A 109733-nucleotide genomic window follows, 5' to 3' on the forward strand; every position below is an offset into this window, starting at 1 on the left:
TACGGTTTGAACTGATTCTTTAACGGCTTGATTGTCTTGTTCTAAGCCTCTTTTAGTAGCAAGAATGTTTTCATTGATAGCATTTGAGATTTGTCCAAATTCATCATTGCTTTTTACTTCTATAGTAGAAACATTTTTTGTTTTATAGTTGATAAAATCAAAGAATGAAGTTAAACCTGTTTGGATAGCTGCAAGTGGGGAGAGGTATTTTGATACGATGAAATAAAGGAGGATGATGCTAATAGATATCATAACAATTAAGGCTATAACTTGAATAAATGCAGCTTTATAAATAGGTTTATTTATAATATCAGCGCTTTCGGTAATACAAGCTGTATAAGCAAAGACTTTAGTACAAGCTCCAAGTCTTTCTTCATTATTTAACTTATAAGAGAAGAAGTTGTTATCACCATGAGCTTTATATGCATTTAAAACAGGAGAATGGTCTACCGAAGGATCTAATAAAGCTTCGTTGGTTGCTGCAAATATTTTATCTTTATTATCAAAAGCAAAGGTATTGCCTGGAGTTCTAGCAATTTGATCTTGTAAACTAGTTAATAAAACATCAATTCCTAAAACACCAATAAATTTACCATCCTTATAAAGAGCTTTAGAGTAAGTAATGCAGTATTCATTAGTAAAAGCATCAATATAAGCTGGGGTTATATAGATTTGATTACTATTTCTAGCTCCTTTATACCATTCCCTAGTAGTTGCATTATAGTTGTTGGCTTTTCCATTTATAGTTATATTAGTATTTTTTTTCTCGCTTAGATCACTACTCATGATATTTTCACCATTATCTAAACCAATATAAACAGCAAGCAAATTTCCACTATTGCGGTAGTATTTTAATATGACCCCTACATTATTAACTATGTTATCTTGAGAATTTAGTGCTTCATAGGGTAATTTTAATATATCTTTTTCAAGAGTATTAAGCAAAGATATATTTCTGGATCTAAAATCCTCTATAGAAATTTGTGTTGCTTTAAGAAGTTCTGTTTCAGTATAAAGCGTACTTTGATACAAAGAATCTTTTGTAAAGTAAAAGCTAATGATGCTCAAAATACTTAAAGCAAAAATTGCAATTGAATTTGCAATAACAGAAAGTTTTATTTTGATATTATTCATATTTTTCCTTTTAAATTTAATTAATTTTTGTAAAAGAACTTTTAACATTAATTTTATAAAATATAAAATAATGCTAAATTTTCTTAAGAATTATAAATTAAAAAATCTAAATTTTTACTTAAATATAAAAGTGATAAAAAATTTTATTTAGTAAATATTAAATTAATTTATATTTATTATTTTTATTTAAATAAATATCGCTTCGAAAATTCTATGTATTAAGCTTAATATCGTTATAATTTAAAAAATTTATATCGAAGGAAATATTTTGAAAAAAATTCTATTATTTATCTTATCTTTAGGGATATTTTATACTTTCACACAAGCTAAAAATTTAGAGCAAGAACAAAATACTAGTAGCAATTTAGTTAGTGTCAGTATAGCACCTCAAGCATTTTTTGTTAAAAAAATAGCTGCAAATACTCTAGATGTCAATGTTATTTTGCCCCCAAATAGCAATGAGCATAATTTTGAATTTAAACCAAGTACTATGAAAAAACTTGAAAAAAGTGATATTTATTTCACTATAGGCTTAGAATTTGAAAAAGTTTTTACGGATAAATTTAAACAAAATTTTCCAAAACTTCAAGTTGTAAATATGCAAAAAAACATAGCTTTGATTCAAACTCATGATACACACGGACACTCTCATGAGCATGAACACCACGAACATGAGCATTTTGATCCTCATACTTGGCTAGATCCTATTTTAGTCCAAACTATGGCTTTAAATATTTATGACACCTTAATTCAAAAATATCCACAAAATGAAAATTTATATAAAGAAAATTTAGATAAATTTTTAGCAGAATTAGATAGTTTAAATTTACAAATTGCCTCAAAATTAGAAAAATTAAAAAATAGAGAATTTGTAGTTTATCATCCTTCTTGGACATATTTTGCAAAACGCTATAATCTTACGCAAATTCCTGTAGAAATTTTAGGCAAGGAACCAAAAAGCAAAGATTTGCAAAAACTTATCACTCTAATGAAAAATAAAAATTTAAAAATCATTTTTGTTCAAAATGGTTTCCCTGAAAATGCAGCAAAAACACTTGCTAAAGAATGTGATGCAAAAATTTACAAAATAGATCATTTATCTTATGATTGGGAAAATGAGCTTTTAAAAACTGCTGATGCCTTTTCTCATAATTTATAATCAGGTTTTTTGATGCTTTTTTTTGAAATTTCCAATCTAAACTACGCTTATGATAATGAAATCATCTTAAAAAACATCAATCTTAGCTATGACAATAAAGACTTTCTCTCTATCATAGGTCCAAATGGTGCAGGAAAATCAACACTCGTAAAACTTATCTTAGGACTTTTAAAATCCAAAAATGAAATCCATTTCAAAGCTCTTCAAAGAAAAGAAATAGGCTATGTTCCTCAACACACTCTAGCCAATCCTAATTTTTGCCCAAGAGTACTTGAAATCGTTCTTATGGGACTTGTAAGTAAAAAAATTTTTGGTTTTTATGGGAAAAAAGATAAAGAAAAAGCTATGCAAGCTTTAAAAAGTGTAGGAATGGAAAAATTTTGGAACAAAACCATTGATTCTCTAAGCGGAGGACAAAGGCAACGTGTTTTTATCGCAAGAGCCTTAGCTAGTGAATGCAAAATGCTTATTTTAGATGAACCTACCGCAAGCGTTGATAACAAGTCCGCTATACAAATTTTTGAACTTCTAAGCTCCTTGCACCAAAAAGGCATGGGAATTTTACTCATTTGTCACGATATCAACCTTGTATTAGCTTATAGCGATAAAATTGCACATTTAAACAAAGAACTTTTCTTGCATACCAACACTAAAGAAAAAGAAAAAAGTTCATTTTTAAAACATTTATACGAAAACCACTCTCATTTTTGTGATGTAGAAATGAGTTTAAATACTTGTTTTTGCGATGAAGAAAATTGCGATAGTAAAAAACTATGCGAACAAGAATTTACAAGAAGAAATTTGAAAAAAACAGAATTTAAAAAAGAAAATTTTTGTTTAAAATTTTCAAAGGAAAATAATGCTTGAAATTTTAAATTTCACCTTTTTTCAAAACGCTTTACTAGGAGCGATTTTAGTCAGTATAGCTTGTGGGATCATAGGCACTTTGGTGATGATAAATCGCCTTTTTTCTATGGCTGGAGGTATAACACATGGGGCTTTTGGTGGTATAGGTATAGCTTTTTATTTCTCTTTGCCCATTTTATTAAGCACGGGAATATTTACTTTATTTTTGGCTTTTTTAGTAGCTTTTTTAGCTAAACGCTATGAACACAGAAGTGATAGCATTATCGCTGTAATCTGGGCTTTTGGAATGGCTTTTGGGATCATACTTATAGATTTAAGTCCAGGTTATAGCACGGATTTGATGGCTTATCTTTTTGGAAATATTTTAGCAGTAGGAATGCAAGATCTATGGCTGATGGCGATAGTAGATGGGGTGGTGATTGTTTTAATGCTTTTATTTTATAGACAATTTGAAGCTTTAAGCTTTGATGTCGAATTTGCAAAAGTGCGAGGGATAAATACAAGCTTTTTTCATTATCTTTTAATCGCACTTATGGCATTTTGCATAGTGATTTCTATACGCCTTGTGGGGATTATTTTGATCATGGCTTTACTTAGCATACCTAGCTTTATAGCTGAAAATTTTACTAAAAGACTTGGCTTTATCATGATTTTGGCAAGTTTTTTAAGTATGATTTTTTGTGTTTTAGGGCTTATAATAAGCTATTATTTTAATCTCTCAAGCGGTGCTTGTATCATAGCTGTAGCTTGCTTTGGCTTTTTGATACACTTGCTAGCAAAGTTTTTACTAAAAAGGTAAAGGTGCAAAAATCACTTGCACTTTTATATTTGTTTTCAAAGGGCTATTATCATTTAAAAATGCCAAATGCTCATTTGCATTGAATTCTAATTCTTTTATTGTATTTTGCAAACTCATCGTTCTTTCACATAAAGGATAGATCAATTTAATATCATGAATTTTAAATTTACAAGCATAAGCAAACATTTGATACAAATCACTTTGCGCTATGCCATGCTTTTTATCTTCATTGCTATCTGGAATTTTCCACTTGGTATCTAAAATCGTTTCATTTTCTATATACAAATCAGGCTTTAACATAAAGCATTTTTCACCCTTTTTTGAGATCAGGTATTTTCCGCTGCTTTGAGTTTTGATATTTTGAGTCGGATTTGCTTTTTTTAGCATATGAGCTACATAATCTTCAAAAAGTTTTTCCATAGGAAAAAGCAAGGCAAAAGCTTCATTTTTGCCCTTATAAGGTGCAAAAGTTTGATTTTGCAAAAAGATCTTACACCAAGAAAGTAGATTTTCATAATAATCAAAATGTCTTGAAATTTTATAAGTGAAATCTTTTTCATAATTTGTAGAAAATCCCACCTCATCAAACATTTCCAAAGCTTTGATGATTTTAAATTTATGGTGAGTGGTTTTGGATTTTAAAAGATTGAGAGTGGATTTTATAAGGCGATTGGGCGCAATATCGAGCATAAATTCATCACTTTGAGTGAAAAATCTTTCTTTATGAACTAAATTTTGTTTTAAATGTTGGCTAAATTGCAATTTTCCTTTAAGAAAATTTCTATTTTCTTCAATGCTTATATAATCCTTTTTCAAACCCTTTTTATAAACCCCGTCCAATTCGTCCAAAAACATTGCGATAAATACCTCTAGCAAAGGCATTTTAGAAATTTGCAAAGATGAAATTTGGGATTTTTTAAAAGGAGAATTTTTTAAGGTTTTTAGCATATTGATTAAAAGGGTTTTGGGATTGAAAGCAAAATCCTCTCCATAAAAATTCTCACTGGTTTTAGCTTGACTTATTTGATTTAAAATATAATTTTTTAGTAGTTTTTCTTTCGAGATAGTAGATAATTTGCACTCTTTATCTTTATAACCGTCCAAATTTGTACATTTTGGTAAAATTTCTAAAACTCCACTTTTGGTTTGGATAATGCCTACATAATTTTTAGCTGTTAGGGTGTTTTTGTTTTTAAAGCCTAGAAAATTTTCATTATTTTTAGCAAAGTCTTCTAGCTCTTGATAGAATTTTTTAGCCTTTTCTTTGAAAATTCCTTGCAAATCTTCTTTAGAAAAAGCTTGGTGCTCGATGATGGAAAAGGTGTTATTGTTTATCATTTTTTGATTGATTTTCCCCATCATTATAAATAGCTTGATAAGTTTTTATATCGTTCCAAATTTTATTATCAAATGAAGCAATATTATAAATAATCTTCTCGCTATCTACATTGTCCAAATTTTTTATTTTTTGTAGATATTTATCATCTTTTTCACATTTTTCAATCATACCATTATCATTTAAAACTGCGCTAATTAAAGCATAGTCATTGTAAAAATACTCTTGCAAAAGCGGGATGATTTTATTTTGAAAAATACTTTTTAATTTTGAGATACTTAAAACATACCAATCTTCTTCATATTCATCTGGTTTACACCAATTATCTTTATTAAATTTAACAGCTTCACTCATAAAAAATGCGTGTCCTATGGTTTTTTCCCTATCCAATAAAAACTCAATTCTTTTATTTATACTTATTAAAATATTTTGAAGTATCTCTGCAAAACCTTCTGTTTTAGCATCATCTCCTAAATAATCTTCATCTTTATTTGGATTTTCTACATCTTTGCAAATAAAAACATTCTTAAGCAAATCAGGATCAGGCATCATCTCTACAAATTCAAATCTTCTTCTTAAGGCTGTATCAAGAGAAGTGATACTTCTATCAGCTGTATTCATAGTGCCTAGGATATATACATTTTTAGGTACTCCAAATTTTTTACCGCTATAAGGCAAAGTAACTTTTAATTCCTCGCTTTCACCTATCCTTTTACTAGGTTCTATTAAGGTGATAAGCTCACCAAAAATCTTACTTACATTACCACGATTGATTTCATCAATGATGATTATGTAAGAATTTAAAGAATTGCTACTAATTTTATTATCTTCGGTTTTTAATACTGCTTGTTTTTCATACTCTTTAAATTTATTTACCAAATTAAAATAATAAGTATGAGTTCTATCAGCATAATCTCTATCAAATACTTTTTTAAACATTTCAACAGCGCTATTAAATTCAATATTAGATTTTAATAATGTTATAAATGTAGACAAACTTAATTTAAAAATACCATCAAACCTTTCTACATCTTCACTATAAATTTCAATTGTATTATTATTGAAGCTATTGATAAAAAAATTTCCACCTTTTGTTTTGCTAATAGGCTCATTTGTTTCTAAAAGTCGATTTAAAAATTTTTCAACTTTTTCCCGTAGCTTTATCTTTTCTCTCAACTCTTCTGTATTTAAATTGCTATTTTCATAATTTTCCAAAGCCCTATTACATATATCTTTAAAAATTCCATCTTTTATTTCATATTGTATTTCTTGTGAATTTGCTTCATTATTTATCATAGGTTTTATACCCTCGACAAATTCTTCATATCCATAGCTTTGATGAAAAGTTATAAAGACTATTTGTCCATCTTTTACATACTCATCAAACTTAGCTTTTTTCTCATCTCTATCTCTACTTTCTAAATTTTCGCCCAAGATTTCCAAAGCTTTATCTATAGTATGGTAAGTTTTTCCTGTACCTGGAGGCCCATAAAGAATTTGATTTAAGGATAGATTTTTGTTTTCTTTTTTATTTGACATTTCGCTTCCATCATTTCTTATTTCTTTATTATTACTTTTAGATAAATCATTTCTATCTTGAATTTCATTTAATGGCAACTTTGCAAACCATTGCATATTTTCAATAATCTTATCAATAATCAAATCAATATCATTATTTAAATTTTTATAATCATAAGTTTTTTTATTAAATTGCGTATTATAATCATCAACTTTATTTTTTGCCAAGTAATTAATTGTCTTGTCTTCACTTTCTCCAATGCAAACAATAATTTCTCCATTTTCTCTTTTTATACCACAATATACATAAATACCGTAAGAAGCTTTATATTCTTGAGTATCTGTTCTTATAAATATGATCCATGGGATTTTAGATATAGTTCCTTTTCCATAGCTTAATTTAACGCAAAAACCATAATTTTTTAAAAAATCAAAATTAACTATTTCATCTTTAGAGGACAACTTATCACTATTATAAGCATTGTGAAAAAAATCAATTAAATACTCTTTAAACTTTTTTCTATCTTCATTTAAAAATTCAATCATAAACTTTCCTTTCAATCCACAATCGCAAAAAATTTACAATTTTTATAATATTTACGAAATTTTTCTCTATCTTTATTCATATTTTTTATATAAGTAAAGATAGGAGTTTTCCACCTATAACCTTGACTTTTTGTATGAAATTCATCTATTAATTTATCATCTTGATAAACATACACGCTCATACCACCATTTTTCACAACTGCTTCTTTAAATTCATCCTCATCTTTTGGAAAATAATAATACACATTACCATTTTGATCTGCCTTACTTATTTTCCAATCACATTTATTTTCTAACATTGCATGCCTTTTGATTTTTTGTTTTTATTTTAATTATATAAAAAAATCTAAATTTTTACCATTGTATGAAGGTTCTAGCTTTTTTTATATCATTAAAATTTATAGTAGTTTTTTCTTTATTTTCTAAATTTTCTAAAGTGATATTTTCATCATCTACAGCAATGATTTTTGCTTCGAATTTTTCTTTTTCATTGGTTGTGATCTTCACAAGTTCACCTATACTTTTAGCAAAGTGTTCTATCTTGCTAAGTTTTCTTTCAAGTCCTGGTGAAGATACTTCTAAAAAATACTCCCCATTTACAGGTGGCTCTACATCAAAAATAGGCGATAAAATTTCACTAAGCCTTGCACAATCATCAAGATTTACCCCGCCTTCTTTTTGCACATAAATTCTATAAATTTTTCTGCCATTTTCACTTACTAGCTCATCATCATAAAAGCTAAGCTCTGCTTCTTTGCAAAGGGCTTCAAGATTCATTTTTATCCTTTTTTATTTTTTCAAAAAGTGCATCCATATGGTTTTGATACTCAAGCCTATCATCAAATTTAAAATGAAAATTCGGACACCTATACCAACCCTGCTCACTCATGCAGTAATTTTGCAAAGCTCTACTTGCCTTTTTTAAAGAAGATAAAATTTTTTCTTGCTCATGAACATTAAAAAACATCTTATCAAGATACACAAAAGCATCATATCTGCCTTTTTTACACTCTACATCCACTACACACAAATTTTTCAAATTTTCATCATCTAAATTTGCTAAAGCTTCAGGGATTAGCTCTTTTAAGATACTTTCAGTGCGTAGTTTTTTAATCTCATTTGGGTTCATAGACTTGCTTGTTCCTCTACTTCTTTATAGCTTTCTATATAATCACCCACTCTCATATCATCGCACCCTTCTATACCTACGCCACATTCATAGCCTTTTGCCACTTCTTTAGCATCATCTTTAAAGCGTTTAAGTGAGCTTACATTTCCCTCATAAACCACAACTCCATCACGGATAAGGCGAATTTTAGCCCCACGGTTAATCACCCCTTCGGTTACCATACAACCTGCAATTTGTCCGATTTTTGGCACATTGATCACTTGTCTAATCTCTGCTTGTCCTAATTGCTCTTCAGAAATAATCGGGCTCATCATACCACCAAGCAAGGCTTTTACATCATCTAAAAGATTATAAATCACATTATAGGTTTTAATTTCTACGCCTTTATCTTTAGCACGCTCTTTAACTTCCCCTGTTGGGCGTATGTTAAAACCTAGTACTATAGAGTTTTCACTCGCACTTGCAAGCTCTATATCACTTTGCGTGATTCCTCCTACCCCACTATGAATGATATTCACTTTAATCTCATCATTTCTAAGTTTTTCTAAACTTGCTTTTAAGGCTTCTAAAGATCCTTGCACATCAGCTTTTAAAATAACAGGCAAGGCTTTTAGATTGCCTTCTTTGATCTTAGCTCCAAGCTCATCAATGCTAACTTTAGTAGATTTGCTAAGTTCTTTTTGGCGGTTGTATTCGTGGCGTTTATTAGCGTATTCTCTTGCTTCTTTATCGGTTTTTACTGCAATTAAAATTTCACCTGCATCTGCTACTTCACTAAGTCCTACGATAACCCCACATTCGCCTGGTTTGATTTCTTTTAAGGCTTTACCTTGATCATCACTCATCGCACGTACTTTTCCATAAGCCTCGCCTGCAACCACAGTACTTCCTACAGTAAGTGTTCCATTTTGCACGATGATAGTAGCTACCGCACCACGCCCTTTTTGCACAGAACTTTCTATAATGCTTGCTTTAGCAAAACTTTTTGGATTGGCTTTAAGTTCTAAAATATCAGCTTGTAAAAGCACAATTTCAAGTAAATCTTCAATCCCCATTCCTGTTTTAGCAGAAACTCCTACAAATTCATAAGATCCGCCCCATTCTACTGGCATGATTTCCATTTCGGCAAGTTGAGTTTTTACCATATCGGGATTTGCTGCTTCTTTATCCATTTTGTTAATAGCGATAATAATAGGCACACCTGCTGCTTTAGCATGATTTATCGCTTCTTTGGTTTGTGGTTTTACCCCATCATCTGCGGCTACAACGATGATTACAATATCAGTGATACTTGCACCCCTTGCACGCATAGCAGTAAAAGCTTCGTGACCTGGAGTATCGATAAAAGTAATTTTACGCCCGTTTTTTTCTACCATATAAGCACCCACGTGTTGGGTAATACCCCCTGCTTCTCCACTTGCAACGCGTGATTTTCTGATATAATCTAACAAAGAAGTTTTACCATGATCAACATGCCCCATGATGGTAATCACAGGCGCTCTAGTCACTAAATCTTTTTCATCAGTCTCTTCTTCATAGTCTTTTACATAATCAAACTCATCAGCCTCGTTAATGATATTGATCTCTATACCAAATTCAGCAGCCAAAATTTCAATCGCATCTTCATCCAAGAAATCATTTTTTGTTGTCATCATTCCAAGCATGAAAAGTTTTGAAATCACTTCACTAGTGCTTTTTCCTATCTTATCAGCGAATTCATACACACGAATTTCTTTAGAAATAGCAACGCTACCTACTTCTTCTACTTCCTTTTTTTCAATCTTTTTAGATGGTTTTTTACGACTTCTTCTTTGAATTCCACCTTCAAGCCCAAAACCCGCAGAATTTCCAACAGCTTGTCTTATAAAATTAGGTTGTTTTTTATTGATATTTTGTGGTTTTTCTTGTTCTTTTACACTAAAATCAGGTAATACTACCTCATCTTCATCATCTAAAGAAATATCACCAAAATCATGTTCATCTAAAAAATTCATTTTTTCGGTACTTTCTTTTTTACTCGCAACAAAAGATTTTTTTTCTTTTTTCTTTTTCTTTAAACTCTCATCAGCATTTGAAAACATAGTTTTTAAACTTAAGCGCTCTTCATTATTGATAGATATATCATTTGAATTTTTTACTTCTTCTTTTTTAACTTGAATTTCTTCTTCGTCTTTTTTCTTTTTAACAATAACAAGTCCGCGTCTTTTGGCTAAAGTTGCACTAGCAAGGCTTTGTGGCTTATGAGCATCAATAATTTCTTGTTTTTCTTCCTCTTTTGCATTTTCTTTTTCAATTTTTAATTCTTCTTTTTTAACTTCTTGTTTAAGCTTTTCTTCTTTTTTAGGTTCTTTTTTTTCAGATTCATTTAGCTTTTCTTGTTCTTTTATATTTTCTTTTTTAGGCTTTTTTGCCGTAGGAGTTTTGATATTTTTCTTAAAAGCTTCTGGAATTTCTCTTGTTTGTATATACTCATAAATAGCTGCCGCAATCTCAGGTTCTACAGCATTTGATGCTGTTTTAATTCCAAGTCCTAATTCATTTGCCTTTTCAATAATTTCCTTACTATCATAACCTAATTCTTTTGCGATTTCATGAATTCTAATCTTTGCCATTTAAAAATATCTCCTTAAGTCCTTGCTGAGTAATTTTAGTATTTAAATTTTTACATATTTTAGAAAATGCTTTTTGTAAGACTTTATCTTCTCTCTCAATACAATTTTGACATAAATATCCGCTTCTTCCATGTTCTGCTTTAGGCACAATATCTCCTAAAACAACTTTAAATCTAAATAACATATTTTGCTCAAAGCGGTTTTTACACACTATGCACATTCTAATTGGTATATGTTTTTTCAAAATTATATCTTTTTTTTATATTTTTTAGCAAATTTCAAAGCCATTATCATCAAATTCTAAATATTGCACACGAAAATCTTTAAATTTTGTTTGTATTTTCTTTGCCAAAGCTAAAGCGTCATCTTTAAAAGCTAAAGAAAAAAAGCTCGATCCCGAACCTGAAAGTGTGCTCATTAAAGCTTTATTTTCTAAGGCAAATTTTTGCACTTCAAAAAGCTCGGGTAAATTTTTCATACGATTGATTTCATGGAGCTTATCTTGACTTGCAAATTTTAAAAATTCATATTTTTTCTCCAAAAAACAAGCGGTTAAAAATGAAGCATGAGAAAGGTTGAAAACCGCATCATTAAAACTTAAATTTTTGGCCAAAGCTTGGCGTGATTGTTCCGTGCTCATTGCCAAATTTGGGATCACAACCACAGCAGCTAAATCTTTATCAATCTCTTTTTTGATACTATAAACTTTATTTTTTTCAACCAAAGAACACACAAAACCACCAAGAGTAGCTGGAGCGATATTATCTGGATGGTTTTCATAAATTAAAGCTTCATCTAAAATACGTTCTTTTTCTACCTTAAATCCACTCATATAATAAGCACTGGCAATAGCTCCAACAATCACAGCTGAAGAGCTTCCTAATCCTCTTGAAAGAGGAATGTTATTTTGAAAAATAAAACGAAAATTATCTTTTTTTCCGCTTAGTTTTTCATAAATTTCATAAAAAATATTTACAAATATATTGTTTTTTTTAAGAAAAATATTATCACTTCCCTCGCCTCCAATACTAATGCTAAAAACACCTGATTTTTGGATTTGAGTTTCATTAAAAAGCTTTAAACTAAGTCCTAAACAATCAAAACCTGGCCCTAAATTCGCACTCGTAGCTGGAACTAAAATTTTCAAATTTCATCCTAAATTGCATCTAAAAAATAAAAGGGAAGATTATCATTATTTAGTTTAAGCTCTTGTAAATTTTTTGGTAAAAAAAACTCTGCTGGGATATTTTGCTCTAAACAAATTTCACCTTCCTTATATACAAAACAAAAATTTTTATTTGCACTTATGGGTTTATAGCCATTTAATTCAAAAGCACTCACCGCAAATAAAGGAATATTTTTTACTATACTTAAAGTACTCAAACTTACATAAGAAATTTTAATCCCCATATAAGAACCTGGACCATTAGCATAGATTAAACTTGTAAAATCATATTCTTTAAGCAATTCATCTAAAATTTTTGGTAAAAATTCGCTTGCTTTTTCTTCACTTTTATAAGTTTTTATAAGTTTATCATCTTGATAAATTCCGATCATTAAAGGCTTAGATAAAGTATTAAGTAAAAGAGAAGTTTTTATGCAAATACCTTTTCATAAGCTTTTTGGGTTGTTTTTTCAAGGTTTACAATTTCATAAGCATCTTTATCTTTTAAAACTTCTTTAGTAAGTAAATGATTTAAATGATGACTCCCAGCATATGAAGTATAATCCCCAAAAACACGATATCCAAGTAAGGTTAAATCTCCAATTGCATCTAAAATTTTATGTCTTACAAACTCATCTTTGAAACGCAAACCTTCAGGATTTAAAATACGATTTTCATCTACTACTATAGTATTTTCTAAACTTCCACCTAGTGCTAAATTCATACTCCTAAGAGCTTGAACATCTTTTAAAAAACCAAAAGTCCTAGCCCTTGCTATGTTTTCTATATAATTTTTTTTGCTGAATTCAAAATTGTAACTTTGTTCACCTATAACAGCATTGTCAAATTTAATTGTGTAATTAATACGGGGTTCTTTAGTAGGAGTTAAACGCACAAATTTATTACCATCTCTTACTTCTATAGGCTTTTTAATTACCATAATTTTTTTAGGCACATCAAGTTCTTTTACCCCTGCTTCATCAAGCATCATACAAAAACTAATACTTGATCCATCCATAACAGGAGCTTCATTTGCATTTAAAACAATGCGTACATTATCGATTCCATAAGCATTAATCGCACTCATTAAATGCTCTATTGTAGAAATAAACCCTCTTTCATCTCCTAAAACAGTTGCCATTTGAGTATTGATCACATTTTCAGGACTTGCCTTATAGCTTGCATTAAGATCACTTCTAAAAAATACTATACCACTATTTGCTTCTAAAGGCTCTAAAGTAATTTCTATGGGTTCACCCTTATGAAGTCCTATACCTACGCCTTTGACAGTTTTTGCTAAAGTTAATTGTTTCATTAATTTTTTCCTAAAATTATCTTTTTACCATCATTTAAAACATTGTAAATATTATTTTCTATCCATTTTTTATCTTGCCATTGTTCAGGACGCGTTTCAACCCCTTGAACCAAAACTCCAAAATGCAAATGATCGCCTAAGGCTAAACCACTTGTTCCTGTTTTGCCTATAATGCTTTGTTTATTAATCATTTCATCTAAATCAACATTTTTAGAAGAACAGTGCCCATAAAGACTATATACTCCAAAACCATGATAAACAATTAAATTTAAACCATAAATTCCATTTTCAGCAGCAAAAACAACCTTGCCTGCGTTATTACTTATGATAGGAGCTTGTGCTACGCTTGCTAGATCAAGCCCCATATGATAAGAATCACTCACAAATTGCCCATTATAAGAATAATACCTATGATCAGCAAAATCCGCTACTTTCATACCATTTTTAAGAGGTAAAAATAAATTCAAATCAAAATTATCAATTTTTTCCTCAGGTACTTTTGAAGTGATTTCATGGATAAGTTTTTCATTGCTATTTCTTAAAGTTTCATTGACAAACTTAAATTTTTCATAACGATTGAGATTATTATCTTTTGGAGCGTACTGATTTGCTAAATTCTCAATCTTTCCATCTAAAAATTTATCCGTTAGATTGATATTTGAAACACGATATTTACGATTAACAAAATAATACCTTATACGTTCTTTTGAAATATTGCCTGCTTTATCCGTAGCGATAACAAATGCACGAAATTCCTCATCTCTTGCATCCCAAGCAATCAAAGCCGCATAATATCCTTCTTTTACATAAGGTGTGGCTTTAAAGATTTTACCTTTATTTGTTTCTATATACACCTTATCTAAATTAGCATCATCAGCCTTAAAAACAACTGCCCCAGCACCACCTTGCTCGATTTGGTAAGAATTGCTTATGATATTGATTTTTGGAGCCGTATTATCTACTAATACCGCAATTTGTTTTCTTGCTTCATTGCCACTAAAAAAATTCCAAAAACTAGAATCTTTAGCTATCACCTCCAAAACAAAAGATTTTACATTTTCTTTGTAACCAAATTTTGGCAAAGCAACTTGTAAGGTAATATCTTTTAAATTAGAAATCTTTTCATCTGCTATAACCATTGCACTAGTATTGTCGTCTTTATGCAATATAATTTGTACGTTTTTGATAGAACTTTCATCATCTTTAATATGCACTAAAATAGGTTTTTTAAGATCAGTATATACAACATCTGGCATTAAAATTTGAGGAGGATTTTTTTCAAAAATACTTAATCTTGAAATAAAAAAAATCAAAATTGCTATTAAAACTAAAATTAAAACAGATAAATAAGTTTTGCCTTTTCTTTTTGCCATAACCTTCCTTAAAAATTTTCAATGTTTTTGTTGCTTTTAATATAAATTCTATTATATTTTCAGTAAATATCTAGCAAATTTATAAAATTTCTCTTAGGGTATTAGCCTGTTTCATCCATTCTCTTAATTCATCGTTTTTGTCTAATTGTATCATTTGTTTACATCTCTCTAATTCTTGTTGAAAAAAATCAATAGAACTTAATAAGTTATCTTTATTTTGTAAAAAAATACTTTCCCACATTTGTGGCGATGATTTGGCAATTCTGCTCATACCTTTAAAAGATCCTCCGGCTAAATGAACAATATTTCTTTTATCTTCTTCCTTCATTACAAAATTTGCCAAAGAAAAACTTATAACATGAGGCAAATGAGAAATAATAGCAGCATGATGATCATGGGCTTTACTATCCATAAAAACAATTTTCATCCCTAAATGAGAAAAAATTTCTACCGCTCTTTTTTGATGTAAATCATCAGCTATTTCACTATCACAAAGAACACAAACTGCATCTTTATAAAGCTCTTTAAAAGCTGCTTTTGGACCTGAATTTTCAGTTCCTGTCATAGGATGAGCAAAAAGAGTTTGTTTGATTAAATTCTTAGGCAAACTTTCTATAATTTTTCTTTTTGTACTTCCAAGCTCTATAATTGTTACATTAGAAGGCAAATCAACTAACTTTTGTAAAATTTCTATAATAGCATCAACAGGAGTTGCGACAAAAATCATATCACATAAAGCTAAATCTTTAAATTCTATAAGCTCATGAATAAGACCTAATTGCAGGGCATCTTTTTCATTTTCTTTGCTTAAATCCATACCATAAACACAAGAAATAAGCTTATTTTCTTTCAAACAAAGCCCTAAAGATCCACCCATAAGCCCAAGCCCTATAATTGCTATTTTCATACTTTCTACCTTAGTTTTTTTGTTAAATTTTTTTTGCTATTATACAGCTTTTAATAAAGCTTTAGGTAAAAAATCAATGAAAAAACATCTTATTAGTATTTGTGCTTTAGTTGCTATGGCCAATGCAGCAACCATTAAAGATATTAAATTTATCGGATTAAATCATTTATCGAACACAAGCGCTATAAATATCGCGGGGCTTAAAATAGGCGAGGAAATAAATCCTGCAAAAATCAACACTGCTATTCTTAATCTTTATAAACAAAATTATTTCGAAAATATTGCAGTAGAAAACAACAATGGAATTTTGGAAATTATAGTTACTGAAAAACCAACTATAGCAAAGGTTAGTATAACAGGTATAGCTTCCAATGATAGAAAACAAGTTGAAAGTATTTTAGGGATTAAAAGAGGTACACTACTTGATGAAGGAAGTATAAAAGAAGCTATTGAACGCATTAAAGCTTATTATGAAGCAAAAAGTTATTTTGATACTATTGTAGAATACAAAAAAAAGACTTTAGAAAATACTGATGGACTAGAGCTTGAATTTATAGTAAATCGTGGCGAAAATATCATTATTGATAATGTTCATTTAAGTGGAGCCAAGAAATTTTCATATTCTGATATAGAACCTGCTGTTGTTAACAAAGAAAAAGAATTTATGGGATGGATGTGGGGACGCAATGATGGAAAATTAAAAGTTTTTGAACTTAGTAACGATAGTTCAAGAATTGCTGATGAATATATGAAAAAAGGATATTTAGATGTTCAAGTATCCTCCCCTTATCTTAAAACCTACACAGATACTTATCAAGCAAATTTGACTTATTTTATCAAAGAAGGAAAACCTTATAAAATTAAAAGTATAAGCATAGAAAATCCTTTATTTGATGATAAGCAAAATGCACAAACCGTAAAAGATTTAAGATCAAGCGCTGGCAAAACTATCAATATCGAAGACATTAGAAAAGATGTTAAAACCATAGAAACACAAAGTGCTGATTTGGGTTATGCGTTTGTAGAAGTCTATCCTGATATTCAAAAAAATGATCAAACTCAAGAAGCCACCGTTGTATTTAAAGTAGTCCCTCACGATAAAGTTTATATAAGAAATGTTATTATTTCAGGAAATTCACGCACCGTAGATCGCGTCATACGCCGAGAATTATATATAACAGAAGGTAATTTATACAATAGAACAGACTTAAGCGAGTCAAAAAATGCTTTAAAAAGAACTTCTTATTTTGACGATGTAAATATCAAAGAAGAAAAAGTTGATGATACACATATTGATTTGATTGTTGATGTTAAAGAAGCTTCTACAGGAGCTATTTCTGGAGGCATTGGCTATGGATCAAGCGATGGTATTTTGCTTAACGCTTCTTTATCGGATACAAATATCTTTGGTTCAGGAATAAAAAGCTCTGTAAGCGTAGATAAAAGCGATGATACTTTATCGGGAAGGATTAGTCTCGTAAATCCACGCGTTCTTGATAGTCAATATAGTCTGGGTGGAACACTTTATTCAAATGACTATGAATGGGATAATTATTCAGAAAAAAATTACGGCTTTGATATAACAGTTGGACGCCAATTTGCAAGATACTATAATGTAAGCTTAACTTATAATCTTGAACAAAGCGATATATATCACTTAAGTCCAACTCTTTTAAGAACAGGATATGAACTTGGCAAAAGTATTAAAAGCTCTATAACTCCAGCAATCACCTTTAACGATACAGATGATTATTATCTGCCACGATCAGGTATTATTGCTTCAACTAGTTTAGAATACGCTGGACTTGGCGGAGATCAAGAATTTATTTCATCAAGCTCTAAATTTAACTTTTATCAAGGTTTGCAAGACTATATAGGATATGATCTTATTTATCGCTATAAAGCGAGTTTTTATAAAGTATGGGATGAAGGTTATTTACCAATTAACCAAAGAATTTATTTAGGTGGTATTAGATCGATACGCGGTTTTGAAAGCAGAACAGTAAGTCCTAAAAATCAATGGGGAGATGAAATAGGCGGAACCATAGCTTTTGCCAATTCCGTAGAACTTAGTTTTCCTTTGATTGATAGAATCAAACTTCGTGGTAGCGTGTTTTTTGATTATGGTATGATAGGGCGTAAAAATTTAGATGAAATAAAAAGAATGAGTACAGGTATAGGCATTGAATGGATTACACCTATTGGACCTTTACAACTTGTATTTGCCAAACCTCTTAATGATAAAAAAGGTGATGATACTAATAGTTTTGAATTTAATCTTGGAACACGCTTTTAATGAAAGAATTTTTAGATGCTTGCTTGAATGCAAATTTGCAAATACGCAAGTATCTAAACAATATCCCACAAAATGATCTTAAACTTTGCTCTAAATTAGGCTATGATAAAAATCAAGGCTATGAGCTTGACTTAAAATGTGAACAAATTTTCATAAAATATCTTAGTTGTTTTGGACAAATTTTTTCTGAAGAAAGCGGATTGATCGGAAAAGCTAGCCCAAAACAAATGATTCTTGATCCTTTGGATGGAAGTTCAAATTTTGTTTCTAAAATACCATTTTATGGAACTTCTATAGCTCTTATGGAAAAAGATCAGGCAAAAAGCGCTTTTGTTTGCAATCTTGTCAGTCAAGAAATTTTTGCTTTTAATAACAAACAAGCTTTTAAATCCAATCTTTCCGATCCAAAATACTCACCCTTAACACCTAATCTATTTTCTAAAATAGGTATAGTTGAAAAAATTTCACTTTATCCAGAACTTCTCGATTTTTTAACAAAAAATCAATTAAAATTTCGCTCTTTGGGTGCAACAGCCTTAAGTCTTGCTTATGCTTCGTATTTTAGTTTTGTATTAATTCTTGGAAAAACACGAATTTTTGATACAGCAGCTGCTTTAGCAATTCATCAAAATTTATATATAGAAAAAAATGAAAATTTCCTTCTCCTAAGCCAAGACAAAAAAATTTTTGATATAATCTTAGAATTTTTAAAAAATAATTAGGTGAATATATGAATTTTGCAGATATTTTTTCAAAAATAAGAAGACAACAACCTAGCGTTAAAGAAGCGCCAAATCACTGGGTAAAGTGCCAAAGTTGTCATGCTTTGATGTATTATAAAGAAATAGAATCTTGTTTTAATGTTTGTCCTAAATGCAATTATCACATGAGAATTTCAGCTGATGAACGTATTAAACTTTTAAGCGATGAAGGCAGTTTTATTGAGTATGATGCAAATTTAGAAGCTATAGATCCTTTAAAATTTGTTGATAGCAAATCCTATAAAAAACGCCTTAGCGAAGGTGAAAGTAAAACAGGTAGAAAAAGTTCTGTCATCAGTGGAGAATGTGAAATCAATGGTTTAAAAACCCAACTTGTTGTATTTGATTTTTCTTTTATGGGCGGATCTTTAGGTTCTGTTGAAGGAGAAAAAATTGTTAGAGCTATACAAAGAGCTATCACAAGCAAAACTTCTCTTGTCATCGTAAGTGCAAGCGGTGGAGCTAGAATGCAAGAAAGTACTTATTCTTTGATGCAAATGAGCAAAACTAGTGCTGCACTTAAACTTCTTAGCAAAGAAAAACTTCCTTATATTAGCATTTTAACCGATCCTACTATGGGTGGAGTAAGTGCTTCTTTTGCTTGGCTTGGAGATTTAATCATCGCTGAACCTGAAGCTTTAGTAGGTTTTGCTGGTGCAAGAGTTATTAAACAAACTATAGGAGCAGATTTACCTGAAGGTTTTCAAAAAGCAGAGTTCTTGTTAGAACATGGACTTATAGATGCCATAGTTGAAAGAGGAGAACAAAAACAATATCTTAGCGATGTACTAAAATTTTTTAGTGGAAAATAATTTGCAAGTTAATATCTTTTGTATTCAAAAAAGTGATGAATTTAAAACTTGGAGTGAGAAATACTCTAAATTCATCTCCAAATACGCCACTTTAAAAGAAATAAATGTTTTTAATAAAAAAATAGCCTTAGCTCAAAATTTAAATGCCATAGAAGCAAAAAAAAGCTATGAAGAAGCTTTTATGCCTTATAAAAAAGGCTATTGTATCGCTCTTGATGAAAGAGGAAAAGAACTTACAAGTATAGAATTTGCAAAACTCATCCAAGATAAAAATGAATTAAGTTTTTTTATAGGCGGTGCTTATGGTTTAAGAGAAGAATTTAATCAAAGTTTGGATTTTAGACTATCATTAAGCAAACTTACTTTAGCACATCAATTTGTTAAAACCTTACTTTTAGAACAAATTTATCGTGCATTTTGCATCAACAACAATCACCCTTATCACAAATAGAAAGTTTTAAAATGAAAAAAAATGAAATACAAAATTTCAAAAATATTTTAGAAGAAAGAAAAAAAGCCATCTTAGAAAATTTGCAAAGCAATTCAAATGAAATCGAAGCTCTTCACAATAGCGTCCCAAGCGATAGTGTGGATTTTTCTGTCATAGAAACAGGATCTCAAATTGACTTTGCTATCAGCACCAATCTCAAAGAAGAACTTATAGAAATCGAAGATTCTTTAGATAAAATCAAAAACGGTACTTATGGAATTTGCGAATCTTGCGATGATGAAATCGACTCTCAAAGACTAAAAGTCAAACCTCACGCAAGATATTGTATCGCTTGCCGTCAAATTGCAGAACAAGGAAAAAAACATGAAAATTAAACTCTTCTTACTTGCAAGTTTTATTTATATAGCACTTATTTTTGCCTTTGCTTGGCATCTAGAATTAGGAAGCTATACTCTAAATATCAGCACTTATACCTTTGAACTACCTATTATGATATGGCTTGTTATTCCTTTATTTATTTATATGATTTTAGCCGTTTTACACATAGCATTTCATGGATTTTTGCGTTATTTAAAATTTAAGCATTTTTTTAAAGATGCAGCTAAATTTGAAGCTTATACTCAAGATTTACTCCTTGAAAAAGATCTTAAAACCACTTTTCAAACAAAAGAATTTAGATCTGTAGCACAACTTTTTAAAACCATAAAAACACATGAAAAAATTCCACACTCAAATAAAATCAATGAAATTTTAGATCTTATTGATGGTTTAAATAAAAACGAATTTTTTAACCTTAGCAAATTTAAACTCGAAAATAACAATGTTTTATATTTGCAAAATGAAAAAAATCATCTCAAAAATGATGCAAATTATGCCTATAACAAACTTAAAAACCTTAATGAAATCAAAGATGAATTTGAAGAAATTGCTTTTAACACTCTTATAGAAAAAGCTAGTTATGAGCAAATTAAAAATGTAAAAATCCCTAAAAAGCCTTCTGAAGTTCTCACACTTATCAAGCGTTTTAAAGAAGGAAATTTAGAACTTAGTGTAGCAGAATATGAAGTTTTACTTTCACACAACATATTAAGCGAAAAAGACTATCTTAACGCAGCAAAACTAAGTACTAAACTTTTAAATCCTGATGCTATTTTAGGAATTTTTAACAAAATTAAAAATGAAAAAAGCGAAGCTTTAAGAGCATATTTATATCTTTTGGCTGAATTTGGACTTTTAGATGAGTTAAGAGAACAAATTCACAATGATGATAAAAAATTTAATGATTTTAAAGCCTTTTTAGTCTTGCGTGAAAAAAATATCAAAATCGATCTAAATCAACTCATACAATGATAGATTTTAGCAAAAAACCCCTGTTTTTAGCCCCTATGGCAGGTTTTTCAGATCTGCCTTTTCGTAATGTAGTAAAAAAATTTGGTGCTGATATTACCATAAGTGAAATGATAAGTTCTAATGCCTTAGTTTATGAAAGTTCTAAAACTTTACATATGCTAGAAAGAGCTGAATTAGAAAATCCCTATATAGTCCAAATTGCAGGTGGAGATAAAGAAGTGCTAAAAAAAGCAGTGCAAATGCTAAATGAAATGGATTTTGTAGATGGGATCGATTTTAATTGCGGTTGCCCTGTAAATAAAGTTGTTAAACAATGTGCTGGCAGTGCTTTGCTAGAAAATTTAGAGCTTTTTAAAAATCTTGTAGGAGTGATTAAAGAAAACAATAAAAAAAGCCTTACAAGTGTGAAATTTCGACTAGGATTTAATGAAAAATATCCTGAAAAAATGGCTAAAATTTGTGAAAGCTTGGGGGTGGATTTTATAAGTATCCACGGACGCACAAGAAAACAGCTTTATAGCGGAAAAGCCGATTATGGATCCATTGCTAGTGCTAAAGCGAGCGTGAAAATTCCTGTGATTGCAAATGGCGATATTAACGCACAAAACGCTAAAGAAGTTTATAAAATCACAAAATGTGATGGACTCATGATAGGGCGCGCAAGCGTAGGAAATCCTTGGATATTTTATGAAATCAAAAGCGGTAAAAGTGTAGATGAAAAACTCAAAAAAGAAATCATACTCACTCATTTTGATGAAATGATAAAACACTACAAAGATCAAGGCGTAAGTATATTTCGCAAGCATTTACACGAGTATTCTAAAGGGCATAAAGACGCTTCAGCCTTTAGAGATACCGTTAATCGTATCGACAATACAGAAAAAATGCGAAAAAAAATAGAAGAATTTTTTAGTTTAACTTGATTGATTTTTATAATTTAAAAAATCTTAAGCCTTAATATCTATAATTTTTGCTGAAGTGTTTTGAGAAAGAATTTTATTAAATTCCCCTGCATTATCATTGCTAAAATTCATACCAAAAAGAATTTCTAGCTCATCGCTTGTGCCAAATTTAGTTTCTAGTAGTTTTCTTAAAAGCTCATTCATTTTATTATCATCTTTGTAGGTTTCGCTTTTACTTTCTACTTGTATAGGTTTGAAAGCTTTTTTGTCTTCTTCTGAAGTTTCTTGCAGTTTTTTCTGCGATGAATCAATATTGTTAAAATCAACAAAATATTTTTTTTGAAGCTCAAGATATTTTTCTTTAAATTCATCTATACTTTTGCTTGTGTGAAAAATTTTAACATAAGCTTCATCATAACTCACGCCATCAATATGCATCCAACGAGGGTGTTTAGCATTTTATCCATCCATTGAAATAAATTTTTAACTTCTGATTCTGGTAATTCATTGTTTCTAAGCTTATCTTCTATTGAACCCTCGACTAATTCTATTTTATCGCTGAATTTTTTAGAAATCTTATACAAATCTATCAAATCATTACCTAATTCTTCTCTTTGTTTTTTTGTAAGCTCGGGATTTCCATTTTCAATACTTTCATCTCTTATTTTGGTAAGTGTTTGCAAAGGATTGTTTCCAAAATATCTATTAAAAGAGCTTAGAGGAAATACTATCATCTTTATCACCTTGGAATAAATTTTATTCTAAAGTAAATCGGCAAAAATGATTTTTTTTAATATTTTTACTCATATATTTAAAATATAAAGCGCAAGTCTTCTAGCCCTTGAAAAAAATCTTACTTAATCTTCCAAAGTCCTTACAATCAAACTTTTAGGTAAATTAAAATGCTCTATAAGTTCTTTTTCTTTTTCTCTCATTTCTCCATTATCATTTTCATGATCAAAACCTAACAAATGAAGCATAGCGTGGATAAAAAGCAAGCTTATTTCTTCTTCATAGCTATGCCCTAACTCTTTAGCCTTTTCTTTTGCCAAATCCACATTGATCACAACAGAACCCAAAGGCAAACTCTCATCGATATTTTCAAGTGGAAAAGAAAGTACATCAGTGGTTTTATCTTGTTTTCTTTGCTCTAAGTTAATTTCTTGCATTTCTTTACTATCCACAAAGACAAGCTCCACATCTTTAGGACTTAAAAAACTTGCTATAGATTCTAAAAAATCACATTTTTCATCACTTAATATCATAAACCTTCCTTAATCAAATGATATAAATTTTCTATTTCTTCATCATCAAAAATCGCACAATTTTTACTACTATAAAATTGTTTTAGTTTTTTCTCTTCAAACTCAAATCCTAAAGCACATTGAGAATGCGAAGGTAAAAAAGCCCTTAGCAGTGTAATGGAATTTTGAATTTTCTCATCACAGGCAAAACAAAAAAAATCTTTATGCAATCTTCCTTCAAATTCCAAAATTTTTAAATAAGCATCAACAATAACACGCTTTGGATTTTGTTTTTCAAACCTTTTCACACACTCATCAAGTAAATCAAAATAAAAACTATCAAGCTCTTCTACATCTTTTAAGTGCCTATATAAAAGACGGATAAATTCTTGCCAAATAAGCATTTTATCCCTTTGCATAATCCATAAAAATCCCAAATGCAATACATCTTTAAGTCTTGGTAAAAAACTAGGATTTTCTTCTAAAGCAAAGTCGATTTTATAGCCGCTTAAAATACTAGAATGTCTAAGTCCATAAAAACGATAAGCCTTAATAAGCATTTTAGGACTTAAAATATAAACAATCAAATCCTCATCTTTAACTTTTTGAGTATGAAGTATAAAGCCTTGCATTAAACAATTTCAATACCATAAGCCCTAAGTATATCAAAAGCGGATTTTTCTAAATTTTCATCAAAACTTGCACTTAAATTTTGGTGTAAAATTATCCTTGCATTAGGCTTAGCACCAAAAGCTAAAATAATATTACAAAACACACAAATATGAGAAACAAGCCCTGCAAAATGAAGTTCTTCATAATCACTTTTTTGTATGAAATTAGCTAATTCTAAGCTACCAAAAGTATTTTTATAAAAAATTTTATGAGCTTTTTGTAAAAAAGGTTCAAATTCCTTTGGCATTTGCCAACCCAAACTCTCTTTAATGCAATGTTTTACAGGCAAATTTAAACCTTCTTTACTTTGTAGATAATGCTCATCATGCGTATCATAGGTTAAAAGCAAATGCGTGTTATTAAAATCGATTTGATTTAAGGCTTTAAGAATATTTTCTTTGATTTTTAAAGCCTTATCAAAACCTAAACTTCCATCAATAAAATCATTTTGATAATCCACTAAAACAAAAGCTTTTTTCATGCTTTTATGCCTTTTGAAGCCAAAAACTCTCCGTGTGTAAATTGGCAAAAGCGGTTTTTAAACTTGTAAAAAGCTTAGGATGATCTTTTTCTAAATTTGCTAAAAGCTGTTTAGCTTCTTCTCTAGCGTGTGGAAATTTTACATTTTTTTCACTGAGTTTCATACCAGGACAAAATTCATTTCCTATCACGCTAAGTTCATTTTGCGTAGCATTATCCCTAAGCTGTCTTTCTCGCACAAAAATCAAAGGGCGTATCACAGTTATACCGCGTTTGCTTTGATAAATAGGCGCTAAGGTTCTTAAAGCTCCATTATGAATAAAATTCATAAAAAAGCTTTCTGCTGCATCATCTAAATGATGGGCTATAGCAAGCTTGTTAAAACCTTTTTCAAGAGCGTAAGTATATAAAGCTCCACGACGCATTCTCGAAAAATAACTACAAAAACTTGAATTTTCTCTTATGGTATCGCCTGAAACTTCATAAATATTTGAATCAAGCACGCTATGTTTAATGCCGTGTTCTTCACAATGTGCATGAAGATGAGAATAATCCTCGCCCATGCCATAACTCAAAGTTACCGCTTCAAGTTCAAATTTAAAAGGAGCATGAGCTTGCATACGATTTAAAAGATGGGCTAAAGCCAAAGAATCTTTCCCGCCACTAAGCCCTAAAAGAACCCTATCTCCATCTTTAATAAGTCCAAATTTAGCATTAGCTTGTGCAACTTGGCGTATAAGTTTTTTGCTAAGATTTATCATAATTTCTCGCACATTTTAAGCACAAAATTGGCTGAAATTTTAGCTGAATTGATCACAAATTCATCAAAATCAAATTCAGCCTTTTCCCCTGCTTTATCACTCATAGCTCTTAAGATAAAACAAGGCACCTTTAAGGCATCACAAACCAAAGCCACACTTGCGCCTTCCATTTCACAAGCATCAGCATTGAAAATTTCTCTGATTTTTGCTTTTTTTGCTTCATCGCAAATAAACTCATCACCCGTTGCAATAATGCCTGCACGCAGTTTGATATTTAATTCCTTAGCAACTTCTAAAGCAAGATTGTTTAATTTCTCATCGGTTTTGATAAAAATTTCATTACCTGGAACAAAACCCAAAGGATGCCCAAAAGCGGTAATATCAAGATCGTATTGAGCTAATTTTGTTGCATAAAGCAAATCACCAATTTCAAGCTCTGGATTAAAAGCACCTGCAACACCCGTAAAAAGCAACACTTGTGCGCCAAATTTTTCTATCATCACACTAGCACTAAGAGTAGAATTTACCTTGCCGATTTTAGAATACGCTAAAACAAGTTCATGATTTTTATACTTTGCAAAATAATAAGTATTATTAGCGTGTTCTATTTTTGTATAATCTTTAAGTGTTTCAAGCAAAGGAGTGATTTCTTCACTCATGGCTCCTAAAATTGCTATTTTCATCATATAACCTTTAAAAATTCATCAATATCATTCATATTTGTTAAAGCATAAGTTTCTTTTGAAGTGATTTTTTTATTCAAACCCTTAAGCACGCTTGCACCAAATTCTATGAAATAATCTACTTCATTTTCACATGCCTTAATGCTTTGTTTATAAAGCACAGGTGAGATAAGTTGTGCTTTTAAAAGTTCAAGGGCTTCTTCTTTACATGTATAAATTTTAGCATTTGCATTAGAAAGCACGGCTTTAAAATTTGGTTTTAATACCTTTTCAAGCTCCACACAAAGCTTAGCTGAAGCATTTTCCAAAAGAGGACAATGACTTGCCACGCTCATATTTAAAAGCATAGCTCTTTTAGCTCCTGCTTCTTTAAATACACTTTCATAACTTGCTAAATCAGGTTTTAAACCTGCTACAACGATTTGTCCATCGCAGTTATAATTTGCAGCAAAAATTTGCTTGTTTTCTTTTTGTGCTTTTTGACAAAGCTCTTCAACCTTTTCATCATCAAGCCCCAAAACCACCATCATACCTGCTTCAACTTTTGCACAATCTTCTTGCATAAAAAGTCCTCTTTTATTGACCAAAGAAAGAGCCTCTAAAAAATCAAAAGCACTATTAACAGCTAAGGCTGAAAATTCTCCCAAAGAATGCCCTAAAGCAAATTTCGAACTTAAATCAGGTTTTTTTTCAAGTAAAACACTATAAGCCATTAAGGAATTTAAAACGATGGCGGGTTGAGTAAATTCACTTTGATTGAGTTTTTCGTTTTCTTCAAAAAGCAAATGTTTAAAATCAATCTTACAAAAATCACTTGCGTTTTGAAGGAGTTCTTTGGCTTTTATAGAGTTTTCATAAAAATCTTTTCCCATGCCAAGACTTTGTGAGCCTTGACCTGGAAATATAAACGCAGTCTTCATTAATGACAACCGCAACCACCGCCGCCACAGCAACCGCCGCCACCGTGTCCGTGTCCGTGATGATGATCGTGCCCATGTCCGCTTCCACAACCACAACTATGGCTTCCTGCGATAATACCTGTAAGAATTTCATCTTCACTTGCAGCTCTAGCATCTACGATATTTAAAGAAAAAAGCAAATCACGACCTGCATAAGGGTGATTATAATCAATTGTCACATCATTTTCACCAATTTCTTTTACAGTTACACGAACGGTTTCGCCATTTTCACCTTCGCCAAAAAGTTCCATACCTACTTTTAAATCAATACCTGCAAATTGCTCTTTTGGTAAAGTTTGAACCGCATTTTCATCGTATTCGCCTAAACCTTTTTCTTTTTTAATTACCACATCAGCATTGCTAGGGCAATCAAGCTTCATCACTTCTTCTTCTAAGCTTTCTAAAATCTGACCTTTGCCTAAAATAAAAGAAATAGGTTGAGAATATAAATTTGATTCTAAAACTTCATTTGTATTTGCATCTTTTAACTCATAAAACATTGAAACTACACTATTTTTTTCTATAGCCATTTTATCTCCTTAATTTATTTTCTATTAGGTGAAGCTTTTGCTTCGGGTGAATTTGGATAATTAGTTTTTAAAGCTTTATAAAAACCATTTGCTGTTTTTGTATCACCTGTTTTATCCAATGAAATGGCAGTATGATATAAAAGTTTTGGGAAATAATCTCCTTTTGTACTCAAAGAAGAACTTTTTTTATAATAAACAATAGCATTGTTATAATTTTTTTGTTTATACTCGATCTCCCCTAACCAAAAATTTGCTCTTGCAGGTTTATACTGCTTTGTTATGAGAAAATTTAATTTTGCTTTGGAATCTTCAAAAGCATTTTTATCAACATCTTTTATCGCTAATTCTAAAATTTCATTATTTTTTTTCTTTTTCCAAGATTCATCAATTTGTTTTGCTTTATCATCTTGGGTATTTTGAGTATTATTGTTTTCAATGGTACTATTTGAATCTGTAGTTGAAACAACAACACTAGGTGTAATAGTTTTAACGCTTAAATTTGCATCATTTAATTCGTTTTTAGAAACATAATTTGCATTAATAGCATCTACTAAAGAACTAAGTTCGGCTAAAACTTTTTTTACTTGCTTATTATTAGCTTCTTGAATTTTTCTACTTTCTTCAACATAAGCCTTTAATTTTTGAATTTCACTAGTAAAATTATTTTCAATATTTTGATTATTCTCTTCAACTTGACTTAATCTAGAATTTGATTTAGCATATTGAGAATTTATACCTTCTAAAGTGCTTTGTAAACCCTCGATTCTTTCGTTAATTTCATTAATTCTAGCATTTGTTTGTATATTTTCATTATTTAAATTATCTAACTTTTCTTTAAATAATTTTTCATTTGAAGTTAAACCATAAGAAGAATTGCTTGTTATATCTCCTGCACCAAAAGCTGAGCTTTCTGCATAAAGTAAAGTAGCTCCAAGAAGAGCTACTGTGAATATTTTTTTCATTAATTATCTTGATAATTTAAATTCAGCACGTCTGTTTTGCGCATCGCAAGCTTTAGTTTTTTCAGTACACACAGGATTTGTTTCTCCATAGCTTTTAACAGCAATTCTATCAGCATTTACACCTTTAGCGATTAAAGCTTCTTTTACAGCTTTTGCTCTTTTTAAACCTAGAGCTTGGTTATATTCATCGGTTCCCCACTCATCGCAGTTTCCTTCAACAGTAATACTTACACCGCTTACTTCAGTGTTAAAAATATTAGCATTTGTGCTTACAACATTTTGCATATCAGGACGAATGTTGAATTTATCAAAATCAAAATATACTTTATTTAAAGTATCATTAAGTTGAGAAATTTTTGAATCAATATCCCAACCATCACTTCCACCTGAACCACGATTTGAATCAACACTACTATCACCGCTTACGCTAGTGCTTTTTGTGCTACAACCACTAATAACAACTGCAAGAGCTGCGATTGAAGTAAAAAGAATTTTTTTCATTTATGACCTTTCAAAGTTAATAAATTCTTATTATTATATCTAATTTTTAATTAATTTTAACCTAAAATTGAAATTTTTACCAATCAATTGATTGAATTTTTCCAACCCTAAGAGGAAAATAAAAAGTCTTATTTGCATTTACACGAATAACACCCAAAGCACTTTGCGCACCTAAATATTTGATAAATACTATACTTCCACCATCACTAGAAAATCTTGGAAATAAATTTTTTCCATTTGCTGTAAGTTGACGAATATAATCACTATTAATTGACATCAAATAAATATTAAAAACACCTGCTTGATTTGGTTCACGACTTGAATAAACCAAAAAATCTTTATAAGTCGAAACAGCCGAATTGTTTCTACCATGAAAAACAACTTGTTCAGCACTATTGCTATTTAAATCTTGCATAAAAATATTAGGATATCCTAAACGATCGCTTACAAATACCACTTTACTATCATCTGAGCCAATAAAATTTCCATTAACATCAATACCAGAATAATTAGTTAATTGTGTTAGATTTTTGGTATTTAAGTCATATAAATAAACATCAGGCTGATCTTTTGGAGCCATGGTAACAAGTAGTTTACTTCCATCTACACTCACATCACTTGCTACAACCATACCGCCACTTGATAAAATTTTACTAGCTTTATTGGTATTTAAATCATAACGGTATAAAGTTGGCTTATCATGATCATAAGCTGTATAATAAAATAGAGTTTGTTCTTTATTTCCCCATTTTGGAAATAAATTAAGCCCACCATCAACAATAACTTTTTGATAAGTTAAAGTATAATCAGCCATAATAATTTGACTTTTTTTAGAGCTAGAATTTCTCGCGATCAAAATTTTATGATCCATCCAATCAACAGGTGCAAGTCCTAACGCATTTACAGAAGCTTTGACGCTTTTATGTGCCAAAAATGGATATTGCTCTAAACCATTTAAAGTATAAGTTTGCTCTGACTTATCAGAACCGCCAGCTTTTATTTTTACATTTAAACTCAAAGTGTTACCATTTTTATTTAAAGTGTATTCAAAAGTATAATTACTTGTCTCAGTTGCATTAGCAACAACTTCAAAGTTTGAACTTACTTTCAAATCATTCACAATGATATTATAAAAGCTTTTCTTTAAATTCTCATCACTTAAATTTGAATTATCTTTAACGATAATCTTTGGTAAAACCACACCAGAATTAACAACATCAATAACCGGATCTTCTGCCCAAAGACTTCCTAAAAAGACTAAAAAAATTGCTACAATTTTTTTCATTTTGTTCTCCTAATCATTTTTAACTTTTGCTTCATCTCTTAAATTCATGGTAATGCTTATATTTTTATTTTGCGGAGGATAAGTAATAAATTTACCTTTTTGACTTTCTAAAAATTCAGCCACTTTAGCATCATATAAAGGATTCCCACTTTTTTCAACTGAAGTATAGCCAAATTTTCCATTTTCATCAATAAAAATTTTTACCTTAACAGAAATTTTTTCACTATTTGGATAATACTGAGTCCATCTTTGAGTGATAATACGCACGACTTTCCCTAAAAATTCATCATAAATTCCAATTTTTTGTGCCTTTGTACTTTCACCTTGTGTTGAACTTTCTTCTTGAAGCAAGCTATCATTAAGTTGTTTTACAAGTTCAGAAGCTTGAGGTTTTGGGGCACTAGAAATTCCTGATTTAGCACTTGATTGAATTTTTGTAGTCTTTTCTTCTTGTATTTCTTTAATATTTCCAAAAAGCTCATTAAAGTTACTTGCCTTTTGGTCAATATCTTCGGTTTTAACTGTTTTATTTGTAGTCTGAGCAAAAAGCTTTTCTATATCAATTTGCTCTGTTGATTTTTGTATTTCTTTAGGAGTGTTGCTTTGAGTAATAACTTGTTTTGATGGTTCAGCAAGTTCAATATCTACAAAACTATCTTTTATATCGGTATATTGTATAGCAGGTTCAACCTCGCTTACAAGTCTAAAAAAAACAAGAATTACTATACCAACATATATTGCTAAAGCAAGTAAAAACGAATTTAAATTACTCAAACCATAATTTTTCATGATTATTCAGTCTGTAAAGCAACTTTATTAAATCCTAAATTTTTTACACTTCTTAAGACTGAAATAACATCGTCATATTTTAAGCTTTTATCAGCGCGTATAAAAACCGGATCTTCGGTATTAAATTGTGCTTTTCTTTGAGCAAGATTGTCAGCAAAACTTATAAAATCGTATTTTTCTTGATTTAAAAAAATTTCTTTTTTTGCATTAATGCTAATAATTAAACTCTTAACAGTTGGAGCGCTAGTATTTTTTTGACTACCTTGTGGAAGATTAATTTTTTCTTCATAAGTAATGCTTGGAGCTGTTACCATTAAAATCGCAAGCAATACAAGCATAATATCTACTAAAGGTGTGATATTAAGTTCAGGTTTTTCATCATCAAATGGCATTTTTAACCTTATTTACTCGAACTTATAACTTTAATCTCGCTATCAATAATGCTTAAAAGTTCAAAAGCTTTTCTTTTAATGATGAGATGAAATGTATAAGCAGGAATTGCTACTAAAATACCACAACCTGTAGCAACTAAAGCCTCACTGATTTTAGGAGCTATGAGACTTAAAGAATTTTGAGTTCCAAGCCCACCAAAAGTTTCAAGTATAGAAATAACTGTCCCAAAAAGACCTATAAAAGGTGAAGTTGAAGCAATAATACTAAGCCAAGTAAGTCCAGCAGAAGCGCGGCGACTTGCTAAATTTTTATAGATTTCTAAATGATTTGAAGTTGTATCATTACATTTTCTTAAAATCGAATCAGTACGACTTAAATCCTTCTCACCCAAGAGCAAAGTTTCTAAACTTTCTTTCTCCTTGTTTCTCCATGTAGCCAAATAAGTCAATCTAGCAAACAAAATACTAAATGCTAAAATAAAATATAAAGAAAGCCATAATAAAACTATATAAGTAATAATACTTGAACTATTGAAAAAATGAAATATAGCTTCAAAATTCATTAATGCATCCTTGCATTATCAAGTTTTGAAAAAGTTGCTGCTAAAGCTGCATTATCAGAACTCATAGATTTAATCAAATCTTTTGCTTGAGCAAGATTTCTTTCAATCTCACTTTCATCACTTCCACAAACCCAAATCGCACCCTTTGCTAACACGCAAATCTTATCTTCATCTACCTTTGCATGTCCAGCATCAATAGCAACTAACTCATGATTTAAATCAGCTTTTTCAATATCAATTACTCCAGATTTTAAAGAAGAAACCAAAGCAGCATGTCCTTTAAGCACACCAAATTCTCCTTCACTACCTGGTAAAGTAACAGATTTTACTTCTCCTTGATAGATTACACCCAAAGGCGTAACTATCTCGAAATTAATCAAATCGTTCATAAATTAACCTTTTAATTTATCCGCTTTTGCAATAGCTTCATCTATATTTCCAACCATATAGAAAGCATTTTCTGGTAAATGATCATATTTACCTTCTAAAATTCCCTTAAATCCTGCTATTGTATCTTTAAGGCTTATATATTTTCCTGGGCTACCTGTGAAAACTTCTGCAACGAAAAATGGTTGTGATAAGAATTTTTCAATCTTTCTTGCTCTTTCAACTACAAGTTTATCCTCTTCGCTAAGCTCATCCATACCTAAAATGGCGATGATATCTTGTAAATCTTTGTATTTTTGAAGCACTGATTGAACACCACGAGCAACTTTATAATGTTCTTCTCCAATGATATTTGGGTCAAGCATTCTTGAAGTTGAGTCAAGTGGGTCAACTGCAGGATAAATACCCTTTTCAGCAATAGCTCTATTTAAAACCGTTGTAGCATCTAAGTGAGCAAAAACAGTTGCTGGAGCTGGGTCTGTTAAGTCATCAGCTGGAACGTAAACAGCTTGAACTGAAGTGATTGAGCCTTTTTTAGTTGAAGTAATTCTTTCTTGGAATTTACCCATTTCACTTGCTAGGGTTGGTTGATAACCCACAGCTGATGGAATTCTTCCTAAAAGTGCTGACATTTCAGAACCTGATTGTGAAAATCTAAAGATATTATCAATAAACATAAGTACATCAAGACCCATTTCATCTCTAAAATACTCAGCCATTGTTAAACCTGTTAAAGCAATACGATTTCTTGCCCCTGGTGGTTCATTCATTTGTCCATAACATAGAGCAACTTTGTCTAAAACATTACTTTCTTTCATTTCATTATAAAGGTCATTTCCTTCACGAGTTCTCTCACCTACACCTGCAAATACAGAATAGCCGCTATGTTTAAATGCAACATTGTGAATAAGCTCCATAATAATAACAGTTTTACCAACACCTGCACCACCAAAAAGACCTACTTTACCACCTTTTGCATAAGGAGCAAGTAAATCCACAACTTTAATCCCTGTTTCAAAAATCTCACTTTTTGTGCTTTGATCTTCAAAAGCTGGTGGATCTCTATGAATTGCCCATTTTTTATCAAAAGAAATTTCTTCACCTTCATCGATCAAATCTCCAGTAACATTGAAAATTCTTCCTAAAACTTTCTCACCAACAGGAACACTAATAGGAGCACCTAAAGCCTCAGCTTTTAAGCCCCTTACCAAACCATCTGTCATATCCATAGCAATAGTTCTAACTCTATTATCTCCTAAATGAGCTGCTACTTCTAAAACAAGTTTATGTTTTTTTCCTTCGCTTTCAAAATTTACAACAATTGCTTCATTAATTTGAGGTAAATAGTCGTTAAAATCTACATCAACAACCGGACCTAATACCTGTGAAATAAATCCTTGCATTATTTATCTTCTCCTTAAAATTTTACTATTTCATTGATTCAACACCACTGATAATCTCTATAAGCTCAGTAGTAATGGATTCTTGTCTTGCTTTGTTATAAGCTAAATTTAGTTGTTTCACTCTTGCCTTTGCGTTATTAGTTGCATTATCCATAGCTTGCATTCTTGCGCTATGCTCTGCCGCCAAAGAATCGATTAACGCATAATACATATTATACTCGAAATACGTTTTCATTAAATCTTCTAAAAGCTCAGTTCCTTCCGGTTCAAGCTCTAAAAGAGAATTATGAGTCTGTTCAATACTCTTTGGCTCAACTGGAATAAGATGATTAATTTTAAGTTCTTGGGTAATCATATTTTTATAACCATTATGAACTAAAATCACTTCATCTGTATTTCCATTTAAAAAATCATCTACAGCAGCATGAATTACTTCACATGCTTTCTCATAATCAGGACTAGAACTAAGATGGAAATATTTCTCTAACAATTCTATTTTTTGAAAATTAAAATATTCAATCCCAGTTTTACCTATAGCTCTAAGACGAATATTAATATTTTTTGCTTCATATTCTTTTAGCATTTCACTTACTGTTTTTAAAGTCTTAATATTAAAACCACCGCATAAGCCTTTATCTGCAGTGATAAATATTAAATCTACGGTTTTAATTTGTTCTTTTTTATGAAAAAAAGATAAACGCACATCATCTTCATTGTGAACAATTTTATTGATCTGAAATGAAATTTCACTCAAAATTTCATCGATTTTTTGTGCATAAATTTTTGATCTTTTAGCTGCTTCTTCTGCTTTTTTTAACTTAGCAGTAGAAACTAGCTTCATAGCATTTGTAGTCTTTTGAGTGTTATGAACACTTTTAATTTTTCTTTTAATTTCTTTTAAATTAGACATAAAAGACCTTATAAATGATTTGCTTTAAACTCATTAATGGCTTTAGCTAGTTTTTCTTCCAAATCAGAATCTAAAGCTTTTTTAGAGCGAATTTGCTCAAAAATATCTGGATGTTTTGCCTCAATAAAAGGATAAATTCCATCTTCAAATTCCTTAATTCTAGAAACAGCAATATCATCTAAGAAACCTTTGGTTCCTGCAAAAATTAAAACTACTTGTTTTTCAATGCTAAGCGGAGAATAAGGTGGTTGTTTTAAGAGTTCAACCATTCTTTGTCCACGTTCAAGTTGTTTTCTACTTGCCTCATCTAAATCACTAGCAAATTGTGCAAAAGCTTGAAGCTCTCTATATTGAGCAAGGTCAAGTCTTAATGTGCCTGAAACTTGTTTTGTAGCTTTAATTTGAGCAGCCCCACCTACACGAGATACTGATAAACCAACATTAATTGCAGGACGAATTCCTGAGTTAAATAAATCAGTTTCTAAGAAAATTTGTCCATCTGTAATTGAAATAACATTAGTTGGAATATAAGCAGAAACATCTCCTGCTTGTGTTTCAATTATCGGCAATGCCGTCAAAGAACCAGCACCTAATTCATCATTTAGCTTGCTTGCTCTTTCAAGCAATCTTGAATGAAGGTAAAAAACATCGCCTGGATAAGCTTCACGACCTGGAGGACGACGTAAAATCAAAGACATTTCGCGATAAGCTACAGCATGCTTGCTCAAATCATCATAAACAATTAAAGCATGTTTTGCGTTGTCTCTAAAAAATTCACCCATGGTTACACCAGTATATGGAGCTAAGTACTGTAAAGCCGCAGGATCTGAAGCACCAGCATTTACAACAATAGTATATTCCATAGCACCATGTTCTTCTAGTCTTTTAACCACTTGTGCCACTGTACTTTGCTTTTGACCAATTGCAACATATATACAGATAACTCCTTGACCTCTTTGAGATATAATAGTATCAACAGCAACAGTAGTTTTACCTGTTTGTCTATCACCTATGATAAGCTCTCTTTGACCACGACCAATTGGCACAAGCGCATCAATAGCTTTAATTCCTGTATGTAAAGGCTCATGAACACTTTTTCTCGCCATAATACCTTTTGCTTTTTCTTCAACAAAACGATATTCATTAGCATTGATCACACCTTTAGCATCAATTGGCTCACCTAAAGCATTTACAACACGGCCAATCAAAACCTCACCTACTGGAACTTTAAGTAATTTCTTAAGTCTTTTTACAGAAGCACCTTCTTTTAAACCTTCTCCTTTTCCAAGTATAACAATACCTACACTCGACTCTTCAAGGTTTAAGGCCATTCCTTTATCACCATTTTCAAATTCTACCATTTCTCCAGCCATAATATTCTTAAGTCCATATACCTTAGCAACACCATCAGCTACAGAAATAATCTTTCCTGTTTCTTCAATTTCAAGATTTAAATCAAAATTTTCAATTCTTTCTTTGATTATTGAACTGATCTCATCAGCTTTAAATTTCATTTACTTTTTCTCCTTAGATAATTTTCAATATATATTCGTTTAGCTTATTTTGAAGAGCTTTCATAGAAAAAGAAAGTTCATAACCTAATTCTTCTAATTCTATTTTAACACTATCATCTTGACTGATTTTATTATTTAGTTTAATATTTGCATCAAATTTTTTGTTAAGTTTGACTTCAAGATCTTTAAGATTTTCTTGACTTAATTTTTCTTTAGAATATACAATACCAACAAAAATATTTTCTTTAAAAGCTTTTTGTCTTTCAAGTTCTTTAACTATTTGAGGAATGCATTCTAATCTTGAATTTTCAATCAAAAGTCTTAAAAAATTTTGAAAACTAGAATTTTTAATATCAAGAAAAGAATCAAGAAATTCCATTTTTCTTTCTTTTTTAATCTCATTAGATTCTATAATATTTTTAAATTTTGGCAAAACAAAAGCAGAATTTAAAATACACAAATTCTGATAAAAATCATTTATATCAGCTCTTGAAGCTATCGCTTTTGCATATCTTCTTGCAATTATATTTTCCATATTTAAGATACCTTCTTCATCATAAGTTCTATTATTTCACTCTGTTTTAATGTCATATTTGGATCAGAAAAAATTTCATTTAAAGTATTTGATACTAATTCTTTTTCCATTTTTCTAAATTCATAATCTTTTTGTTCCTCAAAATGTTTTTGAAGTAAATCTAACTCATCTTGAGTTTCTTTCTTAATATTTTTAACTAAGATTTCAGCTTCTTTTTTTGCTGTAATTAAAGCGGCAGCAGCACTTGCCTTAGCTTCTTCAAGTTTTTTCATCGTATCTAATTTCTTAGCTTTACTTTCTAAAAGTTTTTTTTGAATTTCATCAAGTTTAGAAGAAATTTTTACAATACGGTTTTTGTAAAAATTTTTAAATGGAGTTGCAACAAAATAATACAATATACCCACAAAAATTAGAAAATTAATAGTCCTTGGAATAATATCATATTCTCCACTACCGTTTGATGCACCAAAAGCATACAAAGGTAGCAAAAATATAATAAATAATAACTTACTCATTTCTCTCCTCTTAAATTTTCTTTATGTTATTTTGCAAAGCTTGCTTAAGCTCAGGTAAATGTATGTTTAAATGTTCTTGTAACTCTTTTTTTTGAATAGCTAAATCTGCATAAAAGCTGGCCATTTTTCTTTCTAATTCTTCTTTCTTGCTTCTAAGAATTTGCTCTGCCTCTTCTTTAGCAGCAGCTATAGCACTTTGTTTGATTTTTTGAATTTCTTCTCTAGTGTTAATATGAATAACTTCTAATTCATCATTCACACATAAAACTTCTTGAGAATTTTCTTTTACTTTATTCTCATCATTTTTTATAGAATCATTTCTTTCATCCATAAATTTTAAAAGCGGCTTATACAGCATACTATTTAAAATAACTATCATAGCCAAAAAAATAGCTATAGTAGCAAGCATTATGGAAGGATGCATATCTTCAAACATAATTCTCCTTGGTTAGAATTTTTGAAGGACTATTTTACCATAAAAAAGCTAAGATTTTGGTTAAAACTTTTCAAGCATTTTGATTAATTTTTTAATTTTATCAATATTTTCTAAATGAATTACAAAATCATTATTTTTATTTTTGCAGTCAAATCCAAAGCGATTTAGTATTTGTTTTAATTTTTTTATTTCATCTTCAAATTCTTGATTAGGTAAGCTTTCATTATTTTTTATTTTTTTAACTATTTTTTCAGTATCTCTAACATTAAGTTTTTGACCTATTATGCTATCAACCAACATTTTTTCATCTTTTTGATCTAAACCAACCAAAACTTTAGCATGACCCTGAGAAATTTTTCCAGAAGCAATCAACTCTTGAGTTCTAATATCTAAATTCAGAAGTCTTAAAGTATTTGTTATTTGAGTACGAGACTTATGAATAAGTTCTGCTAAATTCTCTTGAGTAATCTTATGAACTTGCATCAAATCCTTATAAGAATTAGCAAGTTCAATAGGGTTTAAATTCTCTCTTTGTATATTTTCAATAAGAGCCAATTCTCTAAGTTTATTCTCATCAATATCAGCAATAAAAGCTAGAATTTCTTTTTTTCCTAATGCTTTCACTGCTCTTAAGCGACGTTCCCCAGCAATTAAAATAAATTTATTATTTTTTTTAAATACAATAATAGGCTGAATAAGTCCAAATTCTTTGATAGAATTAGCAAGCTCATCTAAAGCTTCTTGATCAAAATTCTTTCTTGGCTGAAATGGATTGGGTGAAATTTGATCAATTTCTATCATAGTGCTTTGATTTTTATCAAAACCCAATTCTTTGCTATAAACAGTATCCATATCACTGATTAAACTACTTAAACCCCTATCTTTATTTAACCCCATTATAATTATCCTAATATAGAATACGCCAAATTTTGATAAGCAACAGAACCTGGCGATTTAATATCATAAAGAATTATAGGCTTTCCAAAACTTGGACTTTCTGCAAGTTTTACATTGCGAGGGATCACAATAAAGTCATCTTCGTTTCCATTAATAGTAAAAAGTTGTTTTTTAAAATTTTGTTTCAAATCATCTACAACATCTTTAGAAAGATTATTTTGAGAGCTATACATTGTCGGTAAAAATCCACGAACCCTGAGTTTAGAATTAATAGTTTTTTTGATAATTTTAATTGTATTTAAAACCATAGCTACACCCTCAAGCGCATAAAATTCACACTGTATAGGGATAATTACGCTATCACTTGCTGCAAAAGCATTTATAGTAATACTTCCAAGAGCAGGTGGAGAATCAATAATAATAAAATCATACTCATCAATTACTTCTTGAATTTGATTTTTAAGTAACATTTTTTTCTCATTATTTTCACCTTTAGCAAGCTCTTGTTCTATACCTACAAGACCTATATTTGAAGGAGCTAAATGAAGTTGTGGCAATTCTGTTTTTAAAATAATATCTGAAAGCTTTTTTCTTCCTATAAAAACATGGTAAATATTATACTCATAATTATTACGATTAAAACCAAGCCCTGTAGTCGCATTAGCTTGTGGATCAACATCAATCAAAAGTACTTTTTTTTCAGCCACAGCCAAAGAAGCGGCTAAATTTACTGCTGTTGTAGTCTTTCCTACTCCACCTTTTTGATTTGCTATTGTAATAATTTCGCTCATCTTAAACTATACACCCTTTTATCGCCTAGTAAAATTGAACCATCTTCGTACAAAAAAGAATTTTCAAGTGAAAAAACTTTACCTTCATGATGGACGCTAAATTTTCTTGATTTTTCAAATTCTAACATATACTTGCTAAAAATATTCTTCCATAAAATTTTTTTTTCTACTTTTTGCAAAAACTCACTCACTAAATCTTTAAGCGAAATTTCTATATCGCATAAAGCTGTATTTTGGGGTGCAAATTTAAGATTTAAACCCATACCGCCTATGATAAAATTTGAAATTTTAGCACTTATAACTCCTCCAGCTTTTTTATCATCTAAATATAGATCGTTAGGCCATTTAAGCCAAATTTTAGAACCTTTTTCTTGTAAAACTTCTTTAAGTAAATAAGCAAAATAAATACTCACAGAAGCTAAAGGTAAATCTTTTGGTAAATCTTCTTCTTTAATACAAAAAGAAAGATGTAAATTTCCTTTAGAGCTTTGCCAAGAATTTTCCCTACTTCCAACTCCATTTGTTTGTTCTAAAGCATAAATAGCAAAATTTTCATCAATCTTTCCATTGCGTATTTGCTCGCATAAAAAAAGATGAGTTGAGTCTATACTTTCAACACAAACTATCTTCACTTTTAAGCCTTTTTCCATTTAAATAAGTCCTGCCATCAAGAGCTTTTTTTCCACTTTCTTGAAGTTTTTTAATACGCAAAACTCCTTGTTTGCAAGCAAGCAAAAAACTTTCTTTTTCTAATTCTAAAATTTCACCCATCTTAGCATTTTGTTTTAATTCATCCACAAGTTCAAGTTCTAAGAATTTAAGTCCATTTTCCAAGAAAACTCCAGGCCAAGGGGTGAAAGCTAGATATTTTTGATAAAGTTCTCTTGCATTTTGCAAATTTATAAGCCCATCTTCTTTTTTGATTTTTCTACAAAGCGTTGCTAGACTTTCCTCTTGTTTTTTAGGGGTGATTTTATCGAAATTTAAAAGAGTAGAGAGGATGAGCTTAGCGGCCAAATTTGCTAAAAGTTCAAAAACTTCACTTGAATTTTTATCTTTTATATCACATTCTAAGCTTTCAAGTATAGCACCTGTGTCAAGCCCTTCTTCCATGAGCATGGTGCAAACTCCACTTTTTTCATCTTTGTTTAAAATCGCACTTTGGATCGGACTGGCACCACGGTATTTTGGAAGTAAAGAAGCATGCAAATTCACACAAGGCGCTAAATCCAAAATGACTTTAGGTAAAATTTTTCCATAGGCAGCAACCACGATAAAATCAGGATTTAAATCCTTAATCTCTCTTATAATATTTTTATCTTTTAAAGAACTTGGAGTAAAAATAGGAATACTAGGATAATTTTGACTTAAAAAAGCCTTAGTATCACTTGGAGTTAAAATTTGCTTTCTACCTACGGCTTTATCAGGCTGAGTAAAAAGTGCTACGAGTTTAAAATTTTCATTTTCTACTAGTGCTTTTAAAATACAAGTTGCGTAAGATGGAGTGCCCATAAAAATAATTTTTTTCATTTTTTCGCTTTGTGTGAAATTAAAAGTTTTAATTATAGCTTATTTGATTTTAAAAGAGAATTTAATAAATTAATCACTCAAACAAAGTTCCACCTATTTGTTTATCTTCTAATAAAAATGTCTTTGCCACACTTAAATCAAAGCCACTTGCTAAAAACATTTTTTTATTGTGTTCAAGTAAAAATTTAGCTGCCTTAAGTTTGGTTACTATACCAGCTGTTCCGTGCTCACTACCTGTTTTTATGGTTGCTTGTAGCCATTCTTCTTTAATATGAGTGATTTTTTCTAAACGCTTTGCATCACTAAATTCACTAGGATTTTTATCGTAAAATCCATCAATATCGCTTAAAATCACAAGCAAATCCGCATCAAAAAAATGCGTAGCATAAGCACTTAAACTATCATTATCACCAAAGACAATTTCTTCTATAGCTGTAGCGTCATTTTCATTGATAATAGGCAAAATTCCTAAATTTATCATCATATCGATAGCATTTTTTGCGTGTTTGGTAGCTTTTCTAGAGTCAAAATCCTTGCCTGTAAGTAAAATTTGTCCGCCTAGTTTGTTAAATTTGGCTAAAAGCTCGTTATAAACACTGATTAAAAAAGGTTGTCCAATAGCAGCTAAAACTTGTTTATTAATAAGGTTTTTTCTATCGATATCTAGTTTGGTGTGTCCTGCCGAAATAGCCGCCGAGGTTACTAAAATTACTTCATATTTTTCCATGAGTTTAGCTAAAAATGCGACTAAATTTTTAAGACGCTCAAAACTTAAAGTGTTTTCTTCGCTAATCACATGAGAACCCACTTTAACAACTATTCTTTTCATGCTTATTCCTTGAAAAATTTTTATAATTTTAGCCAAAATTTCATATAAACTAGTTATTTTTTGAAAAAATAGGGAGTGTTTGAAATTTTTAATATAAAACACTTCCTAGATTGTTAAAATTTTTATTTGTTATTTCTTAAAGTTTTAATTTCTTCTAAAAGCATGAATTTAAGTTCTTTAAGTCCTGTTTTTTCAAGGCTTGAGACTTTGATTAAAAAGCTTTGTGGATTATTTATTTCTTTGAGATAATTGTCTAACTCATTAATGTTTAAAGCAATTTGCTCAGCAAATTCCTCTCCTAAACGAACACTATCACTTTTTGAAATCATGATGCCAAATTTACGCCCAAAAAGTTCATTGGAAAATTTTTCAAGTTCTTTTCTTAGTACTATAAATTGTTCTTTTAAAGGCATTTGCCTCATAGGATCTAGCACGAAAAGTAAAAAGCTCGTTCTTTCTATGTGCTTTAAAAAGGCAAGTCCTAAGCCTTTACCCACACTTGCTCCTTCGATAATCCCTGGAATATCAGCCATAACAAAGGAATTATACTCATCTACATCTACGAGTCCAAGTTTTGGAGTAAGGGTGGTAAATTCATAATTTGCAATTTCAGGTTTTGCATTTGAAACAACGCTTATAAGAGTAGATTTTCCCACATTTGGAAAGCCCACAAGCCCTACATCGGCAATAAGTTTAAGTTCAAGTCTGACTAAGCGACTTTCTCCTTTTATACCAGGTTGTGCGTAATCGGGGCGTTGATTGGTGGCGTGTTTAAAATGGGTGTTGCCAAGTCCACCTTTTCCACCTTTTAAAAAAAGCTCTCTTTGTCCTTCTTTGGTAAGATCAAGTAAAATTTCATTGGTTTGTACATCGATAACTTGCGTTCCTTCGGGCACTATAAGTTCTAAATTTTCACCCTTTTTGCCATTTTTATTGCGTCCCATTCCACCAGCACCATTTTGCGCGCGTAATTCTCTTTTGCCTTTGAAATTTACAAGAGTGTGGGTATTATTATCACATACGAAAATAATATCACCACCATTTCCACCATCTCCTCCATCAGGGCCACCAAGTGGAACATGTTTTTCACGGCGAAAACTTACAGCACCTTTGCCACCATCGCCTGAAGCTAAAGTAATTTTAACACTATCAATAAACATTTAAATTGCCTTTGACTTTAAATTTATAAAGCTAAATTTGAGTAAATAAAAGAAGTTAAATTTATAAATTTAAAGTTTTCAAGACGCTAAAAAGCGTCCTAAAAACTTATGCAGGATATACAGAAACTTTTTTTCTATCTTTGTCTTTTCTTTCGAATTTTACAAAACCATCAATCAAAGCAAAGATAGTATGATCTTTTCCCATGCCTACATTGTTACCTGCATGAGTTGCAGTTCCTCTTTGGCGGATGATGATATTTCCAGCTCTAACAAACTCGCCACCAAATTTTTTAACACCTAAACGACGACCTATGGAATCGCGGTTATTTTGAGTTGAACCTTGACCTTTCTTGTGTGCCATTCTTTACTCCTTAAGCTTTAATATCTTTTACTACAACGCGAGTAAATTGTCTTCTAAAACCGCGTTTGAGTTTAGAATCTTTTCTGCGTCTTTTTTTGTAAATCACAACTTTTTTATCTTTTCCGTGATTGATCACTTCCAAAACAACTTTTGCACCTGCTACGAAAGGCGCACCTACCTTTAATTCTTTATCATTGATAGCAAGAACTTCGCTTACTTCAATACTTGCTTTGCTTTCAGCTTCAAAGTGATCTAGTTTTAGCTCATCGCCAACACTTACTTTGTATTGCTTTCCGCTGTGTTTGATAATAGCATACATTGCTTTTCCTTATAAATTGGTAGTACCATAAAGCACCGCAATAACGGATTTAAAAGCTTTAGTGGTTTAATAAAATTTCGATTTTACAAAATTTTTCTTTAACTTTTGATGAATTTAAGAAAGAGTTTAGAGTTTGAGAAAAATCAAACTCTAAAAATTTAAAAGCCTAGATTTACTCCGCCGCCTTCTTGGGTTTGATAATTTGCATCACGACCTATAGTGTAGCCATTTCCACTACCAGTATTACTTAAAGGTCTGCAAATATCGCCCACTTTTACACCACCTTCTGTGATTTTTGCATAAGAAAATTTAGGGCTTGTGCGAGTGATTTCAATACTTCCTGTTTTGCTTTCTACTCTTCCTGTATTTTCTTTTGTATAAGTATCTTTTATAACCTTCCCAAGAGCAAAACATTCATAAACATCACCTTGATTTAAGCTTTGAGAAAATATTACTTCATTGTTTTCAACACTTGCAACTTTCAAAGGATAAATTGCGTTTAAAATATCTCCTGCTATACGATTTGCAATTTGTTTGAGTGCGGTTTCATTGGCACTAAAACTATTGTCTTTAAGATTGACTTTCATGCTTAAAGTATTAGAAAATTTAATTTGTCTTGTAGCAAATAAAAGCACACGATAATCTACGATAACTTCAATTTCAGTTTTGCTTTTTCCTGTTAAATTGCTTGTTTTTTGTTTACCTTCAAGTCCTGAAATAGAAAACAATAAAATATAATCTGTTGCTAACACATTTTTAAGTTTATAAACTTCATCGCTAGCTGCGTCGCCACTTTTGATTAAAGCTTTTTCCATTTCATAATAGCCACTAGAATCACGGTCTAAAACATTAAATTTACGACTTTGCAATAAATCAGAAATGATTTTTTGTTGCAAAGCTGAGCCTATACCTCTTTTTGCAGCATCTGGAGTAGAATCAAAAACAGTAATACTTCTTCTATTATCTGCACTTAAACCTGGAGCTTGATACTTTTTTGTTGTTGTGGTTTTAAAAATCGTTACATTGGCTGTATATTTACCATTTGCATCTTGTTCAACACTATTGATTTCATAAGTATCAGCTCTACCTTTGGTGGCTTTTGAAATTTGCTCGCTGTAATTATCTTGCATATTTGAACCTGAATTATCAGTTGAAACGCTAGTGTTAGATTTCTTAAGAGAATTGATACTTACTCCACTCATTTTTCCTATAGCTTCTATAATGGCATTGTTTATCGCATCTTCCCTAGTCAAGCCTGTGCCTTCTCCTGTGCTTGATTTTGTTGAAGTTGTGGTTATAACTTTAGCATTAAGACTTAGGCTTAAAAATAAGCCTAAAAAAAGAATTTTAATTATTTTCATCTTTTACCTTTAAAAATCATCCATGCTATTTACAACATTAGAGCTTCTTTGTATGCTAGAAGATTTTTTAGCTTCATTTTTTGTTGTATTTGACTTTGAATTTAAAGCCTCATTTGTGTTGGCTAAATTTTCATAAGAATAAAATCTCACAGCTCCTACGTGTTCAATACCATTTTCACTTGTATAGCTCCATTTTTTAAGAGTACGAATACCACGAATTTTACCGCTTGTGCTTGCTTTTATTTTACTATTTACTTTATCAATAATATTTGTTATGTTTTGAGTTTGTTCTTGAGTGGAACTATCATTAACATTAATACTTTGTTTGATGATTTCCTCGTAAGTATCACCAGTTGTTCTTTCATCTTTAAGACTTAAATTTGTATTAATAAACTCTATAATAGCAGCATCAGCCATAGTAAGTGCTGTTTCTTTGGCTCTATCTTCTAAAATATTTGTTTTTTTAGCATTGCTAGGATCTGCTACATAACCCCAGTTTCCATAACTTAAAATAATAGGCGCACCATTTTCATCATAAACTAAGCGAATTCCATATTCATTTAAAAAGCCTTTTGTATCTTTTGGCAGATACTCACTTATTGCCTTGCCTTTACCCTTAATAGCACTCTGTCTTGCTAATGCCATATCTTTTGCTAATTGGCGAGTTTTATTGGAAATAACAGCAATAACACCTACATCATACTCACCTCTTCTTTGTGTAACTATAGTTTGCACAGGAACAAGTCCACTCATAGAACCTATGGCATTTGTCATAGTTTTATTAAGAAATTCTTGCTTTAATAAAGTCTTTTTTCTGTCTTCGCTTAAAGAATTTGTATCTATACCTAAATCTTTTAATGCCTTATCAAGCTGAGCGCCAGCTAATTGTGTAAGTTTATTTAAAATTTGATCAACCTTATCACCTTTTGGCAATTCATCAAATTCCTTAGCATTAGTAGAATTATCTGCTTCATAATTTTGAATTTTGCTTGTAGCAATTCTTCCAAAAGCATCTCTTATAAATTCGCTTTGTAAATTTAACATTGCTTTTTGATAAGCATTTTGTAAAGCTTGTGCAAATTGTGGATCAGTATCATTTACAGCAACAGTACCTTTTCCTGTATAAAAAGTTTTTCCATCTTTGGTTATACCATATTCTATACCGAAATTATCCGCAAATTCTTCAAAAAAATCTTCAATTGATTTTGGGGTAATATCCTTAGTACTTGCGTCAGACATTTCATTTTGAATATTTATATCTTGTTGTGTAATTTCTACAGGCTGGGAACCTTGTGCATAAAGTAAACTTGCCATAACTAAAGAGCCGATAAATAATATTTTTTTCATTTCATATCCTTTTAAAAATCATAAAAAAAGCCCAAGCTAAATACTTGAGCTAAAAATTTTATTCATAAATTAATTTTTATTTTACCAAGTAACTGATTTACTAGAACCGGTTTTATCAATAGTTTGCTCATCTTCCCAATAAACTAAACCTGATGTTAGATCAGTAAGTCTTAACAAGAAAAAGTATTCTACTTGAGTTTTACCATTGCTAAGTTTTACATTATCTTGTCTAATTTTACCCGCAAGAGAAAAATCAGGCGATACCAATGTCCCTTTTTTTGCTATGGTTTTTTGATTAAACTCATCATTATCTCTTAATTCTCTTACATCTTCACTCATGCTATCAAGTGCTCCGCCTACAGCAACTGCTGAAGTTAGAACAAATTTACCTGATTTTCTTAATGCAGAAGTGATTTTTGCGGTGAGTTTTTCAGTATCGATTCTTTGCGGGGTATCATTCACAACCCTACCAATAGCAATAACCTTTCTTGTACCTGGTTTAATATTTGCAAAAGCAGGATCGCTTAACATACTATTTATCATAGTTTCAGCTGCACTTTCAAAATCTTGTCTATCAAGACCCAAGGTTAAAGCATCGCCTTTTTTTATCTGACTTGCCTTTCCATCTGTATAAGCTATTTGCGCACAACCACTAAAAAGCAAAGCTCCAATAAGAGCTGTTCCTAAAATTTTTGTTTTTTTCATGATTTATCCTTCCTAAAATGAGATTAATTTTTTGCTTTAATTTCTAATCTAAAATCCTTCGCTCTTGTATCAGATGCAAGTTTACGAAGAATCACCTCTTGTCCTGCTGGAATTCTAAGGGCTTGATAGTCCTCATTTAAAACATCTCTTAGCACAAAACCATCTTTATCTAACCAATCCACTTTATAAATTACATCTTTAGCAAAAGTACTGCGTAAAATCACTTCAAATTCTAAATAACCATTGCTATTTATACGCTTTTGAAATTGTTTTACTAAACTTTTTGGTAAATTTGAACCTAAAATTACAGTATTTTGATTTGAATTTATTTGATAACTTGGTACACAAGCACTAAGTAAAAACATTAAAATAAATAAAATATTTTTTTTCATCTTTTAGCCTTATTTTTCCATGATAGCAACACTTGTGGGTAAATACGGAGCAAAAGAACGCACTATCACAAGAGCATTTTTATTTTTATCCAATGATTTTTGAAACAAAATATTGCCTTGTGGATCTTTGATTTCTAAATTTCCGTCGTTTTCTATTGTTGCTATGGCAATACTTTTTGGTAAACCTCTCCAAGAACGCACATCAGCTTTATTGGTTGCAGCAGTTGCTACTGCTGTTGCAAGACTTAGCCATCCACCTGTAGAGTCATTATTTGCAACAGCTACATTTAAAGTGGTTTTAATTATAGTTTGAGCTAAGGCTTTAGCAATCATTGCAGGCATATTTATTTTAAATTCAGTAGCGACAATATTGTCTAAATCTACAAAATCATTTGTATTTTGACCATTTATATTTAAATTTGCAAAAGAAGCTTCCCTTTTTTTTAAGGTTTGTAAAGCAATATTTGTGCTAATAATTTTTTTATCCACTATAAAAGGTAAGGTTAAAGCAAATTCATCCTTAACTACACCAAATCCATTTTCATAAACTACAAAAACATATTTTTTAGCTTTTTTAACTTTTATTTTTGTGGCATATTCTTTAAAAATTTTAGCCTCTTTTTTGATAGTTTTGTTTTTTGGATAAATAATAGATACTTCTCTAAATAAATCTGCAGCTTTTCTATAATCTTTATCCATAAAGAAAAATATTGAAGCAAGATAAGTCGCATAAGGATTTATGAAATTTTTTGTTGTATCAAATTCTTTAAATAAGTTATCATATTGCGCTTCTATAACTTTTGAATTTTCATTCATATTTTTATCATAATTTTTATCTTCTTTTGCCTTATCTAAATCAGCACGATTTTTTTCAATTTCTTTAGCAAAATATTCTTTTGCCTTATCTTGACGCATTAAAGCACGATTAAACTCAACTCTTGCATTTTCATAATCATCTTCTTCCATATAGTTTAGAGCTTTATATATATTAACCATAATTCTTTCATATAAAGAACCATCATAATCTACTATAGTATCATTAAGCAAGGTTGTACCAACAAATTTAGTTGCTTTAGAGCCTACATTTTCTAAATCCACATCATATTTATAAGATTCTTCCGCAGCATCAAAAAATACATTACTTTTGTTAAAATCACCACAATTTCTAGCAATCAAACCTGCATTTAATCCTGTATAAATGACATCATCATTTTTTTTAATTTTTTCTAAATTTTGATTGAAAAAATCATCACCACAATATTTTTGTGTTAAAGCATTTTCAAATGTTGTATTTTGTTTAACCTGATTAACACAAGCTGTTAAAAAAAGGCAAACAATACCTGAAAAAATCAACCCAACTTTTATCTTCATTAAATTCCTTTCTTAAAGAAAATTAAAAATGAATATTATAGCGTAGTATATACTTAAAAACTAATGAAAAAATTTTAACCCTAGGAGAGAAAAACCTAGGGTTTGATTTAAATAAGCATAGGAGCTAATACAAAGCCTAATGCTACAGCAATTGCAATAGCTAAAACTCCTGGTATAAAGAAAGAGTGATTAAATATAAATTTACCAATTCTAGTCGTTCCTGTATCATCCATTTGCACAGCACCAAGCAAGGTTGGATAAGTTGGAAGCACAAAAAGTGCCGAAACTGCTGCAAAACAAGCTACAAGCATATAAGAATCATGCGGATTTGCTGCTGAAATTCCTAAAGCGGTGATAATTACAGGTACAATGGCCTTTGCGGTTGCTGCTTGAGAATATAAAAGCATACTTGCAAAGAAAAATGCAACTGCTAACATAGCAGGGGTTTGTTTAACCCAGTCGCCTGCTACTTCTTTGATAGAAGCTTCGTGTCCTGCAACAAAAGTATTTCCAAGCCATGCTACACCAAAAACACAAACACAAGCAGTCATACCGCTTTTAAATACACTAGTGTCAAGAATTTTACCTGGTTCAACTTTACAAAGCCAAGTGATCAAAGTTGCTGCAGTAAGCAAAAAGCTCATAATAGCTGCATCTCTTGGAACCACAACAGGATCAATCCATTTAATATTACTTGAAATTGCGGTTGCATAAAGTACAACTGCCAAAACAGTGATCAAGAAAATTACCACTGAAAGTTTAGCACCTGGTTTATCTTCGCCATGCAAAACAGCTCCTGCATCCTTTACAAGTCCTGCTTTTAATCGTTCTTGATAAACACTATCCTTACTCAAATCCATAGGAGTGATTAAACTCACTATAAAAGCTGCAAGCATACAAGCTACAAAAGTTGTGCTAATCCAAATTCCAATTAAAGTTGGATAATTCCATCCAAGTGGCTCTAAAACTCCGCTCATATAAACCACAGCTGCACTTACAGGAGAAGCAGTGATTCCAATTTGCGAAGAAACAACCATTAATGAAAGTGGAACACTAGGTTTTATGTTTTGAGATTTTGCAACATCAACTACAACAGGCATTAAAGAAAATACTGCATTTCCTGTTCCTGCTAAGATTGTAAGCAACCATCCACAAGCTGGAGCTAAATAATTTATAAATTTAGGGCTTGATCTTAAAATTTTTTCTGTCACCCTTACCATATAATCAAGTCCACCTGCTTGTTGCATAGCAGAAATTGCTGCAATAGCTGCAGCAATAATTAAAATAACATCCCAAGGAATATTACCAGGTTTCATACCTAAAACAAGTCCTAGTATAACTACACCTAATCCTCCAGCATAACCTATAGCAATGCCGCCTAGGCGAATACCGATAAAAATCGCCCCAAGAAGGACGATTACTTGCAAAATTATCATTATATCCATATTAAATCCTAAAATGCTATTTTTTAGCTTCCATGTGAGGGTTTAGCATATTTGATGGAGTTAAAATTTCATCAATTTGTTCTTTACTTAAAAGCCCTCTTTCAAGCGCAATATCAGCCACTCTTTTTCCAGTGTTCATTGCCTCTTTAGCTATAGAAGCTGAATTTTCATAACCAATATAAGGATTTAAAGCTGTTACTATACCTACTGAATTATAGACAAAGTCTGAACAAATTTTTTCATTTGCGGTAATACCATCTATACATTTATCAGCTAAAGTATACATTGCTTTTTCTAGCATTACAACAGAATTAAATAAGCTATATGCTACAACTGGTTCAAAAACATTAAGTTGCAATTGTCCACCCTCACAAGCAAAAGTTACAGTTACATCTGCTCCAATAACAAAATAACAAACTTGATTAACTACTTCAGGAATAACAGGATTTACCTTACCTGGCATGATAGAACTACCTGGTTGCATTTTTGGAAGATTAATCTCATTAAGACCACATTTTGGACCACTACTTAAAAGTCTTAAGTCATTACATACTTTAGAAAGTTTTGTTGCAACACGTTTTAAAACACCTGAAATTTGTACATAAGCTCCCGTATCTTGAGTCGCCTCGATCAAATCCTCAGCCACAGTATATTCAAAACCTGTCACTTCTCTTATTTTTCTTTCTACAACCTTCGGATAATCAGGATGAGAATTAATTCCCGTTCCAATAGCAGTTCCACCCAAATTGATCTCTAAAATCAATTTTCTAGCTTCTAATACTCTTTGTATATCTTCACCTATCATTACGGCAAAAGTTTTAAATTCACGACCTAAAGTCATAGGTACAGCATCTTGCAGTTGGGTTCTACCCATTTTAAGAACATCTTTAAATTCTTCAGCTTTTCTCTCATAAGCTTTTTTTAGATGTTCCATAGCTTTTGCCAAATCACTTAAATAATCATGTAAGGCAAGGTGTAAAGCCGTAGGATAAGCATCATTAGTACTTTGGCTTAAATTAACATGATCATTTGGATGAAGATATTGGTATTCACCTTTTTTATGACCCATAAGTTCAAGTCCTATGTTCGCTATAACTTCATTAGCATTCATATTTGTACTTGTTCCAGCACCTCCTTGGATCATATCTACTACAAATTGATCATAATACCCGCCTTCTAAAATTTTATCGCACGCTTTAATAATCGCATCTTGGATATTTTTATCCAAAAGACCTAATTCATGATTTGCCATAGCTGCAGCTTTTTTTACTCTAGCCAAAGCTCTAACAAAGCGAGGAAAATCTTTTAATCTATCATGAGAAATATCAAAATTTTCAACAGCTCTAAAAGTTTGCACTCCATAATAAACCTCATCAGAGATTTCTAATTCCCCAATAAAATCATGTTCTTTTCTTGTTCCCATTTTGAACCTTTCATAAAAGTATTTTAATTTAAAATCAAAAATTTTTGATTTAAATCATAAAATAATGATATTGCATTTTTAGTTAATAATTGGTTAATAAGAAAACTACTTTCAAATACAATAAATTAAGTATTTTTATATCCTATTATGTCTTTATATTTAATTTTTATTAATATAAAAAATTTTATTTACTTCAAAAAAAATTAATATATTTTTGCAAGCTTTTTTGTTAGAATAAAATTTTTAATAATTTAAATAATTAGGGATAATATGGAAAAAATTACAATAAACATAGATAAGATTAAAATAAATGATGACTGGAAAGAATTTTTAAGAGACGAATTTCAAAAAAAATATTTTCTAGAAATCAAAAAACAATACCTAAATGCGATTAATCAAAATATAGTTATTTATCCGCCTGCAAATTTAATCTTTAATGCTTTTAATTTATGTCCTTTAAAAGAAATTAAAATTATTATCCTAGGACAAGATCCTTATCATCAACCAAATCAAGCAATGGGGCTTAGTTTTTCGGTTCCAAAAAATGTAAAAATCCCACCAAGTCTTAATAATATTTTTAAAGAATTGCAAAATGATTTAAACATCACTCCAGCAAAAAGCGGAGATTTAAGCTCTTGGGCAAAACAAGGAGTTTTGCTCTTAAATTCTATTCTTAGCGTTGAAGCAAATAAAGCAGCTAGCCATAGTTCGTGGGGTTGGCAAGAATTTAGTGATGCTATAATACATAAATTAAGTAATGAAAAATCAGGGCTTGTTTTTATGCTTTGGGGAAATTACGCAAAAAACAAGGAGATTTTGATTGATAATACTAAGCATTTGATTTTAAAAGCAGCTCACCCAAGTCCTTTAGCTAGAACAGGATTTTTAGGTTGTAAGCATTTTTCAAAGGCTAATGAATTTTTAAAAAAAGTTGGTAAAATTCCTATAGATTGGAAAATAGTTTAAAAAATTATTTTAAACTTTAATAAAAATATTAAAATATATTTATTTATTTAAAAATAAATCATATTTCTATGAAATATATTGTAATAAAACGACTCAAAAATTAATTCTTAAGGAGAAAAATGAAAACCATTGGTATTATAGGCGGAATGAGTTTTGAAAGCACTATTACTTATTATAAAACAATAAATCAAGCTATAAATGATAAATTAAAATCTTTAAATTCTGCAAAAATTTTACTTTACAGTGTTAATTTTGAAGAAATAGAAAATTTACAAAGCCAAGATAAATGGCAAGAAGCTGCACAAATTTTGACTCAATGTGCTAAAAAATTAGAACTTGCAGGGGCTAATTTTATAATAATTGCAACTAATACTATGCATAAGGTTTTTGATGAAATTCAACAAAATATAAATATCCCTATTTTACATATTGCAAAAAGTTCTGCTAAGGCTTTAAAACAAGAAAACATACAAAAAATTGGTTTATTGGGTACTAAATACACAATGACGCAGGATTTTTATAAAAAAGTGCTTATTGAAGAAAATATTAGCGTTATTATTCCTAGCGATGAAGATATAAAAATCGTTAATGATATTATTTTTAATGAGCTTTGTAAAGGTGAAATCAAGCAAGAATCTAAAGAAAAATATTTAAATATTATAAAAAAACTACAAGAAAAAGGGGCAAAGGGAGTGCTTTTAGCTTGCACTGAAATTGGTTTATTAATATCCAAAAATGATACAAATATCAAAATTTTTGATACAAGTCTTATTCACGCCCTTGATGCTGCTAATGAAGCTTTAAAAGATTTATAATTAAAAGATGCCCAAAAATGGGCAAATTGCAATATTTTGAAAAGATTTATACTTATATCGGTTTAAATCTTATCTTGCTTTATAGTTTGCTATCTTTTTCTAATTGATTGATATTTAGCATGATAAATTTATAGCTTAGATAAATTACTAAAGGCCAAGCCAATAAAAACAAAGCATGTAACATTTTTTCTCCTTAATATGCGTGATCATCGTTTGCGATTTCTTCGCGTGTGATTTTTACTTTATCCATTGCATTCCAGACATAGATAATATAAGCTAAAACAAAAGGTACAAGTAAAGACACATAAGCCATGACGCTTAGAGTATAATAGCTTGAACTTGCATTTTTTAAAGTTAAAGAACTTTGCAAATCACTTAAAGATGGGTAAAAAGCACTTTGACCTAAACCAATGCTTGATAATAAAGCAAAAACTGTTAAAACCGTTCCAAGTCCTAGGGTAAAAATAGCTTTAGAGCAACCTTTTGCTCCTTGAACCATACCTAAAAGCACTAAAATCACACCAACAACAAGCAAGATAGCAAAAATCATTTGATTTAAGAAATTATATAAATACAAATTCGCACTCATGCTTACAACTCCATTTGCATCTACACTAAAACCATCTTTTAAGAAAATCCACACTAAAAAACCTAAGAAAAAAGGTAAAAATAAAATGCTATTGACCATGAGTTTTTTCATAGCTCTTATTTTGATATTCTCATCATTGATATTGTTCATAAAATACGCTGCACCTAAAAGCCTTGCTAAAAATACTAAAGCTAAGCCTAAGAGATAATTAAAAGGATTAAGTAAAAGTTCTAAGCCATGCAAAGGATTTTGCCAAGAAACAAAATTATGCTCATTTAAGATAAATTCAGAGCCGCTAAAAAAGCTACTTACCGCAACTCCGATTAAAAACACACCTAAATAGCCATTGATTTTAAGAAAAATTTCATAGGTTTTAGAGCCATAAACATTATTTTCTTTTTTGCGATATTCATAAGCTACAGCTTGCAAGATAAAACAAAATAAAATACAAAGCCAAGCCCAATAAGCACCGCCAAAACTTGTACTATAAAAAAGTGGAAAAGCCGCAAAAGCTGCTCCACCAAAAAGTACGAGAGTTGTAAAACCAAGCTCCCATTTACGCCCTAAAGAATTGACTAGCATGGTTTTTTCAAGCTCATCCTTGCTAAGCTCATCGATTAAAGTCTGTCCACCTTGGACAAAAAACATAAAAACCAAAAGTCCGCCGAGTAAACTTAAAATCAACCACCAATAAATTTGCAAACCTTCAAGTTCTAAACCAAAAAACATTATTTTTCTCCTTTGCCCATAAGTGGAGTATGTCCTGCATGTGCGTCAAAACCTTTTTTAATCTGAGTAAGCATGATTTTAACTTCTGCAATCAATAAGGCTGTAAAAAGTACTGCAAAAATCCAAAATGAAATTTGAACATTGACTTTTCCAAGTTGTGTTGCTGCGATATGTACAGGAAGCAAGTCTTGAATTGCCCAAGGTTGTCTGCCTACTTCAGCAACAATCCAACCTGCTTCAGCGGCAATATAACCCAATGGAATGGATAACAAACACACCCAAAGTACTTTTCTAAATTTCTCAATATCATTTGCCATGGTAAGATAAAGCGTAACGATGAAAAGTAAAAAGAAAAAACTTCCTAAAGCAACCATGATATGAAAGCTATAAAAAGTTAAAGCCACAGGTGGAATAGTATCGCTTGGTTTTTCTAAATATCCATAACCAAAATCTTTAAAATGAGTTTCTAAAATGGATTTGTGATTTGCCATAGCTATTGTATCATTGTTTTCTTTAGCAAGTTTATAGTCTTTTAGAGCTTGTATAGCGATTTTTCCTCTATCGATACGATTTTGCATAGGTTCTATACCTTTGCTTTCATTTCCATAGATCAAATCTTCAATTCCTGGAACAAAAGAATTTGGATCACGGTTTCCTAATATAGAAAGAGCGTAAGGTATAGTAATGTCAAATAAAAACACACTTTCGTTATTATCTATGGTTTTTTTAGGATTTAAAATTCCAAAAGGTACAAGTCCTGCACGATGTTCACCTTGATAAACCCCTTCCATAGCTGCAAGTTTCATAGGTTGAGTTTGAGTTACACGGTAAGCGCTTTCATCTCCGCTGAAAAACAAAAAGATTGAACAAACCAAACCAAAACTAGCTCCTACAACTAAGCTTTTTTTAGCCTCGATAATATGGCGTCCTTTTAACATAAACCAAGCTGAAATTCCCATTACAAATAAAGCTGAAATCACATAACCACTGCCTATGGTATGTAAAAATTTTGAAATAGCTACAGGAGAAAGTGCTACTTCAAAAAAGCTTTGCATTTCATTTCTTGCTGTGTCAGGGTTAAAGCTCATTCCTACAGGATATTGCATCCAACCATTTGCCACTAAAATCCAAAAAGCAGAAAGATTACTTCCTATAGCCACACACCAAGTTGAAAGTAAGTGAAAACCCTTGCTTACTTTATCCCAGCCAAAAAACATAACTGCAAAAAAAGTAGCCTCTAAAAAAAATGCCATAATACCTTCAACCGCCAAAGGTGCACCAAAAATATCACCCACAAACCAGCTATAATTTGCCCAGTTTGTTCCAAATTCAAATTCCATTATAATGCCTGTAGCTACACCGATAGCAAAATTTATAGCAAATAATGAAAGCCAAAATTTGGTGATTTTTTTCCATCTTTCATTTTTAGTTTTTACATAGATGGTTTCCATGATAGCGATCATAAAAGACAAGCCTAAGGTTAAAGGCACAAACAAAAAATGATAAAGTGCAGTTAAAGCAAACTGCGCTCTTGACCAATCAACGCTACTAAGTTCGTTCATTTATTTTCCTTCGAGTGTAAGATTTTTGAGTACAAAAGTGCTTTTTTCTTTGTCGCTTTTAAAAATAGAATTAAAATTTACATCAAAAACAAAAAGTTTTAAAATCACAAACATAACAAAAAGTTTGATAAAAATAATTTTCCAAAGGGTCTTTCCAAGAGTTAAATTTTTAAAACCTTCTTTGTAAAAATTAAAAATTTGAGAGATGCTAAAATATAAGTGTTTAAGATACATGTAAATTCTACCTTTAAAAACAACAAAATAAAACATTTTTAAAAAGCGGAAAATTATAATGAAATTTATGTTATTATTTTCTTAAAAATTTAAATACATATCAAGGTTTTTAATGCAAAAAATTATAGTTTTTATTTTATGTTGTTTTATGACTTTTTTTCTTTATGCATGTTCTTCTAAATTTGAAAATGTAAATCCTTTGGGGCGTTCATTTGGAGAATTTGAAGATACTGATCCTTTAAAACTAGGACTTGAACCTACTTTTCCTACCAATCAAGAAATTCCAAGTTTAATTAGCGGTGCTGATTTAGTACCTATTACTCCTATTACCCCACCTTTAACTAGAACAAGCAATAGTGCCAACAATAATGCAGCAAATGGGATCAATCCTCGCTTTAAAGACGAAGCTTTTAATGATGTTTTAATTTTTGAAAATCGCCCTGCGGTTTCTGATTTTTTAACCATTTTAGGCCCTAGCGGAGCAGCTTTAACGGTTTGGGCTTTAGCACAAGGAAATTGGATTTGGGGCTATACTTTAATCGATAGCAAAGGATTTGGCGATGCTAGAGTTTGGCAACTTTTGCTTTATCCTAATGATTTTGCAATGATTAAAAATGCCAAAACCAATACTTGTCTTAATGCTTATGGTAATGGAATTGTCCATTATCCTTGCGATGCAAGCAATCACGCACAAATGTGGAAACTTATCCCTATGAGCAATACAGCGGTTCAAATTAAAAATTTAGGAAATGGAAAATGCATACAAGCACCTATTACAAATCTTTATGGTGATTTTCACAAGGTTTTTAAAATTTTTACCGTAGAGTGTGCAAAAAAAGATAATTTTGATCAACAATGGTTTTTAACTACTCCGCCTTTTACCGCAAAACCTTTATATCGCCAAGGAGAGGTACGATGAAAAAAATTATATGTTTATTTTTATCTTTTAACCTTGCTTTTGCAAATTTAGAAAATTTTAATGTTGGCACTTGGAATTTGCAAGGCTCATCCGCAGCCACAGAAAGCAAATGGAGTGTTAGCGTAAGACAACTTGTAAGTGGAGCAAACCCCTTAGATATCTTAATGATACAAGAAGCAGGAACTTTACCAAGAACAGCCACTCCAACAGGACGCCATGTGCAACAAGGTGGAACACCTATTGATGAATATGAGTGGAATTTAGGAACTCTTTCAAGGCCTGATAGGGTTTTTATTTATTATTCTCGCGTTGATGTAGGAGCTAATCGTGTAAATTTAGCTATAGTTTCAAGAATGCAAGCTGAAGAAGTGATTGTTTTACCTCCACCTACTACAGTTTCAAGACCCATTATAGGAATTCGCAATGGAAATGATGCTTTTTTCAATATCCATGCTTTAGCTAATGGAGGAACAGATGTAGGAGCAATTATCACAGCTGTAGATGCACATTTTGCAAATATGCCTCAAGTTAACTGGATGATAGCAGGGGATTTTAACCGTGATCCTTCTACTATAACAAGTACAGTGGATAGAGAATTAGCAAATAGAATTAGAGTGGTTTTTCCAACTAGCGCAACTCAAGCAAGCGGAGGGACTCTTGATTATGCAATTACAGGAAATTCAAATAGACAACAAACCTATACTCCACCGCTTTTAGCTGCAATTTTAATGCTTGCAAGTTTAAGATCTCATATAGTTTCAGATCATTTTCCAGTAAATTTTAGAAAATTTTAGGACATTTAATATGAAAAAAATTATTACTTTGTTTTTTATGTTTATAACTTTAGCCTTTGCAACTCCTACTGGAGATTTGAAAGATTTTACCGAAATGGTTTCTATAAGAAGCTTAGAAACGGGAATTTTTTTAAGCGCCTTTAGGGATACCTCAAAAGATCCTATTGATCAAAATTGGAATATTAAAGAAATTGTTTTAAGCGATGAGTTAAAACAAAAAGATAAATTAGCTGATGAACTTCCTTTTGGTTATGTGCAATTTACAAATCCAAAAGAAAGCGATCTTTGTTTAGCCATCTTAGAAGATGGAACCTTTGGAGCAAAATCTTGTCAAGATGATCTAAAAGATGGTAAATTAGAAACTGTATTTTCTATAATGCCAACAACAACTTCAGCTGTGCAAATTCGTTCTTTAGTTTTGGAATCTGATGAATGTATAGTAACTTTTTTTAATCCAAATATTCCTATACAAAAACGCTTTGGAATAGCCCCTTGCACCCTAGATCCTATTTTTTTTGCTGAAGTAAATGAACTAATGATTATAACCCCACCTTTAACAGCTGCTACCCCTTTAGAATAAGATTTTTATCTTGTTCTATTTTTATATTTATTTAATATTTATGATATTACTAAAATACACAAAATAATTAATAATAATACAATGTAATTTACCTTACTCTATAATTCTTTTATTTTAATTTAATTTTTTGTTACAATAAATTTATACATAATAATTATCAAGGAGGAAAAATTGGAACAAATTTTAACATGGCAACAAATTTATGACCCTTTTTCAAACATTTGGCTAAGTGCTTTAGTGGCATTTTTACCTATACTATGTTTTTTAGTTTGTTTGGTTGTTTTAAAACTTAAAGGCTATCAAGCAGGTTTTTTAACTGTTATACTTGCTACTTTAGTAGCTTTATTTGCCTATAAAATGCCTTGGAATTTAGTGGGTGCAAGTTTTATTCAAGGCTTTACAAATGGTATGTGGCCTATAGCTTGGATTATCATCGCGGCAATCTTTCTTTACAAACTTTCTATCAAGTCAGGTTCTTTTGAAATCATTAAAAAAAGCGTGATGAGCATTACTCCAGATCATAGAATTCAAGTGATTTTAATAGGTTTTTGTTTTGGTTCATTTTTAGAGGGTGCTATAGGTTTTGGTGGCCCTGTGGCTATAACCGCTGCACTTTTAGTAGGACTTGGCTTGCGTCCTTTACAAGCTGCAGGGCTTTGTCTTATCGCAAATACCGCTCCTGTTGCTTTTGGTGCGGTGGGAATTCCTATTATTGCTATGGCAAATCTTGTCGGCATAGAACAGCATTCAGTTTCTGCCATGGTAGGTAGAATGCTAGTTCCTTTAAGCCTTACTATACCTTTTTTCATAGTTTTTTTAATGGATGGATTTAAAGGTATTAAAGAAACTTTTCCAGCTATTTTAGTTGCGGCGCTAAGTTTTACAACTACTCAATTTTTAAGCTCAAATCACCTAGGAGCGGAATTACCTGATATTATTTCAGCTGTGGTTTCTTTAGCAGTTACGACTGTATTTTTGAAATTTTGGAAACCAAAAAATATTTTTAGATTTGACAATGAAAGCAATTTCACTCAAGATAACACCTTAAGTTTTAATCAAATTTTAAAAGCTTGGTCACCTTTTATTTTACTCATTGTTTGTATTATCATTTGGACACAACCTTGGTTTAAAGCCCTCTTTGACAAGGACGGAATTTTAAGCTATACAAGTATTACTTTACAATTTAGCAATATCACAACTGGAATTTTAAGCCCTTCTATCACAGGCATAGGAGAAGCTAAGCCTTTATCTTTGGCCTTGGGTGTAGATTTAATCAATGGAAAAACCGTAGCTCAAGCAGGAACAGCGATTTTACTTGCCGCTTTTCTAACTATAGCTATTTTAAAAATCAAAGCCGAAGATGCTGCAGAATGCTTTTGGGTTACCTTAAAAGAAATGGCTATACCTTGTATCACCATAGGTTTGGTTGTGGCCTTTGCTTTTATCTCTAAAAATAGTGGTATGAGCACTACTTTAGGACTTGCTTTTGCACACACAGGTGATGTTTTTTCTTTCTTTTCACCAATCATTGGCTGGATAGGGGTATTTTTAACAGGCTCTGATACAAGTGCTAATTTACTTTTTGGAACCTTGCAACAAGTAAGCGCTCAAAAACTAGGTATTAGCGAAGCTTTATTTTTAGCAGCTAATTCAGTAGGTGGGGTTGTTGGAAAGATGATCAGTCCACAAAGCATTGCTATAGCTTGTGCAGCGGTTGGACTTGTGGGAAAAGAATCTGATCTTTTCAAATTCACATTAAAATATTCTGTAGCTTTTATTGTTTTAATAGGAATTTGGACTTGCATTATAGCTTTTTTCTTACAAGGAATCATCCCTGAAGTTATAGTGAAATAATTAAAAATTTAAGTTTTATTTCAACAAATATTCATTTTTAGAATATTTGTTGGAAATTTTACTTTGCTTTTATTTTTACAGGATTAGAATATTTATCCTAAATTATCCCAAAAGGAGAGATGATGAAAAAGGTGTATTTTTACGCCACATGCTTAGGAACTGCTGCTATGCAACAAAGCGTTTTAAATGCAATAAAACTTTTAAGGCGTGAAGGTATTGAAGTGATTTTTAAAAAAAATCAAACCTGTTGTGCTCAACCTTCTTTTAACTCAGGTTATTTCGATGAAAGTCGTGAGATTGCTTTATATAATGTAGATTTATTTGATAAAGATTATCCCATCGTTGTGCCAAGTGGTTCTTGTGCGGGTATGATGAGTCATGACTATAAAGAACTTTTTAAAAACAGACCTGAATTTTCTAAAGTCAAAGATTTTAGCTCTAGGGTTATAGAACTTTCACAATACCTTGATGAAGTTTTAAAAGTAGATTATGAAGATAAAGGTGCACCTATAAAAGTAACTTGGCATTCTAATTGCCATGCTTTAAGAGTGCAAAAAAGCATACAAGCAAGCAAGAATCTTATCAAAAAACTAAAAAACGTAGAATTAGTAGAACTTCAATACGAAGAAGAATGTTGTGGTTTTGGCGGAACTTTTTCAGTAAAAGAGCCTGAAATTTCAAATGCTATGGTAAGAAGTAAAATTAAAGATATACAAAATAGCGGTGCAAAATATCTCATCAGTGGCGATGGAGGTTGTCTTTTAAATATAGATGGTACAATGAAAAGAATGGGTTTAGATATAAAAGGCATACATTTATATGACTTTTTACTTAAACGCTTAGAAGGAGAAAGACTATGAGTCAAAAAATTCCTCACGAACAAATCGTTCAAATTAAACTCAATGACAAACAAATGCAAGAAAATTTAATGACTGCCATGCATACTTTACAAAAAAATAGACTCAATGTTATTGATGCTAGATTTAAAGACTGGCAGGGTTTAAGATCTAAAGCTAAACAAGCTAAAAACAATGCCTTAATGAGTTTAGAAGAAAGGCTTTTAGAATTTGAAAAAAATGCTACAAAAAATGGCATTAAAGTGCATTGGGCAAGTAGTGATGAAGATGCCTGTGAAATCGTCTATGAAATCATGAAAGAAAAAAATATCACCAAGCTTTTAAAAGGCAAGTCTATGGCAAGTGAAGAAATAGGCCTAAATCACTACCTAGAAAAAAAAGGTTTAAAAGCTATAGAAACCGATCTTGGAGAGCTTATTTTACAGCTTAATGAAGAACCCCCTTTACACATAGTTGTACCTGCCATACATAGAAACCGCCATGAAATCGGAGAAATTTTCAAAGAAAAATTAGGAGCAAATTTAGAAAACGATGAACCCGAAAGTTTAAATGCGGTGGCTAGAGAGCATTTAAGAAAAGATTTTGAAGGCTTAAAACTTGGACTTAGTGGGGTCAATTTTGCCATGTCAAGAGAAGGAGCTTTTTGGCTTATAGAAAATGAAGGAAATGGTAGAATGTGCACTACAGCACCTGATATTCATATCGCACTTTGTGGTATAGAAAAAGTCATGGAAAGCTTTGAAGATGCGGCTACTATGGTTTCTTTACTTACTCCTTCAGCCACAGGACAATTTATACCAACTTATAACAATATCATTACAGGCCCTAGAAAAAATGGAGATTTAGATGGTCCTAAAGAAGTACATGTGATTTTATTTGATCACAATCGCTCTAAAATGTTAGCTCATAAGGATTATTATGAGGCTTTGCGTTGTATTCGATGCGGGGCTTGTATGAATTTTTGCCCTGTTTATGATCAAATCGGCGGACATGCTTATCAAACCACTTATCCAGGACCTATAGGAGAAGTAATCAGTCCTAATATTTTTGGTATAGATCATACAGGAGATATTTTGAATTTCTGTTCACTTTGTGGGCGTTGTTCTGAAGTTTGTCCAGTCCAAATTCCTTTGGCTGATCTTATTCGCAAATTAAGATGTGATAAAATAGGACAAGGTAAAAATCCACCTTTAGGAGCAAATAATGTTCATCACAATGCCCTAGAAGCCTTTGCTTTTAAACAATTTAAAAATATCGCAACCAATGGCGATAAATGGCGTTTTTCACTTTCAAAAGCACATTATTTCAACTGGACGGTACAAAATTTCGCAAGCATTTTGCCTGTGATTAAAAAATGGTACGCTTTTAAAGAATTACCTCAAATTAAAATGGATCTTTATAAAGAAGTGCAAAAACTAGAAGGAGTAAGCTATGAGTAAAATCGATGAAATTTCAAGCAAAAGCAAAGCAAATATTTTAGAACATCTTAAAAAAGCTTACAAAGAAACAACTTTCACACGCATTGAAAGTATAGATCCTGTAGAACATATCCAGACAACCCAAGATATGCTTACAGAAATGAAGCAAAAAATGAGCGATAACAAATACATCGTTGAAAATGCTACAAAAGATACCTTAGAAGAAAAAATCAATGAAATTGTCGCAAAATATGGCTTTAAAAGTATGATTTATGGAGCGGATTTAAATTTAAATTTAGAACAAATCAAAGCAGAAAAAAAGATTTGCTTTGATAAAGAAATCGAAAATTTAAGATCTGAAGTTTTTCATAGTGATTTTTCCATCATTCACGCAAGAGCAGGGGTAAGCTCTCACGGAGTTGCACTTATACCTTCAAGTAAAACCCAACCTAGAATGCTAAGCCTTGCACCTAAACTTTGCATAGTATTGCTTAAAAAAGAAAATGTTGTTAAAAGTCTTAGCGAAGCTTTAAATTTAGTAAAAAAAGAAAATGAAATTTTACCTACTAATATCTTATTTATAGCAGGGCCTTCAAGAACGGCAGATATAGAACTTATCACTGTTTTTGGTGTTCATGGGCCACAAATTGCACATATTATTATTTACTGATTCTATACTAGAATCAGTAAGTCTTAATTTTTAATATTAATTATATATATTTTTTATATTATACAAATATAAATAAAATAAATAATTTCTAATTAATAATATTTTAATAAAATATTATGTAATATTTCACTCAAATATATTAAATTAATTTTTAAATACAAAAATTAAAGAAGGTGCTTTTAGATAAACTAATTCCAACTTGGAATGAAAATACAGTATTCATGACACAATGATTGACATTCAACACCAAAAACTTTGTGAACTTGCAAGCAAGGTTGAAAGTGCTGTTTATAAATTTGTAAAACGAGAAGAACTCAAAGAAATTTTAACAGAACTTTTTAACTATATGAAAGAACATTTTAGTAATGAAGAAGATTATATGCAAGAAATTCATTATCCTTATTTAAATGAACACAAAATCATGCATAAAATATCATTCGTGATATGTCTTATCTTATACAAAACATAAAAACCACTAATGATTTAAAAGAGAAGCTTTACACAGTTTCTAAAAAATGGCTTTTAGAACATATACTCTATAAAGATGTGAAAGTTGAACAATACAGAAGATCTTCTTTAACTTCTGAAGATGATGGGGAAGTAAGCTTTGAAGAAGTCAAAGAAGAAAAAGATGATGAAAATACAGTTTATCTTTATACATGCGAATGCGTAGAACAAATGCATGATGTACCATTTGAAATTCATCAAAAAATTCAACTTAAGGGCGTAAAATTTAAATGTAAAAAATGCAAAGAAGCCATACAGTTTTATAAAAAATATTCAGAAAATTTCTAATTAACTATTTATGCGTTAAAATAATAAATAAAGTATAAGTTAGACAAAGAAGGAAATTTAAGGATAAAAAATAAAATATTTTATTTTGGATAAATTTGACTATTCCTATCCTATGCTAACCAAAGATACAAAATGCTCATTTTGTGAAAATTTTTTCTCGATAGAATATAGCTCAAACTTAAAAACAATAGAAAAAGAATGTCCATTTTGCAATAATAAAATGGACATTAAGCTTAAAGACTAAGCCTTAGTTTTACTTACAATATTAATAATATTTGAAGCTACTTCATCAGCAAGTTCTAAATGAGAAGTAAAACCTACACAAGAACAATTAATCTCGCCTAAAACATATTTATCATTGCCCTTTTCATCAGTATCTAAAATAAAATCAGCCGTCCAAATCAATGGTAAGTCGTAATTGCCTAATTTTTCCCTTACCTTAGGAAGCTCGCCTAAAAACATATCCACCAAAGTTTTCCAATCTTCTGGCTTATCATAGCGATATTTTGCCCCACTAAAAAGCGTAGCAGAAAAAGCATCAGCATCTTCGGCTGGTTTTTTATGCACTACATTTACAGGGGTGTTATAAAGCATTAAAAGTCTGATTTCACCTTCTTTAATGCGCGGTAAAAAAGTCATATCCACAAGCATACCATTATCACCTATGATATATTGCTCGCAAAAATCCATAAATTCCCCAAGCTCTCTATGTTCTACATGATTATCCTTAGCTTCTGTACATTTGATTTTTGTGTTTAAAGGCAAACTATCTCCACTAACATTACCCTCTACACTCACACGCCAAATTCCCTCTCCTGTAGAGCCACGATTTTGTTTTAAAACCCTTTCACCTTTAGCCAAACTTTTTGGAAAATTTTCTTTAAAAGTCTTAATATCATAGTAAGCATAAGTATCGCTTGGAACAAGATCAGTATCTGCTAATTTTGTAAGTGCATCTTTAGCGCCATAACCTATCATAGCATCAGGATGAGGCATGCCTACAAGCTTATCGGCATAAAGTTTTCTTAACATATCAAAATACTCATTTTCTTCTTTAAGATTGCCAGGATTGATGCGAGAAACATAACCATCAAAATTTTCTTTCACATATTTGTAAATTTCATCTTTTTTACCCACTTCAAAAAAAATCACCTCAGCATTCCAACCCTTAGCTTTTAAGGCATTTACCATAGGCATGGTATCTTTTCTATAGCCATCTTCACCTTTATCACTCCCACCTTTAACTTCGAAAAAAACAATATTTTTTTTCATTATTTTACTCCTTATCTAAGATATAAATAATTATTGCATAAAAATATTACAAAAATTAAATAAAAATATTTATATATTTTATCTAGCGTTTATAAAACTGCTATTAGTTTTATAAGCGATTTCGATTAAGCTTTTACTTATCAAGCTTGATGTTTGTCCTTCTAGGCGGTTAAGAAATTTATCAATCTTATCTTCTTCTTTCCAAACAGGATTTGAAACATTAGCAAGTTTTTCAAGCTCCTTTTTAGCATTTTCATAATTACTAAGCTCATCTATAAGACCAAGCTCCTTAGCCTTGGCAGCTAAAAACACTCTTGCATTTGCCCATTGATCTTTTTTATTAAGATCTAATGCTCTTTCCTTGGCAACAAAACCTGTAAAAAGATCATAACTTTGATCAATTAAACCCTGTAAAAAATTTCTTTCATTCTCATTCCAAGCTCTTGCAAAAGTTCCAGCACTTTTAAATTCACCCGCTTGAATAGTTTGTTCTTTAATACCGAGTTTATTAGCCAATCCGCTTAAATCAGCTCCTTGCATAATCACACCGATAGAGCCTATAAAACTTGCTGGATTGGCTAAAATTTTATTAGCTCCAACTCCTGCTAAATAACTTCCGCTTGCCATAGTTCCGCTTGCATAAACAAGCACAGGCTTTTTAATTTTTAAATCCTTTATAGCTAGAGCTAGTTCCATACTAGGAGCAAAAGCTCCACCAGGAGAGTCTATAACAAAAAGCACTCCTTTAATATTGCTATCATTTTTAGCATTGATAATTTTTTCCAAAACCGCAGAGCTGTCAAAAATTTCACCCTTTAAATCAATGCGTTCTAAATTTGCAAGATTGGAGCTTGAATTTGCACTAGGCATTAAAATCCATATAACAATCAACAATAAAACAAAGGTTTTAAAATAAGTATTGATAAATTTTATACCGCATCCTAAAGCCTTAAAAAATGATTTTAAAATTTGCATTCTTTTCCTTTTATAAATAATTTATCCACTTCCTTAGCATTTAAAATAAACTGCAAAGGAGCTTGCTTTTTATCACATTCTCCTAGCTCAAATACGCTAAAATCAGCAATTTTACCTTTTTTAAGCTCTCCTAAATTTAAATTTAAAGCCCTTGCAGGATAAAGTGTTACCATTTGCAAAAGCTTAGAGGCTAACTCTAATAAATCAAAATTCTTATGTATAAGCAAATTCGCGCGCATTTCATCAAGTAAGGACAATGAAATATTTGAGCTAAGTCCATCGGTTCCTAAATGGATATTTAATCCACTTTTTAAAGCCGTTTTTAAATCTAAGCTTTTTTGACTTAAAAGGCGATTTGAAAATGCACAATGTGTAATAGAATGTAAATTTTTATCTAACCATTCATATTCTTTTAGATAAACACAATGCGTAAAAAGAGTCCTTACTCCTTTAAAAAGTTTAACAAAATCCTTTGGTGTATAAAGAGGCTTAGGATGAAGTGTGAAATTTTCAAGCCATTTTTTAAAACCCCCTTTAGACTCTCTAAGCCAGATATTTTCAGCCTTACTTTCTAAAAAATGCGTACTAGCTAGTAAATTTTGCTTTTTAGCTAAATCAAGAGCAAAATGAGCCAAACTAGGATGAGTTGAATAAGGAGAATGAATCGAAATTGCCGGGATAAAAAAATCATTTTTAAATTTCAAAGAATTTTCAAATCTTTTTAAAAATTCTTGTTTTTTATCTTCAACTTGATTTTCATTTGTACCCAAAATTTCATTAAAAAATACTATACGCATACCCTTGTGACTAGCCTTTAAGCAAGGATCTAAATCACTCCCAAAACTTGAAATTTCACCTATAGTGCCTATACCACTTTTTTGCATTTTTTTAATGCTTTGAAGTATTAATTCTTCTTTGGCCTGTGCATTTAATATGGAACGAGAATTTATAACACTTTTAAGCCAAATTAAAAATTCTCCAAAATGTAAAGTTGTTGAATTTGCACTAAATTCTAAGTGTGTGTGAGGATTTATAAAAGCAGGTAAAATAACCGAATTTTTAGGTGTTTTGATGATTTTAGCCTTAGGATATTTTTTTTTTAAATTATCCAATTCACCCAATTCTAAAATTTTATCTTCAAAAACAAAGGCTTGATTTTCTAGTATTGTAAAATCTTCATCGCATAAAAAAAGATATCTTGCAGCAACTATAAACACGATTTTCCTTTCAAAAATTACATTGTAGCAAAAATTTATTTTTAAAATGTTATAATAAAAGGTTAAAAATAAATTTTTAAGGTTAAATCCATGAAAATAATGATTATCCAAGGCCCAAATGTTAATATGCTTGGCGTAAGAGAAGTGGGAATTTATGGTGCTATGAAAATGGAAGAAATTCACGAGCAAATGAAACTTGCAGCATCGCAAAATAATGTAGAACTTGACTTTTTCCAAAGTAATTTTGAAGGTGAAATCGTAGATAAAATTCAAGAATGCCTTGGAACAGTTGATGGAATTATTATCAATGCAGCAGGCTATACTCATACTTCAGTAGCTATTCGCGATGCTATTGCAGCAGTAGCTTTGCCTACAATTGAAGTACATATTAGCAATGTTTATCGCAGAGAAGAATTTCGTCAAAAAAGTCTTATAGCGCCTGTATGTTCTGGAACTATTGTTGGTTTTGGTCCTTTTGGCTATCACTTGGCTTTAATGGGTATAATTCAAATTTGCGAACAAATAAAAAATTTGCGCGCAATGCAACAAGCACAACAAACGAATAAATAATAATGCTAAAAATTCAAGGAGTAAAACACTTTGAAAAAAGTCGTTTTTTTCCTTTTTTTAGTCAAAATATACGATCTTTTAAATATTTAGCTCTTATAGGCTTAGGAAGCAATATAGAGCCCGAAAAAAAAAGATTTGATATGCTTTTTCGAGTAATGATGGATGATAAAAGATTTAAAATTTTATCCACATCTCCTATGTTGATAAATGAAGCCTTTGGTTTTAAAGAGCAAAAAGATTTTACCAATGCTGTTATGTTGATACAAACTAATTTGCATGCACGAGCACTTTTGAAAGTTTTACTTTACTATGAAGTAAAATTTAAACGCAAGAGAACTTTCAAAAACGCTCCTAGAACGCTTGATTTAGATCTTTTATACTTTTCACAAAAAGTCAAGCGTGATAAGTGGTGTGAGGTGCCTCATAAAGGGGCTAAAGAAAGAGTGAGTGTAATTTTGCCTTTAGGCATGATATAAGGAATATAAATGGGACAACTTATACATACTTTTACCGTTGAAGATACAGAACAAATTATACCCAAAGTAAAAGAAGATTACGGAGATAAAGCTTTAATTATAACAAATAAACAAATTCGTCCTAAAACCTTAAATCGCAGTGCGCTTTATGAGGTTATGGTAGCCATAGAAGAAAGCGACTATGAAGAACACTTAAAAAAACAAGGAAAATCTTTACCTGCAAAAAAAAGCTCGCCAAAACCATCCTCTACCTCTCTTGCAGAAGAAAAAATTAGATCTCAAATCCCTCAAGAAGATGAAGATGTAGTCTTGGATTTCTCAAACACTCGCTTAAATACAAATTTAAACACTGTAAAAAACAATGACTTAGCTAAAAAAACCTATCAAGATTTTCCACAAAACAAAATCAACCCTCATCAAAATAAGACTCTAGGCTTTGATGATTTCAAAGAAAAACTAAGTGAAGTTAGCAATGAAATTTCTAAAGTCACAAACACACCTTTAGAAAATTACACCCCTAATCCAAATTATAATAAAAAAATAGAAAATTTTGAAAAGCAATTTGAAAAACAAATCAACAAGCTTAATGATAAAATAGATCTTCTTGCAGATATGATGTGGGACGATAAAGCTGAAGCTAGAAAAAATCTTATGATACCTCCTGAATTTGCAAGTATTTATAAACAAGCCAAAGAAAGTGGAATGCTTGAAAATCATCTAGAAGCGATTATGAAAGCAACTATAGAAAATATGCCAGCTGCTATGAAAACCAACAAAGATGCGGTTCAAAGATATTTTCACTCACTTTTAAGAAATATCTTGCCTTGTCGTGTTGAAAGCGATATAAAAAAACAAAAAATCATGATGCTAGTAGGCCCAACAGGAGTCGGAAAAACAACAACCTTAGCTAAGTTAGCTTTTCGCTATGCTTATGGAGATAAGCGTTATAAAACAGGTATTATTACGCTTGATACTTATAGAATCGGTGCAGTTGAGCAACTTTTTCAGTATGCAAAAATGATGAAACTTCCTATTATTGATAGCATAGAACCAAAGGATTTAGATGAAGCGATAAAAAGCTTAAATAATTGCGAAGTAATTTTAGTTGATACTATAGGAAATTCACAATACGATCAAAGCAAACTTGCTAAAACTAAAGAATTTTTAATGCACTCAAATGCAGAAATTGATGTAAATTTAGTGGTTTCTGCAAACACCAAACATGAAGATTTAATGGAAATTTATAAAAATTTTTCATTCTTAAATATTGATACTTTGATTATTACTAAATTTGATGAAACAAAGGTTTTTGGAAATATCTTCTCTCTTGTTTATGAAACAAATATTCCTCTAAGCTTTTTCTCTATAGGACAAGAAGTGCCAGATGATTTAGAAGTAGCCAATAGTGATTTTCTAGTTCATTGTATTTTAGAAGGGTTTAACAAAGGAAAAAATAATGAATAACCAAGCAAATAAACTTCGCAATCTCATGAGTCAAAATGGAACCAAAAAATCCCAAAACACTCATTTTATAGCTATTACAAGTGGAAAAGGTGGCGTTGGAAAAAGTACGATTAGCGCGAATCTAGCCAATGTTTTAGCAAATAATGGCTATAAAGTTGGGCTTTTTGATGCTGATATTGGCTTGGCAAATTTGGATGTCATTTTAAATGTACGCATACAAAAAAATCTCTTGCATGTTTTACGCGGAGAATGCTCCTTGGAAGACATTTTAATAGAAGTTAAGCCAAATTTATGGCTCATCCCAGGCGAAAGTGGAGATGAGATTTTAAAATATAATGATAAAAATATTTACGAGAGATTTTTAAATCAAGCAAGTATTTTAGATGAACTTGATTTTCTTATTATCGACACAGGCGCGGGTATTGGTGGAAATATTTTAAATTTTTTAGAAATGGCTGATGAAGTTATAGTAGTAACTGTTCCTGATCCTGCAGCAATCACTGATGCGTATGCAACCATAAAAACAACTTCTAAGACAAAAGAAAATTTACTAATGCTCTTTAATGTTGTAAAAAATGAAAATGAAGCTTTAAAAGTTTTTGAAAATATTAAAAAAGTTGCAGATGCAAACATTAAAAATCCTTTAAATTTAGAATTCTTAGGTCATTTAAGCGCTTCTAAAGATGTAAGTGGTAGTATTAAAAAAAGAACTTTATTTAGCGATGAAAACACAGCCTCAAGTGATGAGATTAAAGCCCTAGCTTCCAAGCTTTTATATAGATTGGAACGGAAAGTGCTTGATAATGTTTCAAATCGTAGTTTTTCAAGTTTTTTTAGAAAAATTATTGAAAGATTTTAGCAATAAAGAGAAGAGATTATGAGGCCAGAAAATTACGTAGCATTTTTCACTGTTTGTGGATTTTTTATAGGACTTGCATTTAGCATTATTAGTATAGATGAAGCCTTTGATATACTGATTTTTACTTGTTTTATTACTTTTATGTTTTATGTTTTTGTTCATATTGCTATTATGAATTTTATAGATGTAAAGAAAATTAGTGGCAGAATCTTTAATAAACACGATTATGAAAAAACTAGCAATAATATTATCAACGATTTAGTTATTCGTGAAAAGAAAATGGATATAATTTTAGAAAAGCTCAATGAAGAAAGAGAAGAGCTAAAGAAAAATGAATTCAAAGAAAGACGAAGAAATGCTAAAAGAGCCGCCTAAAGCTTATGCACAAATGCTAAAGAAAGAGCAAGATGAGCTTGTGCTTTCTTACATGCCAGCTCTGCGTGCTATGGCTTTTAGACTAAAAGAACGCTTGCCTTCAAGTATAGATGTTAATGATCTTATTAGCATAGGCGTTGAAGAAATGATAAAGCTTTCACGCCGTTACGATAAAGAACAAAATGATAACTTCTGGGGTTTTGCAAGAAAAAGAGTTAACGGCTCTATGCTTGATTATCTTAGAAGTCTTGATGTAATGAGTCGAAATAATCGTAAAATTATTAAAGATATTGATGCAATCATGGATGAATATTTTTTAGAACATGAATGCGAACCTGATGATGAGTATCTAGCCAAAAAACTTGATTTAGATGTAGAAAAAATCAAAGAAGTAAGAACAGCTCATGCTATTAGCTATACCCTGCCCATTGATGAGCAAATCGAACTTTATAATGAAGACAATACTTTAGAAAAAATTGAAAAAGAAGAACTTTTAGAAAAAATTCACGAAGTGCTAGATGATCTTAAAGAGCGCGATCAGTTAATTATTCAGCTTTATTATTATGAAGAATTAAGCCTAAAAGAAATCAGTGAAATTTTACAAATCAGTGAAAGCAGAATTTCACAAATTCACAAAAAACTTCTTAAAAAACTTAGAGAAAGGCTAGTGTAATGGCTGAGATACTCTCCCAAGAAGAAATTGATGCTCTACTTGAAGTTGTCGATGATAACACTGACACACCCATAGCCTCAAATTCAAAAGATGAAAAAGATGAAAGAAATATCGTTGTATATGATTTTAAGCGTCCCAACAGAGTTTCAAAAGAACAACTTAGGACAATCAAAGGCATACATGATAAATTAGCAAGAAATTTAGCCTCTCAAATTTCATCGATGATGAGAAGTATTGTTGAAACTAAACTTCATTCAGTCGATCAGATGACTTATGGAGAGTTTTTAATGTCTTTGCCAAGCCCAACAAGTTTTAACGTTTTTTCTATCAAACCTTTAGATGGAAACTGTGTTTTAGAAATCAATCCAAGCATAGCTTTTCCTATGATAGATAGACTTTTGGGCGGACAAGGTGATAGCTATGAAGCTTCGCGTGAGCTTACGGATATTGAGCTTAATTTGCTTGATTCTATTTTGCGTATCATTATGCAAAGACTTAAAGAAAGCTGGGCTACCGTAACTGAAATTTATCCTAGTATAGAAGCTAAAGAATCAAGTCCAAATGTTGTACAAATCGTATCTCAAAATGAGATTGTTATCATGGTGGTAATGGAAATCATCATAGGAAATTCAAGCGGAATGGTAAATATCTGCTATCCTGTAGTACATTTAGAAAGTATATTAAGCCGTTTAGCAAACCGTGATATTATGATGGGTGAAACCTCAGCCAAAAAATCACGCAACAAAGAACTTAAAACTTTAATCGGTCGCGCTGAAGTGGTATATGAGGCAATTTTAGGAAAAACCTTAATTAATGTTCATGAATTTTTAGAACTTAAACAAGGCGATATCTTAAGACTTGATAGAGAAGCAGATGATAAAGCTATAGTAAGCATCGATAAAAAAGATGTTTTCTTAGCACAAATTGGATTGCATCGTTTTAGAAAATCTATTAAAATTTTAGAACTTATACGCACAGATAAAGATGAAATCAAAGAAATTTTGGAAAAATACGAAGAAGAGCGTAAAGCTAAAGCTAGTGTTTATGATGAGCCTGAAGAGGAGGATGAAGAAATATGATCAATGATTTTTTAAAAATGTTTACAAATGAATGCATCAGCACCATTGAAGGTTTAACAGGAAAAAGTGCTGAATTTAGCGAATATAAAGAATTTGATGTCAATGCAAGCGATACTTTAAAAGCACCTTTAGTGTATGCTATATTTAATATAGCAAATGGTGGAAAAATAGGAATTTTAGCTGGTGCTGTTTTAATGAGTGCCATTGGTGAATGGATGATGGGTGAAGAAGAGATCACCAAAAACGATAAACTAGGTCCTGATGAAATGGATGCAGCTAAAGAAGCCATCCAAAATATCATTTCAGCATTTTCTACAACCTTAGGAGCCCAAAAAGACATTCCAAAAATGGATTTTAGCATAGAATCTTGTGAATTTGTGCCTGAAAGCGTAGATTTTAAAGATTTTAAAAAATTATTTTTATATGATGTAAAAATAGGCGATTTAGAAGAACAAGTTTCTTTAGCCATGGATCAAACACTCCATAACATCCTAAGCGGGAAACCTGCTGAAACAGGAAATACAAGCACTGATTCTAATCACGATACTGAAGAAAAAGCGATAATGCTTAGCGAAGAGCTTAAAAATATCAATCTTATCATGGATGTGCGTTTGCCTGTTCGTGTGCGTATAGGCAATAAAAAAATGCTTTTAAAAGATGTTTTAACTATGGATATAGGTTCAGTTGTGGAGCTTAATCAACTTGCAAACGATCCGCTTGAAATTTTAATTGGGGATAAAAGAATTGCTTATGGCGAGGTAGTAATTGTCGATGGTAACTTCGGCGTTCAAATTACAGAAATTGGTTCTAAAAAAGAAAGATTAGAACAACTAAGATAAAAAGTTTTAGCCTACAAATTAAGAATAATAAATATAAACGAATTAAAACTAAAACAAACTAAAAGGGCTGAAATCAAAATGTAAAGATTTTGGAGTGTTTAACTTAAAAGGTTTTAGCTCTTTTTTAGGAGCAACAATAAAGCATAACCACCTTTATTATATCTATCCCAAATACTAAAAAATTGACTTTTAGAACTTATATATTCTCCATGGCTTGGATCAAGCACTTGTAAATAATTACCTTTATGATTGATAATTATAACAAAATGTGGGAAGCGTGGATCATCTTCAATTTTTACAAGCATTGGAATATTTACAAGTTTATCCAAGTTTTCTCTATTGATTTGATATGAGTTACTTTCATAACCTAGCTTTTTAACCGCATCATTTAAATCTGCAAAACTTACCATATCCGTATAAAGTTCCTGTCCACTCATAATCTTTAAAAGTTTAAGCTCATCAAACTTTCTGTCATCAAGTATATTAAGCAAAGTTGCTAAAGATGAAGCTCCACAAGATTGCTCATAAGTTTGCCTTATTACTCTTTCGTTTTTAATTTCTTGGTAAGATTTGACTACCCATTCAGCTTTTGCACTTAAAGCAAGAATGGATAAAAATAATAAAATTTTTAGAATTTTCTCCATAAACTTATCCCAAATATGCTATCAGGTGAAGCAGAGCTTCCCCCAAAACTAGCATTAACTGAGACTGCTGTATCTGAATTAATGCTATAAGTAGAACCTATACTTAAAGTTGGAATAGATCGCACTTCAGAATTTTGATGGCCATTGATTTTTTGCTCAGTCTGAAATCTTTGCTCTGCCCCCAAATCTAAAGTAATTTTGGGGCTTAGAATAATAGATAAATTTCCACCCACATAAATACTATTTCCATACTCTATTTTAAGAGTTTTAAATTTTCTTGATTGATTATAACCAAATCCTGTATAAATACTATAAACTACAGGATCGCTATATCCCCTTAAACTAGCTTGTAAGCTTTGTGATTTCAGATAAAAGTTTTTGGTTTGATTGATTGCTTTTTCTCTTTGAACGACTGCAGCTTGAAAGGTAATTTGTGGAATTAAATCTGCAATGCTATCGCCTGTATAAATAAAACCTAGCCATAAACTATCAAAACCTATTCTGTTTTTACTAGAATACTCATTTGTAAAAAAGTTTGTATATTCTTGTCTTGCATAACTTCCGCCCCCTGAAATAAGTATGTCAAACTTAGGTGTTATGGTATAAATGAAAGTTTGAGTTAAAAACACTTGCTTTGTATCATTCCAAATTGTAGGATCTCCGCCTATTGTTATATTAGGATAAAGAGAATACGAGTTTGCATTTCCTGTGCTAAGTAAAGAAAAGCTTGTAATACTTCTTAAACCTATTTGCTTTTTAAACAAACTGTCTATATTTAGTTCATCACTAGCAAAAACACAACTGACTAAAACCATAAATGTTAAATAAATCTTTTTCATTGTTACCTTTCTAAATATTTTAAAAAATTTTTTTAAAGCAATGAATGTTCCAAATAAAAAAATTTGATTTTAATATATAATTTATGATATTATTCAAATAAAGAGTAAAATAGTTAAGAAAAGGAGAATTATATGTTAAAAAAATTAGTAAATTGTTTAATTTTGGGTTCTTTATTTACAAGTTCTGCTTTTGCTGGGGATTTTTTAGCTAAGGTTAGTAATGGTGCTTTAAGTGATAATTCTCAAGGAGTTAAGGCTCTTAATTTAGATGAGATGAAACAAGTTAAGGGTGGATATCAAGTTCTTACAAGCAAACTTGGAAATTCTGAATATATAGCATTAGCTATTCCAGATAATACAACAACATATAAACAGTTGGTAGCCATTTATACCGTAACTGGCGATAACACTTTTTCAAATACATTTTTAGGTTATACAGTAAAAAGAAATATCGCAATATCAAGCTCGGGAAAACCTTATGTTCTTTTTAACTATGGTGTTGCACTACTTGATAGACAAACGGGGTTGCATAGAGTTAATTCGAGTGAGATTTTAAATAATAATCAGGTTATTAAAGAATTAACTATGAAATATAAAACTCAATTTGAAAGTAATCTTGGTGGCTGGACTGCTAGAGCTAGAAGATAAAAAACTTATGAAAAAATCATTTTTGCCGATTTATCTTATAAATAAAACTTTACTTACAGGAAGGTAAAAATGATTAATGGTATAAATTCTTATTCAAGCTACAATTACACAAATACTTTTAGTAATAATACTTCAAATATAAAATCATCTAATGTTGCAAATGATAACTCAAGCCTTGTAAGCGATAAATCTAGGGCAGTAAGTAAAATGCTAGGATATGGCGTAGATAAAGATGGCTTTTTTACAAGCGATTTTAACGAAGCTGCAGGCTTACCAAAAGATTATAAGATTTATGCTAAAGATATAGAAAATTTTGTTAATATTCAAACAAAAAGTCTATTATCAAGTTATATTAATATTGATATAGCAAAAAGTATAGGAAATGCTTATAAAGTATTTTCAGAACTTTTAAATGATGAGTTAAACAATAAAATCAATTTTACAAAAGAAGACTTAGTAAAAATACCACAAGGTTTCGAATTTAATCAAAATACTTTGGAGATAAATAAAAAATATAATTTAAATGATAAAGAGTATAAAGATTTTATATCTAATTATCAAAATTACTCTCCGACTTCCCATAATATAAAAATAATGACTTTTTTCTCACTTGATGATAAAAGTGATATTTTTAAATATTCTTTAATAGATCCTACTCCTTATAGTAATAATGATAAAACTATAACAAAAAGTGGTATTTTTATGACTTTCTTTACTGGATTTCAAGCAAAAAACTATTTTATCGAAGGACAAACAAGTATTTTAGGCAAAATGCAAGGATTTGATAAAACTATGAGTCAAAGTGAAATTGATAATTTAAACAAATTCATAAGTGAAAATAGTATGAATTTTAAAGGAGATATTTTTAAGCTTTTTGATTTATTAAATTCAGATATGAGCATTGATGATTTTAAACAAAAAATACTAGAACAAAAAGAAAATTTAAACAATCCTACAAAAAATACAAATAACAAAGAAACTTCAGAAGAAGACAAAAAAAGCCATTTAAACCTATACAAGCGCAAAGTTCAAGCGAAACCTATAAAGATGATAATAAAATGAATGAGCTTTTAAAAAAGCTACTGGAAAATAAATTTGGCACAAGCGATGAGTTAGAACTTCTTTTTGGTATGAAATTTAGTGATGATAACACAGGAGAATTTAACAAAATTATTTCTCAAAATACTGCACAAAAAAGTATAGATATTAAAGCTTAAGGATTTAAAAGTCTTTAAATTCCTAATCTTAATAAAATAAACCTATTAAAACTTATATAATAAAGAACTTATTATAAATTTTTAGCTAGAATGGAATTTATTTTAACTAAAGGTTGAAAAATGAATGAAAAAATAAGCCAAGATTTAGAAAAATTTGCTAACATACCAAACCTAAAAAATGCCGTAACTTTTTTTGGTTCAGCAAGACTTAAAGAAGATAATTTTTATTATCAGCAGGCTAAAATTTTGGCACAAAAATGTGTTCAAAATGGTTTTTGTGTGATAAGTGGTGGAGGTGGTGGTATTATGCGTGCAGCCAACGAAGGTGCTTTTTCACAAAAAAATAATACAAATTCAATGAGTTCTGTAGGGTTTAATATATTTTTACCTCACGAGCAAAAACTTAATGATTTTGTAGAATATAATATTACTTTTGAGAGCTTAGCCATACGCAAAATGGCTCTTATTGAAAAGAGTCTAGCTTTTGTGATCTTCCCAGGCGGCTTTGGAACACTTGATGAATTGTGTGAAATTCTTACATTAAAACAATTAGAATTTAAAAAAGATGTTCCTATTATTTTGTTTGGGAGTGAATTTTGGCGAGGTTTTGATGAGTTCGTCAGAAATTCTTTACTCAAACTTGAAGTGATTTCTAAAGGAGATGAGTTAAAGTATAAAATCACTGACGACTTGGATTTTATAATTAATACTTTAAAGGAAATTTAATGAAAATTCTAGTCGCTATGAGCGGTGGAGTTGATAGTACAGTCACTGCTTACAAACTTAAAAATTTAGGTCATGAAGTTATAGGTTGTTATATGAAACTTCATGGCAAACCAAATTATCACGAAGAAAATATCAAAAAAGTAGAAAAAGTTGCAAACTTTTTGCAAATTCCTTATCATATTTTAGACTTACAAGAAGATTTTAAAAACAAAGTTTACATGCCTTTTGTGGATACTTATAAAGAGGGTAAAACACCAAATCCTTGCGCTTTATGTAACCGTTTTATCAAACTTGGAAAACTTTTAGAATTTGCTAAAAGTTTAGGTTGTGAAAAACTTGCCACAGGGCATTATGCAAGACTTGAAAACAACTTAATAAAAACCGCAGTAGATGAAAGCAAGGATCAAAGCTATTTTTTAGCTAGCGCAGATAAAGAAGCTTTAAAATATCTTATTTTTCCGCTAGGCGAAATGAAAAAAGAAGATGTGAAAAAATTTGCTTCCACTATAGAGGTTTTAAAATCTTTTGCCACCCAAAAGGAAAGTTCTGAAATTTGCTTTGTTGAAGATACTTATGTGCAAGTTTTAGATCAGTTTATGGATACAAAAATTCCTGGAGAAGTATTAGATAGTAGCGGAAAAGTGGTAGGCAAACATGAGGGCTATATGCACTATACCATAGGCAAAAGAAGGGGCTTTGAAGTGCGTGGGGCACATGAACCACATTTTGTTTTAAAAATCAATCCTAAGCAAAACCAAATCATCGTAGGAACCAAAGAAGAACTTAAAATCAGTGAATTTAACCTAAAAAATATCAATCTTTTTATAGACGCTAAAGAGCTTGTTTGCGAAGTAAAAATCCGCTATCGTTCAAAATCTACACCTTGTAAGGTAGAAATTTATGAAGATAAAAGCGCAAAAATCACTCTAAAAGATCCTGTTTATGGACTTGCTAGCGGACAAATGGCAGTCTTTTATGATCATGATAAAGTCATAGCAAGCGGTTTTATAGAATAATTTCTAGGAATTAATTCCTAGAAATTATTAATAAAATCCTAAAATTTTCCACCAAAAAAGCCCAACAGCTATCATCACCACTATATCAACCATGGAAATCACAAAACCTATACTCCACCATTTTTTAAGAGTTACATAGCCCGTTCCAAAATAACAGGAGCTGTTCCTGTTGCATAGTGAGTTAATGCCATCATAACATTACCTGAAGCTATCATAATAAAAGCATAAAAAAGTGGTGGTGCTCCTAAGGCAAGCTGCACTATAAAAAACAAAAAACATTGCTGATATATGAGCTGTAATGGAAGCAAAGAAATAGTGTGTATATAAAAAAAGCAAGGCTTAAAAATATCATAATAGAAATTTCCCCAAGTCCCATAGCAGAAGCAAATTCACCTTAAGCTTCAGCTAAAAACTGTGTAACACCAAGTTTGCCAAGTAAAGTTGCCATCATTACAAGAGCTGAAAACCATACTAAAGTATTCCAAGCAGCTTTTTCAGCCAAAACTTCCCCAAAAGTTAAAACTCCACTAATCAACACCAAAGACAACCCAAGCAAAGCCACACTAGTCGCATCAAGAGAAATTCCAAAAAAACAAACCCAAAGCTCCAGTCCATAAAAGTAAAAGCGAGACAAAAACACTGAGCATGATTTTTTCACTATTTTTCATTTTTACAAGTTCTTTTAATTTATCTTTAGTAAAAGTAGAAGCATTAGGCGTGGATTTAATTTCTAGCGGAGAGAGAAAATAAAGCATCAAAGGCATCAAAAGCATAGCAGCTATACCAGGTAAAAACATCCCTAAAGCCTATTACCCCCAAGTTAAATGCACTTCTAAATTTGTAGCTTGTGCTATAAGATCAACCACCAAAGGATTTGGAGCTGTAGCTGTAATAAACATAGCTGATGAAATAGGATTGGCTCTTGATAATTTACCAAAGAAAGATAAGTGCCTATTTTATTTTGTGTTCCATCTTCAGGAGCGGATTTAAAACTTCTTGCAATAACTTGAACTATAGGATTTATGATAACCCCTGCTCTTGCAGTATTTGAAGGAGTAACTGGAGCTAAAATAGTTTCACAAAAAGCTATAGAATAAGCAATACCTAAGGTTTTTTTACCAAGAATACTGATAAAATGATAAGCCAAATGCTCTCCAAGTTCTGTTTTAATAACTCCACGAGCCACAATAATAGAATAACTATAAGCTAAATAAGAGAATTTGAAAAACCACTTAAAGCGTCTTTTATACTCGTTTTAGATTTTAAATTTGATATAGCAGTATTTACCTTTTCATCTTATACTCTTTTGATATAAAAAATCAAGTACTGAAGTATTTAAAGGAAATTTTAGTCTCATCAATAAGTTGTTGCGTAGAAGTTTTTGAAGTAGCTTTGGTGTAAATTTTACTTAGATTTTCAATTGGGTAGTGGTAATACCACTAAGAGCCACTATGGCAATAGCTATAAAAGGCATTACTTGTAAAATCACTGCCATAATCACGGCAATAAAAAACTCAAGAAAATGCCAAGAATTATCTTCCAAACCTACAAGGAGTAGGTATAGGCCAAAACACAGTTGCAATTAAAATACACAGCACCAACAAGGGAATTTTCTTTCTATCCATTGTTTATCCTTTGATATTGGTAATGTAATTTACAATGCTTAAATTCTAGTTAACTAATATTTTAATAAATCTTAAAATTATAATTTTTAAATAAATTTTTAATTTATAAAAAAGCTAGCCTAATTGAAAAATGGGAATTTTAAAATGAATAAAACCCTTCCCCAGATAACTGCGGCACACACTAAAATCAAGTGCTCTGCTGTGTTCCCACCCTGAAGCGGTGCTTAAAAATAGCATTGCACAGGTCTAAGAAAAGGCTTAAAAATTATATCATAATATACTTAAAAAGCCTTGAGTTGTTAAGATTCAATATATAAATTTGCAATCAATCCATTGTTTTTATAAGAATTTTAAAAATTCATTTGTCAAATTATTATTTTATTTTCAAAAAATACGATATAAAAATAATTATTACATCCAAAAAGGAAAAATATGGAAGTTAAATGGAGTAGAGATTTTAGCATTAAAAATATGCAATTAGACAAACAACACGAACTAATTTTTGAAATTACCAATCTTGCAAATGATTTAGCTCTCAAAATTCAAGAAAACAATACACAGTATAAAGATGATCTAAAACAAATTCTTGCAAAACTATTTCAATACATCAAAATTCATTTTAAAGATGAAGAAAAATTTATGGAAAGCATTGATTTTCCTTTGATTGAAGAACATAAAAAATCTCATCAAATATTAGTAGAAAAAACTAAAGAGCTTTTAGAGCATTCAGATAATATTGTAAAAATGTCTCAAGAACTTTCCATATTAACCAAAGATTGGATTTTAGATCATTTTGCTAATGAAGATTTATGGATAGCTAATTTTACAAAAAAAACCCTACACCTTCAAGAAATCCATTATACCTTGGAACAATACATAAAACTAAAATCAATCAAACAAGACCTAAGAGCTGAAAAAACTCATGATTATATTTGCAATTGTTCTTTGCGTATCCATGCAGTTCCACAGACTATACATCAAGAGCTTGTTAGCAAAGAAAATACCTTAAAGTGCGAAAAATGTGGGCAAATTTTAGTTCATTTGGATTATTTTGATTTGAATCAAAATTTCGAAAAATTCAATGCTATTTTTGAAGATGCACTACAAAATCACCATTTCACGACTCAAAAAAATGATATGGGGGGGGGGATAGATGAATTTTCAAGTAAAAACCTTAGAAACTTTCAATCCTTTTGAAAGTTTAAATCATGAACAAGCAAACACAGAACAAATTCTTGATTTTAGAGTTATAGATTTTAAACTTCTGTGTTCTAGTGTAAAACCAGCAAAAACAAAAACTTATGAAAGAAAGGATTTTGACTTATTTTATGCAGATGATTTTTTTGTAAAAAACTACAATACCATAGTGCAAAAATTTCTTATAGAAATTTACCCAAAAACCCAAAGTTTTCCTTTTACAGTCAAACTTAGATCCAACTCCAACCTAACCCATCTAAAAGCCAGTATCAACCTTACAGAAAATTTTAAATATTACCCTAATTTAAAATTTGATATTTTGCAAAATATCTACAAAATAATGATCAAACAAAAATTTTTAATCTTAAGACTTGATAAAAATTTATTTGACAAGATTGATGATTTTATCTTATCAATACAAAAAAGTCCATCTATTAAAGAAATAGAGCTTGAAATTGCCAAAGGTGTAGATAAGATTGAACATAAAAGTGATGAAATTATTTATCATAGAGATGTTAACGAAGAATGTTTTGACGAAAATATTAACTATGATGAAGGAAACTACTGTAAACCTATTGAAAAAAATGAGCTACTTTTTGAATACATTTATAGAATTCTTGGAAAAGAAGGACGAAATTTAAGAGGAGAAATCCTTCATTTAAATCCAATAGCCTTTCTTGATAATCCTTTTATCATAAAAGATGAAAGCATTTACACAGAAGAATTAGAAGATAGAATTAAATATTTTAGCGCCAATTATGGATTTTTAAATAAAGACCACTCAGGATATAGCGTTATAAACAATTTAAAATTATCACAAATAGGGCTTAAAACAACCGGTTCAATCAAAACAAATACCGATGAAAATATAAACTTAGAAATCACTAATTTTGATATAAGTGATGATGCTATTAAATCAGGTATTGTAAATGTTCAAGCTTCAAATATAAAAGTAAATGGGAATGTTGGAGCAACAAAACTTTATGGAAAAAATATCAGTATCAAAGGCTTAACTCATGCAAAAAGCGAAATTTTTGCACAAGATATTTTTATTACAACACACAAAGGAACTTTGCAAGCTGACACTGTATATATAAAAAATTTAGAAAATGGGACAATTATAGCTAAAAATGTATTTGTTGAAAACTGCATGGGTGGAAAAATAGAAGCAGAAAATATTTATATTTGCAATTTACTAACGGATAATACTTTATATCCAAGAAAAAATCTAATCATAACAAACAATATAAAATTTAAAAACAATATCGTAGTTTCACCACTAGTTTCTATTGAAAACAACTCAGATACAGAATGCGAAAATCTTAAAAATCTAAGCCTTAAAATAAAAAGTAAGCTTGATGACACCATAAGCAAAATGCAAAATTACTATGATTATCTAATCAAAAATCAAATCAAAATCATCAAACTTCAAAAGACTAAAAATCCTAGCGCCATAGAAATGAAATTTTCAAATCTTTATCACGATATCATAAAAAAATACAATCATCTTAGCATTTCGTATAAAAAATTTATAAAATTAAAATATCAAATTGATGCGAAATTAAATTTCTTAAATGAAATGGTTTACAATGTAAAAATATACATAAAAGCCGAAAATATCGGAGAGGATAATTTTTTAAAATTTTATCCTAACACAAACACCAACCTTGAACTAAAACATCATATAAATTTAAAAGACTATGAAAAGGTTTTATATCTTGAAAAAGGACAGCAAGTAAGTTATATTAAATCAAGCCATAATTATAGCGAAAGCGACATAGAAGAAATTAAAATTATTTTTGAAAAATTAGAAAAAGATAATTCCTAAGAATTATCTTTTCATATTAATGGCTTTTTGTATCATCTGATCACTTGTAGTGATACTTTTTGAGCTTGCATCAAAGGCTTTTTGAGTTACGATAAGGTTTGAAAGCTCTGCGCTTAAATCAACATTTGATTGTTCTAAGAATCCGCCTTTAAATTTAGCTGTATTAACAACTTGACCATCTTTCATAATAAAACTTGCATCACCGCTATTTGCCGTTGCTGCAAAAATATTATCTCCCATAGCAACTAATCCTTGCTCATTGATAAAATTATATAAAGCAAGCTTTCCAACTATGGCATTTTTACCATTGCTAAATTGCGCAACAATACTTCCATCATCGGATATATTATATTGTTCAAAAAACCCTTCAGCTACACCATCTTGTTGTGTAACTACATTTTTTTCGACGCCTTGTTTAATATAAATCCCACTATAACCCGAACCAGGCTTGTTAGCATCATAAGGAGAACCTAAATCAATATTAATTGTTCCACCATTTGGATTTGCAATGCTTGTAATATTGTTTTGAAGCAAAGCACCATTTTTATCAAAAACCATATTTCCTTCAGTCGGATTGCCTACGGCATTGCCATTAGAATCATAAATTTGTGCAATAGCTTTATATTGTATATTATCGCCTTCTTGCGGTAAAACTCTTTCAAGTGTAACCCTTAAAGTGCTTTTACTTCCATCTGCATTATAAATAGGGGATTCTAAAATATCTTTATTGGCTTTTTGTTGCTCTGTTGAAATTTGAGCTGTATCAAGCTTGATGCTATTTTCATCCAATCCTTTTAAATCAAGCTCGTTACTTTTAAAATTTAGATTTTCATCTAAAGTCGCTTCAAAGCTTGTTTTTACGCCATTATCATCAGTGAAATTTAAAATAATCCTATCACCCGCTTTAGCACTAAACACATCTTCTTTGCTAACACTACCACTAACTACATATTTTCCATCTTCAGTTTTTGTAATGTTAAATTTACTAGGATCAAGATCTACTTTAACTACTTCTGTTGTTGTGTTAGTATTTAAACTTCCACTCCATTTTACATTTTGAGTTACTTGAGGAGGTAAATACATATTCACAGGTACTTTAATAGCCCCTTGAGAAGCGGTTGTGCCTATACTGAAAGAATTATTTGAATTTACAGTAAAACCATTATTTACCGGAGTTCCTGTGTTAAGATAATCCCCCATAAGCCCAGCAACTCTATCGCTATAGTTAATACCAGTAAAAGCAGGATTCATTGTTCCTAAAACAAAATTTCCATAAGAATCTACCAAATATCCATTGGCATCTCTTCTAAATGATCCATTTCTAGTATAGTAAGCATTGCCATCAGCCCCTAAAACCCCAAAAAATCCTTTTCCTTGCAAAGCCACATCAAATTCGCCATCACTTGCAACAGGAGAACCCTGTTCGAAAACAACTTGAGAAGATGCTGCACTGCTACCATAACCACCTTGAGCAGGGTTGGTTGATTGGGTTGTTATGGTAGTATAAAAAATATCTTTAAATTGAGCATCAGAGTATTTAAAGCCCGTGGTATTGACATTTGCTATGTTATTAGCAGTGATATCAATACCAAAGCTATTGCTTTTTACTCCAGAAATCCCATTATAAAATGAATTCATCATGGCTTATGCCTTTTCCTCTTTGTTGCCATCTTCTGTAGATCCAGACCCAGAAGAATCTCCATCGCTTGAACCACCACTTGAGTCTCCACTTGAACCGCTTCCTCCAGTAGATGAAGATGAACCAAGCTTATAATCTGTTATTTCTTGTATTGCATCAAAAGGAACTTCTTGTCCAGCCATTTTTGCATAGGCAACACCATCTTTAAAAACAACACCTTCGATAGGATAAGTTCCGTAATTTGCAGTGATTTTTTCACCATTTTTATTATTATAAACCATTTTAACAGTGTACTCACCATCACCTGCATAAACCCCATCGTTATTTCTTCCTGGCCACTCCATAGTAAATAAACCTTGAGAAATAGATTTAGCATCGCTTTTTTCACTGAAAACAAGTTTATTATTGCTATCATAAATTTCTAGCGTAACACCGTTTTCATCAGAATCTTCAGGCAAATACATTTTAAGAGCGATAAGCTCATCTGCACCTGTAAGTTTGATTTTATTATCCGAAACAGTTGCCATTTTACCAATAGCCCCTAAAGCTGAAGTACTCATACTTGTACTAAAAGAATCAGAAAGCTTTTGCATAGTTTCAACCATTTTTTGCATAGTTGTATTGGTATTTTGCTGCATTTCAAGTGCACTAAGCTGTGAAGTTTGAGTAAGCATTTTATCGCTATCCATAGGATCTGTTGGATCTTGATGTTGAAGCTCTATCAAAAGAAGTTTTAAAAACGCATCCTTATCTAAGGTAGCATTTGGATTGCTCACTATTCCTGAGCTACTGCTTGAATCTGTTCTAGTTGTTCCACTAGTACTTCCTGAAGAAGTAGTACCTGAAGTTGTAGCAGTGGTATTTAAATTCCAATCCGATGATGATATCATTATAAACTCCTTTTTATTTAGTTTTTTATTATTTAAGCAATAAGTGTTCCAATTTAAAAATACTTCGCTAAAACAAGCTCTAGATTGACTTTTTCACTTTCATTTTTTCCATCTAAAGCATCTTTAAAACCATATCCACTACGATTTTTTCCTTGATTTTGATTTTGCTCTCTTTTACCTTGATCACTAAAATTCATTTCAAGTCCAGTAAATCCCATATTTACAAGAGAATTTTTAAACTCGGCTTGATTTTGGATAAACAAATTCATTGCATTGGCATTGGAGTTGAAATTGATATGAAGGTTATTACCTCTTTGTATCAAAGTTACCTCCACTTCTCCAAGATTATTAGGATTTAGAGTGATACTAAGTTTAGTAATAGGCGCTTTGTATTGATCCACAGCCTCTTTTAAATCTTGTGAAAAATACTGCAAAGTTTCTTTAGGAGTGATATTGCGAGCATTGTTTTGTGTTACTTTATTTAAATCTTTGACTAAAGAATTTAACTCATCTAAGCTATTTTTATCTACATTTTCACTGTGCGTTTTTGTTTGCTCTTGAGTAAAAGTTTCTTTATTAGTAGTATTATTATTAAAATTTGCATTATTCTCTTTGTTTTGAACTACTTGAGTTTTATTTAAATTTTCAAAATTTAATTTTTGATCAAAGAAATTTTGTTTTATATCTTTATTTTCTTTGTTGTTGTTTTTAGGCTCTTTATTTAGATTAAAATCTTTTTGTGTTAAATTGGAAACTAAATTCTGAGTATCTTTGACAATTTCTTTATTTAAATTTTTATCAAGATTTAAATTTTGATCATTGTTCTTTAAATTTTTATTTTGATCTTGTATATTTTCTTGATTTAAATTGTTTTTTTCTTGATTTTTATTTAACTCTTTATTAAAATCTTTGTTTAAGTCTTTGCTTTCTTTATTTAAATTATCTTGGTTTTTTTTATCTTTTATATTTAACTCTTCTGTTAAATTTTTTGCAAACTCATCATTTTTGATATTTTTTAAAGTATTTTTAGCATCTGTGGTATCTTCTTCTATTTTTGATTTAACTTTATCGTTTTTTTCGTGTTTGCTTTCTTTGGATGAAAGTATGGAATCTAAATTTTTTAAAGTTTGAGAAAGCAAAGAACCGCTATCTTTAGAATTTGTTTTTTGCATAGAATGAGTGCTTGTAGTATGAGTTGTATTTTCTAAATTGTGATTTAAATTTTTACTCACATTGGAAATTTTATTATTGATGATTTCTTTAAAAACATTATCCACAGCACCCTTAAAAAAATCAGCCTTATCTAAATTTGGAAAAGTTGCTTTAAGATCAAGAAGACGATCTACTTTAATATTTTTTACATTTAAGCCCAGATCTTTAGCTATGTCTAAAAGCTCACTAAGATTTGATGCACCTTTTAAAGCATTAAAATTAGCCTCTGTTTTAATAAGACTTGAAAGTTGAGTAGAAAGATTTGCTAGTTTAACATCTGCTGTATCTGTTTTTAGCTTATCTAACAAAGAAAGAATTTGCATAAAAGAAGCAGATTCGAAAATGCTTATCTTATCGCTCTCATCAAAAGCTCCTTTTTGAAGTCTGCTCATCGCTTCATTAACAACTTCTTTTTGACTGATCTTCATATGATCAGGTAAAAATTCATTGGTTTCATTGATAGAATTAAGCAAAGAATTTAAAAAACTTTCCGTATCATCTTGAGTTGAATTTTTACTATCACTACTTTCATGTTCTTTATTTTTACTAGTTTTACTAAAAGAACTGCTAGTAGTAGAAGTTTTACTCGGCGTAAGATTTAAAACATCATTTTGCGGAGCTAAATTTGACATCACTTTTCCTTCAAAAAATTATTTTAAAAATTTATCTACCATTACATTAGGAAATTTTTCTTTCAAATAAGAATCTTCATATACTTTAATCATCTTATCTTCATTTAAAGCAGTTAAGATATTTAAAAGCTCTTCTAAATTTTTAGCATTTAAAATTTTCTCTAAATTTTCTTCATTTTCTAAAATTTCTGTAAGCTCACTTGAAATTCTTGCCATTTTTTCGTTTTCATCTGATCTAAAAGTTTCTAAAAGCTCTAAAACTTGAAGCAAAACTTCATTTTTTCTTTCAGCTAGATCACTTTTAAATTCAACAAAAATCTCTTCATTTAATGGTTTTGACATTTTAACTTCCTTTTTAAAATTTTAATTTCATAAGTTTTTAAAGCAAGAAGTGTTCCAAGTTTTGATACTTTGTAGTTTAAGTTAAATTTTTGTATAATCTAAGCTTTTAAAAATTTAGCTTTGGAGAAGAAAATTTGGAAAACATTAGAAATATAGCAGTTATAGCTCACGTTGACCATGGTAAAACCACTATGGTAGATGAATTATTAAAACAATCAGGCACCTTTAGCGAAAGAGAACAAATTTCAGAACGCGTTATGGATAGCAACGATATAGAAAAAGAACGTGGCATTACCATACTTTCAAAAAACACAGCGATCAATTACAAAGGTACAAAAATCAACATCATAGATACTCCAGGGCATGCTGATTTTGGCGGAGAAGTAGAACGCGTTTTAAAAATGATTGATGGAGTTTTGCTTTTGGTGGATGCTCAAGAAGGCGTTATGCCACAAACTAAATTCGTGGTTAAAAAAGCTTTATCTTTAGGGCTTAAACCTATAGTTGTAATCAACAAAATCGACAAACCAGCTGCTGATCCTGAAAGAGTGATCAATGAAATTTTTGATCTTTTTGTAGCCCTAGATGCAAACGATGAGCAACTTGACTTTGCCATAGTTTATGCTGCAGCAAAAAATGGTTATGCTAAGCTTGATCTAAACGATGAAAGTGATAATATGGAGCCACTTTTTAAAACCATACTTGAACGCGTTCCAGCACCAAGTGGCACAAATGACAATCCTTTACAACTTCAAGTTTTCACTTTAGGGTATGATAATTTTGTAGGTAAAATAGGCATTGCTAGAATTTTCAATGGGGTTGTGAAGAAAAACCAAAGCGTAATGCTTGCAAAAGCTGATGGCACCAAAGTAAATGGTAGAATTTCAAAACTCATTGGCTTTATGGGCTTAGAAAAAATGGATATTGAAGAAGCAGGAAGTGGAGATATCGTAGCTATAGCAGGTTTTGAAGCTTTAGATGTGGGTGATAGCGTTGTAGATCCAAACAATCCTATGCCACTTGATCCTTTGCACATTGAAGAGCCGACTTTAAGTATAGTATTTTCTGTAAATGATGGCCCATTAGCAGGAACTGAAGGAAAACATGTAACTTCAAATAAAATCGCTGAACGCTTAGAAGCTGAAATGAAAACTAATATCGCTATGAAATACGAAAGCACAGGCGAAGGTAAATTTAAAGTAAGCGGTAGGGGCGAACTTCAAATCACTATTTTAGCTGAAAATATGCGTCGTGAAGGTTTTGAGTTTTGCATGGGAAGACCTGAAGTTATCGTAAAAGTTGAAGATGGAGTTAAAACAGAACCTTTTGAACATTTAGTTATCGATGTGCCTGAAGAATTTAGCGGTGCAGTAATAGAAAAACTTGGCAAAAGAAAAGCTGAAATGAAAACCATGGCACCAACGGGCGATGGACAAACAAGACTTGAATTTGAAATTCCAGCACGCGGACTTATAGGTTTTAGAAGTCAGTTTTTAACTGATACCAAAGGCGAAGGCGTGATGAATCATAGCTTTTTAGAATTCCGTCCTTTTAGCGGTGCGGTTGAAAAGCGTAATAATGGAGCGTTAATTTCTATGGAAAATGGCGTGGCTTTAGGGTATTCTTTGTTTAACCTTCAAGAGCGTGGAGTACTTTTCATAGAGCCTCAAACTAAAGTTTATACCGGTATGATTATAGGTGAGCACTCTCGTCCAAATGATTTAGATGTTAATCCTATCAAAGGAAAGAATCTTACCAATGTAAGAGCAAGTGGAAGCGATGATGCAATCAAACTTGTGCCACCTAGAAAATTAAGTCTTGAAAGAGCTTTAGAGTGGATAGAAGAAGATGAACTTGTAGAAGTTACACCTGTAAATGTGCGTGTTCGCAAACGCTATCTTGACCCAACTCAAAGAAAAAGAATGGAAAAAGCAAAATCTTAATGGATTTAAAAAGCTTAGAAAATAATAGACTTTATATACTTAAACGCTTAGGAATCTTAAAATTCCTAAGCATTATCGAAGCCTTACTTGTAGGTTTTTTAGCCTTTGTTTTTATAAGAGATGCCTTAATCGCAGTAATTTTAGCTGTTTTTGTAGGTGTTTTTTTCTTTCGTTTTACAGCTAAAAAACTAAAACTCGCACAAAAAGAATTACAAATTAATGCTTTAAATTTGTTTTTGCGTCGTTTTGGGGCAAAATTTAAAAAGCAAAGTTTAAGCCAAAAAGACTTTTTAAAATTAGGACTTACAAAGGATTTGAAAGAATTTAAAAGTCAAAACTGCTTTGAATTTAAGGATTTTAAAATTTATGATATTCAGTTTTTGGACGAAAATAAACGCTTTTTTTGCGGAATTTTGCTCGAAATTTTAAGTGCAAACAAAAATCCTAGCTTTGAAAATGAAGAGCAAATTTATATCAAACTTCAAGATAAAAATTTCACTTTAAATCATATCTTTTCTAAAGAAAATCATTATCTTATTGCTACTTTAAGCAATCCTTTCTTTATAGATGTAAAAAAAGATTTAGAAAGCAATTTCAAAGATTTAGAAGAAAATCTAAATTCTATAAAAAACAAACTATTTAAATAATTAACATAAAGTTAATATCATAAAATTTTAATAAATATTAATTATATACTTTAAAAATATATTACTTTTAGTAACACTCTAAAATTTAATTTTATTTAAATTATTCTTATTATGCTTAATATTTAAGAAAAAATACACTAAAATCAATTTGAACTGCAAATAAAAAGGAGGAAAATCATGAAAAAACACATTTTATTGCTTGGTTTATGTCTTAGTTTGAGTCTTAGTGCTAAAAGCGTGAGTGATTACAAAGTAGGAGAAGAATTAAGCGACAAGGAAGGAGTAGAGTATTTTAAGGAACTTTCCAAAAGACCTGTGCAAGAATGGCCAAATAAAAATTTAAGCATCAATGATGTTCCAAAAGGCAAGCAAGGGGATTTAATCCGTTATGGCATAGAGCTTTTAAGCAAGACAGAAAGTACTCTAGGACCCTATAGCAAGCTAAAAAAGACAAGCAACGAAGTAAATTGTATTTCCTGTCACATGGACAATGACGGCAATGGTTTGCCAGGGACAAAAAAATATGTTATTCCATTTTTAAATATCCTAAACAATTATCCAAGACTTGACATAGAAACGATGAAAATCATCTCTGTTGAAGATAGAATTCGCGGAATGGGCGGAACTGACTCTCATAGATTTCCTAATGATTCTAAAGAAATGAAAGCAATTTTAGCTTATTTTAAATGGCTAAAAGAAGCTTATGGTATCAAAGACGGTGTAAAACTTGAAGGAGATTTTTTTGCTAAGATGAATTTTCCAAATCGCCCAGCTGACCCTGTGCGTGGGAAAAAGCTCTTTGAAGAAAATTGCGTTGCTTGCCATGGCGAAAGAGGACTTGGGGTAAAAAATGATAATTACGAACAAGGTAGCGGACATTTATATCCATCTTTACTTATCTATCCTGATGGTGGACACATGGCTATGATACCATTTTTAGCAAGATTTTTAAAATCAGCCATGCCTTTTGGTGCGAGTGCGGATAATCCTATATTAAGCGATGAAGATGCACTAGATATAGCAGCTTATGTCAATACAGGTTTTGTAAGAATGCCTATAACCACTACAGAAAATCGTGCAGGACTTGATACAGCTTATAGCAAATCCCCATCATTAAAACCTGAGTATTTTGCCTCACCGCAACAAAATTTAGACCCTAAAGAATACATAAAAGTAAAATACGGACCTTGGAAAAATCCAAATCACTTCCCAGGAGAATGATTAATTTTGGGCTTAGCCCAAAATTAATCCTCATCTTTTGCTAAATTTTCAAGACTTTTAATCCCTTCTTCGCCTATCAAATTTCCACCTTGTAAGTCGCTAAATATCGCATTTAAAGAACTCACTATGGCAGTGGAATTAAAACTTAGATTTTCTATAGCTCTTTCTCTTTTTTTCCATATATTTTGCAAAGCCCTTTTTTCAGCTTCTAACTCTTCTTTCATATTTTGGTAAGTTTTGAGTATAAAAGTGATTTGCGTGTTAAATTCCTTAGAATTTAAGTATTCGTATAAAATGTGATTTTTTTCATCTTTGTTTTGCAAGGCATTTTTGAGTTTATAAGCGTTTATAATGCTTTCTCTAAGCACTGCTAAAACACCTTTGAATTCATTAAAAGTACAGATCAAAATTCCTTCTTTAAAATGCGTTTTTTCTTTATCTTTTGGCATAGTTTTTGTGATCAAAACCGCTATATCACTTTTTGCGGCTATGCTGTCTAGCTTAAGCTTATCAAGCCATTCTTTATTAAATTCTTTAGTGCGTTTGCTCTCATACAAAATACTTCCGCAAATATTTCCAAAATTATCCTTTACTATATGCAGACAATCAGCTCCATTTACGCCTTTTGGCACTTCTTTTACTTCATCGCTTAAATACTCACTTTGTATGTATTCTTCTATGAGTAGTTCGGCTGCTTCGCCTTGGAGTTGCTGTGAGCCTTGTTCTATCCTGCGTTGTGCGTCTTCTAGCTTTTGAGCTACACTTTTAAAATTCGTTTCTAGTTCTTTGTATTTAAGATCTTGCTCTTGAGTACTTTTTTGAAATTCAAGACGCATTTTTTCTCTTTCAAATTCCAAATTTTTGCTTTCTTGTTCTTTAAATTCTTTAAAAGCCTCTTCTTTGGCTTGAAATTTCAATCTTTCTTCATTTTCTTTTTGCTCTCTTTTTAGCCTTTCATTTTCAGCCTTTATGCTTAAAAACTCGCTAAGTTCTTTGCTTTTTTTCTCGAGTTCTTCTTGCATGATTTTCATTTCATTTTCATGCTCTTTGTTAAATTTCTCGCTGAATTCTTTTTGGAAATTTTGCTTTTGTATAAGAAGTTCTTGTTCAAATTTTTGCTTTTCTAAAAGAAGCTTTTGGCTTACTTGCTCGTTTATGAGTTTTTCTTGTTCTATCTTTTGAGTTTTTAAATCATTTAAAGCTTTGGTATATTCAGCTCTTTTAGCATTTACCTCATCATCAAATTCTTTTTTTTGTTTTAGCATTTCTTGCTTGGCTTTATCTAAAATTTGAGCATATAAAGCAGTGCTGATATCGATAAAACTTCCACAACTTGGGCATTTGATTTGTTCATTTTGGTTTAAATTTTGCATAAAATTTCCTTAGAATTTTTCCCTAAATTTAACATAGAAAAACAAAGATTATTCTAAGATTGACTTGTTAAAATCATTCTTTTAGAATAATTAGGATTACAAATGCAAAAACACACCAAAATTCACGGCTTTGCTAAATTTAAACTCATCGTTATCCTTGCCTTGATGTCAAGCATAGCACCACTTTCTACAGATATGTATTTGCCTGCACTTTCTCATGTGGAGCAAAGTTTTCAAACTAATTCTTTTTTAACCCAACTTAGTATCGCAAGTTTTTTTATCGCTTTTGCTTTAGGACAGCTTATATATGGGCCTTTAAGTGATATTTTTGGGCGTAAAATTCCAGCTTTGGTGGGGATATTTTTCTTCATCGTTTCGAGTTTGTTTTGTGTGATTATCGATGATATTTATGCTTTTATCGCTTTGAGATTTTTTGAAGCACTTGGGGGTTGTGCAGGTGTGGTTATCGCAAGGGCTATTGTCAATGACTTGTTTGAGATCAAAGAAGCTGCAGGGATTTTTGCTTTGATGATGGTTTTTAGTTCTCTTGCTCCTATGCTTTCGCCAACTTTTGGGGGAATTTTGCTAGAGTATTTTTCATGGCATAGTATTTTTGCGACTTTGTTTGCTTTAGGAATTTTACTTTTTTTGATGATACTTTTTGGTTTAAAAGAGTCCGCACCTCATCTTAAAAACAAAAAATTTTCCCATCATGAAGCGATGAAAAGCTACAAATTTGTTTTAAGCGATAAACGCTTTTTAGTTTATATACTATGTGCTTCTTTTGCTTTGGCGGCGATGTTTGCTTATATCACAGGATCAAGCTTTGTTTTTACGCAGTTTTTTAGCTTAAGTGAGCAAAAATTTGCTTTGCTTTTTGGGGCAAATGCTTTAGGTTTTGTCGTCTGTGCAAATATCAATGCAAGATTGGTTTTAAAATACGAAAGCGAAAAAATTTTGGCAAAAGCTTTGATGATAATGTTTATATCGACTGTGATTTTACTTGCAAATGCCTTTTTTCACCCAAATTTCTTGCTTTTTGAACTTAGTATTTTTACAAGTATCGCTATGCTTGGTTTCATCGCACCCAATACCACGACTTTGGCTATGGCAAGGTTTAAAGAACATAGCGGAACTGCTTCTGGGGTGCTTGGAACGGTGCAATTTGGTTTTGCAGGGCTTATTTCTTTTGTGGTTGGGGCTATTAACGCAAATACGCCGATAATCCTTGCTTTTGTAATGTGTGCTTGCGTATTGGTTGCAAATATGATATATTTTCTAATCAAAATAAAGGAGAAAAAATGAAAACAAATAATATCTTTATGGCTTTAGCCATAGTTTTGGCAAGTTTGATTCTAGCTTTTGGATTTAACAAGGCTTTAAGTGATTTTAAAACACTTGAAAGAAGTGTAAGTGTAAAGGGTTTAAGTCAAAAAGAAGTCGAAGCGGATACTTTGATACTTCCTATAAAATTCACAAGATCAAACAACAATCTTACAAATTTATACGAAGAACTAGAACAAGATAAAGAAAATATCATCAAATTTTTAGAAAAACAAGGCATAAAAGAAGATGAGATCAGCTACAACTCGCCAAATATCATAGATCGTTTAAGCGATCCTTATAGCAACGACACTCAAGCTGCATACCGATACATAGGCACTGCGAATTTACTCATCTATACTCAAAATGTAAAGCTTGGAAAAAGCATACTAGAAAACATTTCAAGTCTTGCAAAATTTGGTATAGTAACAAAAATCGATGATTATGATATAGAATACCTTTACACCAAGCTAAATGATATAAAACCACAAATGATAGAAGAAGCAACGCTCAATGCTAGAAATGCAGCGATAAAATTCGCACAAGATTCAAACAGCCATCTAGGCAAGATAAAAAAGGCTTCTCAAGGACAATTTAGCATCAGCAACAGAGATAAAAATACCCCTTATATCAAAACCATAAGAGTGGTTTCTACTATAGAATACTACTTAAAAGACTGATGATGAAATTTCAAGCTAAGCTTTAAGGCCTAGCTTGGGACTATGGAATTTTTTCGTGCGGTTTTTTGGAGCGAGAATATACAAAGCAAAAGCATAATGCTATATAAAACACTGGTAGATTTTATGGTGTTTTCTGTAATCTCGTCTTGATTTATAATCTTTAAAATCCCTTCAAAACTTGATTTAAATTTCAAAAGAGCCAAGACACTTTTTAATTTATCTTGACTGTCTTTTTGATCAAAAATAGCCATTTGCTCAGGTGATAGTTTTTCAGATATAAAAAAATTACTTTTTATCATATATAAAATATCTATTTCTTGACTAAAATTAAAATTTAAAATTTGATTGAGTTGAACAGATATAACGCTATTGTTGTTTTTATTGTCTATTTCTTCTATGATATTTTTTACATTTGATGTGTTATTTTCTAGCTCATTTAAAACCTTTTTATAATCACTTACATATTTATCATTATACACTTTAGATAAAATTTCTTTTAATTTTTCTTTATTTGCTATTATCAAAGCTTTAGCTGAATTTAACTCTACAAAAGAAATGTTTTGATCTTTTGAAGGAAGGTTAAAATTATCTTGCGAAATATCGGTTAAAATCATAATAGCACTAACATTTAAATCATTTAAACTTTTTTCAAATTGACTTTCATAAAGCTTATCTGATGAAAAAATTCCTGCAAAAGGATTTATAAGTTGTGGTTTTATAACAACAATCATAACCAAAAAGAAATAAACAAGCCAATTAAAACAATAAGATATAAAAGATTTTAAGTTTATATAAGGATACAAATAAATCAAAACAATCACCAATAAACAATAAAAGAGCAACGCAAATATAATATCACCAAATGAGGATAAAAAAGCTATGCGCTGCATTAAAAACAAAGCCAATAAAAATGCCAAAAAAAGACATAAGATTAATGTTATATTTTTTAATTTCTGTTTTTTTAATAGCAAACTCACAATTCCTATAATCAAAGCAAAAAGAATCAACACCCCAAAAAGCCAAAAATTGCTTTGTTTATTGATGTGATAGCTTAAGTAAGTAATCAAGCAAACCAAACCACCAAATGCAACAATATTTAAACTAGCAAAATTAATAATTCTAGGCAAATTTGTGTGATGAAGACTTGTAACCCTGTAAATCCACAACAACAATACACTAAAAGTAAGATTAATAGAATTTTTATCTTCTGATTTAGCAGCAATAAACGGCTTATTCTTCTCTTTATAACAACTTTCTACCTCAAACAATAGTTCTTTCTCTTTCGCATAAAGTTCTAATTTATGCCATTCTTGAGCTTCTAGGGTATTATTTTGTGTGATTAAAATATCTTTTATAACCCTGAAAGAGTCTTTTAAATTTTTGGCATATCTTAATTGGTGTTCGTTTTGAATTTTAAAAATCTCTTTTTCATCTTGTATTCCTTTGGTTTCGTTTTTGTAACTTTCATCTTGATATTTATCTTTTATATATTGTTCCAATGATTTAAAATCTAGCTTATCTATATCGACATTGATTAAATTTACAGCTTTTGGTTCTTTAAAATAACAAGCACTGAAATTCGGAGCTTTTTCAAATATCACTCCATAAAAATTAACAGTTTTTTCAAATTCACACTCATGAAAATCAACATAATCTTTAAAGTGAGCATTGTTAAAATAAATATTATTGGTAATTTTAGAATTATGGAAATCAACCTTATTCTCAAAAATACAATCTTTAAATAATGTATTTTGTGCATTATTATAGTATTTATTATCAGGCAATGGTGCACCTGATACAAAATAACTGAAATCAACTTCATTTTTAAAGATACAATTTGAAAAATCAATTCCATTGTGAAATTCTTTATATTTATTATCTTTTAAAAAACGCAAAGATACTTTGGATTCAAATTCGCAATGAGAAAAATTTAATCTTTCTAAGCAATTACAATTTATATAAACTTCTTTCTTAAAAATACTTTTATAATTTTTCCCTTCATAACCATATCTATTTTTTAAATCCTCAAGAACATTTTTAGGAATAGCTTTGGAATCTCCTATAATTTGATAAGAAAAAAAACAAGCAGGAATAAAATTTTGCATAAATGAGAGCGTCTTTAGTGCTTCTTTATCTTTATTGTCTTCATTTTCTCCTATAAATGTATTTAATATCAATCCAAAATTAAAATGATAGATAATATTATTTTCATCTTCTATTTTATCTATAATTTTTACATCATTAAAATTGTTTTTATTATTTTTTTCTAAAACTTCATAAATGATATATGAGTGCAATGGTTTAGCTAATCCTCCAACATCTAACTTTCCATCTAAAGTTGCAATTTTTTCTGCATTAATTTCTATAAATTTCATAATATTTAAAGAAATAATTAAATTTTCATTTTCTAAACCCATTATAAAAATACCGCTATTTGGTATTTCTAGTTCGATTTCATATATATTTCTTTCCATTATTTCCCTTCTATGATTTTTATTTCTTCTTCGGTTAAGTTATAGAGTTTATAAACGATGGAATTGATTTTATTTTCTAACTCTTGGGTGTTTGCGTTTTTGTCTTGTTCTTTGGCTTTTAAAATTTCATCGACTAAATTTATAAGCTCATCAGCTAATTTTTCATTTTTAGAATTTGTATCCACTATGGGAATATTTAACAAAGGCTCTTTGTCGATTTGATAATTATTGCCTTGCATTTTTCCTTTATGCTTTAGCCAAAATGCGACAAGCTTTGAATTTAAAAGCCCTGTTAAATATTTCACATTTATTCTTTGTGTTTTAATAACATTTAGACTTAACATTACATAGGCTTCATTGTTTAAATATGAAAAGATTGGCTCTATACATTTTCTTACACTTACTATTTTTTCTCCACTTTCAAAAAACCTCTCATCTCTTGCCCAATGCAAATGATAAAAATCTAATCTTTTATTTAAATTTTCTCTTCTATTATCCATAATAGATCTAAATTTTTGAAGATGTTTGATTATAGTAGGAATATTTTCTTTTTTGCTATTATTTTTTGTGGTATATATTAATTGTTTTGAGTTATTTTTGTTAAAATAATATTTTCCAAAATGCTCAACCTCGTACAAAGGTTTTAAATATTTCTTTTCATACTCACAAACATTTAAAAAGTCCTTTTCTATCACAAAAACACCATCACCTACTTTAATCCCTTTAGATACCATTTCATCGCTAATATTTCTTTTTGTAATTATGTCTGGATTAGGTACTATCCCTTGTGCGACTTCCCTTTCTTCAAGATAAAATTTCCCATATTTTTGAATTTTATTGAAAAGTTCTTCATAATCACTTTTTGTGAAATTTAAAGTTTTATCTATGAATTTTTTTGGAGTTAAATTTATCTTTAGAATTTCATTATTTTGGGTTTTTTCATTTTTTAAGAGATTTATAGCATCATCATAAATTGGAGTTTGGGTTGTGATTTTAGAAAAATGAATTTCATAATTTTTAGGCGGTTTTATTTTTTGAAATTGCATTATCATTGTTTGTATACTTGCAGAATCAAACACCATAAAAGAACTAAAATCAACAAGGCTTAAAATTTGGGATTCTTCTAAAACTATATTGCGTAGTTTTTTAGCTCCTGAATTTGTAACCCAATTATTTGTAGCGATAAATGCTAAATATCCATTATTCTTAAGTATATCAAATCCACGCCCTACGAAATGATACCAAATATCCATTTTTCCTTGATAAGTTCTTAACTTTTTTGTATTGGTAAAAAGTTCTTTATTTTCAGCTTCTTTTATATAAGGCGGATTGCCGATGATGAGATCAAAGCCTTTGAAATTTCCATCATCGTCTAAAATTTCAGGGAATTCAAAACGCCATTCAAAAGGATGATTGCTTTCTAGATTAAAGATATTGTCGTATTCTTTTTTAAGATTTGCAAATTCTTTTGTGGCTTCTTTTTCATCAAAGTCAAAAAGAGTCAAATTCGCACTAACAAAGAATTTCAAATTTTCATCATCTACGGCTAAGAAATTTCCATATTTTTTAGAGTATTTTTCACATTTATCATTAAAGCTTTTCATTTCTTTTTTAAATTTATCCGCAAAGCAGAAATTTTTAAAAGAAATTTTGAGATTTTTTATCTCTTGGTTGATGCGGCTTTTATCTGTGTAAAAGCCTTCTTTATAGTCTTTTACTATGCGCTTGTATTTGTTGATGCGTTCTTTGATGTTAGGGTAGTGGCTTAGACTTTTGCCTGTTTCAAAGTAAGATACCAAAGAATTTCCGCATTTTATGTTTATATCGATGTTTGGCAGGGTTTTAAGATCGTGATAATTCTCATCATCAAAGCTTTGATAAAAACTATGTTTTAAAAGCTCTATCCAAAGCCTTAGCTTGGTGATCTCGCATGAGTTAGGGTTGATATCGACACCAAAAAGGTTGTTTTCTATGATGTCTTTTTTGGTGTGAAAAAGTTCTTGTTGGATAAGATGGGCTTTATCTTTAGGCGTACTTGGGCGTTTATACTCTATAAACTCGCCTTTATGATTGGTGATTAGAATTTCATCGTTTTGCACTTCTAGGTAAAACTCTTCATCAAAAAGATTTAGCTCATCATAAATGCTTAACATAATATTTAAAGCAGAAACTAAAAAATGCCCACTTCCCACTGCAGGATCGCAAATTTTTATAGAGTTTAAAAGCTCTTTTTGTGCTTTTTTGTCTTCTTTTCTTAAAGACTTTCTTAGTTCGCTTATATTTTTAGCATCAAGATCAAATTGAGCGTTGAATTTATCAAGCACAACTTTCGTGATGCTTTCTTTACACATATAAGAAGTGATAAAGCTTGGCGTGTAAAAGCTCCCTTCTTTGTAGCCATTGAGTTTTTCAAACACATTTCCTAAAACGCTTGAGCTTATGAGTTCTTTTTGGCTTAAAATTTCGCTTTGCTCATCATCACTACCAAAATCAAAGCTATCCAAAAATTCAAATAAGTATTCTAAAAGCCCCACTTGTCCTTTTTTAGCCTTGCATTTATCATCTTTTAGCACAGTGTTTTTATAGTAAAAAAGCTTTAAGTCATTACTTAAGCTTGAAATTTCAAGCGTGTTTTCTATGCTTTGTTTTTCAAACAAAGAAGAATTTAGATAAGGCAGATAAGCAAATTCGCTTTTCTTTCGCGTGCTTTTTTCTTTGGCTAAAACTTCAAAGAAAAGTTCGCTAAGCTTGTCAAAATCAGGGATTTTTTTGAAATTTAAAAATTTCAAATTTTTATCATCATTAAAACGCACCAAATTTGACTCTATAAGCTTTAAAAACAAAATGCGATTAAGCCATAAGATCAAAAGTTTTAAGATGGTTTCAAAATTTTCTTCTTTAAGCTTAGAATTTATAGCGGTGTAGAAAGTGCCTTGCTCTTCTTTGCTTTCTTCACTTTTTGCGATGATGAGTTTTGAGTTTTGTTTGCTCTCACAAAGCCCTAAGATATATAAAAGCTCTTTGTAAAAAGCGTTGTTGAGTGAATTTGCATCGTTGGGGTTAAACTCACTTAGCAAAAAGTCTCTATGAAAAGTTTTATAAATACTTGCTAGGTTTTTAAAATTTGATTTTTGTTTGTCTTTTAAAAACGTCAAGTCAATCAAAAAGCCTTTTAAGTTTTCTTTGGAATTTTCTATGAGTTTGGCTACTTCTTTATAGAATTCTTCAGTATTGCCTTTGAAAAGTGAATTTGGATTACAAAATTCTTCAAAAAGTTTTTTAAAACTTGGATTTTTATAAAAAAGCTCTTCAAACTCACTAATTTTAAAAATGTAAAATTTATAAAAATCTGTGATGATAATAAATTTTAAGCTAAAACTATACTCTCTATTTCTAAAATAATATAAAATAGTCTCGTGTAAGGCTTTAGAATTTACCTTTGTATGAGTGATAAATTCTTTTGAATTTGGCTTTTTAGCCTCAATAAGAACTTCTAAGTCTTTACTAAACTCATCTTTAGAGATGGATAAGTCAATCTCACTTTTGCCTTTTTGCTTGGTTTTGATGTGGGTTTTGAAATTTAACATGGTTAAAAATGGACTAAGTGCATTAGCTACAAGATAATCTTCATTTTCACTTTGCGAACTTTCAAGTCTTTCTAAATACTGCATTAAAGCCTTGTTAAATATATCAAATTCATTTTGAATGATTTGCTTTTTGCGGTAGTATGGGTTGAAAAAATCTTTTTCATTTAGCAAAGTGAAATGCATTTTTAACCTTTATAAAAAATATTTTGTATTTTATCAAATTTTACTTTTATATAAAATTTTTTAAGAATTTAATATATCATTAATACCTTTATATGCTTCCTGTATAGGTTTTTGAATAAAAAAATCATTTAAAATTTGAATAAAATCTTTTTTAGAATTTTGATTTTCAATCAACCAATAAATAAAAGCGTATTCTCCTTCTAATTTTTCATTGTTTATTAATTTATCACAATAATAGTGATTTTGATATTTTCTAACATTTTCTTCTTTTACATCTTTAAATAATTTTAAACATTCTTTATATTTTTCATTTTCTATATCTTCTTCATCATCATTTGAAATTTCAAATGTCAAACCAATAATATCATAGTATTTTTTTAAAATAAATATATATACATGGATATATGCTTTCATTCTTATAATCAATAGGATAAAATATAAATACACCATGATTAACACGATTTTCTTCTATTTTATTGCCGATAAAAGTTATATCACCTATTTTAATTTCCTTGTGTTCAAAACTATCAAAAAATTCTTCTATTATATATTCGCAGATGTTGCTCCATTTATGCTGAATAATATCTTTAGCTTTTTTTATATTTTTCTTCATTTAAATTTTTAAGCTCTGATTTGTTTTTGTTATATCTATATAAAATCATCGCATTTTTTAAATTTTGCATTTTTATAATGTCTTGAAAAATAAATTCTAATACATCATCTCTTTGAGTATACTCATCTGTCATATACCATTGTAAAATTTCCCAAACTATAATCACTAGGACTAGCACACTCATCTTGATGCAAATATATAGTCAATATGTTTTTATAACAATCTTTTATATTTTTGATATTTTTTCTTACAAAATTAATATAATCTTTCAATTGATTTTTTTGATCTTTTGCATAAATTTTATTTTCTATTATAATATATCTTTTATCACTTAATGTTATTAAAATATCTATCCTTCTATTATCTTTTATGCAGGCTTCTGTTTCTACGCTTTTTATATTTTCTATGTTTAAATTTTCAAATTTCGTATTTACTAAACTCTTACCAAGTTTTTCTATAAAAATACCTTTGCAAAATTTTTTTGATAATGATCCTTATTTATTAAATAAGCTATAAATTTAGAATGATAATTTTCTTTTGTTTCAATATTCAAAGCATCAAATATATTTATATCACTCAAACCATTATTCACATCTTTTTCAAATTTAATATCTTCTTCAAGCAATCTTTCAATAAATTTTTCCATGTATTACTTTCCAAATTTTATACAATTTTACATGTAAATAAATTTTTAATTACAAACTAAAAAAACTGATTATTAATTTTATAGGCAAGTTAAGCAGAATTAACAAGTCCGCAATGAGCTACTTTCCCCCTGCCAGTAAGGCGTAGTATCATCACCCACGATGTGCTTAGCTTCTTGGTTCGGGATGGAGCAAGGCGTTTCCACATCTGTATAATCACGGACATTGTTATTTAAATATTCTTTGAAAAATTGAATTTAAGAATAAAACTTAATCTTTTATTCTCTTTCTTCTTTTCTTATCTTTTATCTTTGATAAGTTTTTATATAGAATACTTAAAAAACAATGTTAAGAGCAAGTTCTAATACAAACTTTACTTGAAAGATTTCTATTAAACTCTAAATATTATCTATATTCAAAGTCTTCTTAAAAACCTTAACAAGGAAGTGATGCTTTATTAAAGATAAGCCAAACGCTCTATTAGTACTGGTCAGCTAAAGGACTTTCATCCATTACACACCCAGCCTATCAAACTAGTAGTCTTCTAGAGAGCTTAGAGAAGATTCATCTTAGAGTTGGCTTCACGCTTAGATGCTTTCAGCGTTTATCCTTTCCAAACTTAGCTACGCTGCGATGCTCTTGGCAGAACAACAGCTACACCAGTGGTTTGTTCAACCCGGTCCTCTCGTACTAGGGTCAAATCTCTTCAATCTTCTTACGCCCACGGCAGATAGGGACCGAACTGTCTCACGACGTTCTGAACCCAGCTCGCGTACCGCTTTAAATGGCGAACAGCCATACCCTTGGGACCTGCTCCAGCCCCAGGATGCGATGAGCCGACATCGAGGTGCCAAACCTCCCCGTCGATGTGAGCTCTTGGGGGAGATCAGCCTGTTATCCCCGGGGTACCTTTTATCCTTTGAGCGATGGCCCTTCCACACAGAACCACCGGATCACTAAGACCGACTTTCGTCTCTGCTTGACTTGTATGTCTTGCAGTTAAGCTGGCTTATACCTTTATACTCTACGAACGATTTCCAACCGTTCTGAGCCAACCTTTGTAAGCCTCCGTTATTATTTGGGAGGCGACCGCCCCAGTCAAACTACCCACCAGACATTGTCCCACTTGAGGATAACTCAAGCTGGTTAGCTACCCAAATAAGAAAGAGTGGTATCTCAACAATGGCTCATATACAACTGGCGTCATATACTCAAAGCCTCCCACCTATCCTGCACATTCTTATCCAAGTAGCAGTGTCAAGCTGTAGTAAAGGTCCACGGGGTCTTTCCGTCTTGCCGCGGGTAGGAGGAATTTTCACCTCCACTACAATTTCACTGGATCCCTCTTTGAGACAGCTCCCATCTCGTTACGCCATTCATGCAGGTCGGTATTTAACCGACAAGGAATTTCGCTACCTTAGGACCGTTATAGTTACGGCCGCCGTTTACTCGGGCTTCGATCAAGAGCTTCGCTAATGCTAACCCCATCAATTAACCTTCGAGCACCGGGCAGGCGTCACACCCTATACATCCTCTTACGAGTTAGCAGAGTGCTGTGTTTTTGGTAAACAGTCGGGAGGGACTCTTTGTTGTAAGTTTCCTTGCTTTCGGAGTAAATCCTAATACAAAGCTAACCACACCTTATACCGAAGATACGGTGCTATTTTGCAGAGTTCCTTAAAGAGAGTTCTTCCACGCGCCTTAGAATACTCATCCCACCCACCTGTGTCGGTTTACGGTACGGGCAACATTAGCTAAACTTAGAAACTTTTCTTGGCTCGACGGCATCAGGGGTTCTTCTATCCATCCGAAGACTTCAAAAAGCCTTTCAGTTCTCGGAGTATTGTTATACGGATTTGCCTGTACAACCTCCTACGACCTTAGACTAGCACTTCCATCCGCTAGCCCCCTTAGCCCTAAGCGTCCTTCCATCGCACACTAATGTTGGTATTGGAATATTAACCAATTTGCCATCGTCTACCCCTTTCGGACTCGACTTAGGACCCGACTAACCCTACGATGACGAGCATCGCGTAGGAAACCTTGGGTTTACGGCGTTAATGATTCTCACATTAATTATCGCTACTCATGCCTGCATGCTCACTTCTATTCGCTCCAGCACTCCTTACCGGTATACCTTCGACGCAAATAGAACGCTCTCCTACCACTTAGTAAACTAAGTCTACAGCTTCGGTACTTACTTTAGCCCCGTTATATTTTCCGCGCAAAATCACTAGACCAGTGAGCTATTACGCTTTCTTTAAAGGATGGCTGCTTCTAAGCCAACCTCCTGGTTGTTTAAGTAACTTCACATCGTTTTCCACTTAAGTAAGATTTAGGGACCTTAGCTGGTAGTCTGGGTTGTTTCCCTCTTGACGACGGATTTTATCACTCGCCGCCTGACTGCTGTGATTACATATAAGGTATTCGGAGTTTGATAGGGTTTGGTACATTGGTGTATGCCCTAGCCCATTCAGTGCTCTACCCCCTTATATTACGACACAACGCTATACCTAAATATATTTCGGAGAGAACCAGCTATCACGAAGTTTGATTGGCCTTTCACCCCTATCCACAAGTCATCCCGGGGCTTTTCAACGCCTATGGGTTCAGTCCTCCACTAGTTCTTACACTAGCTTCAACTTGCTCATGGATAGATCACTTCGTTTCGGGTCTGCAGCATCTGACTAAGCGCCCTATTCAGACTCGCTTTCGCTACGGCTTCGCGTTTGCTTAACCTTGCCAGACACCACAACTCGCAGGCTCATTATGCAAAAGGCAGTCCATCACCCTGTATTGCTACATAGGGCTCTGAATGATTGTAAGCAAATGGTTTCAGGTTCTATTTCACTCTGATCACCTCAGTTCTTTTCACCTTTCCCTCACGGTACTTGTGCACTATCGATCTGGTATTAGTATTTAGGGTTGGATCGTGGTCGACCCGGATTCAGACAGGATTCCTCGTGTCCCGCCCTACTCAGGATACTGCTAGCTAAGGTTTGTTTTTCGCATACGGGACTATCACCCTCTATGGTTATACTTTCCAGAATGTTCTGCTAAACTTACCTCTTGCACATTGCAGTCCTACAACCCCCAGTGCAAGCACTGGGTTTGCCCTCTTGCGCTTTCGCTCGCCGCTACTGACGCAATCTCTATTGATTTCTTTTCCTGAGGGTACTAAGATGTTTCAATTCCCCTCGTTCGCTCCTATATAGGTAATGTATATCTCTATACATTGGGTTGCCCCATTCGGAAATCTACGGATCAAAGCTTCTTGACAGCTCCCCGTAGCTTATCGCAGTCTAGTACGTCCTTCATCGCCTTTACCAGTCAAGGCATCCACCATTCGCTCTTAGTAGCTTACCTTTTTTACCTTTTATTATTGATTCTAAAACGCATCACTTCCTTGTTAAAGTTTTTATGATAAGACTTCTTTATCTTAAGACGGAAAGCATTCAAACACTTAATATAAAACTAAATGATTTAGTCTCAACTAAGCAGTGAGTTTGAAACTTGTCTTTAATTTATAATCCTTAAATCTAATATTCTCTTTATTCATAGAAGAGAAGACAGCTAAAAGTAAGTTAAACTAAAGAAAAGATAAATAGGTTTTATCCTTTAACAAGTCCTGTAAAATTGTTTTTATTAAAACTTGCTTGTGACTCTTAACAATGATAATTAAAAAGAACATTTAGGTTTAAAACCTAAAGGAAGTATATATATTAACATAATCATTATAAATATAAATGCATAATGTATATGCTACTTATATCTATTAAAGTATATTCTTTTATAGTTAAAGATAAAAAATAAATCTAAGTATAGAGTTTATATTTTATATTTAATCTATTTTATATACTTGCTTTAGATTTTAAAGCTTCTTTATTCAAATCTTTTTTATGGTGGGCCTAACAAGACTTGAACTTGTGACCTCACCCTTATCAGGGGTGCACTCTAACCAGCTGAGCTATAGGCCCTTAATAAATGGTGGAGAATAGCGGGATCGAACCGCTGACCTCCTGCGTGCAAAGCAGGCGCTCTCCCAGCTGAGCTAATTCCCCATAAACAATTAGCTTTATCATCAATCTTTGAAATCTAAACAAGAATCAATTGAGTTTATATATTGAAGTAATAGTTGTGAGACTTATTACTTTGTACTCTAGAAAGGAGGTGATCCAACCGCAGGTTCTCCTACGGTTACCTTGTTACGACTTCACCCCAGTCGCTGATTCCACTGTGGACGGTAACTAGTTTAGTATTCCGGCTTCGAGTGAAATCAACTCCCATGGTGTGACGGGCGGTGAGTACAAGACCCGGGAACGTATTCACCGTAGCATGGCTGATCTACGATTACTAGCGATTCCGGCTTCATGCTCTCGAGTTGCAGAGAACAATCCGAACTGGGACATATTTTATAGATTTGCTCCACCTCGCGGTATTGCGTCTCATTGTATATGCCATTGTAGCACGTGTGTCGCCCTGGGCATAAGGGCCATGATGACTTGACGTCGTCCACACCTTCCTCCTCCTTACGAAGGCAGTCTATTTAGAGTGCTCGGCCGAACCGTTAGCAACTAAATACGTGGGTTGCGCTCGTTGCGGGACTTAACCCAACATCTCACGACACGAGCTGACGACAGCCGTGCAGCACCTGTCTCTAAGTTCTAGCAAGCTAGCACCCTCTTATCTCTAAAAGGTTCTTAGGATATCAAGCCCAGGTAAGGTTCTTCGCGTATCTTCGAATTAAACCACATGCTCCACCGCTTGTGCGGGTCCCCGTCTATTCCTTTGAGTTTTAATCTTGCGACCGTACTCCCCAGGCGGTACACTTAATGCGTTAGCTGCATTACTGAGATGACTAGCACCCCAACAACTAGTGTACATCGTTTAGGGCGTGGACTACCAGGGTATCTAATCCTGTTTGCTCCCCACGCTTTCGCGCCTTAGCGTCAGTTGAGTTCCAGCAGATCGCCTTCGCAATGGGTATTCTTGGTGATATCTACGGATTTTACCCCTACACCACCAATTCCATCTGCCTCTCCCTCACTCTAGACTATCAGTTTCCCAAGCAGTTTAATGGTTAAGCCATTAGATTTCACAAGAGACTTGATAATCCGCCTACGCGCCCTTTACGCCCAGTGATTCCGAGTAACGCTTGCACCCTCCGTATTACCGCGGCTGCTGGCACGGAGTTAGCCGGTGCTTATTCCTTAGGTACCGTCAGAATTCTTCCCTAAGAAAAGGAGTTTACGCTCCGAAAAGTGTCATCCTCCACGCGGCGTTGCTGCGTCAGGGTTTCCCCCATTGCGCAATATTCCCTACTGCTGCCTCCCGTAGGAGTCTGGACCGTGTCTCAGTTCCAGTGTGACTGATCATCCTCTCAGACCAGTTAAGCGTCATAGCCTTGGTAAGCCATTACCTTACCAACTAGCTGATACTATATAGTCTCATCCTACACCGAAAAACTTTCCCTACTCAACTTGTGTTAAGCAGGAGTATAGAGTATTAGCAGTCGTTTCCAACTGTTGTCCTCTTGTGTAGGGCAGATTAACTATACCTTACTCACCCGTGCGCCACTAATCCACTTCTAGCAAGCTAGAAGCTTCATCGTTCGACTTGCATGTATTAGGCACGCCGCCAGCGTTCACTCTGAGCCAGGATCAAACTCTCCATAAAAATTATAGATAGTTTAATCTTTTTCTTCAAAGAAAAAGTTATGAAAGATTAAAAGAAAAACTTTTAATCTTTTTAATTATTAGATTGAATAGATTTTACATAATTACTTATGCCTAAATCTTTCTGGCTCAATCGATCACTTATTTAGATTTCAAAGATTGACTAATAAGATTTGAATAACAATACTAAGTTAAAAGAACAAAACAAAAAATCATTTTTAAAAGAAAAGTTTTTAAATTAAAAAACAAGATTTATAAAAAAGCTTTTAGTTTATAAGACAAAAACCAAAAGAGTTAATTTATAAAATCTACTAAGCTAGTGAAACTTTATAATTTAAAAGATTTTAAGTCCTTTTTTCAAAAAAAGGAAATGAAAGTATAACCAATTAAACTTAAAAGGGGATTAAACAAAGGATTAAATAGTATAAATATTTGTGTAAGTATTTATAT

At 31.1% G+C, this 109733-nt stretch carries 104 protein-coding genes, 2 tRNA genes, 3 rRNA genes, 1 other RNA gene and 6 pseudogenes; 39 read left to right on the forward strand and 77 right to left on the reverse strand.

The genetic code is table 11. The annotated features are described in order from the left end of the window. Nucleotides 1-1134: cache domain-containing protein (locus AJ889_RS00165; RefSeq protein ID WP_222545708.1), on the reverse strand; the 1134-nt coding region annotated here is incomplete at its 3' end. A gap of 268 nt (nt 1135-1402) precedes the next feature. On the opposite strand from AJ889_RS00165, the gene AJ889_RS00170 reads away from it, so the two are divergent. Genes AJ889_RS00170 through AJ889_RS00180 form a run of 3 tightly spaced genes read left to right on the forward strand, consistent with a single transcriptional unit; the run spans nt 1403 to nt 3959 of the window. Then, on the forward strand, nt 1403-2293 hold the full coding sequence (locus AJ889_RS00170; RefSeq protein ID WP_069360470.1) for a metal ABC transporter solute-binding protein, Zn/Mn family: 891 nt from the start codon (nt 1403-1405) through the stop codon (nt 2291-2293). A 12-nt stretch (nt 2294-2305) separates the two neighbouring features. Continuing rightward, nucleotides 2306-3160 carry an ABC transporter ATP-binding protein gene (locus AJ889_RS00175; RefSeq protein WP_002872247.1) on the forward strand — a complete coding sequence of 285 codons (855 nt, stop codon included), beginning with the start codon at nt 2306-2308 and terminating at the stop codon, nt 3158-3160. Next, entirely contained in the window at nt 3153-3959 is an 807-nt protein-coding gene (locus AJ889_RS00180) for a metal ABC transporter permease (protein ID WP_070293178.1), read from the forward strand. Before AJ889_RS00175 ends, AJ889_RS00180 begins: the two co-directional genes overlap by 8 nt. Here the strand turns inward: AJ889_RS00180 and AJ889_RS00185 are convergent. The 12 genes from AJ889_RS00185 to AJ889_RS00240 form a co-directional block, all read right to left on the reverse strand. Next, nucleotides 3948-5321, reverse strand: a complete 1374-nt coding sequence (locus tag AJ889_RS00185) for an McrC family protein (protein ID WP_002803980.1) — start codon at nt 5319-5321, stop codon at nt 3948-3950. The genes AJ889_RS00180 and AJ889_RS00185 overlap by 12 nt on opposite strands. Then, entirely contained in the window at nt 5284-7359 is a 2076-nt protein-coding gene (locus AJ889_RS00190; protein WP_032582546.1) for an McrB family protein, read from the reverse strand. The genes AJ889_RS00185 and AJ889_RS00190 overlap by 38 nt, the downstream gene beginning before the upstream one ends. Before the next feature lie 11 nt (nt 7360-7370). Continuing rightward, nucleotides 7371-7658, reverse strand: coding sequence for a hypothetical protein (locus AJ889_RS00195; protein ID WP_032582549.1), 288 nt, complete (start codon nt 7656-7658; stop codon nt 7371-7373). 55 nt (nt 7659-7713) lie between these two features. Beyond that, entirely contained in the window at nt 7714-8136 is a 423-nt protein-coding gene (rimP, locus tag AJ889_RS00200) for a ribosome maturation factor RimP (protein WP_002872131.1), read from the reverse strand. Further along, nucleotides 8126-8488, reverse strand: a complete 363-nt coding sequence (rbfA, locus tag AJ889_RS00205; RefSeq protein ID WP_002868935.1) for a 30S ribosome-binding factor RbfA — start codon at nt 8486-8488, stop codon at nt 8126-8128. The genes rimP and rbfA overlap by 11 nt, the downstream gene beginning before the upstream one ends. Further along, nucleotides 8485-11100 carry a translation initiation factor IF-2 gene (gene infB / locus AJ889_RS00210; protein ID WP_002867809.1) on the reverse strand — a complete coding sequence of 872 codons (2616 nt, stop codon included), beginning with the start codon at nt 11098-11100 and terminating at the stop codon, nt 8485-8487. The genes rbfA and infB overlap by 4 nt, the downstream gene beginning before the upstream one ends. Continuing rightward, nucleotides 11087-11344 carry a DUF448 domain-containing protein gene (locus AJ889_RS00215; RefSeq protein ID WP_002859353.1) on the reverse strand — a complete coding sequence of 86 codons (258 nt, stop codon included), beginning with the start codon at nt 11342-11344 and terminating at the stop codon, nt 11087-11089. Before AJ889_RS00215 ends, infB begins: the two co-directional genes overlap by 14 nt. A 24-nt stretch (nt 11345-11368) precedes the next feature. Further along, nucleotides 11369-12247, reverse strand: a complete 879-nt coding sequence (gene thrB / locus AJ889_RS00220; protein WP_002851909.1) for a homoserine kinase — start codon at nt 12245-12247, stop codon at nt 11369-11371. A gap of 8 nt (nt 12248-12255) precedes the next feature. Then, nucleotides 12256-12657, reverse strand: a complete 402-nt coding sequence (locus tag AJ889_RS00225; RefSeq protein WP_002851789.1) for a tRNA (adenosine(37)-N6)-threonylcarbamoyltransferase complex dimerization subunit type 1 TsaB — start codon at nt 12655-12657, stop codon at nt 12256-12258. A gap of 38 nt (nt 12658-12695) precedes the next feature. Continuing rightward, the gene (gene lpxC / locus AJ889_RS00230; RefSeq protein ID WP_052803228.1) at nt 12696-13580 is read right to left on the reverse strand and encodes a UDP-3-O-acyl-N-acetylglucosamine deacetylase; all 885 of its coding nucleotides are present in this window, start codon (nt 13578-13580) and stop codon (nt 12696-12698) included. Further along, complete coding sequence (locus AJ889_RS00235) at nt 13580-14953, reverse strand: M23 family metallopeptidase (RefSeq protein ID WP_002858680.1); 1374 nt, start codon at nt 14951-14953, stop codon at nt 13580-13582. Before AJ889_RS00235 ends, lpxC begins: the two co-directional genes overlap by 1 nt. A 79-nt stretch (nt 14954-15032) precedes the next feature. After that, nucleotides 15033-15860 (reverse strand): prephenate dehydrogenase, encoded by an 828-nt coding sequence (locus AJ889_RS00240; RefSeq protein ID WP_002851653.1) that lies wholly within the window; start codon nt 15858-15860, stop codon nt 15033-15035. A gap of 76 nt (nt 15861-15936) precedes the next feature. Here AJ889_RS00240 and bamA point away from each other — a divergent pair, with 76 nt between their 5' ends. The 7 genes from bamA to AJ889_RS00275 are packed head-to-tail and all read left to right on the forward strand — an operon-like array spanning nt 15937 to nt 22453. Next, a complete protein-coding gene (gene bamA, locus AJ889_RS00245; RefSeq protein WP_052854894.1) occupies nt 15937-18156 on the forward strand; it encodes an outer membrane protein assembly factor BamA in 2220 nt (739 codons plus the stop codon). After that, nucleotides 18156-18878, forward strand: coding sequence for an inositol monophosphatase family protein (locus AJ889_RS00250; protein WP_002851687.1), 723 nt, complete (start codon nt 18156-18158; stop codon nt 18876-18878). Before bamA ends, AJ889_RS00250 begins: the two co-directional genes overlap by 1 nt. An 8-nt stretch (nt 18879-18886) precedes the next feature. Further along, the gene (gene accD, locus AJ889_RS00255; RefSeq protein ID WP_002851791.1) at nt 18887-19729 is read left to right on the forward strand and encodes an acetyl-CoA carboxylase, carboxyltransferase subunit beta; all 843 of its coding nucleotides are present in this window, start codon (nt 18887-18889) and stop codon (nt 19727-19729) included. A 1-nt stretch (nt 19730) separates the two neighbouring features. Beyond that, nucleotides 19731-20180, forward strand: coding sequence for a 23S rRNA (pseudouridine(1915)-N(3))-methyltransferase RlmH (locus AJ889_RS00260; RefSeq protein ID WP_002935260.1), 450 nt, complete (start codon nt 19731-19733; stop codon nt 20178-20180). Between the two features lie 11 nt (nt 20181-20191). Then, nucleotides 20192-20554 carry a molecular chaperone DnaK suppressor DksA gene (gene dksA, locus AJ889_RS00265; RefSeq protein WP_002860595.1) on the forward strand — a complete coding sequence of 121 codons (363 nt, stop codon included), beginning with the start codon at nt 20192-20194 and terminating at the stop codon, nt 20552-20554. Further along, nucleotides 20544-21530: a hypothetical protein gene (locus AJ889_RS00270; RefSeq protein ID WP_002860594.1), complete on the forward strand. Its 987-nt coding sequence runs from the start codon at nt 20544-20546 to the stop codon at nt 21528-21530. Before dksA ends, AJ889_RS00270 begins: the two co-directional genes overlap by 11 nt. Continuing rightward, nucleotides 21527-22453: a tRNA-dihydrouridine synthase gene (locus AJ889_RS00275; RefSeq protein WP_002860593.1), complete on the forward strand. Its 927-nt coding sequence runs from the start codon at nt 21527-21529 to the stop codon at nt 22451-22453. The genes AJ889_RS00270 and AJ889_RS00275 overlap by 4 nt, the downstream gene beginning before the upstream one ends. A 24-nt stretch (nt 22454-22477) precedes the next feature. On the opposite strand, the pseudogene AJ889_RS00280 reads toward AJ889_RS00275, so the two are convergent. From AJ889_RS00280 to aspA, 36 genes and pseudogenes are all read right to left on the reverse strand, one after another. Continuing rightward, a pseudogene (locus AJ889_RS00280) lies at nt 22478-23166 on the reverse strand (hypothetical protein). Nucleotides 23167-23289: 123 nt separating this feature from the next. Beyond that, a complete protein-coding gene (gene ybeY / locus AJ889_RS00285; protein WP_002851664.1) occupies nt 23290-23697 on the reverse strand; it encodes an rRNA maturation RNase YbeY in 408 nt (135 codons plus the stop codon). Continuing rightward, nucleotides 23694-24308, reverse strand: a complete 615-nt coding sequence (recO, locus tag AJ889_RS00290; protein ID WP_002851895.1) for a recombination protein RecO — start codon at nt 24306-24308, stop codon at nt 23694-23696. The genes ybeY and recO overlap by 4 nt, the downstream gene beginning before the upstream one ends. Beyond that, on the reverse strand, nt 24308-24829 hold the full coding sequence (locus tag AJ889_RS00295) for an isochorismatase family cysteine hydrolase (RefSeq protein WP_002785057.1): 522 nt from the start codon (nt 24827-24829) through the stop codon (nt 24308-24310). Before AJ889_RS00295 ends, recO begins: the two co-directional genes overlap by 1 nt. Nucleotides 24830-24833: 4 nt before the next feature. After that, nucleotides 24834-25589, reverse strand: a complete 756-nt coding sequence (locus tag AJ889_RS00300; RefSeq protein ID WP_002851719.1) for a tRNA 2-thiocytidine(32) synthetase TtcA — start codon at nt 25587-25589, stop codon at nt 24834-24836. Continuing rightward, complete coding sequence (gene pfs, locus AJ889_RS00305; RefSeq protein ID WP_002860591.1) at nt 25586-26275, reverse strand: aminodeoxyfutalosine nucleosidase; 690 nt, start codon at nt 26273-26275, stop codon at nt 25586-25588. Before pfs ends, AJ889_RS00300 begins: the two co-directional genes overlap by 4 nt. Next, on the reverse strand, nt 26272-27144 hold the full coding sequence (locus AJ889_RS00310; RefSeq protein WP_234740478.1) for an ACP S-malonyltransferase: 873 nt from the start codon (nt 27142-27144) through the stop codon (nt 26272-26274). The genes pfs and AJ889_RS00310 overlap by 4 nt, the downstream gene beginning before the upstream one ends. 47 nt (nt 27145-27191) lie before the next feature. Next, on the reverse strand, nt 27192-27761 hold the full coding sequence (locus AJ889_RS00315; RefSeq protein WP_002851661.1) for a peptidylprolyl isomerase: 570 nt from the start codon (nt 27759-27761) through the stop codon (nt 27192-27194). Between the two features lie 14 nt (nt 27762-27775). Then, the gene (locus AJ889_RS00320; RefSeq protein ID WP_002851738.1) at nt 27776-28723 is read right to left on the reverse strand and encodes a tol-pal system YbgF family protein; all 948 of its coding nucleotides are present in this window, start codon (nt 28721-28723) and stop codon (nt 27776-27778) included. Between the two features lie 3 nt (nt 28724-28726). After that, the gene (gene pal / locus AJ889_RS00325; protein WP_002851617.1) at nt 28727-29224 is read right to left on the reverse strand and encodes a peptidoglycan-associated lipoprotein Pal; all 498 of its coding nucleotides are present in this window, start codon (nt 29222-29224) and stop codon (nt 28727-28729) included. A 76-nt stretch (nt 29225-29300) separates the two neighbouring features. Further along, the gene (tolB, locus tag AJ889_RS00330) at nt 29301-30509 is read right to left on the reverse strand and encodes a Tol-Pal system protein TolB (RefSeq protein WP_002860589.1); all 1209 of its coding nucleotides are present in this window, start codon (nt 30507-30509) and stop codon (nt 29301-29303) included. A gap of 9 nt (nt 30510-30518) precedes the next feature. Continuing rightward, the gene (locus AJ889_RS00335; RefSeq protein ID WP_002867816.1) at nt 30519-31298 is read right to left on the reverse strand and encodes a TonB C-terminal domain-containing protein; all 780 of its coding nucleotides are present in this window, start codon (nt 31296-31298) and stop codon (nt 30519-30521) included. Nucleotides 31299-31300: 2 nt separating this feature from the next. Next, nucleotides 31301-31690: an ExbD/TolR family protein gene (locus AJ889_RS00340; protein WP_002866730.1), complete on the reverse strand. Its 390-nt coding sequence runs from the start codon at nt 31688-31690 to the stop codon at nt 31301-31303. An 8-nt stretch (nt 31691-31698) separates the two neighbouring features. Next, complete coding sequence (locus tag AJ889_RS00345; protein WP_002885353.1) at nt 31699-32253, reverse strand: MotA/TolQ/ExbB proton channel family protein; 555 nt, start codon at nt 32251-32253, stop codon at nt 31699-31701. Continuing rightward, nucleotides 32253-32642 (reverse strand): ATP synthase F1 subunit epsilon, encoded by a 390-nt coding sequence (gene atpC, locus AJ889_RS00350; RefSeq protein WP_002885351.1) that lies wholly within the window; start codon nt 32640-32642, stop codon nt 32253-32255. Before atpC ends, AJ889_RS00345 begins: the two co-directional genes overlap by 1 nt. 3 nt (nt 32643-32645) lie before the next feature. Beyond that, on the reverse strand, nt 32646-34043 hold the full coding sequence (gene atpD / locus AJ889_RS00355) for a F0F1 ATP synthase subunit beta (RefSeq protein WP_002918022.1): 1398 nt from the start codon (nt 34041-34043) through the stop codon (nt 32646-32648). A gap of 25 nt (nt 34044-34068) precedes the next feature. Beyond that, nucleotides 34069-34953, reverse strand: coding sequence for an ATP synthase F1 subunit gamma (atpG, locus tag AJ889_RS00360; RefSeq protein ID WP_002918021.1), 885 nt, complete (start codon nt 34951-34953; stop codon nt 34069-34071). 8 nt (nt 34954-34961) lie between these two features. Continuing rightward, complete coding sequence (atpA, locus tag AJ889_RS00365; RefSeq protein WP_002934629.1) at nt 34962-36467, reverse strand: F0F1 ATP synthase subunit alpha; 1506 nt, start codon at nt 36465-36467, stop codon at nt 34962-34964. Between the two features lie 13 nt (nt 36468-36480). Next, nucleotides 36481-37002, reverse strand: a complete 522-nt coding sequence (locus tag AJ889_RS00370) for a F0F1 ATP synthase subunit delta (protein WP_002934628.1) — start codon at nt 37000-37002, stop codon at nt 36481-36483. Between the two features lie 2 nt (nt 37003-37004). After that, entirely contained in the window at nt 37005-37517 is a 513-nt protein-coding gene (locus tag AJ889_RS00375) for a F0F1 ATP synthase subunit B (protein WP_002867818.1), read from the reverse strand. 10 nt (nt 37518-37527) lie between these two features. Then, a complete protein-coding gene (locus AJ889_RS00380; protein WP_002859779.1) occupies nt 37528-37953 on the reverse strand; it encodes a FoF1 ATP synthase subunit B' in 426 nt (141 codons plus the stop codon). Nucleotides 37954-38013: 60 nt separating this feature from the next. Continuing rightward, entirely contained in the window at nt 38014-38850 is an 837-nt protein-coding gene (locus tag AJ889_RS00385) for a ParB/RepB/Spo0J family partition protein (RefSeq protein ID WP_002859778.1), read from the reverse strand. Nucleotides 38851-38855: 5 nt separating this feature from the next. Beyond that, nucleotides 38856-39641: a ParA family protein gene (locus AJ889_RS00390; protein ID WP_002851697.1), complete on the reverse strand. Its 786-nt coding sequence runs from the start codon at nt 39639-39641 to the stop codon at nt 38856-38858. Beyond that, a complete protein-coding gene (locus AJ889_RS00395; protein WP_002859776.1) occupies nt 39638-40291 on the reverse strand; it encodes a biotin--[acetyl-CoA-carboxylase] ligase in 654 nt (217 codons plus the stop codon). Before AJ889_RS00395 ends, AJ889_RS00390 begins: the two co-directional genes overlap by 4 nt. After that, nucleotides 40254-41171 carry a methionyl-tRNA formyltransferase gene (gene fmt / locus AJ889_RS00400; protein ID WP_002901832.1) on the reverse strand — a complete coding sequence of 306 codons (918 nt, stop codon included), beginning with the start codon at nt 41169-41171 and terminating at the stop codon, nt 40254-40256. The genes AJ889_RS00395 and fmt overlap by 38 nt, the downstream gene beginning before the upstream one ends. 73 nt (nt 41172-41244) lie before the next feature. Next, complete coding sequence (proB, locus tag AJ889_RS00405) at nt 41245-42000, reverse strand: glutamate 5-kinase (protein ID WP_070293180.1); 756 nt, start codon at nt 41998-42000, stop codon at nt 41245-41247. Nucleotides 42001-42122: 122 nt separating this feature from the next. Next, nucleotides 42123-43160 (reverse strand): GTPase ObgE, encoded by a 1038-nt coding sequence (obgE, locus tag AJ889_RS00410; protein WP_002869950.1) that lies wholly within the window; start codon nt 43158-43160, stop codon nt 42123-42125. Between the two features lie 106 nt (nt 43161-43266). Then, a complete protein-coding gene (gene rpmA / locus AJ889_RS00415) occupies nt 43267-43521 on the reverse strand; it encodes a 50S ribosomal protein L27 (protein ID WP_002800974.1) in 255 nt (84 codons plus the stop codon). Nucleotides 43522-43531: 10 nt separating this feature from the next. Further along, nucleotides 43532-43840, reverse strand: coding sequence for a 50S ribosomal protein L21 (gene rplU / locus AJ889_RS00420; protein WP_002778820.1), 309 nt, complete (start codon nt 43838-43840; stop codon nt 43532-43534). 158 nt (nt 43841-43998) lie between these two features. Beyond that, on the reverse strand, nt 43999-45201 hold the full coding sequence (locus AJ889_RS00425; protein WP_002934626.1) for a CsgG/HfaB family protein: 1203 nt from the start codon (nt 45199-45201) through the stop codon (nt 43999-44001). Nucleotides 45202-45210: 9 nt separating this feature from the next. Continuing rightward, on the reverse strand, nt 45211-46548 hold the full coding sequence (locus tag AJ889_RS00430) for a DUF6844 domain-containing protein (RefSeq protein WP_002934623.1): 1338 nt from the start codon (nt 46546-46548) through the stop codon (nt 45211-45213). An 81-nt stretch (nt 46549-46629) separates the two neighbouring features. Then, the gene (lpoB, locus tag AJ889_RS00435) at nt 46630-47253 is read right to left on the reverse strand and encodes a penicillin-binding protein activator LpoB (protein WP_002934622.1); all 624 of its coding nucleotides are present in this window, start codon (nt 47251-47253) and stop codon (nt 46630-46632) included. 23 nt (nt 47254-47276) lie between these two features. Continuing rightward, nucleotides 47277-47645 carry a YcfL family protein gene (locus tag AJ889_RS00440; protein ID WP_002867825.1) on the reverse strand — a complete coding sequence of 123 codons (369 nt, stop codon included), beginning with the start codon at nt 47643-47645 and terminating at the stop codon, nt 47277-47279. A gap of 9 nt (nt 47646-47654) precedes the next feature. Next, a complete protein-coding gene (locus AJ889_RS00445; protein WP_032584435.1) occupies nt 47655-49016 on the reverse strand; it encodes a COG3014 family protein in 1362 nt (453 codons plus the stop codon). 107 nt (nt 49017-49123) lie between these two features. After that, entirely contained in the window at nt 49124-50461 is a 1338-nt protein-coding gene (locus AJ889_RS00450) for an anaerobic C4-dicarboxylate transporter (protein WP_002892575.1), read from the reverse strand. 16 nt (nt 50462-50477) lie between these two features. After that, nucleotides 50478-51884, reverse strand: a complete 1407-nt coding sequence (gene aspA / locus AJ889_RS00455) for an aspartate ammonia-lyase (protein ID WP_002851742.1) — start codon at nt 51882-51884, stop codon at nt 50478-50480. A gap of 270 nt (nt 51885-52154) precedes the next feature. On the opposite strand from aspA, the gene ung reads away from it, so the two are divergent. Next, the gene (gene ung / locus AJ889_RS00460; RefSeq protein ID WP_070293183.1) at nt 52155-52850 is read left to right on the forward strand and encodes a uracil-DNA glycosylase; all 696 of its coding nucleotides are present in this window, start codon (nt 52155-52157) and stop codon (nt 52848-52850) included. 119 nt (nt 52851-52969) lie between these two features. Next, entirely contained in the window at nt 52970-53665 is a 696-nt protein-coding gene (locus tag AJ889_RS00465; RefSeq protein ID WP_002868441.1) for an aspartate/glutamate racemase family protein, read from the forward strand. 193 nt (nt 53666-53858) lie between these two features. Here the strand turns inward: AJ889_RS00465 and cydB are convergent, their stop codons facing one another. From cydB to AJ889_RS00485, 3 genes are read right to left on the reverse strand one after another with little or no spacing between them, the layout of a single operon-like run. Then, on the reverse strand, nt 53859-54983 hold the full coding sequence (gene cydB / locus AJ889_RS00475) for a cytochrome d ubiquinol oxidase subunit II (protein ID WP_002867829.1): 1125 nt from the start codon (nt 54981-54983) through the stop codon (nt 53859-53861). Then, nucleotides 54983-56545: a cytochrome ubiquinol oxidase subunit I gene (locus AJ889_RS00480; RefSeq protein ID WP_002859765.1), complete on the reverse strand. Its 1563-nt coding sequence runs from the start codon at nt 56543-56545 to the stop codon at nt 54983-54985. The genes cydB and AJ889_RS00480 overlap by 1 nt, the downstream gene beginning before the upstream one ends. Then, on the reverse strand, nt 56546-56779 hold the full coding sequence (locus AJ889_RS00485; RefSeq protein WP_002851632.1) for a DUF4492 domain-containing protein: 234 nt from the start codon (nt 56777-56779) through the stop codon (nt 56546-56548). A 112-nt stretch (nt 56780-56891) separates the two neighbouring features. Between AJ889_RS00485 and cdtA the strand changes: the two genes are divergently transcribed. From cdtA to AJ889_RS09510, 8 genes and pseudogenes are all read left to right on the forward strand, one after another. Beyond that, a complete protein-coding gene (gene cdtA / locus AJ889_RS00490) occupies nt 56892-57698 on the forward strand; it encodes a cytolethal distending toxin subunit Cj-CdtA (protein WP_002852021.1) in 807 nt (268 codons plus the stop codon). Continuing rightward, nucleotides 57695-58492 carry a cytolethal distending toxin nuclease subunit Cj-CdtB gene (gene cdtB, locus AJ889_RS00495; protein ID WP_002851847.1) on the forward strand — a complete coding sequence of 266 codons (798 nt, stop codon included), beginning with the start codon at nt 57695-57697 and terminating at the stop codon, nt 58490-58492. The genes cdtA and cdtB overlap by 4 nt, the downstream gene beginning before the upstream one ends. Nucleotides 58493-58502: 10 nt before the next feature. Next, the gene (cdtC, locus tag AJ889_RS00500; RefSeq protein WP_002851967.1) at nt 58503-59072 is read left to right on the forward strand and encodes a cytolethal distending toxin subunit Cj-CdtC; all 570 of its coding nucleotides are present in this window, start codon (nt 58503-58505) and stop codon (nt 59070-59072) included. 171 nt (nt 59073-59243) lie between these two features. After that, on the forward strand, nt 59244-60926 hold the full coding sequence (locus AJ889_RS00505; protein WP_057041069.1) for an L-lactate permease: 1683 nt from the start codon (nt 59244-59246) through the stop codon (nt 60924-60926). A gap of 119 nt (nt 60927-61045) precedes the next feature. Beyond that, nucleotides 61046-61786, forward strand: coding sequence for a (Fe-S)-binding protein (locus AJ889_RS00510; RefSeq protein WP_002859761.1), 741 nt, complete (start codon nt 61046-61048; stop codon nt 61784-61786). Next, entirely contained in the window at nt 61783-63222 is a 1440-nt protein-coding gene (locus AJ889_RS00515) for a LutB/LldF family L-lactate oxidation iron-sulfur protein (RefSeq protein ID WP_070293185.1), read from the forward strand. The genes AJ889_RS00510 and AJ889_RS00515 overlap by 4 nt, the downstream gene beginning before the upstream one ends. Further along, nucleotides 63215-63871: a lactate utilization protein C gene (locus AJ889_RS00520; RefSeq protein WP_002857772.1), complete on the forward strand. Its 657-nt coding sequence runs from the start codon at nt 63215-63217 to the stop codon at nt 63869-63871. Before AJ889_RS00515 ends, AJ889_RS00520 begins: the two co-directional genes overlap by 8 nt. Nucleotides 63872-64044: 173 nt before the next feature. After that, nucleotides 64045-64666 (forward strand): annotated as a pseudogene (locus AJ889_RS09510) (bacteriohemerythrin). A 105-nt stretch (nt 64667-64771) separates the two neighbouring features. On the opposite strand, the gene AJ889_RS09515 reads toward AJ889_RS09510, so the two are convergent. The 4 genes from AJ889_RS09515 to AJ889_RS00550 all read right to left on the reverse strand — a co-directional run bounded on the left by AJ889_RS09515 (nt 64772) and on the right by AJ889_RS00550 (nt 68130). Beyond that, a complete protein-coding gene (locus AJ889_RS09515; RefSeq protein WP_002857769.1) occupies nt 64772-64894 on the reverse strand; it encodes a hypothetical protein in 123 nt (40 codons plus the stop codon). A 12-nt stretch (nt 64895-64906) separates the two neighbouring features. Continuing rightward, entirely contained in the window at nt 64907-65938 is a 1032-nt protein-coding gene (locus tag AJ889_RS00540) for a Cj0069 family protein (RefSeq protein ID WP_002860570.1), read from the reverse strand. 78 nt (nt 65939-66016) lie between these two features. Then, complete coding sequence (gene sppA, locus AJ889_RS00545) at nt 66017-66913, reverse strand: signal peptide peptidase SppA (protein ID WP_002859758.1); 897 nt, start codon at nt 66911-66913, stop codon at nt 66017-66019. Next, nucleotides 66901-68130 (reverse strand): metal-dependent hydrolase, encoded by a 1230-nt coding sequence (locus AJ889_RS00550; RefSeq protein ID WP_002872318.1) that lies wholly within the window; start codon nt 68128-68130, stop codon nt 66901-66903. Before AJ889_RS00550 ends, sppA begins: the two co-directional genes overlap by 13 nt. A 90-nt stretch (nt 68131-68220) precedes the next feature. Here AJ889_RS00550 and aroQ point away from each other — a divergent pair, with 90 nt between their 5' ends. The 8 genes from aroQ to fliY are packed head-to-tail and all read left to right on the forward strand — an operon-like array spanning nt 68221 to nt 74465. Continuing rightward, the gene (aroQ, locus tag AJ889_RS00555; RefSeq protein ID WP_002852001.1) at nt 68221-68700 is read left to right on the forward strand and encodes a type II 3-dehydroquinate dehydratase; all 480 of its coding nucleotides are present in this window, start codon (nt 68221-68223) and stop codon (nt 68698-68700) included. A 2-nt stretch (nt 68701-68702) separates the two neighbouring features. Beyond that, entirely contained in the window at nt 68703-69176 is a 474-nt protein-coding gene (gene folK / locus AJ889_RS00560) for a 2-amino-4-hydroxy-6-hydroxymethyldihydropteridine diphosphokinase (RefSeq protein ID WP_002851803.1), read from the forward strand. Between the two features lie 9 nt (nt 69177-69185). Beyond that, on the forward strand, nt 69186-70640 hold the full coding sequence (flhF, locus tag AJ889_RS00565) for a flagellar biosynthesis protein FlhF (RefSeq protein WP_002851941.1): 1455 nt from the start codon (nt 69186-69188) through the stop codon (nt 70638-70640). Then, nucleotides 70633-71499 carry a flagella biosynthesis ATPase FlhG gene (gene flhG, locus AJ889_RS00570; RefSeq protein WP_002851985.1) on the forward strand — a complete coding sequence of 289 codons (867 nt, stop codon included), beginning with the start codon at nt 70633-70635 and terminating at the stop codon, nt 71497-71499. Before flhF ends, flhG begins: the two co-directional genes overlap by 8 nt. An 18-nt stretch (nt 71500-71517) precedes the next feature. Then, nucleotides 71518-71874 (forward strand): membrane protein, encoded by a 357-nt coding sequence (locus tag AJ889_RS00575; protein ID WP_002851727.1) that lies wholly within the window; start codon nt 71518-71520, stop codon nt 71872-71874. After that, nucleotides 71855-72547, forward strand: coding sequence for an RNA polymerase sigma factor FliA (locus AJ889_RS00580; protein WP_002851943.1), 693 nt, complete (start codon nt 71855-71857; stop codon nt 72545-72547). Before AJ889_RS00575 ends, AJ889_RS00580 begins: the two co-directional genes overlap by 20 nt. Next, a complete protein-coding gene (fliM, locus tag AJ889_RS00585) occupies nt 72547-73626 on the forward strand; it encodes a flagellar motor switch protein FliM (RefSeq protein WP_002851710.1) in 1080 nt (359 codons plus the stop codon). The genes AJ889_RS00580 and fliM overlap by 1 nt, the downstream gene beginning before the upstream one ends. Next, a complete protein-coding gene (gene fliY / locus AJ889_RS00590; protein WP_032583199.1) occupies nt 73623-74465 on the forward strand; it encodes a flagellar motor switch protein FliY in 843 nt (280 codons plus the stop codon). Before fliM ends, fliY begins: the two co-directional genes overlap by 4 nt. Nucleotides 74466-74513: 48 nt before the next feature. Here fliY and AJ889_RS00595 read toward each other — a convergent pair. Then, a pseudogene (locus AJ889_RS00595) lies at nt 74514-75109 on the reverse strand (C39 family peptidase). Continuing rightward, on the reverse strand, nt 75094-75948 hold the full coding sequence (locus AJ889_RS00600) for a hypothetical protein (protein ID WP_052784299.1): 855 nt from the start codon (nt 75946-75948) through the stop codon (nt 75094-75096). The pseudogene AJ889_RS00595 and the gene AJ889_RS00600 overlap by 16 nt, the downstream one beginning before the upstream one ends. A 132-nt stretch (nt 75949-76080) precedes the next feature. Here AJ889_RS00600 and AJ889_RS00605 point away from each other — a divergent pair, with 132 nt between their 5' ends. The 4 genes and pseudogenes from AJ889_RS00605 (at nt 76081) to mnmA (ending at nt 79555) form a co-directional block, all read left to right on the forward strand. After that, on the forward strand, nt 76081-76596 hold the full coding sequence (locus AJ889_RS00605) for a hypothetical protein (RefSeq protein ID WP_002870295.1): 516 nt from the start codon (nt 76081-76083) through the stop codon (nt 76594-76596). 69 nt (nt 76597-76665) lie between these two features. Next, a pseudogene (locus tag AJ889_RS09905) lies at nt 76666-77813 on the forward strand (Cj0814 family flagellar-dependent secreted protein). Nucleotides 77814-77933: 120 nt separating this feature from the next. Continuing rightward, nucleotides 77934-78539, forward strand: coding sequence for a TIGR00730 family Rossman fold protein (locus tag AJ889_RS00615; protein WP_002851677.1), 606 nt, complete (start codon nt 77934-77936; stop codon nt 78537-78539). Then, nucleotides 78539-79555, forward strand: a complete 1017-nt coding sequence (mnmA, locus tag AJ889_RS00620) for a tRNA 2-thiouridine(34) synthase MnmA (protein WP_002889096.1) — start codon at nt 78539-78541, stop codon at nt 79553-79555. Before AJ889_RS00615 ends, mnmA begins: the two co-directional genes overlap by 1 nt. A 27-nt stretch (nt 79556-79582) precedes the next feature. Here the strand turns inward: mnmA and AJ889_RS00625 are convergent. From AJ889_RS00625 to ffs, 6 genes and pseudogenes are all read right to left on the reverse strand, one after another. Continuing rightward, nucleotides 79583-79827, reverse strand: a pseudogene (locus AJ889_RS00625) (anion permease). Between the two features lie 122 nt (nt 79828-79949). After that, the gene (locus AJ889_RS00630; protein WP_002851856.1) at nt 79950-80117 is read right to left on the reverse strand and encodes an anion permease; all 168 of its coding nucleotides are present in this window, start codon (nt 80115-80117) and stop codon (nt 79950-79952) included. Nucleotides 80118-80127: 10 nt separating this feature from the next. After that, the gene (locus AJ889_RS00635; RefSeq protein ID WP_070293190.1) at nt 80128-80352 is read right to left on the reverse strand and encodes an anion permease; all 225 of its coding nucleotides are present in this window, start codon (nt 80350-80352) and stop codon (nt 80128-80130) included. 53 nt (nt 80353-80405) lie between these two features. Then, nucleotides 80406-80741: an anion permease gene (locus AJ889_RS00640; RefSeq protein WP_032584446.1), complete on the reverse strand. Its 336-nt coding sequence runs from the start codon at nt 80739-80741 to the stop codon at nt 80406-80408. Between the two features lie 222 nt (nt 80742-80963). Continuing rightward, the gene (locus AJ889_RS09080) at nt 80964-81098 is read right to left on the reverse strand and encodes a hypothetical protein (RefSeq protein WP_032591666.1); all 135 of its coding nucleotides are present in this window, start codon (nt 81096-81098) and stop codon (nt 80964-80966) included. 237 nt (nt 81099-81335) lie between these two features. Continuing rightward, nucleotides 81336-81433, reverse strand: an RNA gene (gene ffs / locus AJ889_RS00645) — signal recognition particle sRNA small type. Between the two features lie 179 nt (nt 81434-81612). Between ffs and AJ889_RS00650 the strand changes: the two genes are divergently transcribed. Together AJ889_RS00650 and AJ889_RS00655 are read left to right on the forward strand one after the other, a co-directional pair. Then, nucleotides 81613-82377 (forward strand): hemerythrin family protein, encoded by a 765-nt coding sequence (locus AJ889_RS00650; protein ID WP_002859748.1) that lies wholly within the window; start codon nt 81613-81615, stop codon nt 82375-82377. Next, nucleotides 82334-84205: a flagellar assembly protein A gene (locus AJ889_RS00655; RefSeq protein ID WP_032584448.1), complete on the forward strand. Its 1872-nt coding sequence runs from the start codon at nt 82334-82336 to the stop codon at nt 84203-84205. The genes AJ889_RS00650 and AJ889_RS00655 overlap by 44 nt, the downstream gene beginning before the upstream one ends. Nucleotides 84206-84208: 3 nt before the next feature. Here the strand turns inward: AJ889_RS00655 and AJ889_RS00660 are convergent, their stop codons facing one another. The 4 genes from AJ889_RS00660 to AJ889_RS00675 are packed head-to-tail and all read right to left on the reverse strand — an operon-like array spanning nt 84209 to nt 88920. Further along, nucleotides 84209-85846, reverse strand: a complete 1638-nt coding sequence (locus tag AJ889_RS00660) for a flagellar hook protein FlgE (RefSeq protein WP_002888850.1) — start codon at nt 85844-85846, stop codon at nt 84209-84211. A gap of 3 nt (nt 85847-85849) precedes the next feature. Continuing rightward, complete coding sequence (locus tag AJ889_RS00665; protein ID WP_032584451.1) at nt 85850-86734, reverse strand: flagellar basal body rod modification protein; 885 nt, start codon at nt 86732-86734, stop codon at nt 85850-85852. A 53-nt stretch (nt 86735-86787) separates the two neighbouring features. After that, the gene (locus tag AJ889_RS00670) at nt 86788-88581 is read right to left on the reverse strand and encodes a flagellar hook-length control protein FliK (RefSeq protein WP_074484769.1); all 1794 of its coding nucleotides are present in this window, start codon (nt 88579-88581) and stop codon (nt 86788-86790) included. Nucleotides 88582-88596: 15 nt separating this feature from the next. After that, nucleotides 88597-88920, reverse strand: a complete 324-nt coding sequence (locus tag AJ889_RS00675) for a hypothetical protein (RefSeq protein ID WP_002782892.1) — start codon at nt 88918-88920, stop codon at nt 88597-88599. A gap of 134 nt (nt 88921-89054) precedes the next feature. On the opposite strand from AJ889_RS00675, the gene typA reads away from it, so the two are divergent. The 3 genes from typA (at nt 89055) to AJ889_RS00690 (ending at nt 92731) form a co-directional block, all read left to right on the forward strand. Continuing rightward, nucleotides 89055-90863: a translational GTPase TypA gene (gene typA, locus AJ889_RS00680; RefSeq protein ID WP_002799607.1), complete on the forward strand. Its 1809-nt coding sequence runs from the start codon at nt 89055-89057 to the stop codon at nt 90861-90863. Then, nucleotides 90863-91510 (forward strand): hypothetical protein, encoded by a 648-nt coding sequence (locus AJ889_RS00685; RefSeq protein WP_002865584.1) that lies wholly within the window; start codon nt 90863-90865, stop codon nt 91508-91510. The genes typA and AJ889_RS00685 overlap by 1 nt, the downstream gene beginning before the upstream one ends. A 177-nt stretch (nt 91511-91687) precedes the next feature. Continuing rightward, nucleotides 91688-92731 (forward strand): c-type cytochrome, encoded by a 1044-nt coding sequence (locus tag AJ889_RS00690; protein WP_002860564.1) that lies wholly within the window; start codon nt 91688-91690, stop codon nt 92729-92731. Between the two features lie 23 nt (nt 92732-92754). On the opposite strand, the gene AJ889_RS00695 is transcribed toward AJ889_RS00690, so the two are convergent. Beyond that, entirely contained in the window at nt 92755-94104 is a 1350-nt protein-coding gene (locus tag AJ889_RS00695; RefSeq protein ID WP_002805287.1) for a DUF2130 domain-containing protein, read from the reverse strand. A 102-nt stretch (nt 94105-94206) separates the two neighbouring features. On the opposite strand from AJ889_RS00695, the gene AJ889_RS00700 reads away from it, so the two are divergent. Together AJ889_RS00700 and AJ889_RS00705 are read left to right on the forward strand one after the other, a co-directional pair. After that, complete coding sequence (locus AJ889_RS00700) at nt 94207-95409, forward strand: multidrug effflux MFS transporter (RefSeq protein WP_011049574.1); 1203 nt, start codon at nt 94207-94209, stop codon at nt 95407-95409. Continuing rightward, nucleotides 95406-96107 carry an SIMPL domain-containing protein gene (locus tag AJ889_RS00705; protein ID WP_002866314.1) on the forward strand — a complete coding sequence of 234 codons (702 nt, stop codon included), beginning with the start codon at nt 95406-95408 and terminating at the stop codon, nt 96105-96107. Before AJ889_RS00700 ends, AJ889_RS00705 begins: the two co-directional genes overlap by 4 nt. Nucleotides 96108-96136: 29 nt before the next feature. Here AJ889_RS00705 and AJ889_RS00710 read toward each other — a convergent pair whose 3' ends face one another. The 8 genes and pseudogenes from AJ889_RS00710 to AJ889_RS00745 form a co-directional block, all read right to left on the reverse strand. Beyond that, the gene (locus AJ889_RS00710) at nt 96137-98581 is read right to left on the reverse strand and encodes a pentapeptide repeat-containing protein (RefSeq protein ID WP_002800613.1); all 2445 of its coding nucleotides are present in this window, start codon (nt 98579-98581) and stop codon (nt 96137-96139) included. Beyond that, nucleotides 98581-102351: an Eco57I restriction-modification methylase domain-containing protein gene (locus tag AJ889_RS00715; RefSeq protein WP_070293192.1), complete on the reverse strand. Its 3771-nt coding sequence runs from the start codon at nt 102349-102351 to the stop codon at nt 98581-98583. Before AJ889_RS00715 ends, AJ889_RS00710 begins: the two co-directional genes overlap by 1 nt. A 60-nt stretch (nt 102352-102411) precedes the next feature. Further along, a pseudogene (locus AJ889_RS00720) lies at nt 102412-103610 on the reverse strand (PD-(D/E)XK nuclease family protein). 105 nt (nt 103611-103715) lie between these two features. Further along, nucleotides 103716-103832, reverse strand: a 5S ribosomal RNA gene (gene rrf / locus AJ889_RS00725). A 235-nt stretch (nt 103833-104067) separates the two neighbouring features. Then, a 23S ribosomal RNA gene (locus tag AJ889_RS00730) occupies nt 104068-106974 on the reverse strand. Between the two features lie 534 nt (nt 106975-107508). Next, nucleotides 107509-107585, reverse strand: a tRNA-Ile gene (locus AJ889_RS00735). An 8-nt stretch (nt 107586-107593) separates the two neighbouring features. Continuing rightward, nucleotides 107594-107669: transfer RNA gene (locus AJ889_RS00740), tRNA-Ala, on the reverse strand. Between the two features lie 102 nt (nt 107670-107771). Further along, nucleotides 107772-109284, reverse strand: a 16S ribosomal RNA gene (locus tag AJ889_RS00745). The 16S, 23S and 5S rRNA genes sit together here with 2 tRNA genes alongside, the layout of an rRNA operon. Nucleotides 109285-109733 lie beyond the last annotated feature (449 nt).

It is taken from the genome of Campylobacter sp. BCW_6468 (assembly GCF_001762865.1).
Classification (GTDB): domain Bacteria; phylum Campylobacterota; class Campylobacteria; order Campylobacterales; family Campylobacteraceae; genus Campylobacter_D; species Campylobacter_D jejuni.

Excerpts from the sequence above, each read along its gene's own strand:
- AJ889_RS00175 (WP_002872247.1), top strand. The coding sequence starts at position 2,306 with ATGCTTTTTTTTGAAATTTCCAATCTAAACTACGCTTATGATAATGAA.
- AJ889_RS00180 (WP_070293178.1), top strand. The coding sequence starts at position 3,153 with ATGCTTGAAATTTTAAATTTCACCTTTTTTCAAAACGCTTTACTAGGA.
- AJ889_RS00185 (WP_002803980.1), bottom strand. The coding sequence starts at position 5,321 with ATGATGGGGAAAATCAATCAAAAAATGATAAACAATAACACCTTTTCC.
- AJ889_RS00190 (WP_032582546.1), bottom strand. The coding sequence starts at position 7,359 with ATGATTGAATTTTTAAATGAAGATAGAAAAAAGTTTAAAGAGTATTTA.
- AJ889_RS00195 (WP_032582549.1), bottom strand. The coding sequence starts at position 7,658 with ATGTTAGAAAATAAATGTGATTGGAAAATAAGTAAGGCAGATCAAAAT.
- rimP (WP_002872131.1), bottom strand. The coding sequence starts at position 8,136 with ATGAATCTTGAAGCCCTTTGCAAAGAAGCAGAGCTTAGCTTTTATGAT.
- rbfA (WP_002868935.1), bottom strand. The coding sequence starts at position 8,488 with ATGAACCCAAATGAGATTAAAAAACTACGCACTGAAAGTATCTTAAAA.
- infB (WP_002867809.1), bottom strand. The coding sequence starts at position 11,100 with ATGGCAAAGATTAGAATTCATGAAATCGCAAAAGAATTAGGTTATGAT.
- AJ889_RS00225 (WP_002851789.1), bottom strand. The coding sequence starts at position 12,657 with ATGATCGGAATTTATCAAGATGATAAACTTATAAAAACTTATAAAAGT.
- lpxC (WP_052803228.1), bottom strand. The coding sequence starts at position 13,580 with ATGAAACAATTAACTTTAGCAAAAACTGTCAAAGGCGTAGGTATAGGA.
- AJ889_RS00235 (WP_002858680.1), bottom strand. The coding sequence starts at position 14,953 with ATGGCAAAAAGAAAAGGCAAAACTTATTTATCTGTTTTAATTTTAGTT.
- AJ889_RS00240 (WP_002851653.1), bottom strand. The coding sequence starts at position 15,860 with ATGAAAATAGCAATTATAGGGCTTGGGCTTATGGGTGGATCTTTAGGG.
- bamA (WP_052854894.1), top strand. The coding sequence starts at position 15,937 with ATGAAAAAACATCTTATTAGTATTTGTGCTTTAGTTGCTATGGCCAAT.
- AJ889_RS00250 (WP_002851687.1), top strand. The coding sequence starts at position 18,156 with ATGAAAGAATTTTTAGATGCTTGCTTGAATGCAAATTTGCAAATACGC.
- accD (WP_002851791.1), top strand. The coding sequence starts at position 18,887 with ATGAATTTTGCAGATATTTTTTCAAAAATAAGAAGACAACAACCTAGC.
- dksA (WP_002860595.1), top strand. The coding sequence starts at position 20,192 with ATGAAAAAAAATGAAATACAAAATTTCAAAAATATTTTAGAAGAAAGA.
- AJ889_RS00270 (WP_002860594.1), top strand. The coding sequence starts at position 20,544 with ATGAAAATTAAACTCTTCTTACTTGCAAGTTTTATTTATATAGCACTT.
- AJ889_RS00275 (WP_002860593.1), top strand. The coding sequence starts at position 21,527 with ATGATAGATTTTAGCAAAAAACCCCTGTTTTTAGCCCCTATGGCAGGT.
- ybeY (WP_002851664.1), bottom strand. The coding sequence starts at position 23,697 with ATGATATTAAGTGATGAAAAATGTGATTTTTTAGAATCTATAGCAAGT.
- recO (WP_002851895.1), bottom strand. The coding sequence starts at position 24,308 with ATGCAAGGCTTTATACTTCATACTCAAAAAGTTAAAGATGAGGATTTG.
- AJ889_RS00295 (WP_002785057.1), bottom strand. The coding sequence starts at position 24,829 with ATGAAAAAAGCTTTTGTTTTAGTGGATTATCAAAATGATTTTATTGAT.
- AJ889_RS00300 (WP_002851719.1), bottom strand. The coding sequence starts at position 25,589 with ATGATAAATCTTAGCAAAAAACTTATACGCCAAGTTGCACAAGCTAAT.
- pfs (WP_002860591.1), bottom strand. The coding sequence starts at position 26,275 with ATGATGAAAATAGCAATTTTAGGAGCCATGAGTGAAGAAATCACTCCT.
- AJ889_RS00310 (WP_234740478.1), bottom strand. The coding sequence starts at position 27,144 with ATGGGAAAAGATTTTTATGAAAACTCTATAAAAGCCAAAGAACTCCTT.
- AJ889_RS00315 (WP_002851661.1), bottom strand. The coding sequence starts at position 27,761 with ATGGCTATAGAAAAAAATAGTGTAGTTTCAATGTTTTATGAGTTAAAA.
- AJ889_RS00320 (WP_002851738.1), bottom strand. The coding sequence starts at position 28,723 with ATGAAAAAAATATTCACAGTAGCTCTTCTTGGAGCTACTTTACTTTAT.
- pal (WP_002851617.1), bottom strand. The coding sequence starts at position 29,224 with ATGAAAAAAATTCTTTTTACTTCAATCGCAGCTCTTGCAGTTGTTATT.
- tolB (WP_002860589.1), bottom strand. The coding sequence starts at position 30,509 with ATGAAAAAAATTGTAGCAATTTTTTTAGTCTTTTTAGGAAGTCTTTGG.
- AJ889_RS00335 (WP_002867816.1), bottom strand. The coding sequence starts at position 31,298 with ATGAAAAATTATGGTTTGAGTAATTTAAATTCGTTTTTACTTGCTTTA.
- AJ889_RS00340 (WP_002866730.1), bottom strand. The coding sequence starts at position 31,690 with ATGCCATTTGATGATGAAAAACCTGAACTTAATATCACACCTTTAGTA.
- AJ889_RS00345 (WP_002885353.1), bottom strand. The coding sequence starts at position 32,253 with ATGAATTTTGAAGCTATATTTCATTTTTTCAATAGTTCAAGTATTATT.
- atpC (WP_002885351.1), bottom strand. The coding sequence starts at position 32,642 with ATGAACGATTTGATTAATTTCGAGATAGTTACGCCTTTGGGTGTAATC.
- atpD (WP_002918022.1), bottom strand. The coding sequence starts at position 34,043 with ATGCAAGGATTTATTTCACAGGTATTAGGTCCGGTTGTTGATGTAGAT.
- atpG (WP_002918021.1), bottom strand. The coding sequence starts at position 34,953 with ATGTCTAATTTAAAAGAAATTAAAAGAAAAATTAAAAGTGTTCATAAC.
- atpA (WP_002934629.1), bottom strand. The coding sequence starts at position 36,467 with ATGAAATTTAAAGCTGATGAGATCAGTTCAATAATCAAAGAAAGAATT.
- AJ889_RS00370 (WP_002934628.1), bottom strand. The coding sequence starts at position 37,002 with ATGGAAAATATAATTGCAAGAAGATATGCAAAAGCGATAGCTTCAAGA.
- AJ889_RS00375 (WP_002867818.1), bottom strand. The coding sequence starts at position 37,517 with ATGAGTAAGTTATTATTTATTATATTTTTGCTACCTTTGTATGCTTTT.
- AJ889_RS00380 (WP_002859779.1), bottom strand. The coding sequence starts at position 37,953 with ATGTTTGAAGATATGCATCCTTCCATAATGCTTGCTACTATAGCTATT.
- AJ889_RS00385 (WP_002859778.1), bottom strand. The coding sequence starts at position 38,850 with ATGGGGTTAAATAAAGATAGGGGTTTAAGTAGTTTAATCAGTGATATG.
- AJ889_RS00390 (WP_002851697.1), bottom strand. The coding sequence starts at position 39,641 with ATGAGCGAAATTATTACAATAGCAAATCAAAAAGGTGGAGTAGGAAAG.
- AJ889_RS00395 (WP_002859776.1), bottom strand. The coding sequence starts at position 40,291 with ATGGAAAAAGGCTTAAAAGTGAAGATAGTTTGTGTTGAAAGTATAGAC.
- fmt (WP_002901832.1), bottom strand. The coding sequence starts at position 41,171 with ATGAAAAAAATTATTTTTATGGGCACTCCATCTTACGCAACTTGTATT.
- proB (WP_070293180.1), bottom strand. The coding sequence starts at position 42,000 with ATGAAAAGAATAGTTGTTAAAGTGGGTTCTCATGTGATTAGCGAAGAA.
- obgE (WP_002869950.1), bottom strand. The coding sequence starts at position 43,160 with ATGTTTATTGATAGTGTTAAAATTACTTTAGCTTCAGGCGATGGTGGC.
- rpmA (WP_002800974.1), bottom strand. The coding sequence starts at position 43,521 with ATGGCACACAAGAAAGGTCAAGGTTCAACTCAAAATAACCGCGATTCC.
- rplU (WP_002778820.1), bottom strand. The coding sequence starts at position 43,840 with ATGTATGCTATTATCAAACACAGCGGAAAGCAATACAAAGTAAGTGTT.
- AJ889_RS00425 (WP_002934626.1), bottom strand. The coding sequence starts at position 45,201 with ATGAAAATAATTAAAATTCTTTTTTTAGGCTTATTTTTAAGCCTAAGT.
- AJ889_RS00430 (WP_002934623.1), bottom strand. The coding sequence starts at position 46,548 with ATGAAAAAAATATTATTTATCGGCTCTTTAGTTATGGCAAGTTTACTT.
- lpoB (WP_002934622.1), bottom strand. The coding sequence starts at position 47,253 with ATGAAAAAAACAAAAATTTTAGGAACAGCTCTTATTGGAGCTTTGCTT.
- AJ889_RS00440 (WP_002867825.1), bottom strand. The coding sequence starts at position 47,645 with ATGAAAAAAAATATTTTATTTATTTTAATGTTTTTACTTAGTGCTTGT.
- AJ889_RS00445 (WP_032584435.1), bottom strand. The coding sequence starts at position 49,016 with ATGAAGATAAAAGTTGGGTTGATTTTTTCAGGTATTGTTTGCCTTTTT.
- AJ889_RS00450 (WP_002892575.1), bottom strand. The coding sequence starts at position 50,461 with ATGGATATAATGATAATTTTGCAAGTAATCGTCCTTCTTGGGGCGATT.
- aspA (WP_002851742.1), bottom strand. The coding sequence starts at position 51,884 with ATGGGAACAAGAAAAGAACATGATTTTATTGGGGAATTAGAAATCTCT.
- ung (WP_070293183.1), top strand. The coding sequence starts at position 52,155 with ATGGAAAAAATTACAATAAACATAGATAAGATTAAAATAAATGATGAC.
- AJ889_RS00465 (WP_002868441.1), top strand. The coding sequence starts at position 52,970 with ATGAAAACCATTGGTATTATAGGCGGAATGAGTTTTGAAAGCACTATT.
- cydB (WP_002867829.1), bottom strand. The coding sequence starts at position 54,983 with ATGTTTTTTGGTTTAGAACTTGAAGGTTTGCAAATTTATTGGTGGTTG.
- AJ889_RS00480 (WP_002859765.1), bottom strand. The coding sequence starts at position 56,545 with ATGAACGAACTTAGTAGCGTTGATTGGTCAAGAGCGCAGTTTGCTTTA.
- AJ889_RS00485 (WP_002851632.1), bottom strand. The coding sequence starts at position 56,779 with ATGTATCTTAAACACTTATATTTTAGCATCTCTCAAATTTTTAATTTT.
- cdtA (WP_002852021.1), top strand. The coding sequence starts at position 56,892 with ATGCAAAAAATTATAGTTTTTATTTTATGTTGTTTTATGACTTTTTTT.
- cdtB (WP_002851847.1), top strand. The coding sequence starts at position 57,695 with ATGAAAAAAATTATATGTTTATTTTTATCTTTTAACCTTGCTTTTGCA.
- cdtC (WP_002851967.1), top strand. The coding sequence starts at position 58,503 with ATGAAAAAAATTATTACTTTGTTTTTTATGTTTATAACTTTAGCCTTT.
- AJ889_RS00510 (WP_002859761.1), top strand. The coding sequence starts at position 61,046 with ATGATGAAAAAGGTGTATTTTTACGCCACATGCTTAGGAACTGCTGCT.
- AJ889_RS00515 (WP_070293185.1), top strand. The coding sequence starts at position 61,783 with ATGAGTCAAAAAATTCCTCACGAACAAATCGTTCAAATTAAACTCAAT.
- AJ889_RS00520 (WP_002857772.1), top strand. The coding sequence starts at position 63,215 with ATGAGTAAAATCGATGAAATTTCAAGCAAAAGCAAAGCAAATATTTTA.
- AJ889_RS09515 (WP_002857769.1), bottom strand. The coding sequence starts at position 64,894 with ATGTCCATTTTATTATTGCAAAATGGACATTCTTTTTCTATTGTTTTT.
- AJ889_RS00540 (WP_002860570.1), bottom strand. The coding sequence starts at position 65,938 with ATGAAAAAAAATATTGTTTTTTTCGAAGTTAAAGGTGGGAGTGATAAA.
- sppA (WP_002859758.1), bottom strand. The coding sequence starts at position 66,913 with ATGCAAATTTTAAAATCATTTTTTAAGGCTTTAGGATGCGGTATAAAA.
- aroQ (WP_002852001.1), top strand. The coding sequence starts at position 68,221 with ATGAAAATAATGATTATCCAAGGCCCAAATGTTAATATGCTTGGCGTA.
- folK (WP_002851803.1), top strand. The coding sequence starts at position 68,703 with ATGCTAAAAATTCAAGGAGTAAAACACTTTGAAAAAAGTCGTTTTTTT.
- flhF (WP_002851941.1), top strand. The coding sequence starts at position 69,186 with ATGGGACAACTTATACATACTTTTACCGTTGAAGATACAGAACAAATT.
- flhG (WP_002851985.1), top strand. The coding sequence starts at position 70,633 with ATGAATAACCAAGCAAATAAACTTCGCAATCTCATGAGTCAAAATGGA.
- AJ889_RS00575 (WP_002851727.1), top strand. The coding sequence starts at position 71,518 with ATGAGGCCAGAAAATTACGTAGCATTTTTCACTGTTTGTGGATTTTTT.
- AJ889_RS00580 (WP_002851943.1), top strand. The coding sequence starts at position 71,855 with ATGCTAAAAGAGCCGCCTAAAGCTTATGCACAAATGCTAAAGAAAGAG.
- fliM (WP_002851710.1), top strand. The coding sequence starts at position 72,547 with ATGGCTGAGATACTCTCCCAAGAAGAAATTGATGCTCTACTTGAAGTT.
- fliY (WP_032583199.1), top strand. The coding sequence starts at position 73,623 with ATGATCAATGATTTTTTAAAAATGTTTACAAATGAATGCATCAGCACC.
- AJ889_RS00600 (WP_052784299.1), bottom strand. The coding sequence starts at position 75,948 with ATGAAAAAGATTTATTTAACATTTATGGTTTTAGTCAGTTGTGTTTTT.
- AJ889_RS00605 (WP_002870295.1), top strand. The coding sequence starts at position 76,081 with ATGTTAAAAAAATTAGTAAATTGTTTAATTTTGGGTTCTTTATTTACA.
- AJ889_RS00615 (WP_002851677.1), top strand. The coding sequence starts at position 77,934 with ATGAATGAAAAAATAAGCCAAGATTTAGAAAAATTTGCTAACATACCA.
- mnmA (WP_002889096.1), top strand. The coding sequence starts at position 78,539 with ATGAAAATTCTAGTCGCTATGAGCGGTGGAGTTGATAGTACAGTCACT.
- AJ889_RS00635 (WP_070293190.1), bottom strand. The coding sequence starts at position 80,352 with ATGTTTTTACCTGGTATAGCTGCTATGCTTTTGATGCCTTTGATGCTT.
- AJ889_RS00650 (WP_002859748.1), top strand. The coding sequence starts at position 81,613 with ATGGAAGTTAAATGGAGTAGAGATTTTAGCATTAAAAATATGCAATTA.
- AJ889_RS00655 (WP_032584448.1), top strand. The coding sequence starts at position 82,334 with ATGAATTTTCAAGTAAAAACCTTAGAAACTTTCAATCCTTTTGAAAGT.
- AJ889_RS00660 (WP_002888850.1), bottom strand. The coding sequence starts at position 85,846 with ATGATGAATTCATTTTATAATGGGATTTCTGGAGTAAAAAGCAATAGC.
- AJ889_RS00665 (WP_032584451.1), bottom strand. The coding sequence starts at position 86,734 with ATGATATCATCATCGGATTGGAATTTAAATACCACTGCTACAACTTCA.
- AJ889_RS00675 (WP_002782892.1), bottom strand. The coding sequence starts at position 88,920 with ATGTCAAAACCATTAAATGAAGAGATTTTTGTTGAATTTAAAAGTGAT.
- AJ889_RS00685 (WP_002865584.1), top strand. The coding sequence starts at position 90,863 with ATGGATTTAAAAAGCTTAGAAAATAATAGACTTTATATACTTAAACGC.
- AJ889_RS00690 (WP_002860564.1), top strand. The coding sequence starts at position 91,688 with ATGAAAAAACACATTTTATTGCTTGGTTTATGTCTTAGTTTGAGTCTT.
- AJ889_RS00695 (WP_002805287.1), bottom strand. The coding sequence starts at position 94,104 with ATGCAAAATTTAAACCAAAATGAACAAATCAAATGCCCAAGTTGTGGA.
- AJ889_RS00700 (WP_011049574.1), top strand. The coding sequence starts at position 94,207 with ATGCAAAAACACACCAAAATTCACGGCTTTGCTAAATTTAAACTCATC.
- AJ889_RS00705 (WP_002866314.1), top strand. The coding sequence starts at position 95,406 with ATGAAAACAAATAATATCTTTATGGCTTTAGCCATAGTTTTGGCAAGT.
- AJ889_RS00710 (WP_002800613.1), bottom strand. The coding sequence starts at position 98,581 with ATGGAAAGAAATATATATGAAATCGAACTAGAAATACCAAATAGCGGT.
- AJ889_RS00715 (WP_070293192.1), bottom strand. The coding sequence starts at position 102,351 with ATGCATTTCACTTTGCTAAATGAAAAAGATTTTTTCAACCCATACTAC.